This window comes from Amycolatopsis sp. WAC 04182, assembly GCF_003947465.1.
Taxonomy (GTDB): Bacteria; Actinomycetota; Actinomycetes; order Mycobacteriales; family Pseudonocardiaceae; genus Amycolatopsis.
On the sequence record NZ_QHJJ01000001.1, the window covers coordinates 1,123,318 to 1,234,597 of the forward strand.

The 111,280-nt window shown below is 68.7% G+C and carries 111 protein-coding genes, 1 tRNA gene and 1 pseudogene (1 of these 113 cut by a window edge); 51 read left to right on the forward strand and 62 right to left on the reverse strand.

Going from position 1 to position 111,280, the window contains the following annotated elements; translation table 11 throughout:
* Positions 1-25: 25 nt before the first annotated feature.
* From DMH01_RS05660 to DMH01_RS42655, 4 genes are read right to left on the reverse strand one after another with little or no spacing between them, the layout of a single operon-like run.
* Positions 26-1,117 (reverse strand): transcriptional regulator, encoded by a 1,092-nt coding sequence (locus DMH01_RS05660; protein ID WP_125674012.1) that lies wholly within the window; start codon positions 1,115-1,117, stop codon positions 26-28.
* Positions 1,118-1,166: 49 nt separating this feature from the next.
* Complete coding sequence (locus tag DMH01_RS05665) at positions 1,167-1,547, reverse strand: type II toxin-antitoxin system death-on-curing family toxin (RefSeq protein ID WP_125674013.1); 381 nt, start codon at positions 1,545-1,547, stop codon at positions 1,167-1,169.
* Complete coding sequence (locus DMH01_RS05670; protein WP_125674014.1) at positions 1,544-1,747, reverse strand: CopG family transcriptional regulator; 204 nt, start codon at positions 1,745-1,747, stop codon at positions 1,544-1,546. The genes DMH01_RS05665 and DMH01_RS05670 overlap by 4 nt, the downstream gene beginning before the upstream one ends.
* Before the next feature lie 34 nt (positions 1,748-1,781).
* Positions 1,782-2,108 carry a hypothetical protein gene (locus DMH01_RS42655; protein ID WP_158633191.1) on the reverse strand — a complete coding sequence of 109 codons (327 nt, stop codon included), beginning with the start codon at positions 2,106-2,108 and terminating at the stop codon, positions 1,782-1,784.
* A gap of 93 nt (positions 2,109-2,201) precedes the next feature.
* On the opposite strand from DMH01_RS42655, the gene DMH01_RS42660 reads away from it, so the two are divergent.
* Positions 2,202-2,762: a DUF4303 domain-containing protein gene (locus DMH01_RS42660; RefSeq protein WP_158633192.1), complete on the forward strand. Its 561-nt coding sequence runs from the start codon at positions 2,202-2,204 to the stop codon at positions 2,760-2,762.
* On the opposite strand, the gene ychF is transcribed toward DMH01_RS42660, so the two are convergent.
* Positions 2,752-3,834 carry a redox-regulated ATPase YchF gene (ychF, locus tag DMH01_RS05680; RefSeq protein ID WP_125674016.1) on the reverse strand — a complete coding sequence of 361 codons (1,083 nt, stop codon included), beginning with the start codon at positions 3,832-3,834 and terminating at the stop codon, positions 2,752-2,754. The genes DMH01_RS42660 and ychF overlap by 11 nt on opposite strands.
* Before the next feature lie 105 nt (positions 3,835-3,939).
* On the opposite strand from ychF, the gene DMH01_RS05685 reads away from it, so the two are divergent.
* Both DMH01_RS05685 and DMH01_RS05690 read left to right on the forward strand, forming a co-directional pair.
* A complete protein-coding gene (locus DMH01_RS05685) occupies positions 3,940-5,397 on the forward strand; it encodes a DNA-3-methyladenine glycosylase 2 family protein (RefSeq protein ID WP_125674017.1) in 1,458 nt (485 codons plus the stop codon).
* Complete coding sequence (locus DMH01_RS05690; protein ID WP_125674018.1) at positions 5,397-5,897, forward strand: methylated-DNA--[protein]-cysteine S-methyltransferase; 501 nt, start codon at positions 5,397-5,399, stop codon at positions 5,895-5,897. The genes DMH01_RS05685 and DMH01_RS05690 overlap by 1 nt, the downstream gene beginning before the upstream one ends.
* 72 nt (positions 5,898-5,969) lie before the next feature.
* Here the strand turns inward: DMH01_RS05690 and DMH01_RS05695 are convergent, their stop codons facing one another.
* A complete protein-coding gene (locus tag DMH01_RS05695; RefSeq protein WP_125674019.1) occupies positions 5,970-8,921 on the reverse strand; it encodes an AAA family ATPase in 2,952 nt (983 codons plus the stop codon).
* The gene (locus DMH01_RS05700; protein ID WP_199745369.1) at positions 8,918-10,069 is read right to left on the reverse strand and encodes an exonuclease SbcCD subunit D; all 1,152 of its coding nucleotides are present in this window, start codon (positions 10,067-10,069) and stop codon (positions 8,918-8,920) included. The genes DMH01_RS05695 and DMH01_RS05700 overlap by 4 nt, the downstream gene beginning before the upstream one ends.
* A 178-nt stretch (positions 10,070-10,247) precedes the next feature.
* Between DMH01_RS05700 and rmuC the strand changes: the two genes are divergently transcribed.
* Together rmuC and DMH01_RS05710 are read left to right on the forward strand one after the other, a co-directional pair.
* A complete protein-coding gene (gene rmuC, locus DMH01_RS05705; RefSeq protein ID WP_125674020.1) occupies positions 10,248-11,162 on the forward strand; it encodes a DNA recombination protein RmuC in 915 nt (304 codons plus the stop codon).
* A gap of 468 nt (positions 11,163-11,630) precedes the next feature.
* A complete protein-coding gene (locus tag DMH01_RS05710) occupies positions 11,631-12,506 on the forward strand; it encodes a DUF6542 domain-containing protein (RefSeq protein ID WP_125674021.1) in 876 nt (291 codons plus the stop codon).
* Between the two features lie 91 nt (positions 12,507-12,597).
* On the opposite strand, the gene DMH01_RS05715 is transcribed toward DMH01_RS05710, so the two are convergent.
* A complete protein-coding gene (locus tag DMH01_RS05715) occupies positions 12,598-13,611 on the reverse strand; it encodes a 4-hydroxy-3-methylbut-2-enyl diphosphate reductase (protein WP_199745370.1) in 1,014 nt (337 codons plus the stop codon).
* A 152-nt stretch (positions 13,612-13,763) separates the two neighbouring features.
* Here DMH01_RS05715 and DMH01_RS05720 point away from each other — a divergent pair, with 152 nt between their 5' ends.
* From DMH01_RS05720 to DMH01_RS05745, 6 genes are all read left to right on the forward strand, one after another.
* On the forward strand, positions 13,764-14,429 hold the full coding sequence (locus DMH01_RS05720; RefSeq protein ID WP_125674022.1) for a lipid droplet-associated protein: 666 nt from the start codon (positions 13,764-13,766) through the stop codon (positions 14,427-14,429).
* Entirely contained in the window at positions 14,426-15,691 is a 1,266-nt protein-coding gene (gene xseA, locus DMH01_RS05725; protein WP_125674023.1) for an exodeoxyribonuclease VII large subunit, read from the forward strand. The genes DMH01_RS05720 and xseA overlap by 4 nt, the downstream gene beginning before the upstream one ends.
* Positions 15,688-16,089 (forward strand): hypothetical protein, encoded by a 402-nt coding sequence (locus DMH01_RS05730; protein WP_125674024.1) that lies wholly within the window; start codon positions 15,688-15,690, stop codon positions 16,087-16,089. Before xseA ends, DMH01_RS05730 begins: the two co-directional genes overlap by 4 nt.
* On the forward strand, positions 16,086-16,307 hold the full coding sequence (locus tag DMH01_RS05735; protein WP_125674025.1) for an exodeoxyribonuclease VII small subunit: 222 nt from the start codon (positions 16,086-16,088) through the stop codon (positions 16,305-16,307). The genes DMH01_RS05730 and DMH01_RS05735 overlap by 4 nt, the downstream gene beginning before the upstream one ends.
* 84 nt (positions 16,308-16,391) lie before the next feature.
* Positions 16,392-17,462 carry a class II fructose-bisphosphatase gene (gene glpX / locus DMH01_RS05740; protein ID WP_034305363.1) on the forward strand — a complete coding sequence of 357 codons (1,071 nt, stop codon included), beginning with the start codon at positions 16,392-16,394 and terminating at the stop codon, positions 17,460-17,462.
* Positions 17,463-17,471: 9 nt separating this feature from the next.
* Positions 17,472-18,233 carry a trypsin-like serine protease gene (locus tag DMH01_RS05745; RefSeq protein ID WP_125674026.1) on the forward strand — a complete coding sequence of 254 codons (762 nt, stop codon included), beginning with the start codon at positions 17,472-17,474 and terminating at the stop codon, positions 18,231-18,233.
* A gap of 6 nt (positions 18,234-18,239) precedes the next feature.
* Here DMH01_RS05745 and DMH01_RS05750 read toward each other — a convergent pair whose 3' ends face one another.
* Complete coding sequence (locus DMH01_RS05750) at positions 18,240-19,229, reverse strand: NAD(P)/FAD-dependent oxidoreductase (RefSeq protein WP_125674027.1); 990 nt, start codon at positions 19,227-19,229, stop codon at positions 18,240-18,242.
* A 113-nt stretch (positions 19,230-19,342) separates the two neighbouring features.
* On the opposite strand from DMH01_RS05750, the gene DMH01_RS05755 reads away from it, so the two are divergent.
* Positions 19,343-20,740, forward strand: a complete 1,398-nt coding sequence (locus DMH01_RS05755) for a class II fumarate hydratase (protein ID WP_125674028.1) — start codon at positions 19,343-19,345, stop codon at positions 20,738-20,740.
* On the opposite strand, the gene DMH01_RS05760 is transcribed toward DMH01_RS05755, so the two are convergent.
* A complete protein-coding gene (locus tag DMH01_RS05760; protein WP_125674029.1) occupies positions 20,737-21,318 on the reverse strand; it encodes a TetR/AcrR family transcriptional regulator in 582 nt (193 codons plus the stop codon). The two genes, DMH01_RS05755 and DMH01_RS05760, sit on opposite strands and share 4 nt — an antisense overlap.
* A gap of 43 nt (positions 21,319-21,361) precedes the next feature.
* On the opposite strand from DMH01_RS05760, the gene DMH01_RS43655 reads away from it, so the two are divergent.
* On the forward strand, positions 21,362-21,817 hold the full coding sequence (locus DMH01_RS43655; protein WP_370323346.1) for an SRPBCC family protein: 456 nt from the start codon (positions 21,362-21,364) through the stop codon (positions 21,815-21,817).
* Here DMH01_RS43655 and DMH01_RS05765 read toward each other — a convergent pair.
* A pseudogene (locus tag DMH01_RS05765) lies at positions 21,815-22,711 on the reverse strand (DMT family transporter); the annotation flags it as partial. The gene DMH01_RS43655 and the pseudogene DMH01_RS05765 overlap by 3 nt on opposite strands.
* Before the next feature lie 497 nt (positions 22,712-23,208).
* Between DMH01_RS05765 and DMH01_RS05770 the strand changes: the two are divergent.
* Both DMH01_RS05770 and DMH01_RS05775 read left to right on the forward strand, forming a co-directional pair.
* Positions 23,209-24,051: a helix-turn-helix transcriptional regulator gene (locus tag DMH01_RS05770; RefSeq protein WP_125674030.1), complete on the forward strand. Its 843-nt coding sequence runs from the start codon at positions 23,209-23,211 to the stop codon at positions 24,049-24,051.
* Positions 24,052-24,196: 145 nt separating this feature from the next.
* Positions 24,197-25,726: an ATP-dependent DNA ligase gene (locus DMH01_RS05775; RefSeq protein WP_125674031.1), complete on the forward strand. Its 1,530-nt coding sequence runs from the start codon at positions 24,197-24,199 to the stop codon at positions 25,724-25,726.
* Here DMH01_RS05775 and DMH01_RS05780 read toward each other — a convergent pair.
* The 3 genes from DMH01_RS05780 to DMH01_RS05790 all read right to left on the reverse strand — a co-directional run bounded on the left by DMH01_RS05780 (position 25,720) and on the right by DMH01_RS05790 (position 27,432).
* Complete coding sequence (locus DMH01_RS05780) at positions 25,720-26,097, reverse strand: hypothetical protein (protein WP_037340871.1); 378 nt, start codon at positions 26,095-26,097, stop codon at positions 25,720-25,722. The genes DMH01_RS05775 and DMH01_RS05780 overlap by 7 nt on opposite strands.
* Positions 26,094-26,435 (reverse strand): hypothetical protein, encoded by a 342-nt coding sequence (locus DMH01_RS05785; protein ID WP_125674032.1) that lies wholly within the window; start codon positions 26,433-26,435, stop codon positions 26,094-26,096. The genes DMH01_RS05780 and DMH01_RS05785 overlap by 4 nt, the downstream gene beginning before the upstream one ends.
* A 181-nt stretch (positions 26,436-26,616) precedes the next feature.
* Positions 26,617-27,432 carry an NBR1-Ig-like domain-containing protein gene (locus DMH01_RS05790; protein ID WP_125674033.1) on the reverse strand — a complete coding sequence of 272 codons (816 nt, stop codon included), beginning with the start codon at positions 27,430-27,432 and terminating at the stop codon, positions 26,617-26,619.
* A 117-nt stretch (positions 27,433-27,549) separates the two neighbouring features.
* On the opposite strand from DMH01_RS05790, the gene DMH01_RS05795 reads away from it, so the two are divergent.
* A complete protein-coding gene (locus DMH01_RS05795; RefSeq protein WP_125674034.1) occupies positions 27,550-28,251 on the forward strand; it encodes a Pr6Pr family membrane protein in 702 nt (233 codons plus the stop codon).
* Here the strand turns inward: DMH01_RS05795 and DMH01_RS05800 are convergent.
* Complete coding sequence (locus tag DMH01_RS05800) at positions 28,195-29,424, reverse strand: NADH:flavin oxidoreductase/NADH oxidase family protein (RefSeq protein ID WP_125674035.1); 1,230 nt, start codon at positions 29,422-29,424, stop codon at positions 28,195-28,197. The genes DMH01_RS05795 and DMH01_RS05800 overlap by 57 nt on opposite strands.
* A gap of 73 nt (positions 29,425-29,497) precedes the next feature.
* The gene (locus DMH01_RS05805; protein ID WP_233621409.1) at positions 29,498-29,872 is read right to left on the reverse strand and encodes a DUF4440 domain-containing protein; all 375 of its coding nucleotides are present in this window, start codon (positions 29,870-29,872) and stop codon (positions 29,498-29,500) included.
* Here DMH01_RS05805 and DMH01_RS05810 point away from each other — a divergent pair.
* Positions 29,864-30,268 carry a helix-turn-helix domain-containing protein gene (locus DMH01_RS05810; protein ID WP_125674037.1) on the forward strand — a complete coding sequence of 135 codons (405 nt, stop codon included), beginning with the start codon at positions 29,864-29,866 and terminating at the stop codon, positions 30,266-30,268. The two genes, DMH01_RS05805 and DMH01_RS05810, sit on opposite strands and share 9 nt — an antisense overlap.
* Here DMH01_RS05810 and DMH01_RS05815 read toward each other — a convergent pair.
* Positions 30,254-30,724: a DUF309 domain-containing protein gene (locus tag DMH01_RS05815; RefSeq protein ID WP_125674038.1), complete on the reverse strand. Its 471-nt coding sequence runs from the start codon at positions 30,722-30,724 to the stop codon at positions 30,254-30,256. The genes DMH01_RS05810 and DMH01_RS05815 overlap by 15 nt on opposite strands.
* Before the next feature lie 35 nt (positions 30,725-30,759).
* Here DMH01_RS05815 and DMH01_RS05820 point away from each other — a divergent pair, with 35 nt between their 5' ends.
* Entirely contained in the window at positions 30,760-32,199 is a 1,440-nt protein-coding gene (locus tag DMH01_RS05820) for a GuaB1 family IMP dehydrogenase-related protein (protein WP_125674039.1), read from the forward strand.
* A 53-nt stretch (positions 32,200-32,252) separates the two neighbouring features.
* Here DMH01_RS05820 and DMH01_RS05825 read toward each other — a convergent pair whose 3' ends face one another.
* Positions 32,253-33,539 (reverse strand): PhoH family protein, encoded by a 1,287-nt coding sequence (locus DMH01_RS05825; RefSeq protein WP_125674372.1) that lies wholly within the window; start codon positions 33,537-33,539, stop codon positions 32,253-32,255.
* Positions 33,540-34,265: 726 nt separating this feature from the next.
* On the opposite strand from DMH01_RS05825, the gene DMH01_RS05830 reads away from it, so the two are divergent.
* Positions 34,266-34,511, forward strand: a complete 246-nt coding sequence (locus DMH01_RS05830) for a hypothetical protein (protein WP_125674040.1) — start codon at positions 34,266-34,268, stop codon at positions 34,509-34,511.
* A gap of 61 nt (positions 34,512-34,572) precedes the next feature.
* Here DMH01_RS05830 and DMH01_RS05835 read toward each other — a convergent pair whose 3' ends face one another.
* Positions 34,573-35,349, reverse strand: a complete 777-nt coding sequence (locus tag DMH01_RS05835; protein ID WP_061986121.1) for an isoprenyl transferase — start codon at positions 35,347-35,349, stop codon at positions 34,573-34,575.
* Between the two features lie 131 nt (positions 35,350-35,480).
* On the opposite strand from DMH01_RS05835, the gene DMH01_RS05840 reads away from it, so the two are divergent.
* Positions 35,481-36,122 (forward strand): hemolysin III family protein, encoded by a 642-nt coding sequence (locus tag DMH01_RS05840; RefSeq protein ID WP_125674374.1) that lies wholly within the window; start codon positions 35,481-35,483, stop codon positions 36,120-36,122.
* Position 36,123: 1 nt separating this feature from the next.
* Here DMH01_RS05840 and DMH01_RS05845 read toward each other — a convergent pair whose 3' ends face one another.
* Positions 36,124-36,549 carry a cytotoxic translational repressor of toxin-antitoxin stability system gene (locus DMH01_RS05845; RefSeq protein ID WP_125674042.1) on the reverse strand — a complete coding sequence of 142 codons (426 nt, stop codon included), beginning with the start codon at positions 36,547-36,549 and terminating at the stop codon, positions 36,124-36,126.
* Positions 36,546-36,962 (reverse strand): prevent-host-death protein, encoded by a 417-nt coding sequence (locus DMH01_RS05850; protein WP_125674043.1) that lies wholly within the window; start codon positions 36,960-36,962, stop codon positions 36,546-36,548. The genes DMH01_RS05845 and DMH01_RS05850 overlap by 4 nt, the downstream gene beginning before the upstream one ends.
* 154 nt (positions 36,963-37,116) lie before the next feature.
* Between DMH01_RS05850 and DMH01_RS05855 the strand changes: the two genes are divergently transcribed.
* Positions 37,117-37,566: a pyridoxamine 5'-phosphate oxidase family protein gene (locus DMH01_RS05855; protein ID WP_125674044.1), complete on the forward strand. Its 450-nt coding sequence runs from the start codon at positions 37,117-37,119 to the stop codon at positions 37,564-37,566.
* A 5-nt stretch (positions 37,567-37,571) separates the two neighbouring features.
* On the opposite strand, the gene DMH01_RS05860 is transcribed toward DMH01_RS05855, so the two are convergent.
* From DMH01_RS05860 to DMH01_RS05870, 3 genes are all read right to left on the reverse strand, one after another.
* Positions 37,572-39,458 (reverse strand): acyl-CoA dehydrogenase, encoded by a 1,887-nt coding sequence (locus tag DMH01_RS05860; RefSeq protein WP_125674045.1) that lies wholly within the window; start codon positions 39,456-39,458, stop codon positions 37,572-37,574.
* A gap of 65 nt (positions 39,459-39,523) precedes the next feature.
* Entirely contained in the window at positions 39,524-40,084 is a 561-nt protein-coding gene (locus DMH01_RS05865; RefSeq protein ID WP_125674376.1) for a hypothetical protein, read from the reverse strand.
* 121 nt (positions 40,085-40,205) lie between these two features.
* A complete protein-coding gene (locus DMH01_RS05870) occupies positions 40,206-42,212 on the reverse strand; it encodes a thioredoxin domain-containing protein (protein WP_125674046.1) in 2,007 nt (668 codons plus the stop codon).
* Positions 42,213-42,275: 63 nt separating this feature from the next.
* Between DMH01_RS05870 and DMH01_RS05875 the strand changes: the two genes are divergently transcribed.
* Positions 42,276-43,643 (forward strand): 3' terminal RNA ribose 2'-O-methyltransferase Hen1, encoded by a 1,368-nt coding sequence (locus DMH01_RS05875; RefSeq protein WP_125674047.1) that lies wholly within the window; start codon positions 42,276-42,278, stop codon positions 43,641-43,643.
* Positions 43,640-46,132 carry a polynucleotide kinase-phosphatase gene (locus DMH01_RS05880; protein ID WP_125674048.1) on the forward strand — a complete coding sequence of 831 codons (2,493 nt, stop codon included), beginning with the start codon at positions 43,640-43,642 and terminating at the stop codon, positions 46,130-46,132. Before DMH01_RS05875 ends, DMH01_RS05880 begins: the two co-directional genes overlap by 4 nt.
* A gap of 72 nt (positions 46,133-46,204) precedes the next feature.
* On the opposite strand, the gene DMH01_RS05885 is transcribed toward DMH01_RS05880, so the two are convergent.
* Together DMH01_RS05885 and mca are read right to left on the reverse strand one after the other, a co-directional pair.
* Positions 46,205-46,534, reverse strand: a complete 330-nt coding sequence (locus tag DMH01_RS05885; RefSeq protein ID WP_125674049.1) for a hypothetical protein — start codon at positions 46,532-46,534, stop codon at positions 46,205-46,207.
* Positions 46,535-46,568: 34 nt separating this feature from the next.
* On the reverse strand, positions 46,569-47,462 hold the full coding sequence (mca, locus tag DMH01_RS05890; RefSeq protein ID WP_125674050.1) for a mycothiol conjugate amidase Mca: 894 nt from the start codon (positions 47,460-47,462) through the stop codon (positions 46,569-46,571).
* A gap of 145 nt (positions 47,463-47,607) precedes the next feature.
* Between mca and DMH01_RS05895 the strand changes: the two genes are divergently transcribed.
* From DMH01_RS05895 to DMH01_RS05905, 3 genes are all read left to right on the forward strand, one after another.
* Complete coding sequence (locus DMH01_RS05895) at positions 47,608-48,063, forward strand: DUF4307 domain-containing protein (RefSeq protein ID WP_125674051.1); 456 nt, start codon at positions 47,608-47,610, stop codon at positions 48,061-48,063.
* A gap of 199 nt (positions 48,064-48,262) precedes the next feature.
* Positions 48,263-48,763 carry a transcription elongation factor GreA gene (greA, locus tag DMH01_RS05900; RefSeq protein ID WP_016337198.1) on the forward strand — a complete coding sequence of 167 codons (501 nt, stop codon included), beginning with the start codon at positions 48,263-48,265 and terminating at the stop codon, positions 48,761-48,763.
* An 83-nt stretch (positions 48,764-48,846) separates the two neighbouring features.
* Positions 48,847-49,650 (forward strand): MBL fold metallo-hydrolase, encoded by an 804-nt coding sequence (locus DMH01_RS05905; protein ID WP_125674052.1) that lies wholly within the window; start codon positions 48,847-48,849, stop codon positions 49,648-49,650.
* On the opposite strand, the gene DMH01_RS05910 is transcribed toward DMH01_RS05905, so the two are convergent.
* Positions 49,647-50,120, reverse strand: coding sequence for an Lrp/AsnC family transcriptional regulator (locus DMH01_RS05910; protein WP_034305441.1), 474 nt, complete (start codon positions 50,118-50,120; stop codon positions 49,647-49,649). The two genes, DMH01_RS05905 and DMH01_RS05910, sit on opposite strands and share 4 nt — an antisense overlap.
* 121 nt (positions 50,121-50,241) lie before the next feature.
* On the opposite strand from DMH01_RS05910, the gene hppD reads away from it, so the two are divergent.
* The 8 genes from hppD (at position 50,242) to DMH01_RS05950 (ending at position 58,999) form a co-directional block, all read left to right on the forward strand.
* On the forward strand, positions 50,242-51,441 hold the full coding sequence (gene hppD, locus DMH01_RS05915; protein ID WP_034305918.1) for a 4-hydroxyphenylpyruvate dioxygenase: 1,200 nt from the start codon (positions 50,242-50,244) through the stop codon (positions 51,439-51,441).
* 200 nt (positions 51,442-51,641) lie between these two features.
* Positions 51,642-52,199 (forward strand): YbaB/EbfC family nucleoid-associated protein, encoded by a 558-nt coding sequence (locus DMH01_RS05920; protein WP_125674053.1) that lies wholly within the window; start codon positions 51,642-51,644, stop codon positions 52,197-52,199.
* Positions 52,200-52,231: 32 nt separating this feature from the next.
* Positions 52,232-52,546, forward strand: coding sequence for a type VII secretion target (locus DMH01_RS05925; RefSeq protein ID WP_125674054.1), 315 nt, complete (start codon positions 52,232-52,234; stop codon positions 52,544-52,546).
* On the forward strand, positions 52,546-56,826 hold the full coding sequence (locus DMH01_RS05930) for a hypothetical protein (RefSeq protein ID WP_233621410.1): 4,281 nt from the start codon (positions 52,546-52,548) through the stop codon (positions 56,824-56,826). The genes DMH01_RS05925 and DMH01_RS05930 overlap by 1 nt, the downstream gene beginning before the upstream one ends.
* On the forward strand, positions 56,819-57,259 hold the full coding sequence (locus DMH01_RS05935) for a hypothetical protein (RefSeq protein ID WP_125674055.1): 441 nt from the start codon (positions 56,819-56,821) through the stop codon (positions 57,257-57,259). The genes DMH01_RS05930 and DMH01_RS05935 overlap by 8 nt, the downstream gene beginning before the upstream one ends.
* Complete coding sequence (locus DMH01_RS05940; protein WP_125674056.1) at positions 57,256-57,705, forward strand: hypothetical protein; 450 nt, start codon at positions 57,256-57,258, stop codon at positions 57,703-57,705. Before DMH01_RS05935 ends, DMH01_RS05940 begins: the two co-directional genes overlap by 4 nt.
* A gap of 29 nt (positions 57,706-57,734) precedes the next feature.
* On the forward strand, positions 57,735-58,601 hold the full coding sequence (locus tag DMH01_RS05945) for a ferredoxin (protein ID WP_125674057.1): 867 nt from the start codon (positions 57,735-57,737) through the stop codon (positions 58,599-58,601).
* 119 nt (positions 58,602-58,720) lie between these two features.
* Positions 58,721-58,999 (forward strand): hypothetical protein, encoded by a 279-nt coding sequence (locus tag DMH01_RS05950; protein ID WP_125674058.1) that lies wholly within the window; start codon positions 58,721-58,723, stop codon positions 58,997-58,999.
* Between the two features lie 131 nt (positions 59,000-59,130).
* Here the strand turns inward: DMH01_RS05950 and DMH01_RS05955 are convergent, their stop codons facing one another.
* The 5 genes from DMH01_RS05955 to DMH01_RS05975 all read right to left on the reverse strand — a co-directional run bounded on the left by DMH01_RS05955 (position 59,131) and on the right by DMH01_RS05975 (position 64,721).
* Positions 59,131-60,288, reverse strand: a complete 1,158-nt coding sequence (locus DMH01_RS05955; protein WP_125674059.1) for a cystathionine gamma-synthase — start codon at positions 60,286-60,288, stop codon at positions 59,131-59,133.
* A 51-nt stretch (positions 60,289-60,339) separates the two neighbouring features.
* Positions 60,340-60,942, reverse strand: coding sequence for a hypothetical protein (locus DMH01_RS05960; RefSeq protein ID WP_125674060.1), 603 nt, complete (start codon positions 60,940-60,942; stop codon positions 60,340-60,342).
* Positions 60,943-60,985: 43 nt separating this feature from the next.
* Positions 60,986-61,546 carry a hypothetical protein gene (locus tag DMH01_RS05965; protein ID WP_125674061.1) on the reverse strand — a complete coding sequence of 187 codons (561 nt, stop codon included), beginning with the start codon at positions 61,544-61,546 and terminating at the stop codon, positions 60,986-60,988.
* A 152-nt stretch (positions 61,547-61,698) separates the two neighbouring features.
* The gene (locus DMH01_RS05970) at positions 61,699-63,234 is read right to left on the reverse strand and encodes a hypothetical protein (RefSeq protein ID WP_233621411.1); all 1,536 of its coding nucleotides are present in this window, start codon (positions 63,232-63,234) and stop codon (positions 61,699-61,701) included.
* A 116-nt stretch (positions 63,235-63,350) separates the two neighbouring features.
* Entirely contained in the window at positions 63,351-64,721 is a 1,371-nt protein-coding gene (locus tag DMH01_RS05975) for a cystathionine beta-synthase (protein ID WP_125674062.1), read from the reverse strand.
* A 203-nt stretch (positions 64,722-64,924) separates the two neighbouring features.
* On the opposite strand from DMH01_RS05975, the gene DMH01_RS05980 reads away from it, so the two are divergent.
* Complete coding sequence (locus DMH01_RS05980) at positions 64,925-66,145, forward strand: acetyl-CoA C-acetyltransferase (RefSeq protein WP_125674063.1); 1,221 nt, start codon at positions 64,925-64,927, stop codon at positions 66,143-66,145.
* A gap of 97 nt (positions 66,146-66,242) precedes the next feature.
* On the opposite strand, the gene DMH01_RS05985 is transcribed toward DMH01_RS05980, so the two are convergent.
* The 4 genes from DMH01_RS05985 to DMH01_RS06000 all read right to left on the reverse strand — a co-directional run bounded on the left by DMH01_RS05985 (position 66,243) and on the right by DMH01_RS06000 (position 70,857).
* On the reverse strand, positions 66,243-67,775 hold the full coding sequence (locus DMH01_RS05985) for a DHA2 family efflux MFS transporter permease subunit (protein ID WP_125674064.1): 1,533 nt from the start codon (positions 67,773-67,775) through the stop codon (positions 66,243-66,245).
* 231 nt (positions 67,776-68,006) lie between these two features.
* Entirely contained in the window at positions 68,007-69,275 is a 1,269-nt protein-coding gene (locus DMH01_RS05990) for a YeeE/YedE family protein (protein ID WP_125674065.1), read from the reverse strand.
* A 138-nt stretch (positions 69,276-69,413) separates the two neighbouring features.
* Positions 69,414-69,947 carry a hypothetical protein gene (locus tag DMH01_RS05995; RefSeq protein ID WP_125674066.1) on the reverse strand — a complete coding sequence of 178 codons (534 nt, stop codon included), beginning with the start codon at positions 69,945-69,947 and terminating at the stop codon, positions 69,414-69,416.
* A gap of 73 nt (positions 69,948-70,020) precedes the next feature.
* Positions 70,021-70,857 (reverse strand): Bax inhibitor-1/YccA family protein, encoded by an 837-nt coding sequence (locus DMH01_RS06000; RefSeq protein ID WP_125674067.1) that lies wholly within the window; start codon positions 70,855-70,857, stop codon positions 70,021-70,023.
* Positions 70,858-71,171: 314 nt separating this feature from the next.
* Between DMH01_RS06000 and DMH01_RS06005 the strand changes: the two genes are divergently transcribed.
* The 4 genes from DMH01_RS06005 to DMH01_RS06020 all read left to right on the forward strand — a co-directional run bounded on the left by DMH01_RS06005 (position 71,172) and on the right by DMH01_RS06020 (position 76,673).
* A complete protein-coding gene (locus DMH01_RS06005) occupies positions 71,172-72,641 on the forward strand; it encodes a SpaA isopeptide-forming pilin-related protein (protein ID WP_125674068.1) in 1,470 nt (489 codons plus the stop codon).
* Between the two features lie 11 nt (positions 72,642-72,652).
* On the forward strand, positions 72,653-73,342 hold the full coding sequence (locus DMH01_RS06010) for a class F sortase (protein WP_125674069.1): 690 nt from the start codon (positions 72,653-72,655) through the stop codon (positions 73,340-73,342).
* 99 nt (positions 73,343-73,441) lie between these two features.
* Positions 73,442-75,433, forward strand: a complete 1,992-nt coding sequence (locus DMH01_RS06015) for an SDR family oxidoreductase (RefSeq protein ID WP_125674070.1) — start codon at positions 73,442-73,444, stop codon at positions 75,431-75,433.
* Between the two features lie 118 nt (positions 75,434-75,551).
* Positions 75,552-76,673 (forward strand): cell division protein DivIVA, encoded by a 1,122-nt coding sequence (locus tag DMH01_RS06020; RefSeq protein WP_125674071.1) that lies wholly within the window; start codon positions 75,552-75,554, stop codon positions 76,671-76,673.
* Between the two features lie 84 nt (positions 76,674-76,757).
* On the opposite strand, the gene DMH01_RS06025 is transcribed toward DMH01_RS06020, so the two are convergent.
* Together DMH01_RS06025 and DMH01_RS06030 are read right to left on the reverse strand one after the other, a co-directional pair.
* Positions 76,758-78,083: an amidase gene (locus tag DMH01_RS06025; protein WP_125674072.1), complete on the reverse strand. Its 1,326-nt coding sequence runs from the start codon at positions 78,081-78,083 to the stop codon at positions 76,758-76,760.
* 28 nt (positions 78,084-78,111) lie between these two features.
* Positions 78,112-79,206, reverse strand: a complete 1,095-nt coding sequence (locus DMH01_RS06030) for an alkene reductase (protein ID WP_125674073.1) — start codon at positions 79,204-79,206, stop codon at positions 78,112-78,114.
* Here DMH01_RS06030 and DMH01_RS06035 point away from each other — a divergent pair.
* Entirely contained in the window at positions 79,205-79,687 is a 483-nt protein-coding gene (locus tag DMH01_RS06035; RefSeq protein ID WP_125674074.1) for a MerR family transcriptional regulator, read from the forward strand. The two genes, DMH01_RS06030 and DMH01_RS06035, sit on opposite strands and share 2 nt — an antisense overlap.
* 6 nt (positions 79,688-79,693) lie before the next feature.
* Here the strand turns inward: DMH01_RS06035 and DMH01_RS06040 are convergent, their stop codons facing one another.
* The 4 genes from DMH01_RS06040 to DMH01_RS42665 are packed head-to-tail and all read right to left on the reverse strand — an operon-like array spanning position 79,694 to position 81,346.
* Positions 79,694-80,269 carry a TIGR03086 family metal-binding protein gene (locus tag DMH01_RS06040; protein ID WP_125674075.1) on the reverse strand — a complete coding sequence of 192 codons (576 nt, stop codon included), beginning with the start codon at positions 80,267-80,269 and terminating at the stop codon, positions 79,694-79,696.
* A gap of 5 nt (positions 80,270-80,274) precedes the next feature.
* Positions 80,275-80,760 carry an SRPBCC family protein gene (locus DMH01_RS06045; RefSeq protein ID WP_125674076.1) on the reverse strand — a complete coding sequence of 162 codons (486 nt, stop codon included), beginning with the start codon at positions 80,758-80,760 and terminating at the stop codon, positions 80,275-80,277.
* Between the two features lie 29 nt (positions 80,761-80,789).
* Positions 80,790-81,140 (reverse strand): metalloregulator ArsR/SmtB family transcription factor, encoded by a 351-nt coding sequence (locus DMH01_RS06050; protein ID WP_125674077.1) that lies wholly within the window; start codon positions 81,138-81,140, stop codon positions 80,790-80,792.
* A 47-nt stretch (positions 81,141-81,187) separates the two neighbouring features.
* Positions 81,188-81,346 carry a hypothetical protein gene (locus DMH01_RS42665; protein ID WP_158633193.1) on the reverse strand — a complete coding sequence of 53 codons (159 nt, stop codon included), beginning with the start codon at positions 81,344-81,346 and terminating at the stop codon, positions 81,188-81,190.
* Between the two features lie 59 nt (positions 81,347-81,405).
* Between DMH01_RS42665 and DMH01_RS06055 the strand changes: the two genes are divergently transcribed.
* From DMH01_RS06055 to DMH01_RS06070, 4 genes are all read left to right on the forward strand, one after another.
* A complete protein-coding gene (locus tag DMH01_RS06055) occupies positions 81,406-82,641 on the forward strand; it encodes a glycoside hydrolase family 3 N-terminal domain-containing protein (protein ID WP_125674078.1) in 1,236 nt (411 codons plus the stop codon).
* Positions 82,642-82,754: 113 nt separating this feature from the next.
* Positions 82,755-83,702 carry a PHB depolymerase family esterase gene (locus DMH01_RS06060; protein ID WP_125674079.1) on the forward strand — a complete coding sequence of 316 codons (948 nt, stop codon included), beginning with the start codon at positions 82,755-82,757 and terminating at the stop codon, positions 83,700-83,702.
* A gap of 108 nt (positions 83,703-83,810) precedes the next feature.
* Positions 83,811-84,515, forward strand: coding sequence for a TetR/AcrR family transcriptional regulator (locus DMH01_RS06065; RefSeq protein ID WP_125674080.1), 705 nt, complete (start codon positions 83,811-83,813; stop codon positions 84,513-84,515).
* Between the two features lie 35 nt (positions 84,516-84,550).
* The gene (locus DMH01_RS06070; RefSeq protein WP_125674081.1) at positions 84,551-85,756 is read left to right on the forward strand and encodes a cytochrome P450; all 1,206 of its coding nucleotides are present in this window, start codon (positions 84,551-84,553) and stop codon (positions 85,754-85,756) included.
* Here the strand turns inward: DMH01_RS06070 and DMH01_RS06075 are convergent.
* Positions 85,753-86,394, reverse strand: a complete 642-nt coding sequence (locus tag DMH01_RS06075) for a histidine phosphatase family protein (RefSeq protein ID WP_125674082.1) — start codon at positions 86,392-86,394, stop codon at positions 85,753-85,755. The two genes, DMH01_RS06070 and DMH01_RS06075, sit on opposite strands and share 4 nt — an antisense overlap.
* 97 nt (positions 86,395-86,491) lie before the next feature.
* A complete protein-coding gene (locus tag DMH01_RS06080) occupies positions 86,492-87,289 on the reverse strand; it encodes a TIGR03084 family metal-binding protein (protein WP_125674083.1) in 798 nt (265 codons plus the stop codon).
* A 129-nt stretch (positions 87,290-87,418) separates the two neighbouring features.
* On the opposite strand from DMH01_RS06080, the gene DMH01_RS06085 reads away from it, so the two are divergent.
* Entirely contained in the window at positions 87,419-87,865 is a 447-nt protein-coding gene (locus DMH01_RS06085) for a MerR family DNA-binding protein (protein ID WP_125674084.1), read from the forward strand.
* A gap of 109 nt (positions 87,866-87,974) precedes the next feature.
* Here DMH01_RS06085 and DMH01_RS43175 read toward each other — a convergent pair whose 3' ends face one another.
* Positions 87,975-88,490 carry an acyl-CoA dehydrogenase family protein gene (locus DMH01_RS43175; protein WP_370323352.1) on the reverse strand — a complete coding sequence of 172 codons (516 nt, stop codon included), beginning with the start codon at positions 88,488-88,490 and terminating at the stop codon, positions 87,975-87,977.
* Here DMH01_RS43175 and DMH01_RS43180 point away from each other — a divergent pair.
* Positions 88,373-88,624, forward strand: a complete 252-nt coding sequence (locus DMH01_RS43180; protein WP_233621412.1) for a hypothetical protein — start codon at positions 88,373-88,375, stop codon at positions 88,622-88,624. The genes DMH01_RS43175 and DMH01_RS43180 overlap by 118 nt on opposite strands.
* A 100-nt stretch (positions 88,625-88,724) precedes the next feature.
* Here the strand turns inward: DMH01_RS43180 and DMH01_RS06095 are convergent, their stop codons facing one another.
* Positions 88,725-89,276 (reverse strand): DUF4190 domain-containing protein, encoded by a 552-nt coding sequence (locus DMH01_RS06095; protein WP_125674380.1) that lies wholly within the window; start codon positions 89,274-89,276, stop codon positions 88,725-88,727.
* A gap of 223 nt (positions 89,277-89,499) precedes the next feature.
* On the opposite strand from DMH01_RS06095, the gene DMH01_RS06100 reads away from it, so the two are divergent.
* Both DMH01_RS06100 and DMH01_RS06105 read left to right on the forward strand, forming a co-directional pair.
* Positions 89,500-90,699, forward strand: a complete 1,200-nt coding sequence (locus DMH01_RS06100) for a sensor histidine kinase (protein ID WP_199745371.1) — start codon at positions 89,500-89,502, stop codon at positions 90,697-90,699.
* Between the two features lie 30 nt (positions 90,700-90,729).
* Positions 90,730-91,377, forward strand: coding sequence for a response regulator transcription factor (locus DMH01_RS06105; RefSeq protein ID WP_125674384.1), 648 nt, complete (start codon positions 90,730-90,732; stop codon positions 91,375-91,377).
* Here DMH01_RS06105 and DMH01_RS06110 read toward each other — a convergent pair.
* The gene (locus DMH01_RS06110) at positions 91,350-92,222 is read right to left on the reverse strand and encodes an alpha/beta fold hydrolase (protein WP_125674085.1); all 873 of its coding nucleotides are present in this window, start codon (positions 92,220-92,222) and stop codon (positions 91,350-91,352) included. The two genes, DMH01_RS06105 and DMH01_RS06110, sit on opposite strands and share 28 nt — an antisense overlap.
* 210 nt (positions 92,223-92,432) lie before the next feature.
* Between DMH01_RS06110 and DMH01_RS06115 the strand changes: the two genes are divergently transcribed.
* Positions 92,433-93,626, forward strand: coding sequence for a type I restriction endonuclease (locus DMH01_RS06115; RefSeq protein ID WP_125674086.1), 1,194 nt, complete (start codon positions 92,433-92,435; stop codon positions 93,624-93,626).
* On the opposite strand, the gene DMH01_RS06120 is transcribed toward DMH01_RS06115, so the two are convergent.
* The 7 genes from DMH01_RS06120 to nfi form a co-directional block, all read right to left on the reverse strand.
* A complete protein-coding gene (locus DMH01_RS06120; protein WP_125674087.1) occupies positions 93,613-94,128 on the reverse strand; it encodes a winged helix-turn-helix domain-containing protein in 516 nt (171 codons plus the stop codon). The genes DMH01_RS06115 and DMH01_RS06120 overlap by 14 nt on opposite strands.
* A gap of 1 nt (position 94,129) precedes the next feature.
* Positions 94,130-95,377 (reverse strand): sulfite oxidase, encoded by a 1,248-nt coding sequence (locus DMH01_RS06125; protein WP_125674088.1) that lies wholly within the window; start codon positions 95,375-95,377, stop codon positions 94,130-94,132.
* A 60-nt stretch (positions 95,378-95,437) separates the two neighbouring features.
* Positions 95,438-95,514, reverse strand: a tRNA-Leu gene (locus tag DMH01_RS06130).
* A gap of 23 nt (positions 95,515-95,537) precedes the next feature.
* Complete coding sequence (locus tag DMH01_RS06135) at positions 95,538-96,029, reverse strand: SLATT domain-containing protein (RefSeq protein WP_125674089.1); 492 nt, start codon at positions 96,027-96,029, stop codon at positions 95,538-95,540.
* A 77-nt stretch (positions 96,030-96,106) separates the two neighbouring features.
* Positions 96,107-97,435 (reverse strand): NAD(P)/FAD-dependent oxidoreductase, encoded by a 1,329-nt coding sequence (locus DMH01_RS06140; RefSeq protein ID WP_007028829.1) that lies wholly within the window; start codon positions 97,433-97,435, stop codon positions 96,107-96,109.
* 84 nt (positions 97,436-97,519) lie between these two features.
* Positions 97,520-98,212: a uracil-DNA glycosylase gene (locus DMH01_RS06145; RefSeq protein WP_125674090.1), complete on the reverse strand. Its 693-nt coding sequence runs from the start codon at positions 98,210-98,212 to the stop codon at positions 97,520-97,522.
* Positions 98,209-98,889 (reverse strand): deoxyribonuclease V, encoded by a 681-nt coding sequence (nfi, locus tag DMH01_RS06150; RefSeq protein WP_125674091.1) that lies wholly within the window; start codon positions 98,887-98,889, stop codon positions 98,209-98,211. The genes DMH01_RS06145 and nfi overlap by 4 nt, the downstream gene beginning before the upstream one ends.
* A 28-nt stretch (positions 98,890-98,917) precedes the next feature.
* Between nfi and DMH01_RS06155 the strand changes: the two genes are divergently transcribed.
* Together DMH01_RS06155 and DMH01_RS43185 are read left to right on the forward strand one after the other, a co-directional pair.
* On the forward strand, positions 98,918-100,414 hold the full coding sequence (locus DMH01_RS06155; RefSeq protein ID WP_125674092.1) for a S10 family peptidase: 1,497 nt from the start codon (positions 98,918-98,920) through the stop codon (positions 100,412-100,414).
* Between the two features lie 488 nt (positions 100,415-100,902).
* Positions 100,903-101,523: a hypothetical protein gene (locus DMH01_RS43185; protein WP_233621413.1), complete on the forward strand. Its 621-nt coding sequence runs from the start codon at positions 100,903-100,905 to the stop codon at positions 101,521-101,523.
* Positions 101,524-101,608: 85 nt separating this feature from the next.
* On the opposite strand, the gene DMH01_RS06165 is transcribed toward DMH01_RS43185, so the two are convergent.
* The 8 genes from DMH01_RS06165 to DMH01_RS06200 all read right to left on the reverse strand — a co-directional run.
* Positions 101,609-103,330, reverse strand: a complete 1,722-nt coding sequence (locus DMH01_RS06165; protein ID WP_125674093.1) for a S8 family serine peptidase — start codon at positions 103,328-103,330, stop codon at positions 101,609-101,611.
* Between the two features lie 76 nt (positions 103,331-103,406).
* On the reverse strand, positions 103,407-104,405 hold the full coding sequence (locus DMH01_RS06170; RefSeq protein ID WP_125674094.1) for an ABC transporter ATP-binding protein: 999 nt from the start codon (positions 104,403-104,405) through the stop codon (positions 103,407-103,409).
* A complete protein-coding gene (locus DMH01_RS06175) occupies positions 104,398-105,390 on the reverse strand; it encodes an ABC transporter ATP-binding protein (protein ID WP_125674095.1) in 993 nt (330 codons plus the stop codon). The genes DMH01_RS06170 and DMH01_RS06175 overlap by 8 nt, the downstream gene beginning before the upstream one ends.
* A 6-nt stretch (positions 105,391-105,396) precedes the next feature.
* The gene (locus DMH01_RS06180; protein WP_125674096.1) at positions 105,397-106,350 is read right to left on the reverse strand and encodes an ABC transporter permease; all 954 of its coding nucleotides are present in this window, start codon (positions 106,348-106,350) and stop codon (positions 105,397-105,399) included.
* Positions 106,343-107,269, reverse strand: coding sequence for an ABC transporter permease (locus DMH01_RS06185; protein ID WP_125674097.1), 927 nt, complete (start codon positions 107,267-107,269; stop codon positions 106,343-106,345). The genes DMH01_RS06180 and DMH01_RS06185 overlap by 8 nt, the downstream gene beginning before the upstream one ends.
* Before the next feature lie 93 nt (positions 107,270-107,362).
* Positions 107,363-108,982, reverse strand: a complete 1,620-nt coding sequence (locus tag DMH01_RS06190) for an ABC transporter substrate-binding protein (RefSeq protein WP_125674098.1) — start codon at positions 108,980-108,982, stop codon at positions 107,363-107,365.
* 257 nt (positions 108,983-109,239) lie between these two features.
* On the reverse strand, positions 109,240-110,193 hold the full coding sequence (locus tag DMH01_RS06195; protein ID WP_125674099.1) for a Ppx/GppA phosphatase family protein: 954 nt from the start codon (positions 110,191-110,193) through the stop codon (positions 109,240-109,242).
* A gap of 23 nt (positions 110,194-110,216) precedes the next feature.
* Positions 110,217-111,280 carry the 3' portion of a lytic transglycosylase domain-containing protein gene (locus DMH01_RS06200; RefSeq protein ID WP_125674100.1) on the reverse strand. The gene runs 91 nt beyond the window's last position, so only the last 1,064 of its 1,155 coding nucleotides appear in the window; the start codon falls outside the window, past its right edge — the gene reads right to left on this strand; it ends in the stop codon at positions 110,217-110,219.

Genomic DNA, 111,280 nt, shown 5'->3' on the forward strand with positions numbered 1-111,280 from the left:
TCCGGTGAGAACCACGACCTCTGGCTCACCAGACACGAGTCCCGACCTTCTCAGGGGTCCAGCCGTCAAGGATTTCCCTGCCGCGTCCCGGATCCTGCGCGAGATCGAGCGCGACGAAAAGAGGGTCCGCCAGCGGCCACTCCTCGTTCGTCCGTTCCCTGGCGTCGATGCGGCGAGCGCACACCAGCGACACAGGAGCGACACGAACTCGACCGGCGCGTGAGGAAGACGCCGTGGCCGACCCCAGCAGTTGGACAGCGCGCCGCAGCGTGCTTTGGTCTGGAACATAGAAGTCGGGCGGGTGGCCAGCGCGGATCGAAACGGGTGCCCCGTAGACCGCCGCCGCGTTCGTGTCGGTCAACGCCCATCCGACGGTCGATTCCACGTCGTTCATACCCAGCCTGAGTGCGGCGTTGTCTCGGCCTGCACCCGGCTTCGGAACACTCGCCACGTCACGGCTCGCAGCGTTCCAGTTCTCGGCGAGTTCCCAGAACAAGCCGGGAACCGCAGGCCTGTTGCCCTCATCGACGAGTCCCGCGGTCCGCAAAGCCGCAAAGGCTTCGGAAATCGAACTCGGCGCGCGGGACAACATCTTCGCGGCTGCTCGGACGCCGACTTTCTCGGCTGGATCGAGCAGCAAGAGAGCAGCGAGTTCGATACCGACCTGACCGGTGATGCCCTGCCGCTCGCCATCCGGCTTCACCAACGAAGGAATGTCCGAGTCGATGAACAAGCCTGGGCCTGTCAGCCTCAGATGCCCCCTCAGGTCCAGCCAGTTCCAGCCCGCTTGATTCAGGCAGTCCCGCGCATCCGAGGTGATCCTGTCCGCAACGACCACGAACGGCACAGCACTGTGCGCACTCTTCGACCATCGGCGAAGTTGGCCCGGCGCACTGTCCGCCGTGATCAACGCAGCCGACTTCAGTTGAATAGCGATCTTCCGGTCGTCCGGCAACACGATGACCACGTCGCCGCCTTGCCCCACCCCCGTCTCCATCACCACGAGACCAAGCGACTCAACTGCGGCAACAAGGGCATCCATGACGGCGCGCTCCCGCTCGGAAGATCCCATGAAGGCATCATCTGCCCTGTTCGCTGTTCGGTCAATACCGAACATCGAACACCACTCGATGGGGCTCGATGCCTTACCTGCTCACATGAAGCGATCAGACGACTTCGGGGCGTGCCCACTCCGCAAGGCGCCGGGCCGCTTCCTCGTAGGCAACGGCCCCGGTCGCCGCCGCGATCACCAGGTCGTACGCGTCGTCCTCCGGCGCTTCCACGTCAACACCGTTGAGGCCGTAGAAAACGAAGAGCGCCATCCAGCCCAGCCGCTTGTTGCCGTCGATGAGCGGGTGGTTGCGGACGATCGACTCCAGCAGAACCGCCGCTTTCTCATGCAGACCCGGGTAAGCGTCCTGCCCCATCAGCGACGACCGAGGCCGATGCGCCGCCGCGTCGAGCAAGCCCAGATCCCGAACCCGGGAAACACCCAGGTCGGTCGCGAGCGTGAGCAGGTCGTCCAGGGTCAGGTACTCGATCTTCACTGCGCCAGGCGATCGAGCAACGACGCGTAACGCGCCCGCCCGTCACGCGACAGGGCACGCACTCGATCGTCACGGACGGATCGGGCGGCGGCGTCGGTGATCGCCCGCACGATCGCTTCGTGCTTGCTCACCCCGTTGGCCTCGGCGAGCAAGGCCAACGCGCGCTCCTGCTCATCGTTCAGCCTCAACGTCATCGCCATGGGCCCATGATACCACTTCGGTATCATGATCAAGTCAGGCGTCGGGCTTCCAGGAGCGTGCGCGAAGAGCCGCGAAGTCGCCGTCGATGAACTCCTTGGCGATCGCGAGCGCCTCGTCGCGGTCGGCATAGTCGAGAGTGCCGACGACTTCTCCACCGCGTTCTGCCTGCTGGAAACAGACGGAGCGGCGGGTGAACTCGACGAACCAGTCGTCACTGTCGTTGATGTCGACGACGACGTGCTCGGCATCGTCGTCGTCGTTGAGCGCGTCGAGCAGGGCGGCGAAGGCCTCGACGGAGATGCCGTCGTCGATCTCGACACCCCAACGATCGATGAACCAGACGTCGCGATCGGCATCCATGCCCTTACCTCCGCCGCTACGGCCTTCCCAGAGTTGAGGCAGATCCTATGTCGGCCCCCGCACCACCGAGGAGCGAACGGCGACAATGGCGCCATGGATCTTGAACTCCGCGCGTGGGAAGGCGAGTGGTCCGATCGCCTCAGGTCGGCGCTCGAGCAGGCCGTCGCGGCGGTCGCCGGACAGCTGCCGTCGGACGACGTGGCCGGCGTCGGCATCGCGACCGACGCCGACGCCACGTCGATCGTCGCCTTCGCGCATTCGCGGCGACATCTCGACGAAATGATCGCCGAGGACCCGGAGTTCGCCATCGACGCGAAATGGCACCTTGGCGAGTGGGATCTGGACATCCGCGGGGCCGAGGGGATCGACGACCCGCTGGAGCCGATCCGCGCCGAGGCGGAACAGGCTATGCGACGCTGCACCGATTCGGACCTTCGCGAGTTCCGGAGGACGGTGTGGGACTCGATCGCACAGGCGTTGACGGCCTCGGTCGCCGCCGGGTTCTTCGAGCGATGGCCGAACGCGGTGAGGGTCTTCCTGCCACTCGACGCCGACGTCCCGGAACTCGACATCGCGCGGTGGAACGCCGCGTTGAACGATCAGGCAGGCACCGCGGAGTTCCGGGAGTTCCTGCAGGTCGACATCAGACGTTGAAGCGGAACTCCACGACGTCCCCGTCGGCCATAACGTAGTCCTTGCCCTCCATGCGCACCTTGCCCGCGGACCGGGCGGCGGCCATGGAGCCGTGCTCCATCAGATCGGCGAAGGACACGACCTCGGCCTTGATGAAGCCGCGCTCGAAGTCGGTGTGGATGACGCCCGCGGCCTGCGGGGCGGTCGCGCCCTGCGGGATTGTCCAGGCGCGCGATTCCTTGGGGCCCGCGGTCAGGTACGTCTGGAGGCCGAGGGTGTGGAAACCGGCGCGCGCGAGCGAGTAGAGGCCCGGCTCGTGCTGGCCGACGGACTCCAGCAGCTCGCGCACGGACTCCTCGTCGTCCAGTTCGAGCAGTTCGGCTTCGACCTTGGCGTCGAGGAACACCGCGTCCGCGGGGGCGACCATCTTGGCCAGCTCCTCGCGGCGCGAGTCGTCGGTGAGGATGCCTTCGTCGGCGTTGAAGACGTAGAGGAACGGCTTCGTGGTGAGCAGGCTCAGCTCGCGCAGCGCCTCGAAGTCGACCTCCTTCTGCGCCTGGAACAGGGTGCGCCCGGCGTCGAGGATCTCCTTGGCCTTGATCGCGTTGTCGAGGGCGGGCTTGGCTTCCTTCTTGGTCCGCGCCTCCTTCTCGAGCCGGTGCAGCGCCTTCTCCAGGGTCTGCAGGTCGGCGAGGATCAGCTCGGTGTTGATCGTCTCGATGTCGCTGGCCGGGTCGACCCGGTCGTCGACGTGGATCACGTCCGGGTCGTCGAAGACGCGGACGACCTGGCAGATCGCGTTGGCCTCGCGGATGTTCGCGAGGAACTTGTTGCCGAGGCCGGCGCCCTCGGAGGCGCCCTTCACGATGCCCGCGATGTCCACAAAGGACACGACGGCGGGCACGGTCCGCTCGGAACCGAAAACCTCGGCGAGCCGGTCCAGCCGCGGATCCGGCAGCGGGACGACACCGACGTTGGGCTCGATCGTCGCGAACGGGTAGTTCGCGGCGAGCACGTCGTTGCGGGTCAGCGCGTTGAACAGGGTGGACTTGCCGACGTTGGGCAGGCCGACGATGCCGAGGGTGAGACTCACGGGCCAGAAGTCTACGTGCCGCCCGCCGCCCCATCCGCCGAGGCCTTGATCGCCGTGTCGGATTTCCGCCAGCCGCACCCTCGACCTGGTGGCACGATCGATGTCATGACCGAGCAGACCCTGGCCGAACGGGCCGTCTGGCGCGACACCGAACGGTGTTACCGCGCCGTCGCCGCCCGTGATTCCCGGTTCGACGGCCAGTTCATCATGGCCGTCGCCACCACCGGGATCTACTGCCGTCCGTCCTGCCCCGCGTCGACGCCGAAGCAGCAGAACGTCCGCTTCTACCCGACGTCGGCGGCCGCGCAGGCCAACGGCTTCCGCGCCTGCCGCCGCTGCCTGCCCGACGCCGTCCCCGGCTCCCCCGACTGGGACATCCGGGCCGACCTCGCCGCACGGGCGATGCGGCTGATCTCGGACGGGACCGTCGAACGCGACGGCGTGCCGGGGCTCGCGCGGCGGCTCGGCTATTCCGAACGGCAGCTCGGCCGCGTCCTCACCGCGGAGCTCGGCGCCGGGCCGCTGGCGCTGGCGCGGGCCCACCGGGCGCACTCGGCGCGGCTGCTGATCGAGATGTCCGGGCTCCCGCTGACCGACGTCGCGTTCGCCGCGGGCTTCTCCAGCGTCCGCCAGTTCAACGAGACGATCCGGGAGGTCTTCGCGACGACGCCTTCGCAGCTTCGCGCCGCGAGCCTGCGCCGTCGCAAGGCCGAGGAGTTGCCGACCGGGACCCGCTTGAGCCTGCGGCTGCCGTTCCGCAAGCCGTTCGACGCGGACGGGGTGCTGGACTTCCTGGCAGGCCAGGCCGTCCCCGGCGTCGAGCACGTGACGCGCGACGATTCCGGAGTGACCGGATACGGGCGCACGCTGCGGCTCGCGCACGGCCCCGGCGTCGTGTGGCTGACGGCGGAGGACGACCACGTCCGCTGCGACCTGCGGCTCACCGACCTGCGCGACCTGAGCAGCGCGGTGGCCAGGGTGCGGCGGCTGCTCGACCTCGACGCCGACCCCGAGGCGGTCGCGCGGGTCCTCGGGGCCGACCCCGCCCTCGCGCCGCTGGCCGAGGCGATCCCCGGCATCCGGGTGCCCGGCACCGTCGACGGCGACGAGCTCGTGCTGCGCGCGCTCCTGTCCCCCGCCGAGGCGGCGTCGCTCGCCGACGAACTCGGTGAACGCCTGCCCCGCTGCGACGAGTCACTGGACGGGCTGACCACGCTGTTCCCGACGGCGGCCCAGGTCGCCGGACACGGCCCGGAACGAGTGGCCGCGGTGGCCCGCGCGCTGGCGGACGGGGTGGCGGTCCACGTCGGCCGCGATCCCGTGGAGCTGCGGGCGGAACTGCTGGAGGTCCCGGGCATCGGGCCGGGGACCGCGGACTACGTCCTGATGCGCGTGCTGGGCGCGCCGGACGTCCTGCTGACCGGTGATCCGGCGCTGCGCCGGGGAGCGGCCGCGCTGGGCATCACGGACGACGAACCGACACTGGCCGAACGCGGACGGGCCTGGCAGCCCTGGTCCTCGTACGCCGGCATGTACCTGTGGCGAGCCGAAAAGGGAGAATGATGAGCATCGCGTATTGGTCCACAATGGACACCAAAATCGGCCCGTTCACCGCCGTGGTGGCGGGCGACGGGGCCGTGCTCGCCTCGGGCTGGACCGGTGACGTCGGCGAACTGACGCCGCTGATCTCGCCTTCACTGGCCCCTGGCGAAGTGAAGCAGCGACGGGACCTGGGCCCGGTGAGCACCGCGATCCGCCGCTACCACGACGGCGACCTCGACGCGGTCGCCGATGTCGAGGTGCGGCAGCGGTCCGGCGCCTTCCGTGAGCACGCTTGGGAAATCCTGCGGAAGGTGCCCGCGGGCGAGCCGGTCAGCTATGCGGAGTACGCGGCGCTGGCGGGGAATCCGGCGGCGGTGCGGGCGGCCGCGTCGGCGTGCGCGAAGAACGCCGCGGCGCTGTTCGTGCCGTGCCACCGGGTGGTGCGGACCGGCGGCGGCGTGGGGAACTTCCGGTGGGGTGTCCCGGCGAAGCAGTGGCTGCTGACCCATGAGGCCGCCTGACCCCTCACTCAAGTGCTATGAAAGGCCCCTTCATTGCAAATTTTGCAATGAAGGGGCCTTTCATAGCGCTGGTCAGGCGGCGTGGATCTCCACCGAGGAGCCCGTACGCGACTTCCGGATCCGCAGCCGCGTCGGGATCCGCTGCCGCAGCTCCTCCACGTGCGAGACCAGCCCGACCACACGACCGCCGGCGCGAAGCTCGTCGAGGATGTTCATGACGATGTCGAGCGTCTCGGCGTCCAGCGTGCCGAAGCCCTCGTCGATGAACAGCGTGTCCAGCAGCGCTCCGCCGGTTTCGGCGGCGACGACGTCGGCGAGCCCCAGTGCCAGCGAGAGTGACGCGAGGAAGGATTCGCCGCCCGAAAGCGTCTTCGCGGGCCGGATGGTGCCGGAGTAGTCGTCGAGCACGTCGAGGCCGAGGCCGCCGCGAGTGCCCCGGGCCCCTGCCGCGTCGGAGTGCACGAAGGAGTAGCGGCCCTGGCTCATCGTCCGCAGGCGAGCCGTCGCCGCGACCGCGACCTCCTCCAGCCTCGCGGCGAGGACGTACGAGCGCAGCGACATCTTCCGCGCGTTCTGCCCGCGTCCGTTGACCACCTCGGCCAGCGCCTTCAGTTCGAGATAGCCCTCTTCGACCGGCGCCAGTTCCGCCAGCAAGGACGTCATCCGTTCGGCCAGCCCGGTCAGGTCCGTGTGCCGTGTCTTCGCCGTCCGCAGCGCCGCGAAAGCCTGCTCGGCCTCGGCTCGGGTGTCCTGCGCCGCGTCCGCCGAAGCGGCGACGTCGATCTCGTCCTCCGGCGAGATGCCGAACAACTCGGGCTGCGCGAGTTCCTCGCGGGCGGCCCGTTCCATCACCTTCGCGTCGGCGAGGCTGGCTTCCAGTTTGGTGATCTGCTCGTCCGGCCGCGCCGCGGCGCGCATCTCGTCGAGGTCCGCGAAACCCTTGGCCCGCAAGGCTTCCTTGACCAGTTTCGCTTGCTCGTCACGGCGCTCGCGGGCACCCGCGACGGCCAGCCGCGCTTCGGCCAGCGCGTCGAGGCGGGTCGCGAAGCCGAGCAGATGACGCCGACGGGCGGCGACGTCGGCGAACTCGCCGCGCGCGGCCTCCAACCGGCGTTCGCGCTCGGCCAGCCGCTCGGTCAGCCCGCGCACCTCGGTCGCGACCTCGACCGCGCGACGTTCGGCCGCCCCGCGCTGGTCGGTCAGCTGCTCGATCTTCCGTTCCAGTTCGAGGAGCCGCGTCTCGAGAACAGGCTTCCGGCGAGCCGACTCCGACAGCGTGGCGACCAGGTCGCGCGCTTCGGCGAGCCCGGCCCGCAGTGTCTCGGCGGTGTGCTCGCCCAACCGCTCGACCAGGACGGTCAGGCGGTTTTCAGCCTCCTGCAACGCGGCTTTCGTCTTCTCTCGCCGCGCGTGCGCCTGCTGCTCCGCGGCTTCGGCGCGACGTTCGTCCTCGGGGTCGACCAAGCCGCCGGTGTGCGTCGCCGGCGAGGGATGCTCTGTCGCCCCGCAGACCGGGCAGTCCTCGCCCGCCTGAAGACCGGCGGCGAGTTCGGCCGCCATTCCTTCGAGCCGCCGTTCCCGCAGATCCAGCCGATGCTGACGCGCCTGCTGATGGCCGTCGACGGCCTCGCCGACCGCAGCGCGTGCCCGCTCGACGGCCTGCCGTGTCCTGGGCACCTCTTCGGCGTCGCGAGCCAGCGCGGTCAACTCGTCGACACGAGCGCGGGCGCCGTCGAGCTTCGCTTCGGCTTCGGCGGCAGCGGCCGCTTCGGCCCGCAACGACGCGACCTTCTCCGGCGCCGCGCCCAGCTCGGCGGCGAAGTCCTCAGCCTGCTTCTTCGCCTTCTCCGCGATGGCGTTCAGCTGCTCACGACGGACCAGATCCCGTTGCTGCTGCTCGCTTTCCGCCACGAGTTCGGCGAGCGCGCCCGCCTCTTCCCGCAATCCGCCGGCGCGAGCGCGCAGCTCAGCGGCCGGACTCTCCGCCGCGTCCGGCACTTCCTGCGCCCGGAGCGCCTCGGTGGCCTCGGCCTCGGCGAGCTGATCCAGCCTGCGGTCAAGGAGATCCGCCTCCGCGACGACAGCCGCCGCGCGATGAGCCGCCTCGACTTCTTCCGCCCATTCCGCGCGCTGGCCCGCCTGCTCGGCGATCACCGACAGCCGCGTGTACGCCGTGCGCACCCGGCGGATCCGTTCGGCGGTGGACCGGTTCTCCTGCCAGACCGCTTCAGCCCTCTTGGCCGCCGTGCGAGCCTTCGTGTCGCGTTCCTGCGCCTCGGCGACGCGCCGTGCCGACTCGGCGAGCAAGTCGGCGACCCACTCGGACTGCCCTTCCTCGGGCGCTTCCTGCCCCGCGACCTGCGCGAACCGCGCGACCCACTCCCGCAGCGTCTGCTGCCGCGCCTGCAACTCGCGGCCGCGTTCGGCCCGCAGATTCGCGAACCAGTTCTCGACGTCGGAGAAGCGCTCGGTGCCGAACAGCCGCTCCAGCAGTTCCTCGCGTTCTGCCGTGTTCGCGCGCAGGAACCGCGCGAATTCGCCCTGCGGCAGCAAGACCACCTGGAAGAACTGTTCGTGCGTCATGCCGATGAGCCGCTCGACCGTGCGCGCGACCTCGTCGATCCGCGTGATGCCCTCGGCGACGTGTCCGGCGGGTACGGTGCCGACCCAGCTCAGCACCGCCTTCGCCTGCTGGACGGTCATACCCTCGCCACGGCGCTTCGGCCGCTGGTACTCGGGGTTGCGCGCGATCCGCATCCGCTGGCCCTGCACGGTCAATTCGAGGACGACCTCGGTGACCTGGTCGGGCTCGGCGAGGTCGCAGCGCAGCCGTTTGACCTCGCCGCGCGCGCCGGGGACGGTGCCGAACAACGCGAACGCGATCGCGTCGAGCAGCGTCGTCTTCCCCGCGCCGGTGTCACCGTGGAGCAGGAACAGCCCGTCTGCGCCGAGCACGTCGAAGTCCACCACCTCGCGGCCCGCGTACGGGCCGAAAGCGGCGACCTCCAACCGGTGCAACCTCATACTTCGCGCTCCCTGCCCGCCGCGCCCAGCGCCGCCAGCACCAGCCGCTCCTCGCTCTCCGACGGTGCGGATCCGCGGCAGTCCTCCAGGAAACTCCGGGTGATCTCGACGTCGGATCGCCCGCGGACGGCTTCTGCGTACTTCAGCGCGGCACCGTCGTGCCCGCCTTCCGGCTGCCAGTCCATGTGCACCGCGTACGGAAACCGCTCGCGCAGCTTGCGCATCGCGTCGATCGGGCGGACCCGGTCGGTGACCGTGAAGGAGAGGAAGTGTTCGGTCAGGCCGTCGTGCTCCGGATCCGCAAGGAGATCCGCCAGCTCGCCGCGCAGCATCGCGAGATGCCGCGGCACCGGCAGCTCGTGGCGCCGGACCTCGGCGAGCCCGTCGGCGCCGAGCTCCACCAGCCAAACCGATTTCCGTTGGCGTGTCTCGGAAAACGAGTACGCCAGCGGGCTTCCCGAATAGCGCAGGTGCTCGGCGAGGGTCTGCGGGCCGTGCAGATGGCCGAGCGCCACGTAGTCGACGCCGTCGAACACCGAACCCGGCACCTGCTCGACGCCGCCGACCGCGATGGTCCGCTCGGATTCGGTCGGTTCGCCGCCGGTGACGAAGGCGTGCGCGAGCACCACCGACCGCGTTCCGGACGGCCGTCCGGCGAGATCCGCCCGGACCCGCCGCATCGCCTCGGTGAGGACGCCGGTGTGGCCGCGGGCCTCGGGCACACCGAGGGCGTGCCGCGCGGGCTCCGGTTCGAGATACGGGATCCCGTAGAGGGCGACCTCGCCGTGCTCGTCGGACAGCAGCACCGGCTCGGCGAGCCCGTCGATCGTGGCGCGCAGGTGCAGCCCGCCCGCCGCGGCGAACTCGGCGAACGCGCCCAGCCGCGGCGCGGAGTCGTGGTTGCCCGGTGTCATCACCAGTTCCGCGCCTGCCTGGCGGATCCGGCCCAGCGCGGTCGTGGCGACACGGACGGCCTCCGCCGAGGGCACCGCGCGGTCGTAGATGTCCCCGGACACGAGCACGACGTCGACCGACTCGGCGGCCACGAGGTCGGCGAGATGGCCGAGCACGGTTTCCTGCTCGGCGAGCAGATCGGCGCCGTGGAAGGTACGGCCGATATGCCAGTCGGACGTGTGCAGGAGCTTCACGCAGCCCAAGGTAGGGCCGCGCACCGGCCGGAGAGGGGAGGCGCGCCCTTGACGGCACTGCGCTTTCCGACACGCCGGGGACGGCGCAGGTCAGATACGGAGCGCGACCACGCCGTTCCGTTTTTGTCGGTGGGTTCCGCCATGATGTCCCCGACTCGGATCCGGAGGGGAGGTACCGGTGGCGACGGTGATCACCACCGCGGCCGTCGTGCTCGCGTTGCTGCTGCTCGCGGCCGTCGCGCTGCTGTGGCGGCTGTACAACGACGGCATGCGGCGGGCGGACGCGGCGGCGAAACAGGTCGCGGCCGAGCGGGCGAAGGCCGATCAGCAGCAGCTCGCGCTGCGCCGGTACGAGGTCGCGTTCGCCTCGATCAGCGGCCGGGGCGAGCTGGGCGAGCAGGTCCTCCTGGAGACCGCACGCGCACTCGGGCTGCGCGAGGAGCTGCACTTCACGTTGCAAACGGACCTGGCGGGCGGCGGCGCCGCGAAACCGGACATGGTGCTGCGGGTCGGCGGCGGCCGGACCGTGCCCGTGGACGCGAAGGCGAGCATGGCCTGCTGGGCCGAGGCCGTCGAGACCGACGACCCCGACGAACGGCTGGACGCGCTGCGCGTCCACGTCCGGCAGCTCCGGTCGCGGGCGGCCGAGCTGGCGGGCAAGGGCTACCAGCGCTGGGCCGACGCGATCTACGGGACGATCATGTTCGTCCCGTCCGACGCGGCCGTGGTCGCCGCGCTGGACACCGACCCGGAACTGCTGCGCTGGATGCTGGACCGGCGGGTCTTCCTCTGCGGGCCCACCGGGTTCGCCGTACTGGCGTCCGCCGCGCTGTTCGCCGCGACCGAACGGGCGCTGGTCGAGGACGTCGAGCAGGTCCGGGCGGGCGCCGCGGCCGCACACCGGGCCGCGGGCAACGCGGTCGACGCGCTGAACCTGTCGAGCACGCACCTGCAGCGCTTCATCTCGGCCCGGCGGCGGGAGATGGAGGCGCTCGAGAGCTTCCGGAGCACGGTCTCGCCGCTGACGGATGCCGCAGGCAGCCCCGCTCCGGTCCCTCTGATCAGGAAGGCGGACGAACTCCCTGCCTCGTGAGTGGCCAGGACCGTTCTCTCGAGGAGCAACTGACGTGTCGCGAAAGCCACTTTCGCGACGTCTGATGTCCCGAAAGTGGCTTTCGCGACACCGTCGCGGGGCGGGGGACTCAATGAGCGGCAAGTGCAGAGCTCACCTGCAGTGACCCTCGAGCGTTCACCAAGCACGTCGAGTAGCCGGCCGAGGTGAAGGCGCGGTCCCACAGCGGCCCGGTCTCGTGAGTGGTTAGGACGGTTAGAACCGTCCTGACCACTCACGAGCCGGATGCGAACCGCACCGCCCCACCTGCGACTTCCGGAATCGCGAGCTCCGGTTCGGCCCGGCGGACAACCTTGTCGCGCCCTCACTCGTAGTACTTCCGGTAAGCACCCGGACAGTCCGTCCGGGTGGTCCGGAATGACCACTACCAGGCGATAGACACACCGCCTGTTGGCGGTATGCCCGCAGCTTGGATATACGGTGGGACCTGTGACCGCGATTCGCGATCGCCAGAGCGATCCTGATGCCGACGACGTCCCCGTTGCCTGGGACGAGCGTCCGCTCGTCGGCGCCAGGCGAGGGCTGCCCTGGTGGGTGGCCGTCCTGGTGGGCTTCGGGCTCGCCATCCTTGGCGCCTTCGTCGACATGATGATGCAGAAGGACCTGGGCCTGCTGTTCAAGGCGTGCTACGCGCTCGGCGCGGTGGCCGCCGTGGTGGCCGTCCAGCGCCGCGGGCTGTTCGGCCCGATGGTGCAGCCGCCCCTGGTCCTCGCCGTGACCGTCCCGGGGGTCATCCTCCTGACCTCGGACGGCAGCAAGGGCACGGACCTGCTGTCGAGAGCCTTCGACGTCGGCACGCCGCTGATCAACGGCTTCCCGACGATGGCCATCACCACCGGCGTCACCTTGGCGATCGGCATCTTCCGGATCTACCGCGAGCGCGATCCCGACGCCCCGGTGAAGGTGAAGCCGGGTACCAAACCGGAACGTCGTGACGAGGGCAAACCCGCCGCCCGGCCCGCCGCGGCCGCCGCGCCGGGCCGTGGCCGTCCCGCTTCCCGGACCGGCCAGACCCCGCCTCCGCCTTCCCGCCGCGGTGCTCCGCGTGACGGTGCGCCGCCCCGCCGCCGCCCGGTCGACGACGAGCGGCGTCCCCGCCGCGACGCCGAACCCGGCGCCCGCAAACCGCCGCCCCCGGGACGTCAGCCTCGGCGGCCGCGTCCGCCGGAAGACGGCGAACCCCGACGTCGCGACCCCCGTGGCGAAAGCGCCCCCGGTGCCCCGCGCCGCCGTCCGCCGCGCGCGGACGATCCGCGCCGTGGCGGGCAGCCGCCGCGCCGCCGCCCGTGGGACGACGAGCGGTGAAGCAAGGGACCTTTGCTCTCGCTTGAGCCTGTGACCAGCGGAAAGGGCCGCCCGAGGAAGTCCTCGGGCGGCCCTTTTCTCGGGAAAAACCTCAGGCCTTGGCTGCCTTGCGCAGCTCGTGCGGCAGCGCGAACGCGATCTTCTCGTTGGCCGTGGTGACCTCGTCGACGTTGTCCCAGCCACGCTCGGCCAGCCACGCCAGCAGGTCCATGACCAGCACCTCCGGCACCGAAGCGCCGCTCGTGACACCGACGGTCTCGACGCCTTCGAGCCACGCTTCGTCGACTTCGTGCGCGAAGTCGACCAGGTGCGACGCGCGCGCCCCCGCCTTCAGCGCGACCTCGACCAGCCGCTTCGAGTTGGACGAGTTCGTCGAGCCGACCACCAGGACCAGGTCGCACTCGGCGGCCATGGCCTTGACCGCGACCTGGCGGTTCGTGGTGGCGTAGCAGATGTCGTCGCTGGGCGGGTCGGCCAAGCCGGGGAACTTGTCCCGCAGCTGATCGACGCGCTCCATGGTCTCGTCCACCGAAAGGGTGGTCTGCGACAGCCAGATGACCTTCGACGGGTCGCGGACCTCGACCTTGTCGACGTCCTCGGCGGTGTCGACGAGCTGCACCTTGTCGGGAGCCTCGCCGGCCGTGCCTTCGACCTCTTCGTGGCCTTCGTGACCGATCAGCAGGATGTCGTAGTCGTCCTTCGCGAACCGGTTGACTTCCTTGTGCACCTTCGTCACGAGCGGGCAGGTCGCGTCGATGGTCCGCAGGTTGCGCTCGGCGGCCTCGGCGTGCACCGCGGGCGAGACGCCGTGCGCGGAGAACACCACCAGTGCGCCCTCGGGCACCTCGGAGGTCTCGTCGACGAAGATCACGCCGCGGTCGCGCAGGGTCTCCACGACGTGCCGGTTGTGCACGATCTCCTTGCGCACGTACACCGGTGCGCCGTAGAGCTCGAGCGCCTTTTCGACGGCGATGACCGCGCGGTCGACACCCGCGCAGTAGCCGCGTGGCTTGGCGAGCAGGACACGTTTGCCACCTGCCGGCACACCGGACTCGGTGATCGTCGGACTGCCGGCGGGCGTGATTCCGGGACTCGCAGAACTCATGACCCCCAGGGTACGGGCTGCCCCGGGGGCTCCTCGCACTCACGTTCAGGTGACCAGGGAACCCCTCGAAAGGATGTGCGTGGAGTCACGTCCGGTGAGCCGACCCACCCGTTCGGTTGGGCAGGATGGACCAAATACGGCAGGCTAGACGCATGAAGCCTCTCCCGCTCCCCCTCCGGGTCGCCGCGGGCCTCGCCGTCACCACCGCCGAGCGGGTTCGCGAACTTCCCAAGCAGCTCACCGGGCTCCCCGTCACGGTGGTCAGCCAGGTGCTCCAGTTCTCCATGCGCGTTCAGCAGCACGTCACCGAACTCGCGATCAAGGGCGACGACGCGCTGTCGGGCCTTCGCCCGGTCGAGGACACGCCCAGCTGGGCCACCTTCGACGAGGACCTCCCGCCGGACGTCGGCGAGCGCCGCTACGAACGCGACTCGTGCGTCATCCCGCTGAGGGAAGACGCCGAGGTGCCCGAACCGCGCGCCGAGACCAACGGCCACCACCTCGACGACCTCGAAGCCCTCACCGAGGACCCGTGGGCCGAGGAGGAGCGCGCGCTCGCCGAGGACCACGCCGACGGCGAGTTCGACAGTTCCGCGGCGCTCGTCGATGCGAAGCCCGCCGGGCTGGACGACTACGACACGCTCACCCTGCCGCAGCTGCGCGCCCGTCTGCGCCGGTTCGACCTCGCGCAACTGGAAGAGCTGCTGACCTACGAACGCGCGAACGCCGACAGGCCGTCGTTCGTCGGCATGCTCGCGCGCCGCATCGGGAACGTGAAGAAGGCCGACGGCGACGGCGACAGCGCGGAAGGCCAGTGAGCGCCGAACCCACCTCCGCGGCGGCGGGTCCGTCCACCACCGCCGAAAACCCGTGGCCGGTCCGCACGGTCGCCCGCAAGGTCGGCGAGTGGATCAACCGGCTCGGCGCGGTCTGGGTCGAAGGTCAGGTCACGCAGATCTCGGCCCGGCAGGGGACCAACACCGCGTTCCTGACGCTGCGTGACCCGTCGGCGGACGTCTCCATGTCGGTGACCTGTCCGATGGGTCTGCTGCGCACGATCGAACCTCCGCTGCGCGAGGGCGCGAGCGTCGTGGTGCACGCGAAGCCGACGTTCTTCATGAACCGCGGGTCGCTGAGCCTGCGCGCCAACGAGATCCGCGCGGTCGGCATCGGCGAACTGCTCGCCCGGATCGAGCGGCTGCGGCGGCTGCTGGCCGCCGAGGGGCTGTTCGCGCCGGAGCGCAAACGCAAGATCCCGTTCCTGCCCAAGGGAATCGGGCTGATCACCGGACGCGCGTCCGCCGCCGAACGGGACGTGCTGGTGAACGCGCAGTCCCGCTGGCCGCATGTCGCGTTCAAGGTGATCAACACCGCCGTGCAGGGTTCGCTCGCCGTCCCGCAGATCCTCCAGGCACTGTCCAAACTGGACCGTGACCCGGACGTCGACGTCATCGTGATCGCGCGCGGCGGCGGCAGCGTGGAAGACCTGCTGCCGTTCTCCGACGAGGCGCTGTGCCGCGCCGTGTCCGCGGCCGGGACGCCGGTGGTCAGCGCCATCGGACACGAGCCCGACACCCCGCTGCTCGACCACGTCGCCGACCTCCGCTGCTCGACGCCGACCGACGCCAGCAAGCGGATCGTGCCCGACGTGCGCGAGGAGACCCAGCGCGTCCACCAGATGCGTGATCGCGGCCGCCGCGCGCTGCACGGCTGGGTGGACACCCAGGTCAGGCTGCTGAACCAGATGCGCAGCCGTCCCGTGCTCGCCGATCCGCTCGGCCCGATCCAGCGGCGCTCCGACGACGTCGAGATCCACCGCGAGCGCGGGCGGCGCGCGATGCTCACCCTGCTCGCGAAGGACCAGGCCGAGATCGCCAGCGCCCGCGCGCGGCTGACCGCGCTCGGCCCGGCGGCGACCCTCGAACGCGGCTACGCCGTGGTGCAGTACACCGACGCGGAAGGCAACCTCCAGGTACTCCGGTCCGTCTCCGAAGTCGCGGACGGCGCGAAACTGCGCGTCCGCGTGGTCGACGGCGCGCTCGGCGCCGTCGTGTCGGATACGCCGGAGGAGGAGCGTTGACGGCGAGTTTCCTGCCGCTGACCATCGACGCCGCGAGACGTGCGGACGCGCCCGAGGTGCTGCGCAACGCGTTGCTGACCGACCGCGCGGCCGGGGAGTGCTGGACGGTGCTGCTCGCGGGATGTGAGTTTTCGACGAAGCGGAGTCTCGACGCCCAGCTGCGCAAACTCTCCGAAGCGACGGCCGAGCACGTCGGCACCCGATGGTGGTTCGCGGACGGCACCGTGCACCGCAAACGGGTGGCGCGGGCCCAGGAGAACCTCGTCGCGGCGATCGCGGAGGGTGATGGCCAGGAGTTCGCTCTCGCCTTCGTGGGTTACGACAACGCCATGGCCGGCGCGGTAGTGTGCGCGGGTATCGGCAAGCACCGACGTCCGGTAGAAGGAAGCACAGCGTGAGCGAGACCGCCGAACTCGGCTACGAACAGGCCCGCGACAGACTGGTGGAGGTCGTCCGCGAGCTCGAAGCGGGCGGGCTGTCCCTGGAACAGTCGCTCGCCCTGTGGGAGAAGGGCGAGCAGCTGGCGAAGGTCTGCGAGCACCACCTCGAAGGCGCGCGGGAGCGGATCGAGGCGGCGCTGTCTTCCGTCGAAGACGAGACCGGCAACGGTCAGTGACGTTCACCATGCTCCTGCGCCACCGAACCGCCGTGGGTATCTGAGAGACTGGGACCCCGCCGAGTTCCTGACCCGGGAGGCCTCATGCCCACCCCCACCTCGTCCGCCAGCTCTTCTCGACGCCCTGAAGCGCCTGATCGCAACCTCGCGATGGAACTGGTCCGTGTGACCGAAGCCGCCGCGATGGCCGCTGGCCGCTGGGTGGGGCGCGGGGACAAGATCGGCGGGGACGGTGCCGCCGTGGACGCGATGCGCCAGCTGGTCTCGACCGTGTCGATGCGCGGTGTCGTCGTCATCGGCGAGGGCGAGAAGGACGAAGCCCCGATGCTGTTCAACGGGGAAGAGGTCGGCAACGGCGACGGGCCGGACTGCGACGTCGCGGTCGACCCGGTCGACGGGACGACCCTGATGGCCAAGGGCATGCCGAACGCGCTCGCCGTGCTCGCGGTCGCCGAACGCGGCGCGATGTTCGACCCGTCCGCGGTGTTCTACATGGAGAAGCTCGCCGTCGGCCCGGACGCCGCGGGCAAGGTCGACCTGGCCGCCCCGATCGCGGAGAACATCCGCCGGGTCGCGAAGGCCAAGAACTCCAGCGTCTCCGACGTCACCGTGTGCATCCTCGACCGGCCGCGGCACGAAAAGCTGATCAAGGAGGTCCGCGAGGCGGGCGCCCGGATCCGTTTCATCTCCGACGGCGACGTCGCGGGCGCGATCGCCGCGGCCCGGCCGAGCACCGGCGTCGACATGCTGCTCGGTATCGGCGGCACCCCCGAAGGCATCATCGCGGCCTGCGCGATGAAGTGCCTCGGCGGCGAACTGCAGGGCCGCCTGTGGCCGAAGGACGACGCGGAGCGCGAGAAGGCGCTGGCCGCGGGCCACGACCTCGACCGTGTGCTCGGCAACGACGACCTCGTCCGCGGCGACAACGTGTTCTTCTGCGCCACCGGCGTCACCGACGGCGACCTGCTGCGCGGCGTGCACTACCGCGCGGGCGGCGCGACGACCCAGTCGATCGTGATGCGCTCGAAGTCCGGCACGGTCCGGATGATCGACGGCTACCACCGGCTGACCAAGCTCCGCTCGTACTCGTCCGTCAACTTCGACGGCCACCTCGACGATTCGCTGGAAGACGACGTAGTTCCCCCGCTCCCCTAAGGAGAAACCGTGCTGAAGCGCGTGCTCGTGGTCCTGCTCGCGGCGATGGTCCTCACGCCGGCCGGGCAGGCCACGGGCGCGGGTGACCTCGTCGGTGGCAGAGAGGCCGACGAGCCGTATCCCTTCATCGCTTCCCTGCATTCAGCCTCCGGCAAGGCTTTCTGCGCCGGGACGCTGATCGCGGCGGACTGGCTGGTGACGGCCGGGCACTGTGTCGAGGGCAAGAACCCGGCGAACCTGAGCGCGCGGATCGGCAGCACCGACAACACCCAGGGCGGCGAAATCGCGAAACTCGCCGAGATCGTCGTGAACCCGTCCTACAACCCCGAGCCCGAGCACGCGGGCGGTGATCTCGCCCTGGTGCGGCTGGCCGCCCCGGTGAAGGCCGCGCCGATCCCGATCGGGGCCGCCGTGGCGCCCGGAACGCCCACGCGGCTGCTCGGCTGGGGCCAGACGTGCCCGACTTCGGGCTGTGGCAAGGGTCCGGCGAAGCTGCAGCAGCTGGACACGAAGATCGTCGAAGGCGTGCGCTGCACCGCGAAGTTCGACGGCGCCGTCGAGTTGTGCACCGACAATCCCGGCGGGAACACAGGCTCGTGCTACGGCGATTCCGGCGGCCCGGAGATCGCCAAGGTCGACGAGAAGTGGGTGCTGCTGGGCCTCGTCAGCCGTCCGGGCAACGCGGATCCGGTATGCGCGACGTCGCCGTCGATCGCGACTTCGGTGGTGGCCTACGCGCAGTGGATCGCAGAGAAGATCACGCCCGCCTGACGTGCGCTACTCCGCGTTGCTCGAGTGCCCCGGGAACAGATGCGCGTCCGGGTCCAGCATGACCGCGATGTTGTTCACCGCCGTCGCCGCTTCCCCGAATCCGGTCGCGATCAGCTTCACCTTCCCCGGATACGCCGCGACGTCGCCCGCCGCGTAGACCCGTTCCCGCGGGGTCGCCATGGTCGAGTCGACGGCGATCGCGCGGTGGTCGATCCGGAGTCCCCAGCTTTCGATCGGCCCGAGGTCCGCGGTGAAACCGAGCGCCGCGACGACCGTGTCGGCGCGCAGGATTTCGGGCTCCGAACCCTTGACCTGGATCTCGACCTCGGCCAGCGTGCCGTCGCGGTCGAGGAACCGGGTGACTTCGGCGTCGGTGACGATCCGCACGCCGAGTTCCCGCGCCTGCCGCACGATCGACTCGGCCGCGCGGAACTTCGCGCGGCGGTGCACGAGGGTGACGCTCGCGGCGACGGGGTGCAGCGCGAGCACCCAGTCGAATGCCGAATCCCCGCCGCCGACGACGACCACGTGCTGCCCTTCGTGCGCCTTCAGCGAGGGCACGAAGTGGACCATGCCGCGCCCGAGCCAGCCGTCGCCGGCGGGCAGCGGCCGCGGGGTGAACTCGCCGATCCCGGCGGTGATCAGCACGGCGCCGGCGCGCAGGATCTGCCCGCCGTCGAGCGTGATGGTGACCCCGCCTTCGACGCTTTCGAGTTTCTCGGCCTTGCGCCCGAGCAGATACGCGGGTTTGAACGGCGCCGCCTGATCGAGCAGGCCCCGCACCAGATCGCGGCCACGGACCTCGGCGAACCCGCCGACGTCGTAGATCATCTTTTCGGGGTACATCGCGGTGACCTGCCCGCCCGCCTCCGGCAGTGAATCCACGACGGCCATCGAAAGGCCGCGGAATCCCGCGTAGTAGGCGGCGAACAGACCCGTCGGACCAGCCCCGATGACGACGAGGTCGTACGACGTTTCCCCAGCGGACTCGCTCATTCGGCACTCTCCCGGCCGGTGGTGGGCGGCGTGATCGAGAACACATTCGATCCTAGCCCTCGCGTGCCGAAAGACACGGAGCGCGCCACGGGGCACTGCGCGAGACTTGGGGTATGGCTGAACAGGAATACCGGATCGAACACGACACCATGGGCGAGGTGCGCGTCCCCGTCGACGCCCTCTACCGCGCGCAGACGCAGCGCGCCGTCGAGAACTTCCCGATCTCCGGCCGGGGCCTGGAGCGCGCCCAGATCCGCGCGCTCGGCCTGCTGAAGGCCGCCGCGGCGCGGGTCAACGCGCGGCTCGGCGTGCTCGACGCCGAGGTCGCCGAGGCCATCGCGAAGGCCGCGGACGAGGTCGCCGAGGGCAAGCACGACGCGCATTTCCCGATCGACGTGTTCCAGACAGGTTCCGGGACCTCGTCGAACATGAACGCCAACGAGGTCATCGCCACGCTCGCGTCGAAGGCGCTGGGCCGCGACGTGCACCCGAACGACCACGTCAACGCCTCGCAGTCCTCGAACGACACCTTCCCGACGACGATCCACGTCGCCGCGACGGAAGCCGTCCTGTCCGACGTGATCCCGGCGCTGGAGTACCTGGCCGGTGCGATCGAGACGCGGGCGGGCGAATGGGCGGACATCGTGAAGTCCGGCCGCACGCATCTGATGGACGCCGTGCCGATCACCTTCGGCCAGGAGGCCGGCGCGTGGGCGTCGCAGGTCCGGTTCGGGGTCGAGCGGCTGAAGTCGGGGCTGCCGCGGCTCGGTGAACTGCCGATCGGCGGGACCGCGGTCGGTTCCGGGCTGAACGCGCCCGAGGGTTTCGGCGCGGCGGTCTCGCAGGAACTGGCTTCGGTGACCGGTCTTCCGCTGACCGAGGCGCGTGACCACTTCGAGGCGCAGGCGACGCAGGACAGCGTCGTCGAGACGTCCGGGCATCTGCGCACGGTCGCGGTGTCGCTGAACAAGATCGCCAACGACCTGCGCTGGCTGGGTTCCGGCCCGCGCACCGGGCTCGCCGAGCTGGCGCTGCCGGATCTCCAGCCGGGTTCGTCGATCATGCCGGGCAAGGTGAACCCGGTGATCCCGGAGGCGACGCTGCAGGTGGTCGCCCAGGTGATCGGCAACGACGCGGCGGTGGCCTTCGCGGGCGCGGCGGGCAACTTCCAGCTCAACGTGAACCTGCCGGTGATCGCGCGCAACGTGCTCGAATCGGCGCGGCTGCTCGCGGCCGTCTCGCGGCTGCTCGCGGACAAGGTGTTCGCGGGCGTGACGGTGAACGCCGACCGCGCGCGCGAGTACGCCGAGGGTTCGCCGTCGATCGTGACGCCGCTCAACAAGTACATCGGCTACGAAGAGGCCGCCGCCATCGCGAAGCAGGCGCTCAAGGAGCTGAAGACGATCCGCGAGGTCGTGATCGAACGCGGTCACGTCGCGAACGGCAAGCTCACCGAGGCCCAGCTGGACGAGGCTCTCGACGTACTCCGCATGGCTCGCGGAGGCCGCTAAGCGCCGAGAGCGACCACAGCCGCGTGGAGTGGTGAGGCGAGCGAAGCCCCCAGCCCACTCGAAGGCGGTGTCTCGGTGAACAGGTGCAGCCACGTCAGCACCGGGCCGAGCAGGATCGCGTGTACGAGAGCCGGATCGGGCCGTCGCGAGAGTTCCCCTCTCGCGACGGCCCGATCCAGCATCTGGACCAGATATCCGCGTTCACGGCCGAGGAACACCTCGCCGAACCGCGTTTCCAGCACCGGATCCGCCCGTACGTCGGCGAGTAGCGACGGCAGCGCCTGCCGGAGTTCCACACTGTCCAAAGAGGACTGGATCACTTCAAGAACCGCGGCCACGTCGCCCCGCAGCGAGCCGGTGTCCGACGGTGGTTCGAGCTCGACGGGATGGACCACCGTGGCGAACACGAGTTCCGCCTTGGAGCGCCACCGCCGGTACACGGCCGCTTTGCCGACGCCCGCCCGCGCCGCGACCGCGTCGATCGTGCAGCGCTGGTAACCGGATTCGGTCAGCAACGCCCGCACGGCCTCGCGGACCGCGTCGTCGATTCCTTCTTCCCTCGGCCTGCCTCTCGCCATGCCCACAGTTTACGAGACTGGCAGTTCCGTATATCGTCCGGGTATGACCTGGACCAGAACCTCCCGCGAAATCCTCCCCTGCCCGCCGTCCGCGCTCTGGGCGCCGCTGGCCGACTTCACCCGTTGGCCCGACTGGGATCCCGACCTCGCCAGTGTCGAACTGCACGGCCCCGCCGAGGTGGGCTCGACCGGTTTCCTCGTACCGAACGGATTCCGCGGCCGCGTGCACTCACGCGTCGCCGAGCCGTTCACGATCACGTCCCTGACCCAGCACCGCGAGATCGCCTTCCGCCAGCCGATTCCCTTGGGCGCCATGGAACTCGTGCTGACCCTGACCGAGGTCGACGGCGGGACGGAGTTCGTCCAGAAGGTCACCTTCGGCGGGCCGCTGCGCTCGGTCATGGTCGCGATCATCGGCGGCGACGTCGTCAAGCACTTCGACGTCAAGTGCGCCAGGCTCGCCGAGCTCGCGGCGGCGCAGGCCGATCACGACGCCTGAGGACACCAGCGCGACCCCGATCACTTGGGAGAGGCGGAAATCCTGCATGCCCAGCAGGAGCGAGACGGCGAGACCGGAGACCGGCATCAGCCCGACCAGCACCCCGGCCCGGTCCGCACCCAGCGCCGAAACCGCCGAGTACCAAAGAAGAAACGCGATCGCGGTGACGACGACCGTCAGGTAGCCGAGCGCGATCAGTTCACGCCCGTCCGGCCACGCCCAGGCGCCGGACGGGTCGGCGATCGTCCCGACGGCCGCGCCGCCGACTCCCGCGGCGAAACATCCCCAGGTCGCGGTCGCCAACGGCCCGATCCTCTCGAGGACACCGACGGCGAGCAGCGTGAAGAGCGCTTCGCACACCATGGCGAGTGCCGCCAGCACCAGCCCTTGCCAGCGCGCCGCACCGCCGCCGGACAGCACGGCGATGCCGAGTCCGGCGAGCACCGCGCCGGTCACCGGCGCCCACGAGGGCCGCTTCCCCCTGGCCAGCGGCCCCGCCAGCGCGAGCACGAGCGGCGTGCCGCCGAGGAACGCGGCGACCAGGCCGGGTTCGGCGTAGCGCTGCGCGAACAGCAGGCAGGCCTGGAACCCGATCATCCCGGTCGCCGCGAGGGCGATCAGCGCCGGCACGTCGCGCATGCCCGGCAACGGCAACGAGCGCCCGCTGAGCCGCGCCCACGCCAAGAGGAGGAGTCCCGCCAGCGCGTACCGCAGCGCCTGCCCGGTGATCACGGGATAGCCGTCGAGCATTCCCGTCACCGGCACGGACGCGCCGACGATCAGCACCCCCAGTACGCCGATCGTCACGCCTCTTCGTTCGTTGTCCATGGCCTCACGATGGCGGCTTTTTGGTCCGAACCGAAGAGCCAAATCACGCTTGATTGACAGGACCATAAGTGCCGTCGAGCGCAGGATGGGCAAGAGTGGCGTGGTGCCGCCTCATGCCGGGACTGGCGCCCACACTGTCCACAAGGACGGAAGCCTTGCCGGTCGTGTCCAATTTGGGCGTTTTGAGCAAGGGTCGTGAGTGGCAAGGATCGTTCTAACCCTCCTTACCACTCACGACCCTCGCGAGAACCGGACATAATGACGTCGACCGGACGTGCTGTCGGGGCATGTTGTCCCTTGTGGACACTGTGTGCCTGGGCAGCCCGCAACCCTGCTGCCCAGGGTGGCTATCTCATCGCGAAGACGGCGCCGCGTTCGACTTACCCCTCACGACCAACCCGAGCCCCCGCCACGGCCACGTCGCGAAAGCCACTTTCGGGACATCAGGCGTCGCGAAAGTGGCTTTCACGACACGCCTCGGCCACCGCCGACCGTGCCGCGCGGCCAGCCTGGGTCTGTCAGGACCAGGCACGCACCCCGCGCGTTCCGGGATACTCGGCGCCATGACCGAGACGGCCGAACTGGGCGACTTCCTCAAGGCACGCAGGGCCGCGCTGGACCCGGCGGACCTCGGCCTGCCGACGGGGTTCAACCAGCGTCGGGTCGCCGGGCTCCGGCGCGAGGAGCTGGCGCAGCTGGCCGGGATCAGCGTCGACTACTACACGCGCCTGGAGCAGGGCCGGGCGCGCAACGTGTCCGATTCCGTCCTCGAATCGCTGAGCCGGGCGTTGCGCCTGCACCGCGACGAGGAGGCTTACCTGCGCAACCTGGCCGCCCCGAAACGCAAACGTGTCGCGCGGCCGCGGGCGGGGCGGATCCGGCCGGAGCTCCAGCTGATGCTGAACGCGATCCAGACCCCGGCGCTCATCTTCGACCGCTACGGCGACGTGCTGGCCTGGAATTCGCTCGGCTCCGCGCTTTCCCTCGACTTCGCCGCGCGGCCGGCGAGTGAGCGCAACATCCCGAAGATGTTCTTCCTCGACGAACGCGCCCGCGAGCTGCATCCGGAGTGGGAAACCGTGGCGAAGGAGATCGTGGCGAACCTGCGCGCCGAGAGCGGGAAGTATCCGGACGATCCGCGCTTCGCCCAGCTGGTCGGCGAGCTCTCCCTCGGCAGCGAGGCGTTCCGGAAGCTGTGGGCGACGCAGGCCGTGCGCGAGAAGGCGCACGCGTGGAAGGTCGTGAACAACCCGATCGTGGGTGAACTCCGGCTGCGCTACGAGACGCTCCGGCTGCCCGACGATCCGGGCCAGGCCCTGGTGATCTACACCGCCGAGCCCGGCTCCGACACCGAGCGCGCGCTCCGCCTGCTGGCCAGCTGGGTCGCCGACCCCACGGACGCCTGAGCCCGCTCGGCGAGGAACGTGGCGGGGCTGAAGGGCGCTTTCCCCGCATGCGATGCGAGTAAAGCGCCCTTCACCGCGTGAGACGAGGGGAAAGTCCCCTTCAGCTCAGCGCGAAACTGTCGGTGCCCGGGTCCATGATGGACCCATGTTGCTCACCGAGGTGGTGACCGCGTCGGCCGAACTGGCCGCCACGAGGTCCAGGAAGGCGAAGATCGCCACCCTGGCCGCGGTCCTGCGCGCCGCGGGCGAGCTGGAACTGCCCGCGGTCGTCGCGTTCCTCACCGGGCAGCCGACGCAGGGCCGCATCGGCGCCGGCTGGCGGACGCTGGCCGAACTGAAGACGGCCCCGGCCGCCGAGCCGTCGTTGACCGTGGCCGAGGTCGACACGGCACTCGGCACGGTGGGGGCAGCGTCGGGTTCGGGTTCGGTGAAGCTGCGCGCGGAGACGTTGCGGGCGTTGTTCGGCAAGATGACCCAGGAGGAGCAGGACTTCCTGATCCGGCTGCTCACCGGCGAGCTCCGGCAGGGCGCGCTCGAAGGGATCATGGTGGACGCCATCGCGGCTTCGGCCGAGATCCCGGCCGAAGCCGTCCGGCGGGCGTTCATGCTGTCCGGGCAGCTCCCGGTGACAGCCCTGGCGGCCATGACCGGCGGTCAGGAGCGGCTGGCGGAGTTCAAGCTGGCCTTGGGCAGGCCGATCCGGCCGATGCTGGCTTCCCCGGCGGAGTCGCTGGACGAGGCGATCACCGAGCACGCCGATGCGCTCGTCGAGTACAAAATGGACGGTGCGCGGATCCAGGTCCACCGCGACGGCGACGAGGTGCACGTCTACACGCGGACGCTGCGGGAGATCACCGGCAGCGTCGGCGAACTGGTGGCCCTCGTGCGTTCGCTGCCGTGCACGTCGGTGGTGCTCGACGGCGAGACGCTGGCACTGACCGACGAAGGCAGGCCGAGGCCGTTCCAGGAGACGATGAGCCGGTTCGGCAGCACCCGCGAGGAGCAGGTCAAGGCGCTGCTGCTGCGGCCGTACTTCTTCGACTGCCTGCACCTCGACGGCGTCGACCTGCTGGACGCGCCGCTGTCGGAACGGAACGTCGCCCTGCGGCAGGTCGCGGGCGAGCACGTCATCCCCGGTGAGATCGCGCCCGCCTCGGCCGAGGCGGTGCTGGAAGCGGCGATGGCCGCCGGGCACGAAGGCGTGATGGTCAAGGATCTCGCGTCGCCGTACGCGGCGGGCCGCCGCGGGCGCGCGTGGCTCAAGGTGAAACCGGTGCACACGATCGACCTGGTCGTGCTCGCCGCGGAGTGGGGCCACGGCAGGCGCACCGGCACCCTGTCGAATCTGCATCTCGGCGCCCGTGATCCCGACGGCGGGCCGCCGATCATGGTCGGCAAGACGTTCAAGGGCATGACCGACGAGCTGCTGGCCTGGCAGACCAAGACATTCCAGGAGATCGAGACCCACCGCACGGACTGGGTGGTGCACGTGCGGCCGGAGCTCGTCGTCGAAATCGAACTCGACGGGGCCCAGGTGAGCACGCGGTATCCCGGCGGGCTGGCGCTGCGCTTCGCGCGCGTCGTGCGGTACCGGCCGGACAAGGAGGCCGCGGACGCCGACACCATCGACACCGTCCGCGGCCTCCTCAAACCCGGCGATCAGTCACGTCAGTAGCAGCGGTCCGAAGAGATCTTGTACGTGTAGTTGTTCGACAGGTTGGAGGTCACCTCGAACCGGATCTTGTGGTAGACCGGCGGCTCCCCGAGCACGCCGTGCTTGACCGTGCGCTCCTTGCCCGGCGCGATCGCCCCGCTCCAGAGGCCCTTGTCGAAGACGTCGTCGATGATCTGGACGAGCATTCCCCGGTAGTCGTGGTTGTGCACGGTGATGTCGATGCTCTGCCCCGCGCTCACCTCGACGACCTTCGTCTTCCCGCCCATCAGCGGCCCGCCTTCACAGACCTTCGACGCCGCCGAAGCGGACGGTGCCATCAGCAAGGTGCCGGCCAGCGCGACCGGGACGACGGCGAACAGCTTCTTCTTCATCGGTTCCCCACAACGGTCTTGACGACAGTGGACTGGACGGCCAGGTCGAGGCCGATCTTCATGTTCCCGCCGCAATAGGCCTTCTCGCCGTTCTTGAAATGCACCGTCAGATCCCCGGCGCATTCGAACACCTTGACGTCCCAGGTGCGCGTGCCCGGCTTGAGGCAGATCGCGTCCTTCCCGGCCCGGCGCATCCAGCCGTGGTAGCCGGATTCGCAGGAAATGATCGGATCACTGCCCGAAACGGGCGCCGGAGCCGCTTGCGCGGCGGTGGCCGGCAGGAGCGCCACGGTGAGCGCGGCTCCGGCCAATGCGGCGACCTTGACGTACGGACGCATGGATTCCCTTTCCGCAAATAATGTGAGAGTGTTTCGGAAAATCCCCCATCCGGAATTCCCGGACGCCGATGACGTTAAAGGCCGCCGAAGCCACTCCGGAAGCGATTCACGACCGCGAAATGGCCATGGCCGACAGAACACTGTCCACGCAGGTCAGCGCTTTGGCCATCGGCCCGGAAGGTCAAATGACACGGACGGAGAAGAACACCGCGCGGGTGTTCGGCAGCAGGATGTGCCCTTGTTCGTCGGCCATCTTCCAGTACACCTGGCAATGCCCTGGCCGGTCGGGCGCACGCACTTTGACGGAGACGCGCACGCGCTCGCCGGGCGCGGTCTGCGGGACAGCTACGCGTTCGGGTGTGCCGCATTCGCCGGGATTCCCGAACGAACCGGCGCGGACCAGATAGCGGCCGACCCATCCGACCGTTCCCGCGTTGCGGAACTCCCAGGTCTTCACGAAGGTCGATCCGGCCGCGACCTCGCTGCCGTCGGGAACGGTGACGTCGGCGACGAATTCCGACGCGTCGCCGACCGGCGCGGCGGGCTCGGAACCGAACGGCGCGGCGAAGACGAACACCAGCGCGGCGACGAGGACGACCGCCACGGCTCCGGCGAGGAGGAACGCCGTCCGGCGCGAACGCTCCGGCGCGGGTTCGGGCACCGCACCGGCTGACAGCGCGTCCCGCGCGCGTTCCCATTCACCGCGCCATTCGTGCCGGACCTCGTCCTCGTCACCGCCGAGCACCTCGGCGGCCAGCACGCGGACGAACTCCCAGGCCGTCTCCCAGCTGGGCAGCCGCTCTCCGCGAGCGGCGGCCGAAAGCGCGGATTTCGACGCGAGCGCGCCGTACTCGTCGCGCATACGGTCGTAGGAAGGGTCACCGGCGGCCCGTTTCAGCTCCCACAGCCGTCGCGCGAACTCGGCGACGGGTCCGCTGTCCTCCGCCGGACCCCGCGCGACCCGTCCGCGGCGTCCGGGCCTCCGCTCGACGTCCATCGCAATCCACGATATGACCCGATGGCCGGGAAGACCCGGCGGCGTCCCGCCCCCGATCGAGTGGCGGCGTGCGGTGGTGACGGGACGTCGCTACCCGATCACCCATAAAGTAGGCGAATGCAGGCTTCCAAGATCGCGCGTGCCTGGTTCGGCGCGACGGCGCTGGTGGTGATCGCCGGTCTCGCCGCCCAGATCCCGGTCTCCGCGGGCACCACCGGCGGCACCTTCCACACCCCGGCCGGACGGGTGGCCAACCTGCTGGCCTTCTTCACCATCGACTCGAACATCCTGGTCGGCGTCGGCAGCCTGCTGCTCGCGCTCGGTGTCACGGGCCGGTCGACGCTGTTCGGCGTGCTACGGCTCACCGGCCTGGTCGGCATCACCGTGACCGGTGTCGTCTTCCAGGTCGCGCTCGCCGATCTCTACGAACTGCACGGCTGGGCCGTTTTCGCCGACACGATGCTGCACAAGGTGTCGCCGTTGATGTGCGTCGCGGGCTGGCTGCTGTTCGGGCCGCGCGGCCAGCTGTCGTGGCGGATCCTGTGGTGGTCGCTGCTGTATCCGCTGGTGTGGCTCGCGGTCACGCTGGTCCGCGGCGCGATCATCGGGTTCTACCCGTACCCGTTCGTCGATCCGGGGATCAACAGCTACGGCGGCGTCGCGTTCAACTGTGTGTTGATCGGCGTGCTGTTCATCGGCCTCGCGGCGGCCGCGGTCGGTTTCGACCGCACGTTCAGCCGCAAGGACGAGGTGGACGACTACCTAGCCCCGGACCCGCCGGAAAGCGTTGAGCGGATCCGCGACGCCGGCACGTACTAGCGTCCGCACCGCGCCGAGCCGCCGGTCCACCGGTTTCCCGGCGGCCACCCGGTGCATCTGCTGGGTGTGCCACTGGATCTCGAGCAGGCTGTCGGCCAGCCGGAGGCCGGTCTTCGGAGCCGTGCGCTGGGCACGGGCGTCCTCACCGTCGAGCAGGCGGCCGGGCAGTGCCGGGTCGACGATCAGCGGCCTGCCGAGACCGATGACGTCCAGCGCGCCGGAGCGCAGCGCCTCCGCCATGCCTTGGGGGCTGGTGAAGCCGCCCGTGACCATCAGCGCGACATCGGTGACCTGCCGCGCCTTCGTGGCGTAGTCGAGGAAGTAAGCCTCGCGGCTGGCGGTGCTCGCCTTGGCCGACCCCATCATGGCGGCCTTCTCGTAGGTACCACCGGAGACTTCAAGCAGGTCGATACCCGCTTCACCCAGTTCGCGGACGACTTCGAGCGACTCCTCCTCGCTGAACCCGCCGCGCTGGAAGTCCGCGCTGTTGAGCTTGACCGCGATCGGCACCGCGTCGCCGACCTCGGCGCGCACGCGGGCGACCACTTCCAGCAGGAACCGGCGCCGCCGGAGCGCGTCACCGCCCCAGCCGTCGGTGCGCCGGTTGGTCAGCGGCGACAGGAACTGCGAGACGAGATAGCCGTGCGCCCCGTGGATCTGGATTCCGGCGAACCCGGCGTCGACGACGGTCCGCGCGGCCACGCCGAACCGGTCGACAATCGCTTCGATCTCGTCGACGGTCAGCGCCCGCGGCGTCGCGAACACCGAGCGGATGCCTCGGTCGCCGAACGGCACCGCGGACGGCGCGACCGGCTGACGGGACAGGAAACGCGGGCTCTGCCTGCCGGGATGGTTGAGCTGGACCCACAACCGGCTCTCGGTGCCGTCGGCCGACCGCGCCCATGGCTTGAACTCGGTCGCGTCCGGCTCCCGGGACACCGCGACGTTGCGCGGTTCGCCCAGCGCGGTCGGATCGACCATGACATTGCCGGTGATCAGTGTCCCGGCACCGCCTCGCGACCACGTCCGGTACAGCTCGGCCAGTTCGGCGGTCGGCCGGTTCCGGCGATCGCCGAGTTGCTCGCTGAGCGCGGCCTTGGCCAGCCGGTTCGGCAGGATCGCGCCGCACCGCAGTTTCAGCGGTTCGGCCAGCAGTTCCTTGGGCTCGCTCATCGCGTTTTCTCCCGCCGTTACCTACTGGGCAGTATCCCTACTCGAAGTAACATACTCGCGGTATGTCGAGTACTCAAGGTGCACCGACACCGAAGGGGTTGTCGATCACGTAGCGCCAGAGCCCGTCCTCGCCACGCCTCGCGACGTCGGTGGCCGTCGCCGCGAGGTGACCCTTGATGACCCAGTCGACGATCAGCAAGGCCAGGTCACCGGCCACGTGCACCTGGCGCGGAGTGACCTCGATGGGCTGCCCAAGCGCGAGGATCCCGCCGTTCGCGGCCCGGCGTTCGGCACCGCTCACCCGCACGCCGTCCCGGCGGACGAACACGGCGTCCGGCTCGTAGACGGTGTCGAGGATTTCGACGGATCCGGTGTTGAAGGCGGTTTGGAAGACGAAGGGATGTTCGGCGGGGTCGGCGGTCAACGGCACACTGGGGGAATGCGTCATGCGGACAGCGAAACCGACCGCGAAGCAGGTCACCAAACGGAAACCTTCGACGGCGAACTCGTCCCGGACGCCCGCGGCCGGACGCGGCGGCCGGAGCCGGACTGTCCCGTCGAGGTCGCGCTCGCCGCGATCTCGGGGCGCTGGACGACGCTGGTCCTCCGGGAGCTGATGGGCGGAGCCCGGTCCTTCAGCGACCTGCGCACGGCGTTGCCCGGCTTGTCCGCGAAGGTGCTGACAGAACGCCTCGGCGACCTGACCGAGCGACGCCTCGCCGTCCGCGAGGAACTGCCGGGGTTCCCCAGCCGGACCAGCTACCGGCTCACCCCGGCCGGGCTGGAACTACGGCCGCTGCTGATCGAGCTGTACCGCTCGGGTTCGGCGCTACTGGCCCAGTAGGCGCGGCGCGATCGGCTCCACCCGCGCACGCACCTTGACTTCTTCGGCCATCTTCCGCGCCCAAGCCTGCAAGCCCGGGATGTCGATCCCGTGCGGACGGCCCTCACGGAACGGCTCGATGTTCTCGGCCCCGCGCTCCAGCAGCGAGGCCGCTCCGTTCCCGTTTCCCCTGGCCACGTGGGTCAGGCCCACGGCGAGCTGCGCGAGACCGCGCCACAGCTCCCGCTCCGGCCCGTCGGTGGACTTCCACGCGTCCTCGAACACCTCGTGCGCGTGAAACGGGCGGCCCGCGTCGAGCAGGCGCTGCGCCTCGGAAACGGTGTCCTCGGGGCTCCGTTCGATGCCTTCGGGCTGGCGTTCGACACCGTCGGCGCCGTACGGGAGCGGCCTGCCGAGGCCGTCCCGCGGGCGCGCGTTGCGGGCTCGTCCGGCTTCGTCACGGTCCCGGTCGGTCATGCCGTCATTGTCCCACGCGGGTATCCTGGGGCCTCGTGCGCTTTCTCGACGGGCATCGGCCCGCTCACGACCTGACCTACGACGACGTGTTCCTCCTGCCGAACCGGTCGGACGTGGAGTCCCGCTTCGACGTCGACCTGTCCACCGTGGACGGCACCGGCGCGACGATCCCGATCGTGGTGGCCAACATGACCGCCGTCGCGGGCCGCCGGATGGCCGAAACGGTCGCCCGGCGCGGCGGGCTCGTCGTCCTGCCCCAGGATGTCGACGTGGCCGCGGTCGCCGACATCGTCAGCTGGGTCAAGAGCCGTCACACCGTGTGGGACACCCCGCTCGTACTGACCGGCGGAGACGCGGTGGCCGACGCGCTGAACCTGGTCGGCAAACGCGCCCACGGCGCCGTCGTCGTCGTGGACGAGGACGGCAAGCCCGTCGGCGTCGTCGATGAAGCGGCTTGCGCCGGCGTAGACCGCTTCGCGCGCCTCGCCGACGTCGCGGAGCCCGCGGTCGTCACCGTCCCGCTGGACACGCCGCCGCGTGAAGTGTTCGAGCGACTGCACGACCACGGAGGCCGTCTCGCGCTCGGCATCGACGAAAACGGCAGGCTCGCCGGCGTCCTGACCGAGATCGCGGCGCTGCGCGCGGAGATCTACGCCCCGGCCGTCGACGACGGCGGCAACCTGCGCGTCGCCGCCGCGATCGGCGTGAACGGTGACGTCGCGGCGAAGGCCGAGGCCGTCCTCGCGGCGGGCGTCGACGTGCTGGTCGTCGACACCGCGCACGGCCACCAGGAGAAGATGATCTCCGCGCTGAAGGCCGTCCGGTCGGTGAACCCGCGGGTCCCGGTCGTCGCCGGGAACGTGGTCACCGCCGAGGGCACGCGCGACCTGATCCACGCGGGCGCGGACGTCGTCAAGGTCGGCGTCGGCCCCGGCGCCATGTGCACGACCCGGATGATGACCGGCGTCGGGCGCCCGCAGTTCTCCGCCGTCGCCGAATGCGCCGCGGCGGCACGCGAACTGGGCAAACACGTCTGGGCGGACGGCGGCGTGCGGCATCCGCGCGATGTCGCACTGGCGCTCGCCGCGGGCGCGTCGGCGGCCATGGTCGGCTCCTGGTTCGCCGGCACCCACGAATCCCCCGGCGACCTGCGTTACGACGAGCAGGGCAAGCCGTACAAGGAGTCGTTCGGCATGGCGTCGAAGCGCGCCGTCGGCGCCCGCACGCGCACGGACAACGTCTTCGAACGCGCCAAGAAGGGCCTGTTCGAAGAAGGCATCTCGGCGTCGCGGATGGCGCTGGACCCGGCTCGCCCCGGTGTCGAAGACCTGCTCGACTCCATCGGCTCCGGCGTCCGCTCCGCCTGCACGTACGCGGGCGCGCGCACGCTGGAGGAGTTCCACGAGCGCGCGCTGCTCGGGATCCAGTCCGCCGCCGGCTTCGCGGAAGGACGTCCCCTGCCCTCGGGCTGGTGAACCCCGGGGGAGTCCACTTGGGAACTGTCCCAAGTGGACTCCACCGGTTCCGGTTATCCGTGGTCCTCCAGCATCTCGGTGACGAGCGCCGCGATCGGTGAACGCTCGGAGCGGGTCAGCGTGACATGCGCGAACAGCGGGTGACCCTTGAGTTTCTCGATCACCGCCGAAACGCCGTCGTGCCGCCCGACCCGCAGGTTGTCGCGCTGCGCGACGTCATGCGTGAGCACGACCCGCGAGGCCGTGCCGAGCCGCGAAAGCACGGTCAGGAGCACGTTGCGCTCCAAGGACTGCGCCTCGTCGACGATGACGAACGTGTCGTGCAGCGACCGGCCGCGGATATGGGTCAGCGGGAGCACCTCGAGCATGCCGCGGTCGAAGACCTCGTCGAGGACATCCTGGCTGACCAGCCCGCCGAGGGTGTCGAACACCGCCTGCGCCCACGGCTGCATCTTCTCGCTCTCGGAACCGGGCAGGTAACCCAGATCCTGGCCGCCGACCGCGTACACCGGCCGGAACACGACCACCTTGCGGTGCTGGCGGCGTTCCATCACCGACTCCAGGCCCGCGCAGAGCGCGAGCGCCGACTTGCCCGTGCCCGCTCGTCCGCCCAGCGAGACGATGCCGACGTCGGAGTCCAGCAGGAGATCCAGCGCGATCCGCTGCTCGGCCGACCGGCCGTGCAGGCCGAACGCCTCCTTGTCACCCCGGACGAGGCGGATCCGCTTGTCCGCGGTGACCCGCCCGAGCGCGCTCGAACTGCCCGCGAGCAGCCTCAAACCGGTGTGACAGGGCAGCTCACCGACCTCCGGCATCCCGAATTCCGCCGGGTCCACGGAAGACCCGCTGAAGAGCGCGTCGACCAGGGTCTGCGGGACGTCCACGTCCGCCATCCCCGTCCAGCCCGAGGGCGTCACCTCCTGCGCGCGGTACTCGTCGGCTTCGAGACCGACAGCGCCCGCCTTGACGCGCAAGGGGATGTCCTTGGTCACCAGCGTGACCGACGCGCGTTCCGCCGCCAGGTTGAGCGCACAGGCGAGGATGCGGTGGTCGTTGGAGTCGGTGCGGAAGCCGACCGGGAGCACCGTGGGGTCGGAGTGGTTCAACTCCACCTGCAGGGTGCCGCCGTGCTCACCGATCGGGATCGGCGCGTCGAGCCTGCCGTGCTGACGACGCAGGTCGTCGAGCATGCGAAGCGCTTCGCGCGCGAACCATCCCAGTTCGGGATGGTGACGTTTCGCCTCCAGTTCACTGATGACGACCAGCGGGAGCACGACCGCGTGTTCGGCGAAACGAGTCACCGACCAGGGGTCAGAGAGCAGGACCGACGTGTCGAGCACGTAAGTGGACCGCTGGGATTCGGGCGAGATCGAGGCTTTCTCCGGGCCAGAGGCACCGGTCGAAGAACGGCCAGAGGCCTTGCGGGGTGAACGCTGCGCAGTCACGACGGCATCTCCCTCGTGGGCGTGGCACCACGCCCGCACTCGCTGGGCCGGGCACTTCCCTGGCTAACCGTTCCTTCCGACGTCTTCCACGTCAGTCGGCACGGCCACGAGGGCCGGGTGCCGGCCCCCTCGTGCATCCACTGGGCGGCTGTGCCGCCCTGTCGACAACCGCCACGACCAGGGCCTCCCGTGAGAGTCCGCATGGGACGCGAACCCTCACTTCCGGAAGGTACCTGCGTCCGGCCGATCGCGCAGGCAGCCACCACGGTGATTCGCCAAACCGTCATCTCACTGTCGGTCGCGTGACATCAACACCTGGTCACCGTCACGGTGGGTAGTGATGATCTCCATTCAGGGACGCTCGTCGACGTGACCCGGATGGATTAACGCGACGCAGGGCGTTCACCTGATGGGATCGAGGGTTCTACCACGCATTGTGGCGGGACGCATTTTGTGCCCGAGACAGAGAACCGGACCGAGTGAAACGCGCCTTTTTCGCCTCACACAATGGGCTTACGAGACGGTCACAAATCCTGAATAGCGAGTAATTTTCTCACTGCGGGACACCCCCACCGGATTCGGTGCCCCCGATCCCTGAACATCTCTACCTAGGAGTGCGAAGTGCTGAAGAAGGCTGGTTTCGTTTCCGCCGTCGCCGCGGGCATCATGATGGTCGGCGGGACCGCGTTCGCCGCCACCGGTGACACCACGGGCACCCCGGACCCCACGTTCGGCGACGCCTACAACACGTTCATCGAGGGCGGCGGCGCGCTGGGCTACGGCGCGGCTTCCCTGGTCGCCGGTGCCTACACGGGCATCGCCACCACCCCGGCGCTGATCCTCCACTCGCTGGAGCACAACCACTGATTCTTCAGTGACGACGTCGAAGGCCCCGGAGTGCACGCCGGGGCCTTCGTCATGTCATCGATCAGGAACCGAAGCGCCGGTGCCGCCACGCGTAATCGCGCATGGCGCGCAGGAAATCGACCCGGCGGAACGCGGGCCAATAAGCTTCGGTGAACCAGAATTCCGAATGCGCCGATTGCCAGAGCAGAAATCCGGAAAGCCGCTGCTCACCCGAGGTGCGGATAATCAGATCCGGATCCGGCTGACCCGAGGTGTACATGTGTTCGGAGATGTGGTCGACGTCCAGGATTTTCGCGAGCTCGCGGATCGACGTGCCCTCGTCGGCGTGCTGGAGCAGGAGTTTGCGGACCGCGTCGGCGATCTCCTGACGCCCTCCGTAACCGACCGCGACGTTGACCTCCATCCCGGTGCGCCCCTCAGTGCGCTCCGCGGCCGCACTGAGGGCCTTCGCGACCTCCGGGGGCAGCAGATCGAGTGCTCCCACGATGCGAAGCCGCCAAGGCGTGTGCGGCGCGGCGAGTTCGTCGGTGACGTCGGTGATGATCTTCAGCAACGGGCTCAGTTCCTCGGCCGCGCGGCCGAGGTTGTCCGTCGAAAGCAGCCACATCGTGACGACCTCGACGTCGGCCTCGTTGCACCAGCTCAGGAAGTCGGCGATCTTCTTGGCGCCCGCCCGGTGCCCGTCGGCGACGTCGGTGAAGCCCGCTTCGCGCGCCCAGCGGCGGTTCCCGTCCAGCATGATGGCGATGTGGCGTGGATGGCGCCCCTTGGCCTGCTGGATCAGGCGCCTGCCGTAGGCGCTGTACACGACGTCTGACAAGAAGGACCGAAGACTCACGCCAGTGGAGACTAGTCACCTCGCGAGCCTCAGTGGGACGCGCCACGGACACTGGCGAAAAACCTACGGTGCCGTAACCTGGGTGAGTGAGCGTAGTGACCGAACCCCAGCCGTCCGGCCCCACGCCCGTGGTGGACACGCGTCCTCGGTTGCGTGGGCACATCCACTTCTGGTCCTTCTTCGGCGCTGTCGCCGGAGCCGCGACCCTCATCAGCCTCGCGGCGTCCACAGTGTCGGGTATCGCCGCTTTGTCCACTTCGGTCTACGGCCTGACCGTCCTCGGCGTCTTCGGCGTCAGCGCGCTGTACCACCGTCGCTTGTGGAGCCCACGAGCATACGAATGGATGAAGCGCGCCGACCATTCGATGATCTTCCTGTTCATCGCGGGCACCTACACGCCGTTCACCCTTCTGGCCATGTCCCAGCCGACCGGGTACATCGTGCTCGCGATCGTGTGGGGCGGCGCGATCGGCGGCGTCACCCTGAAGATGCTATGGCCGAACGCGCCACGCTGGCTCGGCGTGCCGATCTACATCGCGCTGGGCTGGGTCGCCGTCTTCGTCCTGCCCGAACTGGCCACGCACGCCGGCGTCGCGGCACTCGTCCTGCTCTGCGTGGGCGGGCTGTTCTACACGCTGGGCGCGGTGTTCTACGCGGTGAAGTGGCCGAACCACTTCCCGGAGACCTTCGGGTACCACGAGTACTTCCACGCCTGCACGGTTCTTGCCGCGGTGTCCCACTACATCGCGATCTGGCTGGCGATGTACGCCTAGCTCAGCCGTTCTCTGTCCAGAATTGCTGAAGCCTCGCGATGGCCTCGGCCTTGCTCATGGCCGCGACCTCGGATTCGGCGAGACCGACCCGAGAGAGCAGCATGTGCACCAGATCGGCTGGGAGAGCTTCAGTCTGCGGCGCGGGAAGCCCGCGGTCGGGTTTGACACCGTCGTGCACGCACGACCAGAAGCATGGCTCGTCGACGTCGAGCTGGTCGCGAAGAATGTGCTTCCAGATGCTCTTGCCGTACCCGGTCCGATCCACCGGATGCGAGATCCGGGTTCGCAGAATGCGGCCGTCCATCAGGCCGAGCTCGTACGTGACGTGATGTGTACCCGTCCGGCCGCGGGCGTCACGGACTCTCCGCCACTCTTCGACCTGACAGAACGACTCGTGGTCCTTGCGAGTGGGTTGTGGCCAGTTCACCGCGCGGTACCCGCCAGCCAATCGCGCAGCTGATCGTCATCGCTCAGGCTGATCAGCTGAACCAGACCCCAGTTGTCACGATGATTCGGGGCTTCCAGCAGCCGCGCCTGCCAGTCTTCCGCGTACTCCCGCAGCGCGTCGACCATCTCGGTCAGGGCCTCGTCGAAGGTGGCCCCGTCCGCCGCCACCGGTAAGCCCGGGATGAACACGGACCAGCCGTCTCCCTCGGCGACGACCTGCGCGGACGCGGGCAGAAGCGACGCGAGGAAGTGCCGAAGGCGCTCCACGTCCACCACCGCGGCCTGAACCGAATCACGCCGAACCGTGGCGACACGGCCTTTTTCGGCGGCATCCAACAGGTCCTTCAGGTGCGCGCGAGCTTCGGTGTAGCTGTCGTAATGGAGAGCGGACACTAAGGCCTCCCGATCGAGTCACGATCAGTCTGCCCAAGTACGTCAAGTACGTCAAGTACGTCACCGGCGTGACCAGGTCGGACACACGCGTGTTCCCTCTGGCACAGGAAAGTGCCTTCTTCCGGCGCCTCGGCCGGGGAGCCATGATCACCCCATGGCCAAGAACGCACCGCCCCGCCGCCTCGACGACGCGGCCCTCAGCGACTTCCTCTCCGAGCACACCTTCGGCGCCCTCGCGACCCTCAAACGCGACGGCCACCCGCATCTCTCCACCGTCGTCTACACGTGGGAACCCGAGAGCCGCGAGATCCGGGTGAGCACGACCGAAGACCGCTTGAAGGTCAAGCAGCTCCGCAACGACCCCACCGCCTCCCTCTACGTCTCCAGCGCCGACCACTGGAAATTCGCCGTCGTGGAAGGGAAGGCGGAACTCTCCGAAGTCACCCGGACACCCGGCGACGCGGCAGGCCTCGCCTACCTGGCGGCGCAGCGGCAAAAGCCCGACGACGAGGCCGAGTTCCTGGAGACCATCGCGGCCGAGCGAAGGCTCTACATCACCCTCAAAGCCGACAAGCTCTACGGAACGGCTCTCGACATCGGTTGACGCGGTCAGTCCCGCAGCATCGGAGCCGCCAGGTACTGCTCGGGGATGGCGAAGGCGTCGACGAGTGTGCGCGCGTGCGGGCGCAGGTCGGCGCACAGCGCGTTCACCGCGGCGGTGACGGCCTTCGAACGCCCGGAGGTGAGGCGGCCGTGTTCGAGGAACCAGCCACGGTCCGCCTCGATGTTCGCGAGCGCGTAGAGATCGCAGACCCGCTCCAGCAGCTCACGGGCGTCAGCGTCGGCACAGCGCTCGATGGCGCCGACGAACGCTTCCAGCACCACCCGGTCGACGTGCGCGCGCCCGGCGCGCAGCACGTGGTCCTGGGCGTCATTAAAGACACCGAAGGGATCCGAACCCGCCTTACGCAGGCGCTGCGCGACACCGCCGAGTACGTGCTCTTCGCGATCTTCGAACAGCTTCAGGTGCCATTCGCGCGAGTAGAGGACGTCACCGTCGTCGGCTTCGGTGAGCCGCTCGACGACCTTGCGCGCGGAGGTCCGTTCGATCACGGCCTCGACGAGCTGCTCCGCCACGAATCGCGCGGTCGCGAGCGGGCTGAGGTCCTCGAAATGGTCCTTGTAGCTGGTCAGCAACCCCTTCGCGACGAGTTGCAGCAGCACGGTGTTGTCACCCTCGAAGGTGGTGAAGACGTCCGTGTCCGCTTTCAGCCCGGCGATTAGGTTCTCCGAGAGATAGCCGGAGCCGCCACACGCCTCACGGGCGGCCTGGATGGTGGCGGTCGCGTGCCAGGTCGAGACGGCCTTGACGCCGGCGGCGCGCGATTCCAGCTCCCGCTGCTCTTCCTCCGGCGCGTCCTCGGCGAGGTCGTTCAGCTTCGAGACGAGTGCTTCCTGCGCGAAGTGCAATGCGTACGACGTCGCCAGCGCGGGCAGCAGTTTCCGCTGGTGGGCGCGGTAGTCGAGGATCACGACCTCCTCGCCATCGGGCCGCGCGAACTGCCGCCTCTGCTCGCCGTAGCGGATGGCCAGTGCGAGCGCGCGCTTCGTCGCGCTGCCGGCGCTGCCCGCGACACTGACCCGGCCGCGGATGAGCGTTCCGAGCATCGTGAAGAACCGGCGTCCGTCGCTTTCGATCGGACTCGTGTACGTGCCGTCCTCGGCGACGTCGCCGAACCGGTTGAGCAGCGCCTCGCGCGGAACCCTCACCTGGGTGAAGGTGAGCCGTCCGTTGTCGACGCCGTTGAGACCGGCCTTGCGGCCGCAGTCCTCGATCTCGACACCGCTCGCGTTCTCGCCGCGGATCGGCACCAGGAACGCGTGCACGCCGCGCGACTCGCCACCGGTGATCAGCTGCGCGAACACCACCGCGAGCTCGCCGTCGCGGGCGGCGTTGCCGATGTACTCCTTCATCGCGCCCCGGTCCGGCGTGTGCACGACGAATTCGCGCGTCGCCGGGTCGTAGGTCGCGGTGGTGCGCAGGTGCTGGACGTCCGAGCCATGGCCGTGCTCGGTCATCGCGAAGCAGCCCAGCAGTTCCAGGTCCTTGATCTTCCGCAGGTAGCGCTCGTGGTGGCGTTCGGTGCCGAGCAGCTGCACCGCGCCGCCGAACAGACCCCATTGGACACCGGCCTTCACCATCAGCGAGAGGTCGCCGAAGCCCAGCATCTCGAACGACGTCAACGCGCCGCCGACGTCGCCGCCCCCGCCGTACGCCGGGTCGAAGCCGAGCCCCGGACGGTCGGTGCGGGCGAGCAGCCGCAGCCATTCGAGCACCTGGGCGCGATGGGCCTCGGTGTCGATGTCGACCGGGTCTTCGAAGTCCTCCGCCGCCATCTGCGCGCGCACCGCGCGGCGGAGTTCGGCCCACCGTCCATCGAGGACGGTGGTCAGCGCGTCCGGCTCGATTTTCGCGGGAAGTCCTGGTGTGTCCACGATTCCTCCGATGCGGTGCGGTCTGCGTTCAGCCTGCCGCACCGCATCGGGGGGCGCAGCACGAGTCAGGAAAGATCCGGTCCCTGTGCGCGGAGATCGTCCACCTTGGTCATCGCCTCCCGCAGCTCGGCGAGCCAGGCGTCCGCGTGTTCTCCGACGAGGCGGACCGCCCAGGCGAGCGCCTCCGACCGTGACCGCGCGACGCCGGCGTCGACGAGGGTGTCGAGGACCAGGCGTTCCGGCTGCCGCAGCCTGGTCATCACCGGCGCCGAATGCGTGGTGAACAGGTGCCTCGTGCCGCCGAGGCTCGCGCCCCAGGCGACCTTGCGCTGATACCGGTGCTCGGCCTGGCGCGCGATCTCGATCCGCTCGTCACGGGTCTCCTCACGGAACCGGCTGATCCGGCCGTCCTCGGCCGCCGCACGGGCGGCGTCGTCGGCGTAGTCACCGGTGAGCGGAGGGAGCTCGCCGACGATCACGATCTCTTCGCGATCCACCGTGACCTCGGGATCTCCGGTGAACCAGCCCTCCGGGAGCCGCCCGCCGAACCACGCGGCCGCGTCGTCCGCCGACGGGATGTCCGCCTGCTGCCAGCCGCCACGGCCTTTCCAGCCTCCACGTCCCATCTGCCTCGCCGTCCTGAAGTAGGTGTGCATGCTCGCCTCCGCGATTACATGATTACAACGCTACCGACGCTACGCGCGTATCAGGCGTGAGTCAGGTGTGTTCTCCCCCGGCGAAAAGGGATCAGCCCAGCTGAGAGCGCAGTTCCTCCGCGGTGGTGACGGGCCGCTCGCACACGTACCCGCGACACACGTACGCGGCGGCGGCGCCGTCGACCAGCGGCCGATCGGCCAGCAGCGGCACCCCGTCCGCGTCCGGCGTGCCGCTCACGACGACGGCGCCGTCCGGCGACGAAGCGAGGGCGGCGGCCAACAGATCCGCGCGAGACGCGGCATCCTGACCGACGACCGCCACTTGCACCGGGCCGGCCGCGGCGGCTTCGGCGACCGTGAGCCAGTGTCCGGCGAACCGCGGCGCGTGGGCGGCGAGCCGTCCCGCGCGCGCCAAGGCCTGCTCGGCCGCCTCGCGATAGCGGCCCACCCGGTCGTGCCCGGCCAGCACGGACGCGGTCAGCAACGCGTTCGCCAGCGCCGAAGCCCCCGACGGGCTCGCGTTGTCGGTCGGGTCGGAAGGCCGCTGCACCAGGACTTCCGCGTCGTCGGCCGTGTCGTAGTAGGCCCCCGTCGCGTCCGGGATGCCGAAGTGGGCCAAGGCGAGGTCCAGCAAGGTGAGCGCGTCGGCGAGCCAGCGCGGCTCACCGGTCGCCTGATGGAGTTCGAGCAAGCCCTCGGCGAAGCAGGCGTAGTCCTCCAGCACCCCGGCCGTCGCGCCGACGACGCCGTCGCGCGAAGTCCGGCGCAGCCGTCCGTCCACGAAATGGGTGTCCATCAGGAAAGCCGCCGCGCGGGCCGCCGCATTGATCCACTGTGGACGGTTCAACCGCGCGCCCGCTTTGGCGAGCGCGCCGATCGCGAGCCCGTTCCACGCGGCGATGACCTTGTCGTCACGGGCGGGCTGCGGACGCTCATTTCGCGCCGTCAGCAGCGCGCGACGGACCCGCTCGTAGCGCTCGCCGTCCTCGGGGTGCGGGTCGCGCAGCCTCAGGGTCGACGCGCCGTGCTCGAAGTTCCCCCGTTCGGTCACCTGGAACAGCTCGGCCGCCCAGGCGCCGTCCTCCTCGCCGAGCACTTCGGCCAGTTGCGCGGGGGTCCAGACGTAGGTCAGTCCCTCGACGCCATCGGTGTCCGCGTCGAGCGACGCGGCGAAACCGCCTTCGGTCGTCCCGAGGTCGCGGAGCAGGAACTCCGCGGTCTCCTCGACCGTCCGCCGCGCGTACTCGTGCCCGGTCACCCCGTGGAACTGCGCGGCGAAGCGCAGCAGCAAACCGTTGTCGTACAACATCTTCTCGAAGTGCGGCACTTCCCAGCCCGCGTCGACCGAGTAGCGCGCGAAGCCGCCGGCGAGCTGGTCGTTGAGGCCGCCCGACGCCATCGCCTCGGCGGTGTGCTCGACCATGTCGAGGCCGGAGCCGGTGCGCTCGTGATGACGCAGCAGGAAGTTCAACGCCATCGTCGGCGGGAACTTCGGCGCTCCCCCGAATCCGCCGTTCCCGGTGTCGTACTCCTTGCGCAGCGTGGCGACCGCGGAGTCCAGCGCGGCACCGTCCACAACGGACTCCGGCAGCGGACCGCTCTTCTCCGTGAGGTGGGCGATGATCTGCCGGGCACCGGAACGCAGCTCGTCCGGGCGTTCACCCCAGGCTTCGGCCACCGCGACGAGCAGCTGCGAGAACGACGGCATCCCCGGCCGCGGCGACGGCGGATAGTAAGTGCCGCAATGGAACGGCTCCCCCTCCGGCGTCAGGAAACACGTCATCGGCCAGCCGCCCTGGCCGGTCATCGCCTGTGTGGCCGCCATGTACACCGAGTCGATGTCCGGGCGCTCCTCGCGGTCCACCTTGATGTTGACGAAGTTCGCGTTCATCAGCGTGGCGGTGGCCTCGTCCTCGAAGGACTCGTGCGCCATGACGTGACACCAGTGGCAGGCCGCGTAGCCGACCGAAAGCAGGATCGGCACGTTCCGCCGTTTCGCCTCGGCCAGCGCCTCTTCACCCCACGGCCACCAGTCCACCGGGTTGTCGGCGTGCTGCAGCAGGTACGGACTGGTCGCGGCCTTCAGGCGATTCGACATGTCACCAGGGTCGCACGCGGAAAAGCGGGCGCGCAGAACGGCCGTCTGCGCCACACTCATCCGGTGCTCCTGACCATGACGACCACCCGGAACCCGGCCACCGACCTGGGCTTTCTCCTGCACAAGCATCCGGAGAAGGCGCAATCCTTCACGCTCTCGGCCGGGAACGCGCACGTCTTCTACCCCGAGGCGTCCGACGAGCGCTGCACCGTCGCGCTGCTCGTCGAGATCGACCCGGTCGAGCTCGTGCGCGGTGGCGGCACGTCGCTGACCCAGTACGTCAACGACCGGCCGTACGCGGGCGGCTCGTATCTCGCGGTGGCGCTGCGGGCGGTCTTCACGACTGCGCTGGCGGGCCGATGCGCGAACCGGCCGGAACTGGTCGACGAGCGGCTCCCGCTGGAGATCCGCGTCCCCTCGCTGACCGCACGCGGCGGCGCGCAGGTCGTCCACACACTGTTCGAACCCCTCGGCTGGGACGTCGAAACGAAAGCCATCCCGCTCGACCCCGAATTCCCGCAATGGGGCGATTCACGCTACGTCGATCTCCGGCTGACGGGGACCCAGCGGGTCGTCGACGCGTTGCGGCACTTGTACGTCCTGCTGCCCGCTCTCGACGGCGACAAGCACTACTGGATCGGCCAGGACGAGGCCGACAAGTTGCTGCGCGTCGGCGAAGGCTGGCTCGCGGACCACCCGGAACGGGACCTGATCACCAACCGGTATCTCGAACGACGCCGCCCGATCGTCTCGTACGCGCTCGCCCGGCTGGCGGAAACGGACGACGTGCCCGCCGAGGCCGAAGCCCGGGTCACCGAGCTGCCGGACCGGCCCGAACCGCTGGCCGTCCAGCGTCAGGGCAGTGTGCTCGCGGCACTCCGGGCCGTGGGTGCGCGGCGCGTGCTCGACCTCGGCTGCGGCGGTGGCGCGCTGCTGCGCGTGCTCCAGAAGGAGCCGTCGTTCACCGAGATCGTCGGCGTCGATGTGTCCGCAAGCGCGCTCGACATCGCCGAAAAGCGGCTGAAGGACAAGACGCGGATCACCCTGAAGCAGTCCGCGCTGACTTACGCGGATCCTTCGCTGGCCGGATACGACGCGGCCGTGCTGATGGAGGTGATCGAGCACGTCGACGAGGAGCGCCTGCCCGCGCTGGAGCACGCCGTGTTCGGTGTCGCCGCGCCGCGGACCGTGCTCGTCACGACGCCGAACGCCGAGTACAACCGGCACTTCGAATTCCTCGAAGAGGGCCGTTTCCGGCACGCAGACCACCGTTTCGAATGGACCCGCGCGCAGTTCCGCTCGTGGGCCGAGGGCGTCGCGGCACGACAGGGCTACGACGTCCGGCATCTGCCGGTGGGACAGGAGTCCCAGGAATCAGGACCGCCGACCCAAATGGCGGTCTTCACGTCTCGAAAGGAGGCCGTGGCATGAAACTGACCATTCCCGACATGTCCCTCGTCGTGCTCGTCGGCGCCTCCGGCTCCGGCAAGTCGACCTTCGCGCGGACGCATTTCGCGCCGACGCAGGTGCTGTCCAGCGACTACTTCCGCGGCCTGGTGGCCGACGACGAGAACGACCAGAGCGCCTCTGCGGCGGCTTTCGACGTGCTCCATTACGTCGCGGCGAAGCGGCTCGAAGCGGGCCGGATCACCGTGATCGACGCGACGAACGTCCAACGCGCTTCACGGGCGAGCCTGCTGAAGCTGGCGAAGGAGCACGACGTCATGCCGACGGCGATCGTGCTGGATCTGCCCGTGAAGGTCTGCCAGGAACGCAACGCGTCCCGGCCCGACCGCGACTTCGGCGAGCACGTCGTCCGGCGGCAGCGCGGCGAACTCCACCGTTCGCTGAAGTCGTTGGAGCGCGAGGGTTTCCGTCGCGTGCACGTGTTGCGGAGCGAAGCCGAGGTCGCCGAAGCGGAGATCGTCGTCGAACCGCTGCGCAACGACCGCCGCGAGCTGACCGGGCCGTTCGACGTGATCGGCGACGTCCACGGCTGCCGGGAAGAACTGGACGAACTGCTCACCGAACTGGGTTACGTCGACGGCGTGCATCCGGAGGGCCGGACCGCGGTGTTCGTCGGCGACCTCGTCGACCGCGGCCCCGACACACCCGGCGTGCTGCGCCGCGTGATGGCGATGACCGAGGCAGGCAGCGCGCTGGTCGTCTGCGGGAACCACGAGCAGAAACTGGTCCGCGCGCTGAACGGGCGCAACGTCAAGACGACGCACGGTCTCGCGGAGTCGCTGGAACAGCTTTCCCTGCAGGACGAGGACTTCCGGGGGAAAGCGCACGCCTTCTGCGAAGGGCTCATCGCGCACTACGTCCTGGATGGCGGCAAGCTCGTCGTCGCGCACGCCGGCCTGCCCGAGAAGTTCCACGGGCGCGCGTCCGGCCGGGTGCGCAGCACCGCGCTGTACGGCGACACCACCGGCGAGACCGACGAATACGGCCTGCCGGTGCGGCTGCCGTGGGCGCGCGACTACCGCGGCAAGGCGATGGTCCTCTATGGACACACGCCGACCCTGGAACCGGAATGGATCAACGGGACCATGTGTCTCGACACGGGCTGTGTCTTCGGCGGCAAGCTGACCGCTTTGCGTTACCCGGAGCGGGAAGTCGTCTCGGTGAAGGCGAAGAAGGTCTGGTACGAGCCGTCACGCCCGCTCGAACCGGCGCGGCCGCTGGGCGGGCGCGAGCCGGCGGTGCTGGAACTCGGCGACGTCACCGGGAAGCGGATCATCGAGACGCGGCATCACGGCAGGGTCGGGGTCTCCGCCGAACAGTCGGCGGCGGCGCTCGAAGTGATGAGCCGCTTCGCCGTCGACCCGCGCTGGCTGCCGTACCTGCCGCCGACCATGGCGCCGTGTTCGACGTCCGCCGCGGACGGCTACCTCGAACATCCCGAGGAGGCCTTCGCCGAGTTCCGCGCGGCGGGTGTCGACCACGTGCTGTGCGAGGAGAAGCACATGGGCTCACGAGCCGTCGTGCTCGTGTGCCGTGACGACGCCGTGGCTCCCGCACGGTTCGGGATCCAGGGTCCGGGCGCGGTGTACACCCGCACCGGGCGGCCGTTCTTCACTCCGGAACAGAACGCGCAGCTCCTCGCCGGTGTGCGGGAAGCGGCGTCGGAACTGTTCGACGAACTGGACACCGGCTGGCTGCTGCTCGACACGGAGTTGCTGCCGTGGAGCGCGAAAGCGGGGTCGCTGATCTCGGGTCAGTACGCGGCCGTGGGCGCGGCGGCCCAAGCCGTGCTGCCCGCCGCCGTCGCCGCACTGGACGCGGCCGCCGCTCGCGGGGTCGACGTGTCGGTACTGGTGGAGCGGACCAGGGTTCGCGCGTCCACTGTGGACGCGTACCGGCAGGCGTACCGGCGTTACTGCTGGCCGACCGACGGCCTCGACGGCGTCCGGCTGGCGCCGTTCCAGATCCTGGCGTCGGAGGGGCACACGTACCACGACCGGCCGCATTCCTGGCACCTTTCGCTGCTGGACCGGCTCACCGGCGACCTGTTCACGCGCACACGGACGCTGGCCGTCGACACCACCGACGCGGCGTCGGTCGCGCGCGGCGTCGATCGGTGGCTGGAGCTGACCGGCGCGGGCGGCGAGGGCATGGTCGTCAAACCGGCGGCGAACCTGACGCGGGGCGCGCGCGGGCTGGTGCAGCCGGGGGTGAAGGTGCGTGGGCGGGAGTACCTGCGGATCATCTACGGGCCCGACTACACGCTGCCGGAGAACCTCTCGCGCCTTCGCAAGCGGGGTCTCAACCGGAAGCGGGCGCTGGCGCTGCGCGAGTACGCGCTGGGGCTGGAGGCGCTGGAGCGGCTGGCGCGAGGGGAACCGCTGTGGCGGGTGCACGAGTGCGTGTTCGCCGTGCTGGCGCTGGAGTCGGATCCGGTCGACCCGCGCCTCTGACGCGCTTCGCGAATGCCATGAAAGGTCCTTTCCTTGCAAATTTTGCAAGGAAAGGACCTTTCATGGCAGCGTTCAGTCGGACTTGGCGGTCGGCTTCTCCGTCTTGGCGACCTGCTCGGCGTCAGCCTTCGGCGCCTCGGGAGCCTCCTCGACAGGAGCCTCCTCGGAGGCAGCAGGCTCGTCGAAGCTCTCCGGAACCCGCTTCAGGTGCTTGGTCATCGACCGCACCAGCAGCGCGACGGCGATCAGGAACAGGATCAGGATCAGGAAACCCACCGGTGACGACTTGCCGAAGTCCTCACCTTGGCCGCCGTTGTCGCCGTTGCCGGGCTGCTGCGCCAGGAACTGCGACGACACCGTCACCGGAACGACGGCGAACGCCGGCACCACGACCGTGCTCATCGCGCCTCCGCGGGAAAAATTACGTCGGCGTGCATTAGCCCTCCTTCAAGCCGGCGAACAGATCGTCCTCCGGCAGGGTGCTGTCCACCAGTGAGCGGACCAGCTCGTACTCCTCGGTCGGCCAGACCTCGCGCTGCAGGTCGCGCGGGACGGCGAACCAGCGGCTGTTCGGGTCGATCTGGGTGGCGTGCGCCTTGAGGGCCTCGTCACGCTGCTCGAAGTAGTCGCCGCATTCGACGCGGGTGGTCACCCGCTCCATGACGTCGGCCTTCTCCGGATCCCACGACTTGAGCCACTCCTCGTACGGCGACTCCAGGCCGCGCGCGAGGAGGGCCTCGTGGAACACCGTCATCCTGGCGCGCGAGAACCCGTGCACGTAGTACAGCTTCATCGGCTGCCACGGCTCGCCCGCGTCCGGGTAGCGCTCCTTCTCGCCGGCGGCGTCGAAGGCCGCGACCGAGATCTCGTGCGTGCGGATGTGGTCGGGGTGCGGGTACCCGCCGTTCTCGTCGTAGGTGACGATCACGTGCGGGCGGAACTCGCGGATGACCTTCACCAGCGCACCGGTGGACTCTTCGAGCGGGATGACCGCGAACGAGCCCTCCGGGACCGGGGGCAGCGGGTCGCCCTCGGGCAGGCCCGAGTCGACGAAGCCGAGCCAGGTGTGGCTCACGCCGAGGATCTTGGCCGCGCGGGCCATTTCCTCCCGGCGGACCTCGGTCATGTTCGCCACTACCTCGGGACGGTCCATGGCCGGGTTCAGCACACTGCCCGCTTCGCCGCCGGTACAGGTCACGACCATGACCTCGTGCCCTTCGGCGGCGTACCTGGCCATCGTGGCGGCACCCTTGCTCGACTCGTCGTCGGGGTGCGCGTGCACCGCCATCAGGCGGAGGCGTGACTTCGGCGGTTCATTGGCTGACACCATGCTCCGAACGTCCCCTTCTCGTTCCCTATTCCCCTGCGACCCTGCCTGACGGCCCGCCCGGCCGGGCGCGGATACTCGAGGGGAACCACTCGCATACGACTCCATTGTCCCTGCGAGCACGACGAGACCTACCGGGAGGCCCGGGTTGAGCACGGGACAGGACGCTCCCAGCGCGGAAAGCACCCGGACGGACGTGCCCGAGGACCGCTACGGCAAGACCCGCGCCGCGAAGCCCGCCCGCTGGCGGCGCCTGGTGTTCGGCCTGGTCGCACTGCTGGTCAGCGGCGGAATCGCCTATGTCGCGTACACGAACTTCGGCAGCGCGCCCATCGAGGGCGAACGCGTCTCGTTCGACGAGAAGCCGGGCGACGCGATGGAGATCACCATCAACGTGACCAGGGACGATGTGAACCGTCCGGGCGTCTGCGTCGTCCGGGTCCGCGACAAGGCGGGCGCCGAGAGCGGCCGTAAAGAGGTCCTGATTCAGCCTGGTTCGAAGAACAGCAGGGTGACAACCACCATCAAGAGCATCGGAAGGCCGGTCACGGCTGATATCTTCGGGTGCTCATACGACGTACCACGGTACCTGTCAAGGCCATAGCGGCCAACGGGGTGAAACGGGCGCCCAACGCCGAGGCGCGACCGAATTCCACCGGCGGCGATGCCTCGCGCCGTGTTACTCTGATCTACCGGCACGGCCCAAGACGGGCCGTGTTTTTCCTTTATCTCAGCCAGGCCGGCGCGCCATGCCGGCCCGGTGGCCGGCTTGTACACCCAAGCCTGGCAGGCCCTACTAGGAGATGGTGACCGTGAGCGACACAAAGGTGACCTGGCTGACCCAGGATGCCTACGACAGGCTCAAGCAGGAACTCGACCACTACATCGAGCTCCGCCCGGTCATCGCTGCGAAGATCAACGACAGCCGGGAAGAGGGCGACCTCAAGGAGAACGGCGGTTACCACGCCGCCCGCGAAGAGCAGGGCCAGCACGAGGCCCGCATCCGCCACCTCCAGGAGCTCCTCCGCTCGGCCAAGGTGGGCGAGCCGCCCGCCAACGACGGCAGCGCGGGACCGGGCAAGGTCCTCACCGTGCGTTACGACGGTGACGACGAAGACGAGAACTTCCTCTTGGCGACCCGTGAAGAGGGAACCGAGGGCGACCTGGACGTCTACTCGCCGGAGTCCCCGCTCGGCAAGGCGCTGCTGGGCGCCAAAGAGGGCGAGACCCGCGAGTACGAGCTGCCCAACGGCAGCATCCAGAAGGTGACGCTCGTCAAGGCCGTGCCCTACACCGGCAAGTGAGCCACCCAGCGCGCCCGGCCCCGATATGGCCGGGCGCGCATATCAGCCGTTAGCGTGACCTCCGGAGAATTCTGGAGGGAATCATGAGCGAGCTACCGATCTGCGTCGCCTGTGGCATGCAGTACGCGGAACCCAGGTCCGACTGCCCGATCTGCGAGGACGAACGTCAGTACATCCCGCAGGCCGGGCAGCGGTGGACCGATCTGGCCACCGTCCGCGCGAGCGGGACGTACCGGCCTCGCATCGAGGAGCAGGGGCCCGGCCTCATCGGCGTCGGATCCACTCCCAACTTCGCCATCGGCGAGCGAGCACTGCTGGTCAAGGCCGGATCCGGCAACTTCCTGTGGGACTGCGCGGGCTTCATCGACGACGACCTCGTCGGCCAGGTCCGCGAACTCGGCGGGATCACCGGCATCGCGATCAGCCACCCGCACTACTACACCACCATGGTCGAGTGGGCCCACGCCTTCGACGTGCCCGTCTACCTGCACGAGGGCGACCAGCAGTGGATCGGGAGGCCGGATCCGGCGATCAAGCTGTGGAGCGGCGCGACCCTCGACGTCGCCCCCGACCTGCGGCTGATCAACCTCGGCGTGCATTTCGCCGGCGGGACCGTGCTGCACTGGCCGGACGGCGAGAACGGCCGCGGCGCGGTGCTCTCGGGCGACATCCTGCAGGTCATCCCGGACCGCCGCTTCGTCGGCATGATGTACAGCTACCCGAACCTGATCCCGGAACGTCCCGAGGTCGTCCGCCGCGCCGCCGAGATGCTCGAACCGTACGAGTTCGAGGCGATCTACGGCGCCTGGTGGGACGCGATCATCCGCACCGACGGGCACGAGGCGGTCCAGCGGTCGGCGAAGCGGTATCTGAGCCAGGTCGGCTAGCTTCGCGCCAGCCGTTCGAGCAGCGGCCGTACGCGCGGCGGAACCGGCGTCGACAACGCGATCGACGTCGACGTCCGCCGCACATACGGCGCGCCGACCACCTCGTCCACCACCCGCTGCAGGTCGTCGTTGTTGCGCGCCACCATCCGCACGAAAAGGTCGCCCTGACCGGTCGTCGCGTAGACCTCGCACACCTCGTCGATCGCGGACAGCGCCTCCGCGACCTCGGCCCGGCGGCCCTGCGCGATCTCCAGGACGGCGAACGCGGTGAGGCCGTATCCCATCGCCGCGAGGTCGAGTTCGGGCGGGAACCCGCCGAGGATCCCGCGTTCGGTCAGCCGGTCCAGCCTGGCCTGCACGGTGCCCCGCGCGACGCCGAGACGGCGGGCGCATTCGAGCACGCCGAGCCGGGGCGAGTCGGTGAGCAACAGCAGCAGCCGCGCGTCCAGCGCGTCGAGTGCTTCCGACATCGGCCTACCTCCTACACAGGTTGTCCACTTTGACTGCGTCACCCGGCCCTCGACTGGTCATAGTGCGCAGTGAAATCTTTGACCGTTGCGCATTTTGTCACGCGCTCGGATGCTTCAGGGCATGACGCACACAGTGGAACCCCAGGGTGCTCTTGACGACGTGAGCTACGACCAGCTGCGTCAGCTCGTCGGCCTCGTCGATCACGACTCTTCGACCGACCCCTTCCCGGTGAAGTCGATGGACGCGGTGGTGTTCATCGCGGGCAACGCCACGCAGACCGCGTGGTTCTACCAGGTCGCTTTCGGCATGCGGCTCGTCGCGTACTCCGGCCCCGAGACCGGGAACTTCGAGCGCAAGTCGTTCGTGCTGAAGTCGGGCTCGGCCCGCTTCGTGATCACCGGCGGCGTCAAGCCCGATTCCCCGCTGCTCGACCACCACCGCCGTCACGGCGACGGCGTCATCGACCTCGCGCTCGAGGTCGCCGACGTCGACCGGTGCATCGAACACGCCCGCTCGCAGGGCGCCACCGTCCTCGAGGAGCCGCACGACGTCTCCGACGAGCACGGCACCGTGCGCATCGCCGCGATCGCGACCTACGGCGAGACCCGCCACACGCTGATCGACCGGTCGAAGTACACCGGCGTCTACCTGCCCGGCTACGAGCCGCGCGAGAGCAGCGTCGTCCGCCCGGAAGGCGCGCCGAAGCGGCTGTTCCAGGCCGTCGACCACTGCGTCGGCAACGTCGAACTCGGCAAGATGGACTACTGGGTCGACTGGTACCACCGCGTCATGGGCTTCGTGAACATGGCGGAGTTCGTCGGCGACGACATCGCGACCGAGTACTCGGCGCTGATGAGCAAGGTGGTCTCCAACGGCAACCACCGCGTCAAGTTCCCGCTCAACGAGCCGGCGATCGCGAAGAAGAAGTCGCAGATCGACGAGTACCTCGAGTTCTACGGCGGCGCGGGCTGCCAGCACATCGCGCTGGCCACCAACGACATCGTCGCGACGGTGACCGCGATGCGCGCCGCGGGCGTCGAGTTCCTCGACACCCCGGACTCCTACTACGACGACCCGGAGCTGCGCGCGAGGATCGGCGAGGTCCGGGTGCCGATCGAGCTGCTCAAGGAGCACCGCATCCTGGTCGACCGCGACGAGGACGGTTACCTGCTGCAGATCTTCACCAAGCCGATCGGCGACCGCCCGACGGTGTTCTACGAGCTCATCGAGCGGCACGGTTCGCTCGGCTTCGGCAAGGGCAACTTCAAGGCCCTGTTCGAGGCCATCGAGCGTGAGCAGGAGCGCCGCGGCAACCTCTGACCCCGGCAGTTCGCAAGGCGTGAAAGGGCTCTTCATCGCACTTCGTGCGGTGAGGGGCCCTTTCGCTGCGTGACGGGGCCGACTTTGTCGGCGCTGGGTGGTACACCGGACGGGAACTAAACTTCGAGCACTCCGGAACCGAAGGCTTCTTCGGGCCGTCAGTGTGAAGACGTCAGCATGCAGCTTTTGGAAGGGTCCCGATGCCGGACAACGTCGACGCCAGCGAACGCATGGTGGACAACTGGACGAAGCAGATCCAGGAGACCGCCGCGCGCTATCAGGCGATGGCCGCACGCATGCAGGGCCAGACCGTGACCGAACGGTCGAAGGACAACACCATCGAGGTCACGATCGACTCGAAGGGCCTGCTCACGAACCTCGTCATCTCCGAAGCCGCGAGCGGCAAACGGATGGCGGAGGTCTCGGCGCAGGTCATGCGCCTCGTCCAGCTCGCGCAGTCCCGGATCCCGGAGTTGCTGCAGGCGGCGATGGCCGAGACGGTCGGAACCACCGACGAGACGGCGAACCGGGTCATCGCGGAGGCGCAGAGCACCTTCCCGGAAGCCCCGCCGGAGGAGAACCTCACGCCGCCGGTTCCCGAGCGGCACCACCGCTTCGGCCCGGAAGAGGAAGAGCCTCCGCCGCCGCCCGCGCAGGCGAACCCGCCCCAGAACCCACCTCAGCCGAAGCCGATCCCGCGCCGCCGCCGCACGCAGGACGACGATGACGACGAGTTCGGCGGCAGCATCCTTTCGTAGACGTCCATCCGGCCTGGTAGAGGGGAGAAACCATGGCAGGCAAGGGTTATGAGCTCGGCGCCGACCTCGACGCGCACGCCAAGCAGATCGACGGCATCGCCGACGGCCTGCGCACGGCGGTCGACGCCGCGCAGCAGGTGAGCATGCCGACCGACGCGTACGGCATCATCTGCCAGCCGTTCCGGATGATGCTCGACCCGGTCGAGGAGTTCGGCATCAACGCGCTGAACAAGGCCGTCGAGGCCGCGACGACGGTGGCGAACAACGTGCGGTCCGCGTCGAACGCCTACCAGGCGCAGGACGAGAACTTCGCCGCCGAATTCAAGAACGTGCAGGTGCCCGACTGATGCCCGAGGGAAACCCGCTCGTCGCGAACGCACCGACCGACGGCGACGGCCCTGGACCGCTGACGGCCGGGAACAGCGAGTACGGCTACGCGGCGGGCATCGGCGTCGCCGAGTCGGCCATGGACGCCTTCAACGGCATCTCGAACGGTGACTGGATCGGCGGCGGGCTCGGTGTGCTGAGCCTCGCCGGCGAGATGGCCAGCGCCGCGATCGACCCGTTCGGCTACCTGATGTCGTCGGTGGCGTCGTTCCTGATGGAACACATGCAGCCGCTGAAGGACATGCTGGACGCTGTCGCCGGTGATCCGCCGGTCATCCAGTCGTACTCCGAAACCTGGGGCAACGTCGCCAAGAAACTGGAAGACACCCAGGTCGAGTTCTCGAACGCGGTCAAGAACGGCACGTCCGGCTGGACGGGCGACGCGGCCGACCAGTACCGCAAGCAGGCCGCGGAACAAGCCGAGGCGATCAGCGGCGCGGCGACGGTCGCGGGCGGGATCAGCACCGTCGTGATGATCTTCGGCGAGATCGTCGCGTTCGTCCGCGAGTTCATCCGCCAGCTGATCGCGGACGCGGTCGGCAAGCTCATCGCGTGGGTCATGGAGACGGTGTTCTCCCTGGGCTTCGGCACCCCCGTGGTGGTCGCGCAGGCCGTCACCGCGATCGCCAAGTGGGCCGCGAAGATCGCCGACAAGCTCAAGGAACTCTGCGACGCGATGCGGCGGGTCTCGCCGCTGCTGGGCAAACTGGTCGACGTCTTCGAGAAGATCATCAAGATCTTCGGCAAGATCGCGGGCAAGGTCACCGGCCTCGACGTCATCAACACCAAGAACATCAAGCCGGGCGGGTTCATCCAGCGCGGCGGCAGCGGCGGCGGATCCGGTGGGACCGGTGGTGGCTCAGGATCCGGCGACGGCCCGGACGGCGACGGCTCAGGTTCCGGCAGCGGTGACGGTTCCGGCTCCGGCAGCGGCGATGGGTCCGGCAGCGGCTCCGACGGCGACAACTCCGGGGGCAACTCGGGCGACACCAACAGCGGGCCGAACGACAACACCGGCGGCAACTCCGGCGACACCAACAGCGGCCCCAACGACAACACCGGCGGCAACTCCGGCGACACCAACAGCGGCCCCAACGACAACACCGGCGGCAACTCCGGCGACACCAACAGCGGCCCCAACGACGGCTCCGGCGGAGACACCAGCGGTTCCGGCTCGAACGGCGGGTCCAGCGGAGACACCCCGTCGAACACCACCCGCGGTGGTGACGGCGGCGGCTCGTCCACCCGCTCCGACAGCGGCTCTCCCCACCGCTCCGGCGACGGACCGTCCACTTCGGACGGAAACTCCGCCGGCGGCGACGGTTCCCCCAGCACCGCCCGTTCCGACACGTCGACGCCGCACACCCGGTCCGACGGTGGCTCTCCCGGAGATTCCGCCACCCCGAACCGCGCGTCCGATGGCGGCTCGCCCAGCCCGAACCGCGCGGACACCGGAGGTTCGCCCAGCCACACACCCGACGGCGGCTCACCCGCCCCGCACACGCGGGCGGACACCGGCGGTTCCCCGAGCCACACACCGGACAGCGGCTCCTCCACCCCGCACACCCGTGCCGACAGCGGTTCCCCCGCTCCGCACACCCGCACCGACACGGGCGGATCTCCCAGCCATACACCCGACAGCGGCTCCCCGGCCCCGCACACGCGGGCCGACAGCGGCTCCCCCGCTCCGCACACCCGCACCGACACCGGCGGATCGCCCAGCCACGCCGGCGACGGCGGCGGCTCGCCCCGGACACACGGCGGTGACGGCGGCGGCTCGCCCACCCCTCGGTCCGACCCGTCGCCCGGCCACCACGGCGGCAACGACGGCGGTAGCCCCACCCGGCCGACCGACAGCGGAACGACGACCAGCGGCACCGCGCCCACGGCACCACGCCTCGGCGACGCCGGCCCGTCACACATGCCTTCGCAGCGCGGCGGTCCCGGCGGCGACGCTTCGCATGGTGTCCCGCCGCAGGGCGGCCAGCCGATCGCCGGCGGCATGCCACCGCAAGGCGCCCCGGGTGGCACACCCGGCGGCACCCCGGGTTCGCCCGGCGGCAGGCCGCAGGGTGGCGGCTGGACGGGAACGCCCGGTTCGCCGCGCACCCCGGACACGAACGCCCCGCGCACACCCGACACCCACACCGGCCCCAGCCGCGGTCCCGGCCAGACCGGCCCCGGTGGACGGCCGAACCAGCCGCATCAGCCTCAGCCGGTCGCCCGGGGCAACGAGTTCGGCCCTGGCGCCCAGCCGCACACCGGCTCACCGAGCACGCACGGCCCGGGCAACCGGCCCGGCGGCTCGGGTCCCGGCAACACCGGTCCGGGCGGGCGCGGCCCCGGGGGCCACTCCGGGCCGCCGCACTCGCCGGACGGCCACGGCCCCGACGGGCACGGCCCGCGCCAGGACCCGAACGGTCACCCCGACGGTTCGCCGCACGACCGCGGGCCCGACGGCGAGCCGGATCGTCCGCTGACGCCGGACGAGGTCAACCAACGGCATTCCGAGAGCACTCCCGCGGGCAGCTCGTACCACCGCGGCGACTCGGACATGGGCGACCTCCCGCACCGGGTCCAGCCGGATCCGGACGGCCGCTACACCGTCGACGTGCACGTCACGCCGGACGGGCACGCCCGGATCGGCAACCGCACCTACACCCCGGAAGAGTTCGCGGACATCCTGCGGCGCAACGGGGATTACGACGGCCGCCCGATCCGCCTCATCGGCTGCGACGCCGGCTCGAACGATTTCGCGCGCCGTCTATCGCGAGAGCTCGACACCGAAGTGATGGCGCCGAGCAAGCCGGCGTGGACCGACTCGAACGGGCGCGTCTTCTCGTCCGACTACGAGATCGGCCCCGACGGCCGCCCCCGGCCCAAGATCCCGCCGAACGGCGAATGGGACGTCCACAGCCCCGACGGCACCGCCCGCCGGGCGAGCGACGACGGCTTCACCCCGGACACGTCGCACGCGGACAAGCAGGACGTGGACGCCGACAGCGCACGCGACCGCGGCCGAGACTTCCCTTCACAGCACGAGATCGAGGGCGGCTGGAAGGAGCCGGACTACACCCCGCCTCGCCGGGACGTCACCTTGCAGCCGGGCGAGCGGTTCTACGATCCCGGCAACCCGAGGCCGCTGGACCCGAACACGAAGTACGAGGTCACCGACAGCTCCGGCCGTCGCTCGACCATCTACACCGACGACTCTGTGCCGCCCAAGATCACGCATATCGACGCCGACGTCCCGAACACCAGGATCGGGTCCGATCCGTCCAACTCGCTGGCGAACCCGGACACGGACCACCTGCTCCCCGACGTCGACTACCGGGTGCACACAGGCGAGGGCAGGTTCGAGTTCAGTACCGACGGAAACGGCAAACCGCAGCTGGACCTGGACGACTTCGATCCCCCCGCAAACGCCAGGCCGGAAACCGTGCCGAACTGGGATCCCAGTGCGGACGGTGACGGACCATTCAGCAACAAGCCCCGGTCGGAACTCACTCCCAACACGGCGTACAAGGTGTACGCGACGGACGCCAACGGTAACAAGGTCCTGCACGGGACCTTCTACACCAACAACGAGCAGCCGCCGCGCTTCACTCATATCGAGACCCGGCCGGACGATCCCAAGAACCGCTGGATCAACCCCGAGACGGGCGACAAGCAGACGATGCACGACGCGCAGGCGGGCAGGCGCGACGGCCTTCCGCTCAAGGGCGTCAAATACAAGATCGGCGACTTCAACTACCACGCCGACCAGTACGGCAACAGCCCGGTCTCGTTCGAGCCCGACTACTCCACGAAGGCGGGACCGCGCGGGAACACGAGCGTCATGACCCGGATCGGCGCGATCGGCGTCGCGGACACCGGACTGCCCGCGCGAGGCGGCCACACCGGGGACCACGCCTCCGGCGCGGGTGGCGGACGGATCGCCGGCGCCCCCCAGGCACATACTCAGAACAACCACACCAGCGGGAGCGACGAGCACAACTGGGCGTACTCGGAAACCGACCGCCGGACGGCCGAAAGCCGCGGTGGTGACCACGGCAGGGTGCGGACCTGGCTCGAGGAACCGTCCGTCGGGGAGACCCCGGACCGGTGGCACACCATGTCCGAGAGAATCGCACCGGACGGAACCCGCACCTACAACTTCAGGAGCTTCGTGAATGTCCCCAACCCCGCCCCCGTCGCCCCTCACACCCCCCTCCGGCCAGAGCCCCCGGCAAATGTCTGACCAGGAGCGAGCCGATCAGCTGGTCCAGCAGATCGGCGCGGCCGTGCTGCGGGAGGCGCCGGCGGGGTGGCGGCGGATCGACCTCAAAGCCACCATGGCCACGATGGTCGAGGAGTTGGCGATCACCGTGATCATGGAGGACGGAAGCAGCGCACAGATGCAGCCGCCCGACATCCGGGCGGCTCTCCAGGAATCGCGTCAGGCCCTTTACGAACCCGGGAAGGGCACCTGGCTGGCCATGCGGCTCATCCTCGACCCTCCCGGCTCCTTCGCCGTCCACTACAACTTCACCTTCGATCCGCTGTGGGATCCTCCTGTCCCGGCGGTGGTCTACCAACGCGACCTCGAGGCGTTCCCGCGCGACGAGGAGAACATTCCGGCCTGGTACCGGGCACGGCTCGAAGAGCAGCAGGAAGGAGCTGAGCAGGCGTGACGATTCCGGCCAAGTTCGGTGACGTCGACCAGGAACGGATCCTGACCGAGATCGCCGATCAGCTGAAGTTCCTGCTCCCTCCTGGCTGGGACTACGTCCAGATCAAGCACAACGCCATCGGCGAATACCGGGAAACGGCCGCGATCGTGCAGTCGGTGGCGGAAACCCTCACACCGTGGACACCGCCGGAGGTCATCTCGGACCTGTTCGCCGAGCTGCGCGCAGGAGCGGCGAACCCCGTCGGGGGCACCTGGCTGAGCGCTGTGTTCGAAATGCGTCATCCGGGTTCGTTCAGGGTCAACTTCAACGGAACGGCGGAGCCGGAGTTCCGGAACCCGCCGCCCGCCGAGGCCTTCGCGGATGAACTTCGGCGCTTCCCGCGTGCGGCCGAGAACGTCCCGGACTGGCTGCGCCTGCGGGCCGACGAAGCCGGCGACGCTTCCTGAACGGCGACCGGAAGCCTGAAAGAGGGAACATGACCCAGCCACCGGCGTCCTTGAACCAGCAGCAGCAACAGCAGCTCGTCTGGCAGATCGGCCATGCCCTCGCGACGCCGCTGCCGCCCGGCTGGCAGCAGATGCGCGTCGAGTACCGGGCGGCGGGCAGGCATATCGAGGTCGACCTGCTCGTCACCGGTCAGGACGGTCTGCCGCGACCGGCACAGCCGAGCCCGGAAGCCGTGCAGTTGCTCGGGAACCTGCGGGCCGGGATGTACCAGCCCGGTCGCGGGACCTGGCTGAGCGCGATCCTGGTCTACGGCTCGGCGACCGTGCTCAGCACGGACTTCCTCGTGGATGTGGAGCCGCCGTGGCGGCAGGCGCCGCCTCCGATCGGCTTCCAGGACGAACTGCGTTTCTTCCCGCGCGCCGAGGAGAGCATCCCGCCGTGGCTGCGGCAACGCGCCGGGCTCGACGTCGTGCCGGCGGCCGCGCCTTCGGTGGCGACTCCGCTCGCCGAGACCCCGGATTCACTGAAGTCGCCTCGGGTCTACGACGGTCTCGACGAGTCCGGACGCCCGGTGGTGAACCGTGAGCCGCTTTCCCCCGCCGAGCGGGACCGCGTGCTGGCGTATCTCGACGCCGCGCCGGTCGTGCTCGCGTCACGGAGCTACGACGCCGACGCCTTCGATCCCGACAGGGAACCGCTGGTGCCGTTGAACTTCCGTACGGACGGCCGGTGGTACTGGCCGGGCGCGGTCGCCTACTACCTGCGTGAGCACGACGTGGCGCCCGACCCCGAGTTGCTCGGCCACATCCGGGCGCTGCGGTTCACCCTGCCCGAGGTCGGCGAGCCGGAGCGCGAACTCGCGGTCGCCGCGATCACCGGCCAACCGTCCACTTAGGACCCCGTGAATCGCGGGTGATCCGCGGCCGGATGATGCCACCTGACGGATACGTCACGTGACAAGTTCACGGTCCGGGTACTCTTGACGGCGGCGGCGAAGGCGACCAGGGAGTGCACATGGCACGGGGGAACATCGGCAGGGTCCGGGCGACCCGTTCCGCCGGGATGCTCCCGGTCGTGCTGGCTCTCACCTCGGCCGCGCTGCTGACCGGCGCCGCCGTCTACACGGTCGACCGCGCCGGCTGCGTGGATCCGGGCCAGTACATCCGGCACGACAACCACATCGAACTCGTCGGCGGCTGCGTCGACGGCTCGGAACTGCCCGCCGTGCCGAAGGGGACTTCGCACGAGGCCGACGCGAAGACCGGCGTCACCCCCAGCAACTTCCGCCCGTAACCGGGCGCTTCCTCCCACCACACCGCGCTGACCAGCGCGAATAGAGCAAGGGACCTTTGCTCTCACTTGCTTAGGCAGGCTAAGCGAGTGGGCGCAAAGGTCCCTTGCTCATTCTCTGGGCTCGGCGGCGGTCAGCCCAGGGCCTTGGCCAGATCGTCGACCAGGTCGCTGCCGTCCTCGATGCCGACGGACAGGCGCAGCAGATTGTCCGGCACCTCCAGGGTGGATCCGGCGGTGCTCGCGTGGGTCATCCGCCCCGGGTGCTCGATGAGCGATTCGATCCCGCCCAGCGACTCGGCGAGGATGAACAGCTTCGTCTTCGACGCGACGTCGAGCGCGGCCTGCTCGCCGTCGATGTGGGTGAACGAGATCATCCCGCCGAAGCGCCGCATCTGCTTCGCGGCGACCTCGTGGCCGGGGTGCTCCGGCAGGCCCGGGTAGTAGACACGCTCGACCTTCGGGTGCTTCAGCAGCATCCGGGCGATCAGTTCGGCGTTGTCGCTGTGCCGCTCCATCCGCAGCGCGAGGGTCTTGATCCCGCGCAGGGTCAGCCACGCGTCGAACGGGCCGGGCACCGCGCCCGCCGCGTTGCGCAGGTAGAACAGCTGCTCGCGCAGTTCGTCCTCGTTCGTCAGAATCGCGCCGCCGACGACGTCGGAGTGCCCGCCGAGGTACTTGGTGGTCGAGTGCAGGACGACGTCGGCGCCCAGCGAAAGCGGGTTCTGCAGGTACGGGGTGGCGAAGGTGTTGTCGACGACCAAGCGGGCGCCGGCGCCGTGCGCGACCTCGGCCAGGGCGGCGATGTCGGCGATCCCCAGCATGGGGTTCGTCGGCGACTCGCACCAGATCAGCTTCGTCTCCGGACGGATCGCGGCGCGGACCTCGGCGATATTCCCCAGGTCGGCGACCGTGTGCTCGACGCCCCACAGGCTGAGCACCTTGTCGATCAGCCGGAACGTGCCGCCGTACGCGTCGTTGCCGAGCACGAGGTGGTCTCCGGGCCGGAGGGTCGCCCGCAGCAGGACGTCACTGGCCGCCATCCCCGACGCGTACGCCAGACCGTGCCGCGCGCCTTCGAGCGCCGCGAGCGCGACCTCCAGCGCGGTGCGCGTGGGGTTCGCGGTGCGGGAGTACTCGTAGTCACCTTCGCGCGTGCCGCCGACGCCGTCCTGCGCGTAGGTCGAGGTCTGATAGATCGGCACGATGACCGCGCCGGTTCGGGGATCAGGGGTCTGCCCGGCGTGGATCGCGCGCGTCTCGAAGCCCAGCAGAGAGTAGTCGTCGGCCATACCCCCAAGGGTACGACCACCCGTGCCGGATCCCATCGTCTGGGATCGAACTCACCACTGCTCGGGCGGCTGTCCCTGCTGCTGGGCACCGGGCGCCGGCGGGTATCCGGGCTGCTGCGGCGGGTATCCGAAGTTCGGCGGCTGCGCGACACCGGCGGCCTGCGGCTTGGCCGCCAGCCAGCGCGCCGTCGACGGGACCAGCGCCAGCACGAGGGTCGCGATCGCCGGGATCAGGACCACGAAGAGGAGCCAGCCGAAGCCGAAGTGCAGGGTCACCCCGCCGTACGAGAAGTAGAAATGCGAGCCGATCGCCCGGAGCAGGAACGTCAGCGCCACGAATCCGATCGAGGACGCTGCTCCGATCACGGTGAGCACCCGTCCGGCCCGCTTGCGCAGGAGCAGCATGATCCCGCCGCCCAAGAGCAAAGCCGTGCTGACGAGGTCCAGTGCCGCCCCGACCACCAAGAACGAAATGACGTAGTGGGACAGCTCGATGATGTTGGACGCCAGCCCGGCGAGGAACCAGAGCCCGCCGAGGATCGCGAGGATCCCGGCGATGATCGCGGTCGCGCCGCTCGGCTGCCGCACCATTCCCGGCGGCGGATAGGCACCGGGTGGCGGGTATCCCTGTGGCGGGTATTGCTGGAAGGTCATGTCTCCCCCTGTCGAATTCCTTGCCCGGGAAGTACGCCGGGTCTCACCATCCGCCCTGCTGCGGGAACTGGTTCTGTGGCCGGTACGGCTGCACCGGGGCGGGCCGCCAGCGCAGGTACCGGAAAGTCGGCGGGAGCACCGCCAGCAGGAGCGCGAGCAGTCCGAACACGACCATGGCCAGGCGGAGGACGCCGTCGAAGGTCGCGAACCGGAGCAGGATGTCGAGGTGGATCCGGTACGGCACGCGGAAAGCGATCGGCTCCAGCACGACGGCCAGGATGGCGAGCAGTGAGCCGAGGATCAGCAGGATGGCGCCGATCAGCGAACGGAAGAACGTCGTCAACGCGCCCATCAACAGGAACAACGCGGCGAGCAGGTACAGCACCAGCTCGACGAGCGCGAAACCGGGCAGATTCGAGAGACTGAACCCCGACGGGAGCTCGATGAAGTAGCGGATCGGGATGTAGCCCGACGCGAAGGCGCCGACGAGGCCGAGCACCGCGGCGATGATCGCCGTCGCCCCGGAGGGCCGGGCCTGCGGTGCGGGATACCCGAAAGCCGGCGGTCCGGGCTGCTGAGCGGGATATCCGTACGGACCGGTCACGTCGCTCCCGTCGGCCTGGTGTGGGTTGACGGCGCTCACCCTAGCCCGCGGGGCCCGGCCGCGGCAGGCGAATCGGGATACCCCGGCGAAACGGAAACACCCCCGGCCGCGGGCCGGGGGTGTTCCGAGTGAAACCGTTCAGTGGCGGCGAATCACCACTGCTGCGGGGGCTGACCGGGCTGCTGGCCCGGCTGGCCGAAACCGCCGCTGGGTGGGCCCTGCTGGCCGGGCTGCTGCCCGAAACCGCCGGGCTGCTGCGGAGGCTGGCCGAAGCCGCCCTGCTGCTGCCCCGGCTGGGCGAAACCACCGCTGGGCGGACCCTGCTGACCGGGCTGCTGCCCGAAACCACCGGGCTGCCCCTGCTGCGGGAAACCACCCGACGACGGGCCAGGCTGACCGGGCTGGCCGAAACCGCCCTGCGGCTGGCCGTACTGACCGGGCTGGCCCGGCTGACCGGGCTGGCCGAAGCCGCCCTGCGGCGGTCCGCCGAAACCGCCGGGCTGGCCGCCCTGCGGGGCACCCAGCACAGAGCCGCCGCCACCGAGACCCACGAACTGCGCGGTCGCCGGGATCAGGCCCAGCACACCGACGATCAGGATCACGATGCCGAGGAGCAGGTGCAGGAGGCCACCGCCGATACCGGCGCCTTCCCTGGCGGAAGGCGGCAGCTTGTCCAGGAAGTCCGACGACGGGGTCGAACCGACGAGCAGAAGGACGCCGAACAGCACCAGGAGCGCGCCACCGGCGGCGACGACGATCGGCGCGATCTTCTTCACCGTGGCCGGGAGCTTGCCCGCGAGGGCGAGCCCGACACCACCGGCGATCGAGACGAGCGATCCGACCAGAAGCATGATCACGTAGAACCACGTGGCGCCCGGACCGGCCACGCCCGCCTCGTCGAGGAACTTGTCGATCTGTTCCTGGTTCGGGGCGCTGTCGAAGACCTTCGAATAGTCGCTGGCGTCACCGAAGTAGACGAACGACACGATCAAGGCGATCAGGCCGAGCAACGCCACGACGCCGCCGGCGATGAACCCGAACATCGGGTTCCCGCCGCCACCGCCCGAGGCTGCGGGACTGTAGCCCTGCGGCGGTCCACCGAAACCGGGCTGCTGGCCGAAGCCGCCCTGCGGCGGTCCGCCGAAGCCCTGCTGCGGCTGACCGAAGCCCTGCTGCTGCTGCTGGCCCTGCGAAGGGTCGAAGCCGCCCTGCTGGGGCTGGCCGAAGCCCTGCTGCTGACCGAAGCCGCCGCCCTGGGCGCCGTAGGCACCGGCGGACGGGTTGTCGGCCGCGCTCGGCGGCGGGGCGTACGGGATGGCGGGCGGCTGCGAACCCGGCGGCACGAGCTGGGTGGACTCGGCGGTGGGGCTTTCCCCGCCGCCGCTCACCGGCTGCACGACCTGGGTCGCGTTCGCGTCGTTGGAACCCGGCTGGACCGGCTGCACGACCTGGGTGGGCTCCGGCGTGTCGCCGAACCCGCCTCCCTGGGGCTGCTGCTCATAGGAGGGCTGCTGCTGCCCGTACTGCGGTTGCCCGTAGTCGGGCTGAGCGGGCTGGCCGGGCTGCACGACCTGGGTCGGTTCCGGGGAACCGAACGGGTTGTCTTGCTGCGGCTGGGGGCCACTCGGGGGTCCCTGCGGTGGCTGGGCGCCACCCCAAGGCTGATTCGGTGGCTGCGGAGCACTCATTTGGGTCTTGAACCCCCTTGACGAGGACATAAAAGTTCAACTCACCGGACACGCTATCGGATAGCCGGTCGGGCCGCTCGTAACGCCCCGGCCCGACCATCCGATGAAATGCCTCTTTACCGTCCCGCGAGAAACGCGAGCAGGTCGTGCCGGGTGACGACCCCCGCCGGCTTGCCGTCGACCAGCACCAGCGCACCGTCCGCGCCCGAGAGCGCGTTCATCGCCACACTCACCTGTTCACCGGCGCCGATGGTCGGCAGCGGCGGCGACATGTGCTGCTCGAGCCGGTCGGCCAGCTGGGCCTTGCCGGTGAAGAGCGCCTCGAGGAGATCGCGTTCGTTGACCGCGCCGACGACTTCGGCCGCCATGACCGGCGGTTCCGCGCTGACCACGGGCATCTGGCTGACGCCGAACTCGGCGAGGATCGCCACCGCTTCGGCGACGGTCTCGTTCGGGTGACTGTGCACCAGGCTGGGCAGCGAGCCGCTCTTCTTCGTCAGGACGTCGCCGACGGTCCGGCCGCTGGAGTCCGGCGGGAGGAAGCCGTAGGAGGACATCCAGCTGTCGTTGAACACCTTGGTGAGGTAGCCGCGGCCGCCGTCGGGCAGGAGCACGACGACGACGTCGTCCGGGCCGAGGCCCTCGGCGAGCTTGAGCGCCGCGGCGACGGCCATGCCGCACGAACCTCCGACGAGAAGCCCCTCTTCGAGCGCGAGGCGGCGGGTGATGTCGAAGGAGTCCGCGTCCGACACCGCGATGATCCGGTCGGCGATGTTCCGGTCGTAGGTGTCCGGCCAGAAGTCCTCGCCGACGCCTTCGACCAGGTACGGCCGCCCGGATCCGCCGGAGTACACCGAGCCTTCGGGGTCCGCGCCGATGACCTGGACGCGGCCGTCGCTGACCTCCTTGAGGTACTTGCCGGTGCCCGAGATCGTGCCGCCCGTGCCGACGCCCGCGACGAAGTGCGTGATCTTGCCCTCGGTCTGGCGCCAGAGTTCCGGGCCGGTCGAGTGGTAGTGGCTGGCGGGGTTCTCCGGGTTGGCGTACTGGTTCGGCTTCCAGGCGCCCTCGATTTCGCGCACGAGGCGGTCGGAGACGTTGTAGTAGGAGTCCGGGTGCTCCGGCGCCACCGCGGTCGGGCAGACCACGACGCGGGCGCCGTAGGCCTTGAGCACGTTGCGCTTGTCCTCACTGACCTTGTCCGGGCAGACGAACACGCACTTGTACCCCTTGCGCTGCGCCACCATGGCCAGCCCGACGCCGGTGTTGCCGGACGTCGGCTCGACGATGGTGCCGCCGGGCTTCAGCTCGCCGGAACGCTCCGCGGCTTCGATCATCCGCAGCGCGATGCGGTCCTTGACGCTGCCGCCGGGGTTGACGTACTCGACCTTGGCCAGGATGAGCGGCTGGAGCCCCTCGGCCAGTGCGTTCAGCTTGACCAGAGGGGTGTTGCCCACGAGGTCCACGATGTGCTCGACGTATTCCACACTCACAGCCTAAACGCCGCAGGTCGCGATGTGCCCACTCAACTCCGGCGGATGATGTGTCACCGGGCTTTGCCGTCGGGCTGTGTCACGGGAAAGAGTGGCGTGGATCGCGTTCGCCTTTGACCCGCACCTCACTCCGGTGGAGGATGCGAGGTGAGCAACCGCTTAGCGCGTCTGGATCGAAAACAAGGGAGTGTCGTTCCATGCCCGAAGCCGTCATCGTCTCCACCGCCCGATCCCCGATCGGCCGCGCCGGCAAGGGATCGCTGGTGAGCATCCGCCCGGACGACCTCACCGTGCAGATGGTCCGCGCCGCGCTCGACAAGGTCCCCGAACTCGACCCGACGCAGATCGAAGACCTCATGCTGGGCTGTGGTCTCCCGGGCGGCGAGCAGGGCTTCAACATGGGCCGCGCCGTCGCCGTCGAACTCGGCTACGACCACCTGCCCGGCTGCACGATCACCCGGTACTGCTCGTCCAGCCTCCAGACCACCCGCATGGCGCTGCACGCGATCAAGGCGGGCGAAGGCGACGTGTTCATCTCCGCCGGCGTCGAGACCGTGTCCCGCTTCGCCAACGGAAGCTCCGACTCCTGGCCGAACACGCACAACCCGCTGTTCGCCGACGCCGAGGCCCGCACCGCGCAGGTCGCGGCCGAAGGCGCCGACGGTTGGACCGACCCGCGCGAGAACGGCGCCCTGCCCGACGTCTACATCGCGATGGGCCAGACCGCCGAGAACCTGGCGCGGCTGAAGAACGTGTCGCGTGAGGAGATGGACGAGTTCGGCGTCCGCTCGCAGAACCTGGCCGAGAAGGCCATCGCGGACGGCTTCTGGGCCAAGGACATCACCCCGGTCACCCTGCCGGACGGCACCGTGGTCTCGAAGGACGACGGCCCGCGCGCCGGCGTCACCCTCGAAGGCGTCTCCGGTCTCAAGCCGGTCTTCCGCCCCGACGGCCGGATCACCGCGGGCAACTGCTGCCCGCTCAACGACGGCGCGGCCGCCGTGATCATCATGTCCGACACCAAGGCGAAGGAGCTCGGCCTCACGCCGCTCGCCCGCGTCGTCTCGACCGGTGTTTCCGGCCTGTCGCCGGAGATCATGGGCTACGGCCCGGTCGAAGCGTCGAAGCAGGCCCTCGCCCGCGCCGGGATGTCGATCGGCGACATCGACCTCGTCGAGATCAACGAAGCGTTCGCCGCGCAGGTCATCCCGTCCTACAAGGACCTCGGGATCGACCTCGACAAGCTGAACGTCAACGGCGGCGCGATCGCCGTCGGCCACCCGTTCGGCATGACCGGCGCCCGGATCACCTCGACGCTGATCAACTCGCTCCAGCACCACGACAAGCAGTTCGGCCTCGAGACGATGTGCGTCGGCGGCGGCCAGGGCATGGCGATGGTCCTGGAGCGCCTCTCCTGACCCCCTGACCTGCGGAAAGAGAGCAAGGGACCTTTACTACCGTTTATCTCGACATTGAGAGAAGCGATAGCAAAGGTCCCTTGCTCCTTTTCGGGCCCTAGTGGGTCATGATCGGCCGGGCCGCGGCGACCTCGCCGTCCGCACCCTCCGGCAGCGCGGGCTTGGTCTTCGGCAGGAACGCCGCCGGGATCAGGCACAGCGCGAGCAGGATCATCGACCACAGGAACGTCGTCGAGAACGCGTCCGCGGTCAGCCCCGAAGCCGCTTCGCGCGTCGCCGGGTTCATCACCGCGGCCGTCGCGGCCAGCTGCCCCTGCGCGGTCGGCACGCCGAACTTCCCGGCGAGCAGCGCCGCCAGGATGATCGACAGCACCGCCGAACCGATCGCCCCGGCGGTCTGCTGCAGGATGTTCGTCGCCGTCGACGCCTTCGCCATGTCCTCAGACTTGAGCGTCTGCAACGCGGCCGAGGTGATCGGCATCATCGTCGCGCCCATGCCGAGCCCCATCACGAACAGCGCCGAAAGCAGCAGCCAGTACGGCGTCGCCGCGGTGATCTGGGTGAAGGCGATCAGGCCGGCGAGCATCAGCACGAGACCGGGCAGCACGATCTTCCGCGCGCCGATCTTGTCCGCGAACCGTCCCGCGATCGGCATGGTCAGCATCGCGCCGACCCCCTGCGGGGCGAGCAGCAGACCGGCGTTCATCGCCGATTCCCCGCGCGCCAGCACGAAATACGTCGGCAGGAGCAGCATCGCGCCGAAGAACGCGACGCAGAAGAAGGTCATCGTCACCATGGCGACGGAGAACGACGGGTTCTTGAACAGTTTCAGATCGAGCAGCGGGTTGGTCACCCGGTTCGCCCGCATCACGAACGCCACCAGCAACGCGATCCCGGCCAGCGCGGGCAGCCAGACGTCCACCGCGCCGACGCCGCCGGCCGCCGGGATGTTCGAAACACCGAAGATCAGCGCCGCCAGACCGGGCGAGACCATCAGCATGCCGAGGAAGTCGAACCGCTCGCTGGGCTCCGGCCGGTCCTTCGGCAGCAGGCGCCACGCCATGGCCATGGTGATCAGGCCGATCGGCACGTTGATGTAGAAGATCCAGCGCCAGCTCACCGCGTCGACCAGCCAGCCGCCGAGGATCGGGCCGCCGATCGGGCCGAGCAGCATCGGCACCCCGAGCACGCCCATCACGCGCCCGATCCGGTGCGGTCCGGCCGCCCTGGTCAGGATCGTCATACCGGCGGGCATCAGCATGCCGCCACCGAAGCCCTGCAGGACCCGGAAGACGATCAGCGATTCGACGTCCCAGGCCATGCCCGCGAGCATCGACCCGATCAGGAACAGCCCGATCGCGGTCATGTAGAGGCGTTTGGTGCCGAACCGGTCCGAAGCCCAGCCGGTGATCGGGATGACCGTCGCCAGGGCGAGCATGTAGCCGGTCGCGATCCACTGGATGGTGTCGAACGAGGTCTGGAACTCGATGGTCAGTTTCTGGAGCGCGACGTTGACGACCGTCGTATCGAGGATCGCCATGATCGCGCCGAGGATGACGACGCCGGCGATCTTCAGCACGCCCGCGTCGAGTTTGTCGCCGCCCGGTGCGGCCGGGCTTTGCGTTGACATGAAAAATCCGTCCCTGATGCTCAGTGTCCCCCGGGACGCGACAACCCCCGTGGTCGCGACTACGGAATCGACGCCCGGCCTCGCGCCGAGCCTTCCCCAATCGAGCTTGTGCATTAAGGCGCAAGCTCAGTACGTAGCCGAGGGTAGCCGAACACAGGTTTTACCTGCCAACTTTTTCCCCGTACGCGGGCCTAAAGGGCAGACCCGCGTACGACATGTCACGAAGAGTGATCAGCAGACGCTGTCCGTCGGAGCCGGGTTGCCGAGCCCGAACAGCGGCCGCAGCTTCAGCCCGATCCAGGTGCCGCCGAGCGCGAAGACACCCCACAGCCAGCCGTGCAGGCTGCCGACCGAGATACCGCCGAGGTAGGCGCCGATGTTGCAGCCGCCCGCCATCCGCGCGCCGACGCCCATCAGGATCCCGCCGAGCACCGCGGCGACGGCGGTCCGCCACGGGATCGAGCTGTGGATCTTCCACGCGCCCGCCGCCGCGGCCGCGACCCCCGCGCCGATCATGATGCCGATGTCGGTGAGGCTGTTCTTGTCCTTCCAGATCGGCCCCGCCAGCGACGCCGCGTTCGCCTTGATCCGCCAGAACTCCCAGGTCTCGGGGTGCAGGCCGAACACTTGAAGGATCTTGGCGCCCCACAGGCTGAACGCGCTCGTGACACCCCAGATCCCGCCGGAGACCAGGAAGACCGCGCCCGCCAGCACCCCGAGAACGACGGCGCCGACGAGGATCGGCCAGGAGCCGCGATAGATCCGGGCGAAACCGCGAGCGGTCGGCACGACGTCGACCGGCGGCGGATTACGGCGCTTCTGCACGAACCGGGTCCCCACCACGATCGCGGCGAGGACGGCGACGGTGATCGCCCACGAACCGAACCAGCCGACATGGTCGGCGAGCAGGACGCCCTTGAACTCGGGCCAGCCCGACAGCAGCGGATACGCCCACGTGTAGAGAACGGACCCGGTGATGAAGCCGCCGAGGGTCAGCACGATCGTCGATTGCCCGGAGCCGACCGCGAACAACGTTCCCGAAGCGCAAGCGCCGCCCAGTTGCATGCCGATGGCGAAGATCGTCGCGCCGACGAACAGCGCGAGCCCCAGCCCGCCCGCGGTCGGATTCGGCGTGCTGCCGAAGAGCCCGGATCCGGTGCCCACGATCAGCGCGATCAACGTCGCGGCCGTTCCGAGCAGCAGCGTGTGCGCCCGCAGACCTTGGCCGTTCCCGACCGCGATCAGCTGGCGCCAGGCCGAGGTGAATCCGAAACGGGAGTGGAAGAGCGCGAGGCCGAGCAGCAGGCCGAGGATGAGCAGGACACCGAACTTCGCCCCGTGCGCGGCCCAGACGTACCAGGTCAGCCCGACCGCGAGGGCGCTCGCGACCGCCAGCGGCACGACCTTGACCGGCTCCTCCGGTTGCGGGACCGGGGCGGCGCAGGAGGTCGGGAAGTCGAGGAGTTTCTTCTCGCCGGCTTGGGCTTCGGTCGTCGCCACCAGGACTCCAGGTCGATCGGCGGGGTTGGGGACGAGCAACGTTAAGACCCGTGACCGTCCGGTCGCAGCCCGTCCCACACTGTGCGACGAACGGCGGCGAGCGCAGGGCCGGATGGCGGCGGTAGCAAAGGTCCCTTGCTACTTGAGGCTCTTCACGCAAACCGTCGAAGGCGGCGTCGCGTAGCTCTTGAGGTGCGTCGCGTCCGTGTCGTCACAGGTCGCGACACTGTCGACCACCTTCAGGACCTCCGCGTCCCGCGCGGGATCCGAGCAGGTGACCTTCTGGTAGGCCACGCTGTCGGCCAGGAAGTTCTCGAGGCAGTCGCCCTGCTTGGCGTTGATCATCATGCAGAGCTTGTACGAGGCGAAGGTCTTGTCGACGGTGAGCTGGTCGTACTCGCCCGCCGGGCAGGCGCCGCCCGCGTCGGTCTTCGCCCCGGCCTTCACGTTGGCCTCGGCCGAGCCGCAATCCGCCTTCGCCGGATCGTCGCCGGTGTCACCGAAAGTGGTGATCGCGTAGCAGTCCCCCACCCGGACGTCGTCCGTGTTCGAGAGGTAGCCGACGATCCACGACGACGCGCTCAGCACCACGATCGCGACCGGTACCAAGAGGCCGACCCAGAACCACTTGGAACGCTTCGGCCTGGCGGGTTCGGCACTGTGCTCGGTCATGGGGTCAGCGTATTCGCGGCGACGAAAAAGGGCGCCCCGATCGCTCGGAGCGCCCTTCCCGGAGAAGACGGTGTCAGTCGTTTTGGAAGTACGACAGCAGCCGCAGGATCTCGAGGTACAGCCAGACCAGGGTGGTCATGAGACCGAAGGCGGCGAACCACGCCCACTTCGACGGCATGCCTTCGCGGATCATCCGGTCGGCCTGGTCGAAGTCGAGCAGGAAGCTGAACGCCGCGACACCGATCACCACGAGGCTGAAGATGATCGCGATCGGCCCGCCGTCACGCAGCGGGTTGAAGCCGAAGAAGCTGGTGACGAGGTTGACCAGCATCAGGATCGCGACGCCGACGACGGCGCCGATGATCCACTTGGTCAGCTTCGGGGTGACCTTGACCGCGCCGGTCTTGTAGACGACCAGCATCGCGATGAACACACCCGCGGTGCCGATGATCGCCTGCAGCGCGATACCGGGGTACAGCGCTTCGAAAAGACCACTGATCGCACCGAGGAAGACACCCTCGGCGGCCGAGTACGCCAGCGTGAGCGGACCGCTCGGCTTCTGCTTGAAGATGATCACGAGCGAGATCACGAGGCCGACGAGCATGCCGCCGACGAGCGCGCCGATCACGCCACCGCTGATACCGGTGATCCGGCCGGCGGCGTCCACGGGCAGCTGGCTGATCGCCCAGATCGCGGTGAGCACACCGGTCACCAGCGCGGTGCCGAGGCTCAGCGCCGTCTTGATGACGACGTCGTCGACGGTCATCGGACGGTCGCCGGCGCCGGCGGAGGTCTGCGGAGGGCCGTAGCCGGGCACGCCGCCCTGGGGTTGGTTGAAGCCTACGTTGGGTCCGTACTGCGCCGCGCCACGCGGCAGGTTCCGGAACGCCGGGTTGCTACTGGATCGCACCTGATCCTCCTGGATCTACTGGCACCTGCATCGGGTTCAACGACCGCGGGGGCCGCCCGGTTCCCGTCGAAGTAAAGACGACTTTACTCACAATCGGCGCAACGCCCATCCCCCACACCGTATGCGGCGGAGATCACTGACCGTTCACCGATACCCCACCTGATGCCGTATTGCCAAAACCGCTGATCACCCGCCACTCTCCACGTTGCGTGTTCGGATAATCACCGAAGGCGTGTCGGGGAACCTATCGATCGTGTGGCCTGCGCCGACGTAAATGCGCCGGGGCAGAGCACGGCCAAAGGAGTCAACACACCATGGGGTGGACCACACGCCCGAGCGTGCGTTCGCGCGCCTTGACCAGCCTGATCGCGACGTGCCTGCTCGGCGCCTTGTCCGCCACCGTCGCGGCGACACCGGCTTCGGCCGCCGAGAACGAAGGCGTCGGCTACAAGATCACGCCTGGCCAGACGGTCGACAGCAAGCCAAGAGACCGCGACTGGCTCGGTTCCTACGTCGTCAACGGCAAGCACGTGTTCTGCGTCAGCTTCCAGCTGAAGGCGCCGGGCTCGGCGGAGGAGTACAAGCCCGGCGACGAACTCCTCGACAAGTGGGGACAGAAGCTGCCGGAGGACGTCGCGGCCAACATCTCCTATCTGCTCCTGCGCTACGGCGGCACGCAGGACAACGCCGAGGCGGCGGCGCTCGCGCACCTGCTGCACTCGTGGACGTCGAAGCCTCGTTCCGACGCCGACCTCAAGCCGGACCTCGGGCCGGAGAAGATCGGCTACGACATCCAGGCCGCCCTCGGCAAGCTGAAGGCGCAGCACGCCGATGCGGCCACGGCCGTCGAGAAGCTGACCAAGGACGCCGAAGCCAACCGCGGCCCGTGGACCACCGCGATCGCGCCGCCGAAGGAAGACCAGCACATCGGCACCGCGGGCGAGTGGACGATCAGCGTCAAGAACGCCAAGGGCAAGGGCGTCTCCGGCGTGCCCGTGCGGCTCACGCCGTCGAACGCGACCGTCGACAGCGGCGAGAGCACCAAACCCGCGTCGACCTCGAACGCCAAGGCCGAGAAGGCCACCACGGTGAAGACGGGCGAGGACGGCACCGTCACGGTCAAGGTGACGCCGACCGGCGACCAGCCGAAGCTGTCCAGCTCGCTGTCGGCCCCGGCGGACCGGCCATACGTGCAGTTCCCCGTCAAGACCGGCGTGCAGAACGTCGTCTCGACCGGTGGCGAGAAGGAACTGAAGGCCCAGGGTGTCGCCGTCGTTTCGAAGCCGGGCAAGGTCCAGGTGACGAAGGTCGACGCGAAGACCGACAAGGGCGTGGCGGGCGCCGTGCTGCGGATCACCGCGAAGGACAAGACGACGGCCGCGGCCGGGCACGACGGCAAGCCCCTCAACGGCGCCGACGGCAAACCCGCCGTCGTCACCACCGAAGGCGAGAACGGCACCGTCACCGTGGAGAACCTGCGGACCCCGCAGGAGATCTGCGTGGTCGAGGTGAGCGCGCCGCCGGGCTACACCAACGCGTTCGACCCGAAGAATCCGCCGTCCGCCTGCGGTGAGGTCAAGCCGGGTGAGACGCTGACGCTCAAGGTCGCCAACACGCCCAACGAGGTACCGCGCACCATCCCCGCCGGCGACCGGCCGGTGGCGATGATGCAGGGCACCGTCGAGAACTCGGCGTCGACCGCCGGCATCCTCGGTGTCGGCGCGCTCGCGCTGCTCGGTTCACTGATGGTGGGCGTGGCCGCGCGGCGGTCTTCGCGACGCTAAGAGGTTCTGGAATGTCAGTACGACGCGGGTTCGCGCTGGGAGCCGTCACGGTCCTGTGCGCGGACCTCGTCGCGGCCTTGCTCATCTGGCCGCCGACGACAGTGGTGACGGGGACGGCCCAGGCCGTCTCCGTCTCGGTCGCGGGCGCGGGCGGCGCGCCGGCCGCTCCCGCGCAGCAGGAGGTCCCGCCTTCGCCGGACGTCGTTCCCACGACGCCGACGGCCGCCCCGCCGGCTTCGAAGGAGCCTGAAGCCCCGAAACCGCAGGGGCCGGGGACGATCCGGCTGCCCGCGGGCGGTGCCGCGAAACTCGTGCGCAAGGACCTCGGGCCGGGCGCGGAGCTTCCCGTGCCGGAGAACCTCGGCGAGGTGACCTGGTGGGGCGCCGAACTGAGCGCGGCCACCGGCGCGAGCGTGTTCGCGGGCCACGTGAACTGGAAGGGCGCGACGGGTCCGTTCGCGGAGCTGTGGACCGAGCGGATCGGCGGCACGGTCACCGTGGTCGACAAGGCGGGCAAGTCCTGGCAATACAAGGTCTCCCAGCTGATCACGCTGAAGAAGAACGAGCTGCCGCAGCGGGCGGACGAGTTGTTCGGCCAGTCCGGTCCACATCGGATAGTCCTCGTCACCTGCGGCGGCCGCTGGGTCGGCGGAGAGACCGGATACGCCGAGAACCGGGTCGTCATCGCCGACCCCGCCTAGTTACCCGTGAGTAACTTCACCGGTGTCGTGGTGGTCCTCGCCGTGCCGATGCAGCAGAATGCCGGGGGACGCGGGCGAGCACGGTGAAGGGTGAGGCGAATGGCGACTTTTCTGGTGACCGGGGCGACCGGACTGATCGGGCGCCAATTCACCCGGCTGCTGCTCACCAGGGACGACGTCGACAAGGTCGCGCTCGTCGTCCGGCCGTCCTCACGGGACAAACTCGCCAAACTCGTGAACGCCTGGCCGCATCCGGAACGCGTCACCCTCGTCACCGGTGACCTCGGCGAGCCGCTGCTCGGCGTGTCCCAGGAGGACCGAGAGACGCTTCGCGGCGTCGATCACGTCGTCCACCTCGCCGCCCTGTACGACCTCACCGCCGACGACGAAGCCAGCATCAAGGCCAACGTCGAAGGCACCGCGCAGGTGATCGCGCTCGCCGCCGAGCTGAACGCGGGCTGCCTGCACCACGTGTCCTCGGTCGCCGTCGCCGGTGATCACGAGGGCATGTTCACCGAGGAGATGTTCGACGTCGGCCAGCGGCTTCTCACGCCGTACCACCGCACGAAGTTCGAGGCGGAGCGCCTCGTGCGCGACCAGCAGGACGTGCCGTGGCGGGTGTACCGGCCTGCGGTCGTGGTCGGGAACTCCGAGACCGGCGAAATGGACAAGATCGACGGCCCGTACTACCTGTTCCCCGCGATCAGCAGGCTCGCCGGGCTGCCCGACGTGCCGATCGTCGGCCCCGACCTCGGCGACACCAACGTCGTCCCGGTCGACTACGTCGCCGAATCGCTGAACGCCCTGGTCACCACGAAGGGCCTCGACGGGCGCGCGTTCCACCTGGTCAACCCGGAACCGCAACCGGTCGTCTCGGTCTACAACGCCTTCGCGAAGGCGGCGGGCGCGCCGACGATCTCCGTGCAGCTCAACGACCGCCTGTCCAAGGGCATCGTCAACCTGGTGAAGCTGAGCGAGCACATCCCCGGCTTCACGATCGCGCGTGACGCCGTGCTGGAGCGGCTCGGGATCCCGCCGGTGCTGCTGGAGACCATGGCGTTCCCGTCGGTGTTCTCGTCGGCGTCGACGCGCAAGGCACTCATCGGCTCTGGCGTCGAGGTGCCCCGAGTCGAGGACTACGCGCCCACCCTGTGGCGCTACTGGCGGGAGCACCTGGACCCGTTCCGCGCCCGCAAGCACGGCCCGCGCGGCGAACTGGACGGCCGTCGCGTGATCATCACCGGCGCGTCCTCGGGGATCGGCCGGGCGACCGCGATCAAGGTCGCGGCCGCGGGCGGGGTGCCGCTGCTCGTGGCACGGCGGCAGCACGAGCTCGAAGAAGTGCGGGACGAGATCATCGCCGCGGGCGGCACGGCGTCGGTGTACCCGGCCGACCTGACCGACGAGGAATCGGTGCACAAGGCCGTCGACGCGATGCTCGCCGAGCACGGCCGGATCGACATGCTCGTGAACAACGCCGGCCGGTCGATCCGGCGGTCGATCAAACTGTCGTACGACCGGTTCCACGACTACGAACGCGCGATGGCGATCAATTACTTCGGCGCGGTGCGGCTGATCCTCGCGGTGCTGCCGCATATGTCCGAGCGGAAGTTCGGGCATATCGTCAACGTCTCGTCGATCGGCGTGCAGGGAATCGCGCCGCGCTTTTCGGCGTACGCGGCGTCGAAGGCCGCTTTGGACTATTTCTCCCGGATCGCCGCGACCGAGACCCACGGCGACGGAATCACCTTCACGACCATCCACATGCCACTCGTGCGCACGCCGATGATCCGGCCGACGAAGATCTATGACGCGTTTCCGACCAAATCCCCGGATCAGGCCGCGGACATGGTGATGAAGGCACTGAGGGAGCGCCCGAAGCACATCGGCACGCCCGCCGGGCAGGCGATCGGTCTCGCGTACACGCTCACGCCGGGACTCACGGATGCCGTGGCCTACCAAGGATTCCGGGTGTTCCCGGATTCCGCGGCCGCGGGCGGCGAAGGCGGGCTCAAGATCGGGAAGGGCGAACAGCATCTGTCCCGTGCGGCGATGGCGCTCGCCCGGCTCAGCCGTGGCTTCCATTGGTGACACTGCGCACACGGGTGGCGGCCGTTCAGGTGAGGGATCGCAGCTGAGAGCCGACACACGTCGGTGAATCACGAAGCCTGACAACGGCGACACCGGGTACGCAGGTACCGTCGTGGCCATGGTTCCCGAGCGAGACAACGGCCTGTTGCCCCTGCGGCGCGAGTACACCCAGGCCTGGCACGGCTTCGACCGGAACGAAGTGCGCCAGTATCTGGATCATCTCGAAGCCCAGCTTCGTCGCGTGATCACCGACCGCGACGCCGCGATCGCGCAGGCGACGTCGGCCACGCGCGAACTCGAAACCGTCCGCCACGAGGTGGCGAAGCTGAACGCCAGGATCGAGGAGCTGAAGAAACCGCCGGAGCGGCTCGAAGACCTCGACGAGCGGATGCAGCGCACCGTCACGCTCGCGCAGGCGCGTGCGGAAGAGATCACGAAGCGTGCCGAAGTCGCCGCCGAGAAGCACTGGGCGTCGTCGAGCGAGGCTTCGAAGAAGCTCCGTGAGCGCTACACGCGGCTCGTCGCCGAGCTGGACAAGCAGGCGGACGCGCTGCACTCGGAGCACGAATCGGCGCTCGCCGAGACGCGGGCCGAGGTCCAACGGCTGACCGTCGAGGCTGCCCAGCGCCGGGAACTGCTGGACAACGAGGCCGAGCGCAAGCGCCGGAAGATCGAGCGCGAGTTCGATCAGACGATCGCGGCTCAGCGCGCGTCGCACGAGAAGCACATCGCCGACCAGCAGACGGCCAGCAAGAACCAGGCCGAGCGCCGGATCGCCGAGGCCACCGCGGAGGCGAAGCGCCGCATCGACGAGGCCACGGCCGAGGCCAAGCGCCGGCTCGACGAGGCCACGACGACCGCCGCCCAGCGCACGACCGCCGCCCAGCGGAAGGTCGAGCGGCTGGCGGAGATCCGCGAGCAGGCCCGCAAGAGCCTCATGCAGGCCGACGAGGTCCTGAAGGGCAGCGAGGCGATGCTCGCCGCGCTGCCTGAGGAGTCGGTGATCCCGCACGCTTCGAAGCTCGTCGGTGGCGACAGCAAGGCCGAGGAGAAGAAGCCGGCGAGTAAGCCCGCCGAGCCGCCCGCCTCGAAGGCCGCCGCTCCGGCCGCCGCCAAGCCTTCTCCCGCCAAGCCCGCTCCTTCGGCGCCTGCCGCCGCTGCGCCGAAGAACGGACAGAGCGACCAGAACGGCCCGAAGACGAACGGGCAGAAGCCGTCACCCGCCAAAACCGGCTCCTGACCAGCGTGAAGTAGCAAGGGACCTTTGCTGTCGCTCTCTTTTGGAGAGTGATAGCAAAGGTCCCTTGCTCTCTTCCGGGAGCTGTCAGGAGGCGGTGGTGCGCGGCCAGGGGTTGGCCGCTTCGAGCTGGGCGGCGAGGCCAAGAAGGAGCGCTTCCCCGCCGGGCGCGGCGACGAGCTGGACGCAGGCCGGAATACCCGAACGATGCACCCCGACCGGCACGGACATCGCCGGATAGCCAGCGAGATTCCACAGGCCCGCGAAACCCGCCACCCGCACGGACGGCAGCACGTTGGCGATCCACCGGTTTTCATGCCAGGTGCGGGCCTTGAGCGGGAGCGTCGCGATCATGGGCGTGACCAGGACATCGTGGTCGGCGAAGAACTCCTCGGCACGCTCCAGCCAGCGCTCCCGAGTGCTCTCCCGGACGCGTTCGGCCATCAGCCGCCCGAGCCGGACGTGGGTGCGCGTCCGAGGCTGGAGCGCGGCGAGATCGAACTCGGCCGCTTGTTCCGCCGGGCCCGCGACCCAGCGCGCCAGGAGGCCACCGATCGCTCCGGCGCTGTACCGGGGCGTGCCGGGCGCGACGGTGTGCCCGGCCGCGCGGAACAGCTCTCCGGCTCGCGTGACGGCCCGGCTGAACGCGCGCGGCAGCGGCGCCCTCGTCAACGGGACCTGAGTCGACAGGGCGATGCGGGACCGCTTCGGGTCGGCGAGGTCGGCCAGCCCGGGCTGTTCGGCGAGGACCGACATCAGCACGGCGGCGTCGGCCACGGTGGTCGTCATCGGACCATGCGTGGACAAGCCGAACCAGCCGTTCTCCCCCGGTACGCGGACCACGCCCTTACCCGGTTTGAGCCCGACGATCCCGCACATCGCGGACGGCAGCCGGATCGAGCCCAGCCCGTCCGTGCCGTGCGCGATGGGCACCATCCCGGCCGCGACGGCCGCGGCGCTCCCACCCGACGAACCGCCGGCGGCATAGGACGGATTGCGCGGATTGCGCGCTGTCCCGTCCGGATCGTCGCTCGACGGCCAGATGCACAACTCCGGCACCCGGGTCAGGCCGACGATCACCGCTCCGGCCGCGCGTAACCGCCGGGCTATCTCACCGTCCTCTGTGGACAGCGTCGACGAACCCGCACGCGATCCCCACGAGGCGTACTCGCCCTCGACCGGCGCGACGTCCTTGACCGCGATCGGCACCCCGGCCAAGGGCAGGTCCGCCAGGTCCACACGTTCGGCGACAGCGGCGGCCTCGGCGAGCGCCTCTTCCGCCCGCACCCGGCGGAACGCGCCGACCACCCCGTCCGCCGCCGCGATCCGGGTCAACGCCTCGCGCGTCACCTGGACCGGATCGAGTTCCTTGGCACGCACAGCCGCCGCGATTTCCACTGCCGTCTTGACCATCCCCGCACTGTAGAGCGGGTGGCGAAGATCAGCGGCGCGCCGAACAGGCGAACTTCGCCGAGTCCGGTTCGAACGCCGGGAAGTCGGTGTAGCCGTCGAGCCCGGCGCCGTAGTAGACGGCGTGGTCCGCCCGAGCCAGCGGGGCACGCAGAGCGAAACGGGCGGGCAGATCCGGGTTCGCGATGAACAACCTGCCGAAAGCGACCACGTCGGCCAGCCCGGACTCGATCAAGGACTCACCCTCGTCCTGGGTGGTCGGCTCCTCGGATCTCAGATTCGCGATGAGCGTCCCCGGCCACGAAGGCCGCAGGTGCGACAGCACCTCGACATCCGGAGTGTCGATGACATGCAGGTACGCGAGCTCGTACCGGCGTAATTCCGCGACCAGTCGTGTATACACCTCCCTCCAATCGTCTTCCACGATGTCGTTCTCCGGGTTACCCGGCGAGATCCGCAGGGCGACCCTGGCCGCACCGATCTGCTGGACCACGGCCGCCACCACCTCGAGCGGGAAGCGAAGCCGGGCGGCGACCGAACCGCCGTAGCGGTCCTCTCTGCGGTTGGTGTTGCCTGCGAGGAACTCCTGGATGAGGTAGCCGTTGGCACCGTGGAGCTCCACGCCGTCGAATCCCGCCTCGATGGCCCGCCGGGCCGCCGCGGCGAAGTCCTGGACCACCTCGCCGATCTCCACCTCACCGAGCGCACGAGGTTCGACCGTGTCCGTCCAGCCTTCGGCCGAGAAGATCCGCCCGGCTTGCCGGACCGCCGACGGCGCCACCGGCGTCCGGCCCATCACACCGGGGTGAGAGACCCGGCCCGCGTGCCAAAGCTGCGCGAAGATGCGACCGCCTTCCTCGTGCATGGCCGCCGTCACCGCACGCCATGCCTCGGCCTGTTCCTCGGTCGCGAGCCCCGGAATGCCCGGGCCGCTCTTGCCTGTCCGGTTCACCCAGATGCCTTCACTCACGATCAAACCGGCGCTCGCGCGTTGCGCGTAGTACTCGGCCGTCCGTGGATGCGGCACGCCGGTGAAATCGTCCGCGCGACCCCGGGTCATCGGGGCCATCGCCACCCGGTTCGGCAGCTGGATCGCGGTACCGCGGAATGCTTCGAGCAACCTCATGAACGCGAAGCTAAACCCTGACACCGACGTCACGGTCAACCTCGGTTTCCACGGCTACTGTGGACTCATGCGGATCGGCGAACTGGCGAAGCGAACCGGGGTGAGCGTCCGCTCGTTGCGGTACTACGAAACGGAAGGCCTGCTGAGTCCCGCTCGATGCGGCAACGGCTACCGGACCTTCTCCGAAGACGACATCGCCAGGGTCCTGCAGATCCAGCTCTTCTATTCGGCCGGGTTGTGCAGCGGCAAAATCGCGGAACTCCTTCCCTGTGTGTCCGGGGACCACACGCATTTGGTGCCCTCGCCGGAACTGACCGGCGAACTGGAGATCGCCAAGACTCGAATCCAGAACCAGATTTCCTTACTCACCACCTCTCTGTCGGTTCTGGAACGTGTCCTGGCCGCGGCCAAGGGGACCGATACCGCCGAAGTACCGGTTCCTTCCCGGCCCGTCCGGCGACACCGCGGGATCCATGTCTGATCCGGGTCAGGCGTTCGGATCCCGGCCCATCAGCCCCAGCAGCCTGTCCTGCAGGGACGCGTCTTCGGGCACTTTCACTTCGGGACCGAAGACGACGATGCCGGGCCCGAACGCTCCGGGAATCCTCATCTGATCGGGGATCGCCTGCGCCGCAGGCCACATCCGGGCGACCTCCTCCGGATCGATCGTGTCGTCCTGCCCGGTGGCCCGGGCCAGATCCCAACCGTGGATCACCATGTCGGCACTGACGACCTGGTCGATGTGCTGTTCCGCGGTCATCTTCCCCGCGGGTGTCTCGTGTTCCGTGGCCGCGAGCACGGGATTGGCGAGGATGGCTTCGACATCGGCCCGAGCGGCACGGAAGGCGCCCAGCGGATCTTCCTGAAGCGACGGCGCCGGCCCGAGGTCACGACCGAAGGGGCGCAGCATCGCGCCGTGCATGTCGACGATGTGCCCGACGACATCCCTGGCGTTCCACTCTTCGCACGGGGATCCGCTCTCCCACTGCCCGGTTCGGACGGCGGCGACCTTGCTCTCGAAGGCGTCGGCCCGGACGCGATAACGGTTCGCGATAGCGGTCATCGTGGTCACGCCTCCACCGGAGTGGCCATGGACTCGGCCAATTTGTCGAAGCCCTCGCCGACGCCCCGCTCCATCCCGGATTCGAGCACGGCGTCCCGGATCCGCTTCGAGCCGTACCGCACCACCTGGGTCAACGTGGTGACCCCGTCGCGCTCGACCAACGTCAGAGTCGCCAAGGCCTGGCCTTCCGACGCATCGCAGCCCTCGTTCGTCTCGAGCGAGACGAGCCTTTCCGGACGGTCGATCTCCTGGTAGACGCCCTGGAGCAGCATCTCCTTCCCGTCGCCGTGGTGCAGCCGGTAGCGCCATCTGCCGCCGACCCGAAGGTCGATCTCGCATTCGACGACCTCCCAGTCGCGCGGGCCGAACCAGCGGCGCACCAGTTCCGGTTTGGTCCACGCGTCGAACACCAACACCCTCGGCGCGTCGAAGGACCTCGTCATGACGATCTCGAGATCGCCGGCTTTCGTCACGCTGAGAGTGCGTCCCATCGTGCTGTTCCTTTCCGCTCGTGCGGTGGTCAATCGGTCTCTTCCCGGCGCTCCGGGTGCTTCATTTCCTCGTCCAGGAGGAGGTCCAGCTGAGAGAAGGTCTCGTCCCAGTAGCGGCGATAGCCGCCGATCCATTCGTTCGCGTCCTTCAGCGGCCGGGCCACCAGCCGGCAGGGGCGACGCTGGGCATCACGCCCCCTTGCCACCAGCCCCGCCCGCTCCAGCACCTTCAGATGCTTGGAGATGGCCGGCTGGCTCATCGCGAAGGGTTCGGCCAACTCCGTCACCGTGGCCTCGCCGCGCGCGAGCCGCGCGAGGATGGCGCGGCGGGTGGGGTCGGCGAGTGCCGCGAAGGTGACATCGAGCAGATCCTGTGCCACGGTCGCCCGCCTTTCTGTTCCAAAGCAGTTCTCACGAGTTCGAGTTCTCACGCCGGCTCGCCGAAGGCTGGATAACCTTGCGGTTCCATAACCATGTGGTAATCTACGGCGGAGCAGATCGAGTTGTCAAGCACGAACACCGCTTTGACCAGAGAGAACACGAATCGGAAGGAGGTGAGGCCGAAGGTCCAGCCCGGCGCCGCCACGCACCAAAGGGCACGCGAACGCGTACGAAAGGGCAACTGGGGCTACCGTCGACAGCGGCATGGACGACGAACGAAACGAGCCGATGAACTCCGGGCGACCGAAGACGACGAAGCGGTGGGCGGCCGTCATCCTGGGAACCGCCGCCGTCCTGGCCACCAGCGTGCAGTGCGGTACCGCGAACGACGAAGCCGGATCCGCGCAGCCGGCGGGATCCGCACCTCCACCTCACAGCAGCGCCGCGTCAAGCCGGCCCAGCTCCAGCCCGCCCTCGCCGTCACCGAGGGTGGAGCGGGCGCCGGCTGCGGGCTGTGAAGCCGTCATCGCCGGGATGAGCCCCCGGCAGCGGCTGGCCCAGCTGGTGGTGGTCGGCGTGAACGCCGGAGACCCGCAGGCGGCGGTGAAGCTGGTGCGCGACGAGCAGGTCGGCGGGATCTTCCTCGGCGGCAACGAGACCGCCCTGCTGCGGAACCGCGCACTGGACGAGGTCCAGCGCGCCGCGAAGGTCCCGGTGTCGGTCGCGATCGACGAGGAAGGCGGTCGCGTCCAGCGGATCGACGCCCTCGACGGCGAGATGCCGAGCGCCCGGAAGATGGCCTCGACGCTGACGCCGGCGCAGGTGCGGGCGAAGGCGGCCGAGCGAGGACGGCAGATGCGAGCCCGCGGTGTCACCGTCGACTACGCGCCCGACGCCGACATCACCGACCAGCCGGACCGCGACATCGTCGGCGACCGATCGTTCGGCGCGAACCCGGAGGTCGCTCGCAAGTACGTCCTGGCGTTCGCCCAGGGCCTGCGGGACGCCGGGGTGCAGCCGGTACTGAAGCACTTCCCCGGGCACGGGCACGCCACCGGGGATTCCCACAAGGGACTGGTGCGAACGCCGCCGCTGGCCTCGCTGCGAAAGGTCGACCTGGTGCCGTATCGCGACATCGGCGAATACGGCGAGATCGGCGTCATGGTCGGGCACCTGGACGTACCAGATCTGACCGGCGGCACCCCGTCGACCCTGTCGGCACCGGCGTATCGGCTGCTGCGGAAGGACTACGCGTTCAACGGCCCGGTGATCACGGACGATCTCGGCGCGATGAAGGCGATCACGGCGCAGTACCCGCTCCCGGCGGCCGTGCTCAAAGCCCTGCAGGCGGGGGCGGATCAGGCGTTGTGGTCGTCCGGCGGCAACGTCGGGACGGTGCTGACCACCCTGGAGCAAGCGCTCGCGTCCGGCGATCTCCCGGCCGCCAGGGTCGCCGAAGCCTTGACCCGCGTGCTCACGGCGAAACACGCCTGCGGCTGACGACCGACCGGCCGAATGCCGGTGGTCCGAAAACTCAATGAACACAATGCTGACCAGGCCGGCGGCAGGAGTGACCCTGATCACCGCCCTGCCGCCCGATCAAGGAGGATCGCGTGCCTGGTCCCACGAAGTTCCTGCGCCGTCTCGCGCTGACGGCCGCCGCCGCTGCCGGACTGAGCCTGGTCGCCGCCCCAGCGGCGTCGGCAGTGCCGTCGGTGCCGTCGGCGATCGATCATCCGGTGCGGACGACCGCCTGCCAGCGTCCGTCCCCGGTTCCCACCGGGACGACGACGCTGCGGACGCTGACGTCCGGCGGCCTGCTCCGCGAGTACACGGTGCACGTTCCGGCCCGGTACCGGCCGTCGCGGCCGTACCCGCTGGTGTTGTCGTTCCACGGCCACAAACGAACGTCGAAATATCAGGAAGAGCTGTCCGGATTTTCCGCCTATGACGCGATTTCCGTCTACCCGCAAGGACTTCCGGGCACGGACGGCGAATCGGCGTGGACCGGCGCGCCGTACTCGGCGGCCGCCGACGACGTGCTCTTCACCAGCGATCTGCTGAACACGCTCCAGCGTGAACTGTGCGTCGACTCCCGCCGGATCTACGCGACGGGCAAGTCGAACGGTGGCGGGTTCGTCGGCGTCCTCGCTTGCCGGATGCCGGGCCGGATCGCGGCGTTCGCTCCCGTCGCCGGCGCGTTCTACCCGCAAGGCGGGGAATGCCACCCGTCGCGTCCCGCTCCGATTCTCGATTTCCACGGCACGGCCGACGCGACGATCCCCTACACCGGGAATCCCGCCAAGGGCCTGCCGGCGCTGCCGGACTGGCTCGCCGCGTGGGCGGACCGAAACGGCTGTTTCCCGCACCCGATCCAGTATTCGCCGAAAACCGACGTCACCGTTCAGCGCTGGCTCGGTTGCTCGCTCCAGCACTACCGGGTCGAAGGCGCCGGGCACGTCTGGCCGAGCGCCGCACCGAACAACGACTCCGCCACGCCGACCGTCATCGACGCCACTCCGGTCATCTGGAAGTTCCTGCTCGCCCACCATCTGCGTTAAGAACTCGTCGATTCCCTTGCCGGACCGGTGCCCCCGGCGCTACGGTCGATACTGACCGGATGACCAGATGAGCAAATCTGGTCACGAAGTCAGAGACTGGGAGCGCACGTGGCAGAACGTCCGGACCGCACCGCCGGCCGCGCCGATCGCATCCTCGACGCGGCCGGCGTCCTGCTGACGCGGCTGGGCTATCGCAAGGTGACCATCGAGGACATCGCGAGTCAGGCGGGCATCGGGAAGGGCACGATCTACCTGCACTGGCCCACCAAGGAAACCCTCTTCCACGCGTTGCTCCTGCGTGAATCCCTCCGGGCCGCCGAGAATCTCCTCGCCCGGCTGGACGAAGATCCGGCGGAGGTCGTCCCGCACCGGTTCCATCGGGCGGTTTTCCTCCATACCCAGCGGAGCCCGTTGCTCGGCGCGCTCATCACCGGCAACACCGAGCTGCTGGGCAGGCTGAAGAAACATCCTTTGCAGGACCAGGACGCGGTCGTGACCGAGCGGTACCTGAAGACGATGACGGACCGAGGCCTGCTGCGCGACGACATCCCGAACCTGCTGTTTTCCCTGCGCGCCTCGGCGCTGGGGTTCTACTTGATGGACAGCTTCATGGCCGACGGCGCCGACCTCGAATCCGAGGAGAAGGCCGACGCTCTCGCGCACATCATCCGGACGGCGTTCGAGCCGTCGGAGCCGCCGTCCCCGGCGAACGTGGCCGCCACCGCGGCCGAAGTGACCCAGGCGTTCCAGGATCTGATCTCGTCCTATCGCGCCTGGATCTACCGGAAGGACGGCCCCGAGGAGCCCGCTTGATCCGGGCTCTCCACCACTGAAGAAGGGGGCAAGCCATGACCACGATCGCCGAAAACTGGGGTGTCCACGAAGGCCAGTTCTGGCTTCGAGGGGAATTCCCGGCCGAGCCGGTCCGTTTCGACCCCGAGACGGGCATGTGGAACGTCTACGGCCACGCCGAGGCGCTCAAGACCCTGAGTGATCCCAAGGTGTTCTCCTCCGACACCACCCGGCTGATCCCCGAGGAGCTCTCACCGGACAAGGATCTGTTCGTCGAGGGCAATCTGCTCGTGATGGACCCGCCGGATCACAAAAAACTGCGCACGCTGGTGAGCCACGCCTTCACGCCGAAGGTCGTCGCGGATCTCGAACCGCGGATCGCCGCTCTGACGAACGAACTCCTCGACGCTGTCGACGGCGCGGACTCGATGGAGCTGGTTACCCATCTGGCCTACCCGCTGCCGGTGATCGTCATCGCCGAACTGCTCGGCATCCCGGCGAGCGATCGCGACCTGTTCAAGGAATGGGTCGACACCTTGCTGCGGAACAGTCAGCAGCGGTCGCTGATCAAGCAGACCGAGGAGGACAAGAAGGCCGCCGAGGAAACGGCCGCACAGGTGAAGAACCTGACGAACTACCTCGCCGAGCATGTCGACGACCGGCGGCGGAACCCGCGCGAGGACCTGCTGACCAAACTCGTCGAAGCCGAGGTCGACGGCGCGAAGCTCACGCAGAACGAAGTCGTCAACTTCGCGAACGTGCTGCTGCTCGCCGGGCACATCACCACCACGATGCTGCTCGGGAACACGGTGCTGTGCCTGGATTCCCATCCGGAGGAGTACCGGCGCGTCCGCGAGGACCGGGCACTGCTGCCCGCCGCCATCGAGGAATCGCTGCGTTACCTCAGCCCGTTCGCACTCGTCGCCCGCGCCACGACGACCGAGGTCGAACTGGGCGGCCAGACGATCCCGCCCGACAGCATGCTCGGCATCTGGGTGGCGGCGGCGAACCGGGATCCGCGTACGTTCACGGATCCGGGCACCTTCGATCCGGCGAGGGCGCACAACCCGCACCTGGCCTTCGGCCGCGGGATCCATTTCTGCATCGGCGCCCCGCTCGCCAGGCTGGAAGGCAAGACGGCGCTCAACATCCTGCTGGACCGCTTCCCGGATCTGCGCACCGATCCGGCCGCACCGCCGTCGTTCATCCCGAGCCCGAACATGACCGGGGTGAACAAGCTCCAGCTGTTGCTGAAGCCCTAGCGGTCCGCGTACCGGGAGGCGAGCGGGACCACCACTCGCGGAGCCCGCTTCCCGGGTGTGTACCGCAGTTCGGTGATGTTGCCGTTCGGCACGAGGTAGGTGTCGGCGAACGTGCGGAATCCGCGCATGGCCTCGCTGTCCGGCGTGGTGATCCCGGTCAGCAGTGACCACATGACCGCGCGGATGAAGAGCCCGTGCGTGAAGACCGCGATCGGCCCGGGTTCGCGTTCCCCCAGCCGCGCCAGGAAATCCTGGGTCCGGGTGAAGAGGGCCGCGAAGGATTCCGCGCCGTTCACCGCGTGGTGCGGATCGGCACGGGACCAGTAGGCCTCCGTGTACGGCTTACGGGTGGCTGTGGTGGTGACCTGTCCATGGAGTTCACCGAGGAAGGTGAACTCCTGGACAGGCCACTCCTCACGCTCCGCGCCGGGGAACCGCTCGATCGTCGGCTCGGCGGTCTGCCGCGCCCGCAGGAACGGCGACGTCACGATCAACCGGGGCGGTTCGGCCAGCGAATCCGCGATTTCGAGGGCTTGGCGTCTGCCGAGTTCGGTCAGCGCCGAAGTTCCCGGCTCCCCGCCGGGAAGCCCCGCGTTGGACTCGCTTTCCCCATGCCTGATCAGCCACACTCGCGTCACGATCGCCTCCTAGACCCCCTGTGCGTCGACGATCGCACCGAGCGGAGTTGATCGCGACTTCCAGGATGCCCTATCCACCGCGGAAGCGGCGGGACTCTCAACGACCGAACTGTCCCGGCGAGCGCCCCTCGCCCGCGGGGCCGCGGTACGCCTGCGCGATGTCCAGCCACTGGTCCGCCAGCGCGCCCTCGGCACGGACGTCGAGGTCGTCGCGGTGACGGCGCCGCGTGACCAGGAGGCAGAAGTCCTCGGCGCTCCCGGTGATCCGCTCGGGCGAGTCCTCGGGGCCGAACGTCCACAGCTGCCCGGACGGCGAGGTGATCTCGAACCGGAACTCCTGTTCCGGCGGGGTCAGGCCGCGCGCCTCGTAGCCGAAGTCCCGCACCCGGACGGCGAAGCCGACGAGATACGCGAGCCGGTCGGTCCGCTCCGGCCGCACACCCAGCGCGTCCGCGACGTCCTGGCCGTGCGCGAACAGTTCCATCATCCCGGCGCAGGCGAGGATCGCCGGCGGCAGCGGGTTGACCAGCCACGGGACGACCTGGTCCGCCGGGACCGCGGCGAGCGCCTTGATACCGGCGTCGCGTTCGGCGCGCCAGCGGCTCAGCAGGACCTCGTTGGGGTCACCGAGGTAGTCGTCGAGGGCCGCGTTGACGGCGGCGTCGAACCCGCGCGCCATCGACGACTTCGCGAGTTCGGCGAAGGCCCGCGGCTCGGCCGCGGACAACCCGGCGATCTTGAAGATGAACGCGAGATGCGCGATCTGGTGTTTGACCGACCAGCCCGTCGCGGGCGTTGGCAGCTCCCATCCCGCGTCGTCGAGGCCGGCCACCAGGGCGTCGACCTGTTCACCTTCCGTGGTGAGGTCCCTGATCACGTTCCGGAAGTCAGTCACCGTGCCGTCCTCTCGCCGTTTCCACCCTCTCGAATGATGCGGACGCGCCTGGCCGTCGTCTTCTCTTCGTGAGCCCCGTCGAAATCCGGACTTGATTCTGGAGCCGGGTCCAAGTTCTACGCTCGCATCATGCGAACCGAAGCGACGAAGGCGCTGACGGCGTTGACCATGTCCGAGGTGACCTCCCGCGCCGGGGTGCGGCCGGACACCGTGCGCTACTACGAGCGCATCGGCCTGCTGCCCACGCCCGCGCGGACGACCGGCGCCCACCGGCGCTACGACGAGGGCGTCATCGACAGGCTGCGGTTCATCCGCGGCACCCAGCGGCTCGGGCTGACGCTGACGGAGATCGGTGACCTGCTGAGCGTGCGTGACACCGGCGTGTGCCCGTGCGAACCCGCCGAAACCATGCTGGAACGCCATCTCGCCGAGATCGAAGCGGAGATGACACGGCTCGGCGAGCTGCACGCCGAACTCACTTCCATGCTGTCCGGGATGTCCGGCGCGAACTGCGCCGATCCGGCTCCCGGCGCCTGGTGCCCACCCGGCTGCGACCCCGAGGGAGGAGGTGGATGACCATGCGGAACGACGACTGGTGCGATTGCGACTGCTGCGGCAGCGGCTGCTGCTGACCCGCTTCGGCGGTACCGGCCGGGCGTGACGTCACCCGGCCGGCCATCCGAGGTCACTCCTGCGGCAAGAGCACCGTCTTCCCGATCCGGTCTTTGCGGACTTCGGCCGAATACGCCATCAGACCGCCCGTCTGCGCGTCCCGGAACAGCCGCTGGATCGGCGACGTGCGCAGGAAACCCGAACCGCCGCCTGCTTTCAGCGCCAGCTGCGCGACCTCACGGGCGGACAGGAACTCCGGCGAATTCCGATCCGCCAGCCACGCCATGTTCCGCGAGTACACGCGCGCGGCTTCGAGACGGGCGTGGACGTCCGCGACTTCGAACTGAAGCCAGTGCATTTCGGCGAGTGGCTGCCCGGCCGCGGGGATGACGCGGCTTCGGGCGTGCGAGACAAGAGCTTCCTCCGCCGCGTCGGCGATGGCCCAGTGACAGGAACGCGAGGCCTGCCGCGATGTGGTTCGGTCGCCGCTCGGCCGAAGGTGGGCGCGCCGCCGACGAGCGCGTTGACCAGGAAATGGTCGGCGGCCTCGCAGCCGGAAACGAAACGCTTGGCGCCGGTGAGCCGGTATCCGCAGTCGGCGGGCTCGGCGATCTGTTGCGGCATCAGGAACATGGTGGCGTACCGTTTCCGCCGATGAGCATCACCCAGACGCACGCCGTGGAGGAACAGGCGGCGCTGAGAATACGGACGATCTCGCCGTAGCCGCCGAACTCCGCGGGCAATGTCGCCCGGTCGGGCGCAAGGCGCGAAGGCCTCCTCGCCACCCCGAGAATGGCGAAGGAGGCCTTTCACGGTCCGGCCGTCACACTCCGGTGCAGGCGGCCATCGCGAACTCGCCCGAAGCGGTCTTGGTCGAAACGACCGCGCCGTCGACGGTGATCTTGCAGGTGACGGATCCACCGGTCTCGCCCGTGGTCACCGTGAGTGTCCCGCCCTTGTAGACGCCCTTGTTCTCGACTTCCTTGTTCCACGGCAGCGCCGGAACGGTCTCGGTGGTGGGGTTGAGGACCTCGCCGTAGATGACCTCGACGTTCGTGGCGTCACCGGTGACTTCGTAGGAGACCTTCGCGGTGCGGTTGATTTCGTTGTTGACCTCGTTGACCGCCGCGTTGAACACGAAGATCCACACCACGCAGACCACGAGCCCGAGTGCGGACAGGGCGATACCGGTGATGGAGAGCCCCTTGTTGGAGGCCTTCCCGTTCTTGACACGGATCAGCCCGATGATCGAGAAGATCAGGCCGAGGATCACCAGCGGCCACGCGATGACGCCGACGAACGGGATCGGGGAGAAGACCAGCCCCACCAGGCCGAGGACGAAGCCCGTGACGCCGATGCCGTTGCGGGGCGGCATCGGGCTGGCGGGGGCTTGCGGGGCCGGCGTGTAGGGGGTTTGCTGGGTCACGGGGGTTTTCCTTTCCAACGGGATGAACGAGGCGGCATACAACCAGCGATCGCGAGGCGGCCGCGTCGTCCTCGGCGCGTGAACCCGTTACGACGAAAGTCGTAATTCGCGCGCTGCGAAGGATCGGTTCCGCTGATGTGGGTGGCCTGGCCTGCTTGCGTACGCTCAGCGCATGGCAAGGCGTGTGCTCGGTGTGGTGCTCACCGTGGTGGCGGTCGCGGCGTGCGTGATCAGCAGCATTTTCGTCTTCAGCGCCCAGGGCTACCTTCCGGCGACGAAAGAGTTCGACCCGACTTGGTGGTCCACGCTCGGCTTCCTCACCGGGATCGCGGCGGCGGTCATGCTCTGCTGGCGGCACAAATGGCCGGAGCTCGTCCTCGGCATCGCTTTGGTTCCGCCGCTTTGCTTCCGGTCCGACGCGCTGGCCGCGTTGGTCGCCCTCGCCGCGTTGGCCGCGCACCGCCGTGACCGATTCCTGTGGATCGGGTCCGTACTGGTCTACATCGCGACGGCATGGGCTTTGTTCGGCGACGCCAACCGCCATCCCGACGTGACCATCGCCGGGCAGATCGTCGGCGAACAGCTGTCCGCGGTGCAGGTGATGGGGACGCTGACGGTCGCGGTCGTGATGACGGCCGTGCCGCTCACCGTCGGGGTCGTCCGCGGGATGCAGGACACGATCGCGATCCGCGAGGCCAAGGAAGAGGAACTCCGCGCCGAAATGACCCGTCGCGCGGAACGCACGCGGATCGCGCGCGAGATGCACGACGTCCTCGGGCACCGGCTTTCCCTGCTGTCACTGCAGGCCGGTGCGTTGGAGGTCAGCAAGGGGCCCGCGACGACGGAAGCCGCGAAGACCGTCCGCACGACGGCCCGCCAATCGCTCGAAGATCTGCGGCAGGTCATCGGGGTCCTGCGCGATGGCCAGGGTTTCGGTGAGAACGGCGAGCACGGATCCCATCCGGAACCGCCACAGCCGACGCTGGCGGACATTCCCGAGCTGGTCGCCAACGCGCGACGGGCCGGCTTGGGGGTCAACGTGACGATCCTGCTCGACGACGCGGGCGGCGCGCCTGCCTTGCTCGGCACGACCGCGTACCGGATCGTCCAGGAGTCGATGACCAACATCCTGAAGCACGCCCCGGGCGCGGCCGCCGAGGTTTCGGTTCGCGGAGGCCCCGGGAACGGGCTCACCGTCGAGGTCGTCAATCCGCTGCCCGCGACGGCCGCGATGGGCAAGCCACCGGGCGCAGGTGCGGGGCTGACCGGGATCGGCGAACGTGTCACGCTGATGGGCGGGAACGTCAGCGCCGGTCCCACCGAAGAGCGCACCTTCGCCGTCCGGGCTTGGCTGCCATGGGGACACCACTAACCTGTCCGAGTGAACCAGCGCCCACTGCGAGTGCTGCTCGTCGACGACGACCCGCTCGTACGAACCGGTTTGTCGATGATCCTGTCCAGCACGGGCGACATCCAGGTCGTCGCGGAGGCGGGCGACGGGGACGAAGCCGTGCCGAAGGTGACCATGCACGCGCCCGACGTCGTGCTGATGGACATCCGGATGCGGCGGATGAACGGTCTCACCGCGACCGCCGCCGTCACGGCGCTGCCCAATCCACCGAAAGTCCTCGTGCTGACAACGTACGACCTCGACGAGTACGTCTTCGACGCGCTCGGCGCGGGCGCCAGCGGTTTCCTGCTGAAAGAGGGTTCGCCGCAGGAGATCATCGACGCGGTGCGCGTGGTCGCGGCGGGTGAGGCGATGCTTTCGCCGCGGACGACGCGGAAACTCATCGGGCATTTCGTCGCGACCAGGACGAGCCCTCGCCGTCATCGGGCGCGAGCCGGGCTGAGTACCTTGACCGAGCGTGAACGGGAGATCGTCACCGCCGTCGCGCAGGGCGGCACCAACGCCGAAATCGGCGCGGCACTGCACCTGAGCGAAGCGACGGTGAAGACCCACATCACCCGGATCTTCGCGAAACTCGACGCGACGAACCGGGTCCAGCTGACGATCTTCGCCTACGAAGCCGGGCTTGTCGCTCCCTGACGGTCCGTAGCGTGCAGGCCGGCGAGGACGGCGGCCGCCTCCTGCGGATGGATGAGGAACCGGACGTGGCTGCCGGCGAGCGACCGCACGTCGGTCGGGTTGTCCGGGGTGAGCGCGTCCGCCTCCTTGATGAACCGGTCCTGCAGCGCGAGCGGCATCGACCGGTCCTCGGTGAGCCGGATGTAGGTGCGCGGGATCCGGCCCCAGGTGGCGGCGTCGGCGAGTTCGGTTCCGGCGTCGAGGCTCTCGTCCGGCTCGAGAGTGTTGAGGTAGGCCAGGAACTCCTGCTCGGTACCATCTTCGAGCATCGCGGTCTTCAACGCGGACAGCAGCGCGGGATCGGCCGTGCGCCAGTTCATCCGGAGCGCGCCGAGCTCGGCGGGATTCGCGACGACGACTCCGCCGACGTCGTTGAGCGCACTGGTCGCGTACTCGGGTCCCTGCATGTACTCGCCCACCGTCGCGTCGACACAGCACCACGCGGAGATGTAGACGATCCGGTCGATCAGTTCCGGGACGGCGTTGCCGACGCCGGTGAGCGTGACCCCGCCGCGGCTGTGCCCGACCAGGATGACCGGCCCGTGCTCGGCGACCTTGCGCACGACGTCCACCACCTGCTCGACGGCCTCGGCCAGCGTGGCACCCGCCTGGTTCGACGGCGCCGTGGCCAGCGCTTCGAGATCCTGCGGCGCCTGGTAGGCGGCGTGGAAACCGGCGGCGAAGCCGTGGCCGGGAAGGTCGACGGCCAGCGTGCGGTGGCCGAGCAAAGCGAGTTCACGTTGCAGCGGTCCCCAGGTGAACGAGGCGCTGCTCGAACCGTGTACGAAAACGTAGGTCGAAGTCACGGTTCGTATCCTGACATCCCGGCTTTGCCCGGATGGCGCTCAGTGGGGCCGGACCATGGCAGAGTCGCCCGATGCCATCGAGGTCACCATCGAGTCACGAGGTGTAACGCGGAGGCTTCCGCCTACGACCTAGCTCCCGCAACACAGCGAAAACTGGGGAAGGTGCCGCCAACCGCGCACCGAGTAACGCGCCACATGGAGGGCACCACTATGGAGATCGCAGAGCGCGCACAGGCTCTGGCTCTGAAAATCCGGAAGCACAAGGCCGATATCCAGACGGAAGAGGCCACCAAGAATGCTTTCGTGATGCCCTTCATCAGCACGGTCCTCGGATACGACGTCTTCAACCCCGCGGAAGTCATCCCCGAATTCACAGCCGACGTCGGCACCAAAAAGGGCGAGAAGATCGACTACGCCATTGTGCACGACGGACAAGTGCAGGTATTGGTCGAGGCAAAGAAGATCAACGACCCGCTTCGCATCGAGCACGCGTCCCAGCTTTTCCGATACTTCGCAGTAACCAATGCAAGGATCGCCATCCTCACAAACGGTGAGACATATCAGTTCTACACCGACCTGGACGCGCCGAACCGGATGGACGCGAAACCCTTCCTGGTTCTGGATTTTTCGGATATCGATGAGACACTGATTCCCGAACTCGCGAAGTTGAGCAAAGAGTCCTTCAACTTGGACTCGGTCATCAACGCCGCCGAGGAACTCAAGTACATCGGCCAGATAAAGCGAATCCTCGCAACCCAGTTCAAGACACCCGAGGACGAGTGGGTGAAGTTCCTGGCCGGCCGAGTCTACGAAGGCTCCTTCACTCAGCGAGTTCGCGACCAGTTCGCCCCGCTTGTCGACAAGGCGGCACGCCAGTTCCTCAACGAGCAGGTCAATGACCGATTGAAGAACGCACTGGGTGGGCCTGATTCCTTCGTCAGCGTTTCGGCCGGCGCACCCGAATCTCCCGAGCAGAGCGTTATTGCCGAGAATACTTCTACAATTCCTTCGGAAGCACGGCCACATGACAGCAGCGGGGACGTGATCACAACCGAAGAAGAACTCGAGGGGTATCGGATCGTTCGCGCCATCGTCTGCGGCGAGGTCCCTGCGGCAAGAATCGTCGCACGCGACACGAAGACATATTTCGGCGTACTGCTGGACGACAACAATCGCAAACCAATCGCTCGACTGTGGTTCAACCGCTCAAAGAAATACCTCGGAATCTTCGACGAGAACAAGGTCGAGACACGTATCCCCATCGGAACTGTCGAAGAGATCTACCAGCACGCCGGCCACCTTCGTAAGACCGTGTCCCGGTACAACTCTCCAATCGCATCCGACCCAAAGACAGTCGGGGACACAGAGCCGAACGTCGTGGATTCATCGCTCAGTCCGCGATGAGCACCTGGCCCGCCCCGTCGAATCGGTAACCGACCCCGCGCACCGTCGCGATCGGCGTCAGCACGGGTTCGAGTTTCCCGCGGATCTTGCGGACGTGGACGTCCACGGTCCGCCCGTTACCGCCGGACAGCCCCCACACCTGCGCCATCAGGGTGAGGCGGTCGAAGACGCGGTCCGGGTTCCGGCTCAGGAACAGCAGGAGATCGAACTCCAACCTGGTGAACTCCAGCACCTCGCCCCGTAACAGCACTCGTCGCGAATCGGGTTCGATGCGCAGCGGCGGCGCGGTTTCGCCTGATCGTCGCCGTCGCCCGGCGAGTTCGATGACCTGGCCGGAATCCGCTGGGACGGTTCGCGCGGTAAGAGTCACCCTGACAGTGTCCTCAAAGGACTCGACCAGGCGCGCGGCTATCGCGGCGGCGTGTTCCGGGTCGGTGCTGACCCGTAACTCCAGAGTCAATTCGACGGGCTGATCCACTCGCACGGCGACCGACTGCGTCATCTCACACCACCCGGGCCGGATGGCGGACGACGGCGTCGAACAGGTAGCCCTGGGAGTTGTGCGGAGTGACGTCCGGCTGGGTGACACCGACGATGTCCGTCGCCCGTGCGCGCAAGGTGTGGGTCCCGGGAATGCCGGAGCGCCAAGGGATCTCCCAGCGTTGCCAGCCTCGATCGGCCGCCGCGCCCACGAACTTCGCCTGCCGCCAACCGGCACCGGTGTCGACTTCGACGCGCCGGATCCGGCCGTTGCCCGACCACGATCGGCCGCGCAGCACCTGCCTGCCGCCTGCCGCGAATTCGGCGTTCCAGGGCAGTTCGAACGCGCTCTTGACCACCTGCCGGGTGACGACCGTGCCGTCGGCCGGATAGTCCGGCCCGAGCAGCCGGTAGTACTGCGTGTTCCACGGCGACACCAGGGGCTTGTCCGAGACTTCGATGCGCCCCAGCCATTTGATCGACGAGATCCCGACCCACGACGGCACGACGAGCCGCACCGGATGACCGTGGTCCGGCGGGAGCGGACGCCCGTTCATCTCGTACGCCAGCAAAACGTCCTGCAACGCCTTCGCGATCGGCAGCGGACGGCGCACCTTTCCCAGGTTGACCCCGCCGGTGACATAGTCGGCGTCCAGTCCCTCCGGCAGGACGTCCACCGCGTGCCGCGTCAAACCCGCCTTGGCCAGCACGGTGGAAAGCCGGACACCGCGCCAGCGCGCGACCCCGATCGCGCCGAGCTTCCACGCCGTGCCGGACACCGCCTGCCCTTGCTGACTGCTGAAGAAACTCCGTCCGTTGCCCGCGCATTCGATGGCGGAAGTGATCGTCTCCGCGGGCAATCCGAGCAGGTCTCGGTAGCTGAACTCGACCGGCCCTCCACGCAGTCCGGTCCCGAACAGCTTCAGCCGCCAGGTGCCGGCGTCGATCGACGGTGTGGCGGTGTGGTTTCGCACGAAGAACCGGTCGACCGGCGTCAGATAGCCCTGCCCGCTCAACGCCTCCCAGCGCGTCTCGGCGTTGCCGCCGTAGACCTCGAAGATCTCCGGCGGCAAGGGTTTCACGATCGGCGAGGCCGCCGTCGCCGTTCCGGCCGGCAGCGTGCCGAGCGCCGTCAGCGCGAGCGACCCACCGGCCGCCAGCCGAAGTAGACCGCGCCTGGAAAGCCCGCCACCCCGCGCCTCCCCCGCGCGCCACTGGGCCAGCCGAGCGCGGTCGTAGGTGGCTTCGTCGGTCAGGCCGGTTCCGGTCATGCGGGCCATTGTCGGTAGCGGCGGCCCGCGCGGACCAGGACGTCCACAGAGCGGAACGTGTGGTGCCCCGGACGGGGATCGAACCCGCACTGGGTCGATTTTAAGTCGACTGCCTCTGCCAGTTGGGCTACCGGGGCACCGACAGCCTAGGCGATGCCCTTCAGTTCGCCGCTTCAGTACGCCGATATTCGAGCCAACGTAGACCAAGCTCGTTCCAAACGGCCTGGTACTCCTCGAACTTCTCGTTGACCAGCCGGGGATCGATCCGATCGGGCGGGGTCGACGCGATGTAGAAGCTGAGCTCGTCGCGCAGCCGGTAGAGCCGGAACTGGACCTCTTCCATCAGGACCCACAAGGAGCGCCAGGCGAAGAACGGCTCGAGCGCGCCGATGACGGTCGTCACGGCCACGAGGGCGAATGCCACACCGGTCCAGCCGTTGAGGTTCTGCAGACCGAGGATGATCGTGGACGCCGCCGACAGCGCGAGCAGGAGGACCCTGATGGACACGGCGCGCCAGCGGAAACGCCTCTTCCGGGAGCGGGCGTGCGCGTTGTCGCGCTCGATCCGCTCCAAAACGTGCTTCGCGAGTTCGGCCGGAGCCAGGCCGGTGGCGAGCGGTACGGCGGGTACGGACTTCCGGAATGCCTGCACCGGCACACCTTAAACGCCGTGAAGGCCTCCTTCCCTAACTTCAAGGTAGGGAAGGAGGCCTTCACGGACTCACGAACTCAGGACTTCGACAGCCTGTCGAACTCCTCGCGCGGGTTGTTGATCTGGCCGAGCGAGATGACCTCGCGGCGGAACAGGCCACCGAGCATCCAGTCGAACAGGATGCGGATCTTGCGGTTCCACGTCGGCATCGCCTTGAGGTGGTACGCGCGGTGGAAGAGCCAGGCCGGGAAGCCCTTGATCTTCAGGTTCAGCGCGTCGGCGACACCCTTGTGCAGGCCGAGGCTGGCCACCGCACCCAGGTTCTTGTGGTAGTAGTCCTTCGGCTTGCCGCCGCGGATCACCTTGATGATGTTCTTCGCCAGCAGACGCGCCTGGCGAACGGCGTGCTGCGCGTTCGGCGGGCAGGTCGCGGTCGGGTCCTGCTCGGTGCGCGAGAGGTCCGGCACGGCGGCGTTGTCACCGGCGGTCCAGACGTCGGGGTGCCCGACGACCTGCATCGCGGCGGTGGCCTCGACGCGGCCGCGCTTGTCGAGCGGCAGATCCGAGCTGGCGAGCACCGGGTTCGCCTTCACACCGGCGGTCCAGATGATCGTGTCGGTGTCGAACTCGGTACCGTCCGAGAGCACGACGTGTCCGTTCTCGAACGACTTCGCCGCTGTCGACAAATAGACTTCGATGCCGCGCTTTTCGAGCTGCTCGACGGTGTACACGCCGAGCGTCTCGCGCACCTCGGGGAGGATCCGCCCGGCCGCCTCGACGAGCACCCAGCGGATGTCCTCGACCTTGAGGTTCGGGTAGTAGTTCTCCACCGCGAACCGGGTCATGTCCTCGAGTTCGGCGAGCGCCTCGATACCGGCGAACCCGCCGCCGACGACGGTGAACGTCAGCAGGCGCTTGCGCTGCTCGGGATCGAGCGTGCTGGCGGCCTCGTCCAGCTTCGTCATGACGTGGTTGCGCAGGTAGATCGCCTCACCGATGGTCTTGAAGGCGATGCCTTCCTCCACCAGGCCCGGGATCGGCAGGATGCGCGCCACGGCGCCGAGAGCGACCACGAGGACGTCGTAGTTCAGCTGCTCGACGTGCCCGTCGGCGGCCTCGACCGTCACGGCCTTGCGCTCGTGCTCGATCTTCGTCACGCGCGCGGTCAGCACGTGGCAGCGCTTGAGCACGCGCCTCAGCGGCACGACCACGTGCCGCGGTTCGATCGCACCGGCCGCCGCCTCGGGCAGGAAGGGGGCATAGGTCATGTGCGGCTGCGGGTCAACGACCGTCACGGACGCTTCGTTGGCCCGGAGCATCTTCTGGAGCCCGTACGCCGTGTAGAGCCCGACGTATCCACCACCAAGGACGAGGATCCGTGTCGGTTCCGACTTAACACCAGCCATATTTCTATAGTCGCACCCATCAGCTGAGATCGCTCGGAGACCCCATCCGGCTGTGACCAGCGTCGCCACGGTTTCCGCACCGATTCAGTTCAGGCCGGCCGCCGAGGTCGCGGCGGCCAGGACGTCGCACACCATGTCAAGGGACAGGCGACCGGTCTGGACATTGCGCTGCGACACGTGATAACAGCCGAAAAGCCGCAGGTCGCCGAGTTCCAGTTCCGTTCCGTGGCCGAACTTCGGGCGTGGCGCGGGCACCGGCCAGCCCGCCTCCGCGAGCACCGGCAGCAGCGCCTGCCAGCCGAACGCGCCGAGCACCACGACGGCCTTCAGCGTCGGTTTCAGCAACGCGAGCTCCGCCGCGAGCCACGCTTTGCAGGTTTCCCGTTCCTCAGGTGTGGGCTTGTTGGCAGGTGGCGCGCATCTCACCGGGGACACCATCCGGGTCCCTCGGAGCTCGAGACCGTCACCTATATGGGTCGACGTGGGCTGCGACGCGACCCCGACCCGGTGAAGCGCCTTGAAGAGAACGTCACCGGACGGGTCACCGGTGAACAGGCGGCCGGTCCGGTTCGCACCGTGGGCCGAAGGGGCGAGGCCGACGATCGCCAGCGACGCGTCCGGCGGGCCGAAGCCGGGCACCGGCCGCGCCCAGTAGGTCTCGCCGGCGAAGGCCGCGCGTTTGACCACGGCGATCTCCTCGCGCCACGCGACCAGCCGCGGGCAGGCGCGGCAGCCGACGACCTCGGCGTCGAGTTCGGCAAGCGAGTGGAACCTCATAACGCCTCCTTCAGCGCGTCCCGGGCGAGCCGGTCGGCCTGCCGGGTGGTCTCCGGCTGACGGAACGCGGGACACAGCCGCAGCACCTGGCGGCACGCGTTGTCCAGCGAGATCTTGTGGCCGACGGAGACGTACAGGGGCTTCACGCCGTCTTGGGTGCGCAGGACCGCGCCGACGACCTCGCCGTCGTCCAGCAAGGGCACCCGCGAACCGCGTTCGGCGCCCGGCTCGTCGTGCTCGCCGACGAACCGGGTCTTGCCGACCCCGACGGTCGGCAGCCCGGTCACGACGCCGACGTGGCACGCGAGCCCGAACCGGCGTGGATGCGCCAGGCCGTGGCCGTCGCAGATCAGGAGATCCGGGACGTGGTCGAGCGCGCGGAGGGCGTCGAGCAGCGGGGGCAGCTCGCGGAACGCGAAAAGACCCGGTTCGTACGGGAACGAGATCCGGGAAACGACGGTTCGCTTTTCCACGACGCGGAATCCGCCGGTCTCGAGGGTGACCGCGGCGGCCGCGATGAGACCGCTGTCCTCGTCGTAGGCGACGTCCAGCCCGGTGACCGTGACGATCTCTTGTGGACAGCAATCTTCGAGTTCGACCAGGCCACGCAGGGTTTCCTGGATCCTGACCGCCTCCTGGGGCGTGCTCGGGCGATCATGCTCCGTGACGATGTCCACACCTACAGACTGCCAGTAAGTTGGGAGCATGCCGGACACCAATCCCGATGCGAAGGTCACCGACGAGAAGGACACCCCGTCGGTGGAAACCAAGGTCGAGCCGACCGACGACCTGGTCACCACGAAGCACACGCTGACGCTCAAGCGCAAGAAGCTCGCCTACACCGCCCAGACCGGGCGGATCGTGCTGCGGAAGGAGGTCATCACCGACGGCAAATCCGAGGGCTACAAGGCCAAGGCCGAGGTGTTCTTGACCTCCTACACGCTCGACGACGCGGAGCCCGGCTCGCGCCCGGTCACGTTCGCGTTCAACGGCGGGCCCGGCTCGGCGAGCATCTGGCTGCACATGGGCCTGCTCGGCCCGCGCCGGGTGCTGTCGGGCGATGTCGACGACCCGGTCGCGCCGCCCTACGGGCTGACCGACAACCAGGAAACCCTGCTGGCGCACAGCGACCTGGTGTTCATCGACCCGGTGTCGACCGGCTACTCACGCGCCGTGGACGGCGAGGCGGCCAAGGAGTACCACGGGTACACCGCCGACATCGAGTCCATCGGCGAGGTCATCCGGCTGTGGGTCTCGCGCAAACAGCGCTGGCTCTCGCCGAAGTTCCTCGCGGGCGAGTCGTACGGCACCCTCCGCGCGGCCGGACTGGCGTCGCATCTCCAGGAACGCCACGGCATGTACCTCAACGGGCTGTTGTTGATCTCGTCCGTATTGGACATGGGCACGCTGCGGTTCACCGAGGGCAACGACCTGCCGTACTCCCTCTACGTGCCGACGTACGCGGCGATCGCGCACTACCACGGCCTCCACGGCGACCGGCCACTCGACGACGTCCTCGCCGACGCCGAAGACTTCGCAGTCAAGGAACTCCCCTGGGCTCTCGCGCGCGGCGCGCGCCTGTCCACACAGGACCGCGCCGAAGCGGTGGCGACGCTCGCCTCCCTGACCGGCCTGAGCGAATCCTATGTGGACCGGGTCAACCTGCGGATCGAACACGTGCGGTACTTCACCGAGCTGTTGCGGGACAAGGGTCTCGTCGTCGGCCGGATGGACGGCCGGTTCACCACCTGGGAGCCCGACGGCGGCCGCGAGCACATGAGCGACGACCCGTCGATCTCGCGGATCATCGGCGCCTACACGGGCGGGCTCAACCACTACGTGCGGGCCGAACTCGGCTACGAGAACGACCTGCCGTACGAGGTCCTGTCGACGGACGTCTTCAAGGCCTGGTCGTACTCCGACTTCGAAGGCCGCTCAGTGTCCTCTGTGGACTCGCTGGCGTCGGCCATGCGGGCGAACCCGCACCTTCAGGTGCATGTCGCCTTCGGGCACTACGATGGCGCGACGCCGTACTTCGCTTCGGAGCACGTGCTGGCGCGCTTGCAGATTCCCGAGGAGCTGCGGGAGAACATCGACACGGCGTACTACCCGGCCGGGCACATGATGTACGTGCACGAGGCGTCGCGAGTGCAGCAGGCGAAGGACTTGGCGAAGTTCATCAAGAACGCCTCGGGGAAGTAGCTCGCCTCGCCAACTCAGGCGCAGGCGGGCACTTCTGTACTGCAATGAAGGGGCCTTTCATAGCAAATTTTGCTATGAAAGGCCCCTTCATTGCAGCGGTGCGGCAAGTTCTGTCGGTCCGGCGGACCACCATGATCGCCATGTACCTCTCAAAGAACCCACTCACCGATGCCCACCTGTGGCAGTACAGCCGGGACGGTGTCATCCAGGTGACAACCCTCGAAAAGCTCGGGGTTTCACAAAGTACCTCCTATCGAAGATGCCAGCCTGGAGGCAGGTGGACCCATCTGCTTCCAGGAATCGTTCTCCTGTCTCGTGCCAGACCGTCAGCAAGGCAACGCGTCGAAGCCGCGTTGATGCATGCCGACGGCCTTGGCATCGTCACGGGGTTCGAAGCGGCAAGGCGTTATGGACTACGCCAAACCCCACCCGGGGATCATGTCCATGTTCTGATCCCTCAACTGCATCACATCAGGAGCTCCAGGTTCGTGATCGTCGAGCGGACGATCCACATGCCAGGAAGCCGGCTGTTGAGCCGAGTCCCGCTCGCGGAACCTCCTCGCGCGGTACTCGACGGACTCCGGCGCATACGGGAGCTCGACCCGGTCCGCGCGCTGCTGCTTGAAGCCATCGAAACCGGACTGTGCACACTTAGCGAACTTCAAGGCGAACTGGAGTCCGGCAGCAAAAGGGGCACCGCATTGCCCCGTGCCGTACTTCGCGAACTCGAAGCCGGCGTTGTATCCGTGCCGGAGGCCTCGGCGCTCTCGATCTGGCAACGCGCCGGTCTTCCGCCGGCCGAGCGGAACGTCAAGATCTTCGACGCTCACGGCAACTACATCGGCAAACCCGACTCCTGGTGCGATGAACTGGCCATGGCTTGGGAGATCGATTCGTACTCGTTCCATTTCGGCAGGGATGCCTTCAGAAGGACCCTCCACCGCAACAATCGGTACGCCGCAGCAGGGATCGTCGTGGTACAGACCCTGCCGGATCGGCTGCGAGATGAACCCGAGAAGGTCATGGCGGAACTTCGGGCCGCCGCGGTAGCAGCAGCACGACGACCGCGCCCCACCATCATCGTCGCCCGGGAGAAGCGAGCGGCTTGACCACCCTGCCCGTGCAATGAAGGGGCCTTTCATAGCGAAATTTGCTATGAAAGGCCCCTTCATTGCAGTCAAGTGACCCGAAAGATCAGCCTCGCAGGTACTGAGAACCCCGCGTCACGGCCGACCAGGCGTCCACGGCACCGTGACCGTAGAAGCCGTTGAACGAAGCGTCACCGGTGCAGGTCGCGGTGAACGACGCGTCCCGGCCCTCGTCCAGGTAGTCGACGGTCCGCGGCACCGGGCAGGCGATGTCCGAAGCCGTGCCTTCGAGCACCCGCTGCACCGCGTCCGGGTTCATCCCGAAGTCGCGCGAACCCTTGCCGTACTGCGAAACGATCAGCGCGGCGACACCCGAAGCGTGCGGCGACGCCATCGACGTGCCCTGCAGCCACTGGTAGTAGCCGACGCGGCCGTCGGCGGCGGTGGCCTTCTTGATGCCGGCGGTGACGCCGTCGGGCGTGATGGTCCCGTCCGCGTCGATCATGCCTTCCGCGACACCGACGTTGCGCGGGTACGTCGAGAGGATCTGGTTCTCGACCGTGCGGAACCACGGGGTGCCGAAGTAGTCACGGAAGTATCCGCCGGGCGCGGACACCGAGATCTGCTCGACGCCGTAGTTCGAGTAGTCCGCCTTCGCCTGCGAAGGACCGAAGGACGAGACACCGATCGTGTGCGGGCCCTCGATGGGCATCGAGAGGCAGCTCGCGTTGTCGATCTGCCGCGGGTGCGTGCTGTTCGACGGGTAGCCAGGGCTCGACGCGTCCGGCTGCGGGGTGGCGAGGTCGCTGTGCTGGTTGCCCAGCGAGACGACCTGGGTGACGCCCTTGCGGTGCGCGTAGTTCAGCGCGCGGGTCGTCGCCTCGATGATGGTGCGCTGCTCGGCCTGCTGCGCGGGCGTGTCCGCGGGGTTCGCGGTGCAGTTGTACAGCCAGGGGTCCGTGAAGAAGCTCATGTTCACGACGTCCACACCGGCGTCGCCGGCGTAGGTGATCGCGTCCACGGTCGACTGCAGGAAGAAGAAGCCCGAGTCCTGCCCGGCGCGGAGGTTCACCAGCGTCACGTTCGGCGCGACACCCGAGACCCCGAAACCGTTCGCGGCGGCGCCGATGGTGCCGGCGACGTGCGTGCCGTGCCCGTTGTCGTCGTGGTCCACCGGGTCGACGCAGCTGCGGTATTCACACGGTCCGTCGACGACGGCGCCGTTGACGTCGGAGACGATGTCCTTCGTGAAGTTCCGCGACGCCGCGCGGTCGAAGTTCGGCGCGATGTCCGGGTGGCTCCCGTCGACGCCGGTGTCGATGACGCCGACCTTCACCCGCTTGTCACCCGGCTGCTTGGTGCGCGAAAGGTCCGACCGGACCGACTTGAGTCCCCACAGCTGGTCGTCGAGCGGGTCCATGCCGACGGCGTTCGCCTGCACCGGCTTCTTGGCCGAAGCGGCGCCGCGGCCTTCCTTCTCGACGACGCCCGGCTTGACCTTCGCCTTGCCGTTCTTCGGCGCGGTGCCGATCGGCTTCGCTTTGGCCGCACCGTAAACCGACCGGTCCGCGGAGACCCGCTCGGCGAAACCGTTGGCGGGCGCGGTCGCGGTGATCAGGCCGACCGCGGCGTTGCTCGCCACGACGGTGCCCCCGGCGGCGCGGACCGCCCTTTCCACCGAAGCGACACTTTGGCCTTCACGGGCCAGTACCGAGAATTCGGTCGCGGCGCCGGAAAGCGCCGGTTGCGCTGATGCCACCGGAGCAGCGACGATCGCGCCGAACAGCGGTACCGCGAGCGCGATCACGAGAGATCTGGGCTTTTTCACTTCCTGCCTCCTGAAGAAAACTATTCGTGCAAACTACGTGAGCGATCCCCACGTATCAACGAAGTCCCTACGAAAGTCAGGGGACGACGGTTTTCTCCTCCGCGAAATGGCAGGCGGACAAATGCCCGCCGGACCGGGTGATCAATTCGGGTTCCTGATCGGCGCAAACGTCCTGTGCCTTCCAGCACCGCGTGCGGAACCGGCAGCCCGACGGCGGATCCAGCGGGCTCGGCACGTCGCCTTCCAGCCGGATCACCTGACGCTGCCCGCGTAACGCCGGGTCCGCGACCGGCACCGCGGACAGCAGCGCCTGCGTGTAGGGATGCGAAGGACGCTCGTAGATCTCGTCTTCGGTCCCCATTTCCACGATCTTGCCGAGATACATCACCGCCACGCGCGTGGAAAGGTGACGGACAACCGACAGATCGTGTGCGATGAACACATAGGAAAGGCCGAATTCGTTCTGCAGATCACCGAGCAGATTCATCACCTGCGCCTGGATCGAAACGTCGAGCGCGGAAACCGGTTCGTCGCAGATGATCACCTTCGGCCGCAACGCCAGCGCCCGCGCGATGCCGATGCGCTGACGCTGACCGCCCGAGAATTGGTGCGGATAGCGGTTGATGTGCTCCGGATTCAGTCCGACGACGTCGAGCAGCTCCCGTACCTTCGCGGCCCGCGATCCCTTCGGCGCCACGTCGGTGTGGATTTCGAAGGGTTCGCCGATGATGTCGCCGACCGTCATCCTCGGGTTCAGTGACGTGTACGGGTCCTGCAGCACGATCTGGATCTCGCGCCGCAGCCTCCGCAGTTCGGCTCCCCGCAACGCGAAGATGTCGCGGCCTTCGAAGGTCGCGAGCCCGCCCGTGGGCTCTTCCAGCCGCATCAGCACCTGGGCCAGCGTGGACTTGCCGCACCCGGATTCCCCCACCACACCGAGCGTTTCGCCCGGCATGAGGTCGAAGGAGACGCCGTCGACGGCCTTCACGTGCCCGATGGTGCGTTTGAAGAGGATCCCGGCCCGCACCGGGAAGTACTTCACCAGGTTTTCGACGCGCAGAATGGGCTCAGACACGATCGCTCACCACCTCGTCGGCGAAGTGGCAGGCGCTGACCCGGCCGAAGCCGAGGTTGTGCAGGGCGGGCCGTTCGGTCTCGCACCGGCTTTGCGCCCGCGGGCAACGCGGATGGAACGGGCAGCCGGGCGGAACGTTCAGCAGGCTCGGCGGCAGGCCCTTGATGGTCTCCAGCGTCTGTCCTTTGAGGTCGAGCCGCGGCAGCGAGGCCATGAGCGCCTCGGTGTAGGGATGCCCCGGCGAACGGAACAGCTCGGTGACGTCGGCCTGTTCGACGATCCGGCCCGCGTACATCACGGCGATCCGGTCGGCGACCTCGGCGACCACCGCCAGGTCGTGGGTGATCAGGATCAGCCCCATCCGCCGTTCGGCCTGGATCTCCGCCAGCAGGTCCATGATCTGGGCCTGCACCGTGACGTCGAGCGCGGTCGTCGGCTCGTCCGCGATCAGCAGATCCGGGTCGAGCGCGAGCGACATGGCGATCATCGCGCGTTGCCGCATCCCGCCCGAGAACTGGTGGGGGTACTCGCGCACCCGGCGGGCGGCGGCGGGGATGCGCACGATGTCGAGCAGTTCGATCGCCCGTTTCCGCGCGTCCTTTTTGGACATCCCGAGCCGGACCCGCAGCTGTTCCTCGATCTGGAATCCCACGGTGAACACGGGATTCAGCGCCGACAGCGCGTCCTGGAAGATCATCGCGATCTCCCCGCCCCGCACCTCACGCCGCCGTTCTTCGGTGGCGGTGAGCAGATCCTCGCCGCGGTAGCGGACCGCGCCGCCGGTGACGACGGCGGGCGGGCTGTCGAGGATGCCCATCACCGTCTGCGCGGTCACGCTCTTGCCGGACCCTGATTCTCCCAGCACGGCAAGGGTTTCCCCGGCGTGCACGGAGTAGTCGACGCCGTTGAGCACGGTCGCGACACCGTCGGACGTGCGGAATTCGACATGGAGGTCTTCCACCTCCAGCAGCAGTTCGTCGGTCACGGACGATCACCGGGCCTTCGGGTCGAGCGCGTCGCGGATACCGTCACCGAGCATGACGAACGCGAGCACGGTGATGGTCACGAACCCCGCGGGGAACAACAACATGTGCGGATTCACCCGGAAGTAGTCCCGCGCGTCGCTGATCATCACACCCCACGAAACGACCGGAGGCCGCACGCCGACGCCGAGATACGCCAGCGTCGCTTCCGCGCCGATGAACGCGCCGAGCGCGATGGTCCCGTAGACCAGCACCGGCGCGACCGTGTTCGGCAGCAGATGCCGGAACACGATGCGCGGCGTGCTCGCGCCGAGTCCGCGCGCGGCCTTGACGTAGTCGAGCTGTTTGGCCACCAGGGTCGCCGACCGCATGATGCGCATCGCCACCGGCCAGCTCAGCGCGGCGATCGACACGACCACCTGCACGATGATGGTGACGACCCCGGGGTTCGAGCCGGGCGCGTTGAACGTGGTCAGGATGACGATCGCGCCGAGGACGAACGGCAGCGCCGCGAAGATGTCGCCCACCCGCGAGAACAGGCTGTCGACGAGACGGCCGTAGTACCCGGCGATGATCCCCACCACCGAGCCGATCAGGATCGTCAGCACCGTCGCGAAGACACCGACCAGCAGCGACGCCCGCGCGCCGTGGATGGTCCGCGCGTAGACGTCGTAACCCTGGTTGTCGTAGCCGAACCAGGCGTCCGCGGACGGTCCTTCGTTGGCGTGGAGCAGATCGCTGAACCCGGCAGGCCGGGAACTGAACAGGTCGGGCGCGATCGCGATGAGCACGACGAGCGTGATGATGACGGCGGAGATGATGAACGACGGCCGCTTGCGCAACATCCGCCAGGCGTCGCCGCCGAGGCTGCGCGGCTTGTGCGCCGTCGCGGAATCGTCGGCGACACCGGCGCCCGCGACGTCCACAGAGGACACACCGCCGGCCACATTGGGGTCAGTCATAACGGATCCTCGGGTCGAGAACGGCGTAGAGCAGGTCGACGATGAGACTCACCAGCAGATAGACCATCACCAGGAGGACGACGACGCCGGTGACGGTGGCGCCCTCCCGGTTCTGGATACCGCGGAAGATGAGCCCGCCGATGCCGTTGATGTTGAACACGCCTTCGGTGACGATGGCCCCGCCCATGAGCGCGCCGATGTCGGTGCCGATGAAGGTCAGCACCGGGATCACCGAGTTCCGGAGCAGGTGCACGCCGACGACGCGGCTGCGCGGCTGTCCTTTGGCGACGGCCGTGCGGACGTAGTCGGCGTGCCGGTTCTCCGCGATGCTCGTTCTGGTCAGCCGGGCTATGTAGGCCATGGAAAGACTGCCGAGCGCGATACCGGGCACGATCAGCTCGCCGATCGTGGCGTCCTCGGACACGCTCGCGTCGATGATGCCCAGTTCCGAACCGAGGACGATCTGGAGCACGATCGCGGTGACGAACACCGGGATCGAGATCAGGAACGTGGTGGACATCAGCACGAGGTTGTCGAGGAAACCCTTGCCGCGCAGGCCGGTCAGGATGCCTGCGGACAGGCCGATGATCGCTTCGATGGCCACCGCGATGAGGGCGAGCCGGACCGTCACCGGATAGGCGTTCCCGATCAGTTCGCCGACCGAGTTGCCGTTGAAGGTCTCGCCCCAGTCGCCGGTGAACAGGTTGCCGAGGTATTTGAAGTACTGGACGAAGATCGAATCGTCGAGGTTGAACTTCGCGGTCATCATCTCGATGTAGGCGGGCGGGCAGGCGACCTGGCCGCATTTGCCGGCGAACGGGTCACCGGGCACCGCCCAGACGAGGGCGTAGATGAGGAACGTCGTGCCGAAGAAGACCGGGATGAGTTGAAGTAGTCGTCGGAGGATGTATTGGGACATGGGCGTGCCGTCCTGAGGATCGCGTGGTGGGAGCCGGGGTCCGGGACGGCCGGGAACGGTGCTGCACCGTTCCCGGCCGTCCCGGCCACGCGATTACTTCGCCGCGACCTCGATGGACGAGTAGTCCGCGAGCCTGCCGAAGTCCAGCTTCACGGTCTTGAGCCGGTTCGACTTCCCGCCGACGCCCTTCTCTTCCCACACGGGGATCTGCGGCAGATCCTTCGCGATCAGGTCCTCGGCCTGCTGGTACAGCTTGATCGCGGCCGCCTTGTCGGCGGTCTGGTCCGCCTGGGTCAGCAGCGCGTCGACGGCCGGGTTGTTGTACGTGGAGTCGTTCGACGAACCGGTGCTCTTGTAGCGCGGGTTCAGGTAGTTCTCGATCGACGGGTAGTCGGCGGACCAGTCGGAACGGCCCATGCCGGTCAGCTGGCGGTTGTTGACGATGCTGCGCCACTGCCCGAAGTCGGTCGCCGGCACGAAGTCGCATTCGACGCCGAGCGCGTTCTTGATGCTGTTGCACGCCGCGACCAGCGGCTCCTTGCGACCGCCGTCGGCGTTCGACGCGATGGTCAGCTTGCCGGTGTAGCCGGACTTCGTGAAGAACTCCTTGGCCTTCACCGGGTCGAACTTGCAGAACTCGCCGCAGACACCGGGCCGGTAGCCCTCGATACCGCGCGACACGTAGCCGTCGGCGGGCGCGTAGGTGTCGTTCATGACGGTCTTGACGATCTGCTCGCGGTCGATGGCCAGCGAGATCGCCTTGCGCAGGTCCAGGTTGTTGTAACCCGGGACGTAGTACGGGAGCGCCAGCGCGCTGATGCCGAGCAGCTTCCCTTCGATCAGCCGCTCACCGAGGTCGGTCTTGTACTTGCCACCGGCCTTCGCCGCGGGCGGGAGCGCCTCCATGAAGTCGAGGCGGTTGCTCAGCAGATCCTGGTACGCGGTCTCCTGGCTGGTGTAGATGCGGACTTCCAGGTCCTTGAACTTGACCTTGTCCTCGCCCTGGTACTCGTCGAACCGGGTGAGCTTCATGTTCTGGTTCGGCGTGCGCGAAACGAACTTCAGCGGTCCGTTCCCGATCGGGGCCTTGGCGAACGCCTCCGGGTCGGCGAAGAACTTGTCCGGCAGCGGCGCGAAGGCGAGGTAGCCGATCTTCGTGGAGAACACGGAGAACGGTCCCTTGAGGGTGACCTGGAACTCGTAGTCGTTCACGATCTTGAGCCCGGACATCTCCTTGACGGCGGGCTCCTTGGCGCTGATCTCGTCGTAGCCCTGGATCTGCTCGAAGAACGACGCGTTCTGCATGCCGTTCTTGCCGTTCGCGCTGTAGTTCCAGGCGTCGACGAAGTTCTTGGCCTTGACCTCGGTCCCGTCGTGGAACTTCCAGCCCTTTTTGATCTTGATGTCGAAGACCTTCGAATCGGTCGTGGTGATCGATTCGGCCATCAGGTTGTACGGCTCGGCGGTGTCGGATTTGTAGCCGATCAGCGCCGAGAAGACCGGCTTGAGGGCCTTGGACCCGCCGAGCTCGTTGGTGTTGGCGGGAATCAGCGAGTTCTCCGGCTCGGTGCCGTAGACCGAAACCGACGCGTTGGCGTCGACGGCGCCGGATCCCTTGTTCTCGCTGGATCCACCACCTCCACAGGCCGTCAGCAGCAGGGCCGCCGTGGCCACCACCGCCGTCGCTCCCCAGAACCCGCGTGAAGCCCGCATGTCCACTCCAACTCTCGTCGTCGGATAGCGCGGCGGGCGCTGGTCGCGCCCCACCGCCCAGAAGGTGAGACGACGCTATGGGACAGGTGAAGCCGATCACAGTGCGTTGGTGTTGCAAATGTGTGACGGTCTCCCGGACCACCCGGTTAGAGCACAACGTTGGTAGGAACGACGCTGGGCCGAACGGCCCAATCCGGACTGGAGGTCACCGCTTGATCACCTAAAGAAATGGCTTCCTGTAAGAGAAAACCCGACTGTCAAGCCAACGACAGCGCGATCCCGTCGAGGATGTCGTGCTCGGAGATCACCAGTTCGCCGGGACCACCGCGCGTGGCGAACTGCTCGGCCAGCACCTGCACGATCACCGAGCCGCCACCGATCACGTCGACCCGGCCGGGGTGGATCACCGGGTTCGCGGCGCGGGTCGCGTGGTCGGCCGTGAGGAGCGACTGCACGACGCGGTCGATGTCGGCGTGGGAGAGCTTCGAGAGGTGGGTGCGCTCGGAGTCGTACTCCGACAGGCCCTGCGCCACGGCGGTCAGGGTCGTGACCGTCCCGGCGACGCCGATCCACGTCTTGGCGTTGGACACGTCCACGACGTCGAAGGCCTCGGTGAGCACCTTGGCGGCCAGCTCCCGGGCCTCGGCGATCTCGGCCGCGGTCGGCGGGTCGGACTTCAGCGCGCGTTCGGTGATGCGCACGCAGCCGATGTCGACCGACTTGGCCGCGATGACCTCGGCCTGACGGCCGTCCCAGGTGCCGACCACGAGCTCGGTCGAGCCGCCGCCGACGTCGACCACCACGAAGGGGCCGTCGTCGGGGTCCTGCTCGCCGACTGCGCCGGTGAAGGACAGGCGTGCCTCTTCGTCCCCGCTGATGACTTCGGCCTCGGTGCCGAGGACCTCGCGCGTCATCGCGAAGAACTCGTCGCGGTTGCTCGCGTCGCGGGTCGCGGACGTCGCGACCATGCGGACCTTCTCCACACCCTTGCGGCGCGCGGCGATCGTGTAGTCGGCCAGCGCCTTGCGGGTGCGCTCGAGCGCCTCGGGGGCCAGCCTGCCGGTGGCGTCCACGCCCTGGCCGAGGCGGACGATCCGCATCTCGCGGTGCAGGTCACGCAGGTCGACCGTCCCGTCGTGGCGGGGGGTCAGCTCGGCGACGAGCAGGCGGATGGAGTTGGTCCCACAGTCGATCGCGGCAACACGAGGCATGCCCCGAGCTTAGACAACGCCGATCAGGTGGGTTTGGTGCCGTCGCTGGCCGGCGTCGACGTTCCGGTCCCCGACGGATCCGCGCAGGGCGGCAATGTCGGAGTCGTCGTGGGCGTCGTGCTCGACGATGGCGGAGTCGAAGACGTGCAGGTCGGTGTCGTCGAAGTCGGAGGCGTCGGCGTATCTGAGGTGGTGCCCGGCTTCGAAGAAGACGAAGACCCCGAATTGGTCGGCGACAGCGAACTCGACGGCGAGGGCGTCACCGAACCGGGCGGCGTCGACGGCACCGGAGGCGGCGGCACCGACGCGGGCGGCGGAGCGGCACCGGCGTTCGGAGCGCCGATGGGCACCTTGCTGTCCGGCGTCGGCAGCACACCCGTGCGGTACGCCTCGGCCCAGATCAGCACGGTGTTCACATAGGTGTCGGAGTTGTTGTAGCGGAACACGGCCGCGCGCAACTGATCCGGTTTGGACAGATCGAGCCCGCCGGAGCACAGGTACCGGCCCGTGCCCAGCGCCGCGTCGAAGATGTTGTTCGGATTGGATTCGCCGTCGCCGTTCCCGTCCGAGGCGTAGCCCTTCCACGTCGACGGGATGAACTGCGTCGGGCCGACGGCGCGGTCCCACACCGTGTCGCCGTCGAATTTGCCGCCGTCGGTGTCCGGGATGGCCGCGAACGGCCCGGCGCCGTTGAGCTGCGGGCCGAGGATCGGTTCGAGGGTGTTGCCCTTCGCGTCGACGTAACCACCACGCGCGTGATTGGACTCGATGCGGCCGATACTCGCGATCAAAGCCCAGTCGATGTGGCAACCGGGCTGTTCGGCGATGAGGATGTCGGCGGCGTTGCGGTACGCGGCGAGCGCGGTGACCGGGATGCCGAGCGGTCCTTCGGGGAGTTCGTCCGCGGGGAGCGGGAGCGGGGTCGGGGCGTTCGGCAGGCTGCCGTCGACACCGATCTGCTGGACGAGCGGGTTCTTCGGGTCGTAGCCGTCGACGAGGGCGACGTTGTCGGAATGGACCGTGCTCGCCGTCGCCGCCCAGCTGCCGGCACCGACGACCGCGGCACCGGCCGGGACGATGGCGAGGA

Excerpts from the sequence above, each read along its gene's own strand:
- DMH01_RS05660 (WP_125674012.1), bottom strand. The coding sequence starts at position 1,117 with ATGTTCGGTATTGACCGAACAGCGAACAGGGCAGATGATGCCTTCATG.
- DMH01_RS05670 (WP_125674014.1), bottom strand. The coding sequence starts at position 1,747 with ATGGCGATGACGTTGAGGCTGAACGATGAGCAGGAGCGCGCGTTGGCC.
- DMH01_RS42655 (WP_158633191.1), bottom strand. The coding sequence starts at position 2,108 with ATGGATGCCGATCGCGACGTCTGGTTCATCGATCGTTGGGGTGTCGAG.
- DMH01_RS42660 (WP_158633192.1), top strand. The coding sequence starts at position 2,202 with ATGGATCTTGAACTCCGCGCGTGGGAAGGCGAGTGGTCCGATCGCCTC.
- DMH01_RS05685 (WP_125674017.1), top strand. The coding sequence starts at position 3,940 with ATGACCGAGCAGACCCTGGCCGAACGGGCCGTCTGGCGCGACACCGAA.
- DMH01_RS05690 (WP_125674018.1), top strand. The coding sequence starts at position 5,397 with ATGAGCATCGCGTATTGGTCCACAATGGACACCAAAATCGGCCCGTTC.
- DMH01_RS05695 (WP_125674019.1), bottom strand. The coding sequence starts at position 8,921 with ATGAGGTTGCACCGGTTGGAGGTCGCCGCTTTCGGCCCGTACGCGGGC.
- DMH01_RS05715 (WP_199745370.1), bottom strand. The coding sequence starts at position 13,611 with ATGAGTTCTGCGAGTCCCGGAATCACGCCCGCCGGCAGTCCGACGATC.
- DMH01_RS05720 (WP_125674022.1), top strand. The coding sequence starts at position 13,764 with ATGAAGCCTCTCCCGCTCCCCCTCCGGGTCGCCGCGGGCCTCGCCGTC.
- glpX (WP_034305363.1), top strand. The coding sequence starts at position 16,392 with ATGCCCACCCCCACCTCGTCCGCCAGCTCTTCTCGACGCCCTGAAGCG.
- DMH01_RS05750 (WP_125674027.1), bottom strand. The coding sequence starts at position 19,229 with ATGAGCGAGTCCGCTGGGGAAACGTCGTACGACCTCGTCGTCATCGGG.
- DMH01_RS05755 (WP_125674028.1), top strand. The coding sequence starts at position 19,343 with ATGGCTGAACAGGAATACCGGATCGAACACGACACCATGGGCGAGGTG.
- DMH01_RS05760 (WP_125674029.1), bottom strand. The coding sequence starts at position 21,318 with ATGGCGAGAGGCAGGCCGAGGGAAGAAGGAATCGACGACGCGGTCCGC.
- DMH01_RS43655 (WP_370323346.1), top strand. The coding sequence starts at position 21,362 with ATGACCTGGACCAGAACCTCCCGCGAAATCCTCCCCTGCCCGCCGTCC.
- DMH01_RS05770 (WP_125674030.1), top strand. The coding sequence starts at position 23,209 with ATGACCGAGACGGCCGAACTGGGCGACTTCCTCAAGGCACGCAGGGCC.
- DMH01_RS05775 (WP_125674031.1), top strand. The coding sequence starts at position 24,197 with ATGTTGCTCACCGAGGTGGTGACCGCGTCGGCCGAACTGGCCGCCACG.
- DMH01_RS05780 (WP_037340871.1), bottom strand. The coding sequence starts at position 26,097 with ATGAAGAAGAAGCTGTTCGCCGTCGTCCCGGTCGCGCTGGCCGGCACC.
- DMH01_RS05785 (WP_125674032.1), bottom strand. The coding sequence starts at position 26,435 with ATGCGTCCGTACGTCAAGGTCGCCGCATTGGCCGGAGCCGCGCTCACC.
- DMH01_RS05790 (WP_125674033.1), bottom strand. The coding sequence starts at position 27,432 with ATGGACGTCGAGCGGAGGCCCGGACGCCGCGGACGGGTCGCGCGGGGT.
- DMH01_RS05795 (WP_125674034.1), top strand. The coding sequence starts at position 27,550 with ATGCAGGCTTCCAAGATCGCGCGTGCCTGGTTCGGCGCGACGGCGCTG.
- DMH01_RS05800 (WP_125674035.1), bottom strand. The coding sequence starts at position 29,424 with ATGAGCGAGCCCAAGGAACTGCTGGCCGAACCGCTGAAACTGCGGTGC.
- DMH01_RS05810 (WP_125674037.1), top strand. The coding sequence starts at position 29,864 with ATGCGTCATGCGGACAGCGAAACCGACCGCGAAGCAGGTCACCAAACG.
- DMH01_RS05805 (WP_233621409.1), bottom strand. The coding sequence starts at position 29,872 with ATGACGCATTCCCCCAGTGTGCCGTTGACCGCCGACCCCGCCGAACAT.
- DMH01_RS05815 (WP_125674038.1), bottom strand. The coding sequence starts at position 30,724 with ATGACCGACCGGGACCGTGACGAAGCCGGACGAGCCCGCAACGCGCGC.
- DMH01_RS05855 (WP_125674044.1), top strand. The coding sequence starts at position 37,117 with ATGGCCAAGAACGCACCGCCCCGCCGCCTCGACGACGCGGCCCTCAGC.
- DMH01_RS05865 (WP_125674376.1), bottom strand. The coding sequence starts at position 40,084 with ATGGGACGTGGAGGCTGGAAAGGCCGTGGCGGCTGGCAGCAGGCGGAC.
- DMH01_RS05870 (WP_125674046.1), bottom strand. The coding sequence starts at position 42,212 with ATGTCGAATCGCCTGAAGGCCGCGACCAGTCCGTACCTGCTGCAGCAC.
- DMH01_RS05880 (WP_125674048.1), top strand. The coding sequence starts at position 43,640 with ATGAAACTGACCATTCCCGACATGTCCCTCGTCGTGCTCGTCGGCGCC.
- DMH01_RS05885 (WP_125674049.1), bottom strand. The coding sequence starts at position 46,534 with ATGAGCACGGTCGTGGTGCCGGCGTTCGCCGTCGTTCCGGTGACGGTG.
- mca (WP_125674050.1), bottom strand. The coding sequence starts at position 47,462 with ATGGTGTCAGCCAATGAACCGCCGAAGTCACGCCTCCGCCTGATGGCG.
- greA (WP_016337198.1), top strand. The coding sequence starts at position 48,263 with ATGGTGACCGTGAGCGACACAAAGGTGACCTGGCTGACCCAGGATGCC.
- DMH01_RS05905 (WP_125674052.1), top strand. The coding sequence starts at position 48,847 with ATGAGCGAGCTACCGATCTGCGTCGCCTGTGGCATGCAGTACGCGGAA.
- DMH01_RS05910 (WP_034305441.1), bottom strand. The coding sequence starts at position 50,120 with ATGTCGGAAGCACTCGACGCGCTGGACGCGCGGCTGCTGCTGTTGCTC.
- hppD (WP_034305918.1), top strand. The coding sequence starts at position 50,242 with ATGACGCACACAGTGGAACCCCAGGGTGCTCTTGACGACGTGAGCTAC.
- DMH01_RS05920 (WP_125674053.1), top strand. The coding sequence starts at position 51,642 with ATGCCGGACAACGTCGACGCCAGCGAACGCATGGTGGACAACTGGACG.
- DMH01_RS05925 (WP_125674054.1), top strand. The coding sequence starts at position 52,232 with ATGGCAGGCAAGGGTTATGAGCTCGGCGCCGACCTCGACGCGCACGCC.
- DMH01_RS05930 (WP_233621410.1), top strand. The coding sequence starts at position 52,546 with ATGCCCGAGGGAAACCCGCTCGTCGCGAACGCACCGACCGACGGCGAC.
- DMH01_RS05935 (WP_125674055.1), top strand. The coding sequence starts at position 56,819 with ATGTCTGACCAGGAGCGAGCCGATCAGCTGGTCCAGCAGATCGGCGCG.
- DMH01_RS05945 (WP_125674057.1), top strand. The coding sequence starts at position 57,735 with ATGACCCAGCCACCGGCGTCCTTGAACCAGCAGCAGCAACAGCAGCTC.
- DMH01_RS05950 (WP_125674058.1), top strand. The coding sequence starts at position 58,721 with ATGGCACGGGGGAACATCGGCAGGGTCCGGGCGACCCGTTCCGCCGGG.
- DMH01_RS05955 (WP_125674059.1), bottom strand. The coding sequence starts at position 60,288 with ATGGCCGACGACTACTCTCTGCTGGGCTTCGAGACGCGCGCGATCCAC.
- DMH01_RS05960 (WP_125674060.1), bottom strand. The coding sequence starts at position 60,942 with ATGACCTTCCAGCAATACCCGCCACAGGGATACCCGCCACCCGGTGCC.
- DMH01_RS05970 (WP_233621411.1), bottom strand. The coding sequence starts at position 63,234 with ATGAGTGCTCCGCAGCCACCGAATCAGCCTTGGGGTGGCGCCCAGCCA.
- DMH01_RS05980 (WP_125674063.1), top strand. The coding sequence starts at position 64,925 with ATGCCCGAAGCCGTCATCGTCTCCACCGCCCGATCCCCGATCGGCCGC.
- DMH01_RS05985 (WP_125674064.1), bottom strand. The coding sequence starts at position 67,775 with ATGTCAACGCAAAGCCCGGCCGCACCGGGCGGCGACAAACTCGACGCG.
- DMH01_RS05995 (WP_125674066.1), bottom strand. The coding sequence starts at position 69,947 with ATGACCGAGCACAGTGCCGAACCCGCCAGGCCGAAGCGTTCCAAGTGG.
- DMH01_RS06005 (WP_125674068.1), top strand. The coding sequence starts at position 71,172 with ATGGGGTGGACCACACGCCCGAGCGTGCGTTCGCGCGCCTTGACCAGC.
- DMH01_RS06010 (WP_125674069.1), top strand. The coding sequence starts at position 72,653 with ATGTCAGTACGACGCGGGTTCGCGCTGGGAGCCGTCACGGTCCTGTGC.
- DMH01_RS06015 (WP_125674070.1), top strand. The coding sequence starts at position 73,442 with ATGGCGACTTTTCTGGTGACCGGGGCGACCGGACTGATCGGGCGCCAA.
- DMH01_RS06020 (WP_125674071.1), top strand. The coding sequence starts at position 75,552 with ATGGTTCCCGAGCGAGACAACGGCCTGTTGCCCCTGCGGCGCGAGTAC.
- DMH01_RS06025 (WP_125674072.1), bottom strand. The coding sequence starts at position 78,083 with ATGGTCAAGACGGCAGTGGAAATCGCGGCGGCTGTGCGTGCCAAGGAA.
- DMH01_RS06035 (WP_125674074.1), top strand. The coding sequence starts at position 79,205 with ATGAACGCGAAGCTAAACCCTGACACCGACGTCACGGTCAACCTCGGT.
- DMH01_RS06030 (WP_125674073.1), bottom strand. The coding sequence starts at position 79,206 with ATGAGGTTGCTCGAAGCATTCCGCGGTACCGCGATCCAGCTGCCGAAC.
- DMH01_RS06040 (WP_125674075.1), bottom strand. The coding sequence starts at position 80,269 with ATGACCGCTATCGCGAACCGTTATCGCGTCCGGGCCGACGCCTTCGAG.
- DMH01_RS06045 (WP_125674076.1), bottom strand. The coding sequence starts at position 80,760 with ATGGGACGCACTCTCAGCGTGACGAAAGCCGGCGATCTCGAGATCGTC.
- DMH01_RS06055 (WP_125674078.1), top strand. The coding sequence starts at position 81,406 with ATGGACGACGAACGAAACGAGCCGATGAACTCCGGGCGACCGAAGACG.
- DMH01_RS06070 (WP_125674081.1), top strand. The coding sequence starts at position 84,551 with ATGACCACGATCGCCGAAAACTGGGGTGTCCACGAAGGCCAGTTCTGG.
- DMH01_RS06085 (WP_125674084.1), top strand. The coding sequence starts at position 87,419 with ATGCGAACCGAAGCGACGAAGGCGCTGACGGCGTTGACCATGTCCGAG.
- DMH01_RS43180 (WP_233621412.1), top strand. The coding sequence starts at position 88,373 with ATGTGGTTCGGTCGCCGCTCGGCCGAAGGTGGGCGCGCCGCCGACGAG.
- DMH01_RS06095 (WP_125674380.1), bottom strand. The coding sequence starts at position 89,276 with ATGCCGCCCCGCAACGGCATCGGCGTCACGGGCTTCGTCCTCGGCCTG.
- DMH01_RS06100 (WP_199745371.1), top strand. The coding sequence starts at position 89,500 with ATGGCAAGGCGTGTGCTCGGTGTGGTGCTCACCGTGGTGGCGGTCGCG.
- DMH01_RS06115 (WP_125674086.1), top strand. The coding sequence starts at position 92,433 with ATGGAGATCGCAGAGCGCGCACAGGCTCTGGCTCTGAAAATCCGGAAG.
- DMH01_RS06120 (WP_125674087.1), bottom strand. The coding sequence starts at position 94,128 with ATGACGCAGTCGGTCGCCGTGCGAGTGGATCAGCCCGTCGAATTGACT.
- DMH01_RS06125 (WP_125674088.1), bottom strand. The coding sequence starts at position 95,377 with ATGACCGGAACCGGCCTGACCGACGAAGCCACCTACGACCGCGCTCGG.
- DMH01_RS06140 (WP_007028829.1), bottom strand. The coding sequence starts at position 97,435 with ATGGCTGGTGTTAAGTCGGAACCGACACGGATCCTCGTCCTTGGTGGT.
- DMH01_RS06145 (WP_125674090.1), bottom strand. The coding sequence starts at position 98,212 with ATGAGGTTCCACTCGCTTGCCGAACTCGACGCCGAGGTCGTCGGCTGC.
- DMH01_RS06155 (WP_125674092.1), top strand. The coding sequence starts at position 98,918 with ATGCCGGACACCAATCCCGATGCGAAGGTCACCGACGAGAAGGACACC.
- DMH01_RS06180 (WP_125674096.1), bottom strand. The coding sequence starts at position 106,350 with ATGACTGACCCCAATGTGGCCGGCGGTGTGTCCTCTGTGGACGTCGCG.
- DMH01_RS06185 (WP_125674097.1), bottom strand. The coding sequence starts at position 107,269 with ATGTCCCAATACATCCTCCGACGACTACTTCAACTCATCCCGGTCTTC.
- DMH01_RS06190 (WP_125674098.1), bottom strand. The coding sequence starts at position 108,982 with ATGCGGGCTTCACGCGGGTTCTGGGGAGCGACGGCGGTGGTGGCCACG.
- DMH01_RS06195 (WP_125674099.1), bottom strand. The coding sequence starts at position 110,193 with ATGCCTCGTGTTGCCGCGATCGACTGTGGGACCAACTCCATCCGCCTG.